This is a genomic window from Parapedobacter indicus, assembly GCF_900113765.1.
Lineage (GTDB): Bacteria > Bacteroidota > Bacteroidia > Sphingobacteriales > Sphingobacteriaceae > Parapedobacter > Parapedobacter indicus.
Genome location: NZ_FOQO01000014.1, coordinates 1 through 115106 on the forward strand (window position 1 = coordinate 1; position 115106 = coordinate 115106).

121 protein-coding genes, 1 pseudogene and 1 riboswitch are annotated in these 115106 nt (G+C 47.4%); of the genes and pseudogenes, 65 read left to right on the plus strand and 57 right to left on the minus strand.

Annotated features, from left to right (window positions below):
* Nucleotides 1–93: 93 nt before the first annotated feature.
* Nucleotides 94–1083 (minus strand): SDR family NAD(P)-dependent oxidoreductase, encoded by a 990-nt coding sequence (locus BMZ56_RS22730; RefSeq protein ID WP_090631418.1) that lies wholly within the window; start codon nt 1081–1083, stop codon nt 94–96.
* 323 nt (nt 1084–1406) lie between these two features.
* Here BMZ56_RS22730 and BMZ56_RS22735 point away from each other — a divergent pair, with 323 nt between their 5' ends.
* The 4 genes from BMZ56_RS22735 to BMZ56_RS22750 all read left to right on the plus strand — a co-directional run bounded on the left by BMZ56_RS22735 (nt 1407) and on the right by BMZ56_RS22750 (nt 6969).
* The gene (locus tag BMZ56_RS22735; protein ID WP_090631420.1) at nt 1407–1955 is read left to right on the plus strand and encodes an RNA polymerase sigma-70 factor; all 549 of its coding nucleotides are present in this window, start codon (nt 1407–1409) and stop codon (nt 1953–1955) included.
* Nucleotides 1956–2024: 69 nt separating this feature from the next.
* Nucleotides 2025–2981 carry a FecR family protein gene (locus BMZ56_RS22740; protein ID WP_090631422.1) on the plus strand — a complete coding sequence of 319 codons (957 nt, stop codon included), beginning with the start codon at nt 2025–2027 and terminating at the stop codon, nt 2979–2981.
* A 131-nt stretch (nt 2982–3112) separates the two neighbouring features.
* Nucleotides 3113–5722: a TonB-dependent receptor gene (locus tag BMZ56_RS22745; RefSeq protein ID WP_177195276.1), complete on the plus strand. Its 2610-nt coding sequence runs from the start codon at nt 3113–3115 to the stop codon at nt 5720–5722.
* 23 nt (nt 5723–5745) lie between these two features.
* Complete coding sequence (locus BMZ56_RS22750) at nt 5746–6969, plus strand: PepSY-associated TM helix domain-containing protein (protein ID WP_177195277.1); 1224 nt, start codon at nt 5746–5748, stop codon at nt 6967–6969.
* A gap of 66 nt (nt 6970–7035) precedes the next feature.
* On the opposite strand, the gene BMZ56_RS22755 is transcribed toward BMZ56_RS22750, so the two are convergent.
* Nucleotides 7036–7704 (minus strand): hypothetical protein, encoded by a 669-nt coding sequence (locus BMZ56_RS22755; protein WP_090631428.1) that lies wholly within the window; start codon nt 7702–7704, stop codon nt 7036–7038.
* Between the two features lie 189 nt (nt 7705–7893).
* Here BMZ56_RS22755 and BMZ56_RS22760 point away from each other — a divergent pair, with 189 nt between their 5' ends.
* Complete coding sequence (locus BMZ56_RS22760) at nt 7894–8598, plus strand: alpha/beta fold hydrolase (protein ID WP_218146648.1); 705 nt, start codon at nt 7894–7896, stop codon at nt 8596–8598.
* Nucleotides 8599–8750: 152 nt separating this feature from the next.
* Here the strand turns inward: BMZ56_RS22760 and BMZ56_RS22765 are convergent, their stop codons facing one another.
* The 4 genes from BMZ56_RS22765 to BMZ56_RS22780 form a co-directional block, all read right to left on the minus strand.
* Nucleotides 8751–8999, minus strand: coding sequence for a hypothetical protein (locus BMZ56_RS22765; protein ID WP_090631429.1), 249 nt, complete (start codon nt 8997–8999; stop codon nt 8751–8753).
* 5 nt (nt 9000–9004) lie between these two features.
* Complete coding sequence (locus BMZ56_RS22770) at nt 9005–9184, minus strand: DUF2188 domain-containing protein (RefSeq protein ID WP_090631430.1); 180 nt, start codon at nt 9182–9184, stop codon at nt 9005–9007.
* 5 nt (nt 9185–9189) lie between these two features.
* The gene (locus tag BMZ56_RS22775) at nt 9190–9375 is read right to left on the minus strand and encodes a DUF3606 domain-containing protein (RefSeq protein WP_090631432.1); all 186 of its coding nucleotides are present in this window, start codon (nt 9373–9375) and stop codon (nt 9190–9192) included.
* 178 nt (nt 9376–9553) lie between these two features.
* Nucleotides 9554–10450, minus strand: coding sequence for a PIG-L deacetylase family protein (locus tag BMZ56_RS22780; protein ID WP_090631434.1), 897 nt, complete (start codon nt 10448–10450; stop codon nt 9554–9556).
* A 366-nt stretch (nt 10451–10816) separates the two neighbouring features.
* Here BMZ56_RS22780 and BMZ56_RS22785 point away from each other — a divergent pair, with 366 nt between their 5' ends.
* From BMZ56_RS22785 to BMZ56_RS22835, 11 genes are all read left to right on the plus strand, one after another.
* On the plus strand, nt 10817–13423 hold the full coding sequence (locus BMZ56_RS22785) for a hypothetical protein (protein ID WP_090631437.1): 2607 nt from the start codon (nt 10817–10819) through the stop codon (nt 13421–13423).
* 76 nt (nt 13424–13499) lie between these two features.
* Complete coding sequence (locus BMZ56_RS22790) at nt 13500–14072, plus strand: RNA polymerase sigma factor (protein WP_090631440.1); 573 nt, start codon at nt 13500–13502, stop codon at nt 14070–14072.
* Complete coding sequence (locus BMZ56_RS22795) at nt 14072–14821, plus strand: tol-pal system YbgF family protein (protein ID WP_090631444.1); 750 nt, start codon at nt 14072–14074, stop codon at nt 14819–14821. The genes BMZ56_RS22790 and BMZ56_RS22795 overlap by 1 nt, the downstream gene beginning before the upstream one ends.
* Nucleotides 14818–18099 (plus strand): CHAT domain-containing protein, encoded by a 3282-nt coding sequence (locus tag BMZ56_RS22800; RefSeq protein ID WP_090631447.1) that lies wholly within the window; start codon nt 14818–14820, stop codon nt 18097–18099. The genes BMZ56_RS22795 and BMZ56_RS22800 overlap by 4 nt, the downstream gene beginning before the upstream one ends.
* A 272-nt stretch (nt 18100–18371) precedes the next feature.
* Nucleotides 18372–18884: an RNA polymerase sigma factor gene (locus BMZ56_RS22805; RefSeq protein WP_090631450.1), complete on the plus strand. Its 513-nt coding sequence runs from the start codon at nt 18372–18374 to the stop codon at nt 18882–18884.
* 123 nt (nt 18885–19007) lie between these two features.
* Nucleotides 19008–19418, plus strand: a complete 411-nt coding sequence (locus BMZ56_RS22810) for a response regulator (RefSeq protein WP_090631454.1) — start codon at nt 19008–19010, stop codon at nt 19416–19418.
* A 19-nt stretch (nt 19419–19437) separates the two neighbouring features.
* On the plus strand, nt 19438–20316 hold the full coding sequence (locus tag BMZ56_RS22815; RefSeq protein ID WP_090631458.1) for an STAS domain-containing protein: 879 nt from the start codon (nt 19438–19440) through the stop codon (nt 20314–20316).
* A gap of 7 nt (nt 20317–20323) precedes the next feature.
* Nucleotides 20324–20731: an STAS domain-containing protein gene (locus BMZ56_RS22820; RefSeq protein WP_090631460.1), complete on the plus strand. Its 408-nt coding sequence runs from the start codon at nt 20324–20326 to the stop codon at nt 20729–20731.
* The gene (locus BMZ56_RS22825) at nt 20700–21125 is read left to right on the plus strand and encodes an anti-sigma regulatory factor (RefSeq protein ID WP_245893365.1); all 426 of its coding nucleotides are present in this window, start codon (nt 20700–20702) and stop codon (nt 21123–21125) included. Before BMZ56_RS22820 ends, BMZ56_RS22825 begins: the two co-directional genes overlap by 32 nt.
* A complete protein-coding gene (locus BMZ56_RS22830; protein ID WP_090631461.1) occupies nt 21118–22134 on the plus strand; it encodes a SpoIIE family protein phosphatase in 1017 nt (338 codons plus the stop codon). Before BMZ56_RS22825 ends, BMZ56_RS22830 begins: the two co-directional genes overlap by 8 nt.
* Nucleotides 22131–23324 carry a sensor histidine kinase gene (locus tag BMZ56_RS22835; RefSeq protein ID WP_090631463.1) on the plus strand — a complete coding sequence of 398 codons (1194 nt, stop codon included), beginning with the start codon at nt 22131–22133 and terminating at the stop codon, nt 23322–23324. The genes BMZ56_RS22830 and BMZ56_RS22835 overlap by 4 nt, the downstream gene beginning before the upstream one ends.
* Before the next feature lie 22 nt (nt 23325–23346).
* Here BMZ56_RS22835 and BMZ56_RS22840 read toward each other — a convergent pair whose 3' ends face one another.
* Nucleotides 23347–23823 (minus strand): DUF4142 domain-containing protein, encoded by a 477-nt coding sequence (locus BMZ56_RS22840; RefSeq protein ID WP_177195278.1) that lies wholly within the window; start codon nt 23821–23823, stop codon nt 23347–23349.
* Between the two features lie 266 nt (nt 23824–24089).
* On the opposite strand from BMZ56_RS22840, the gene BMZ56_RS22845 reads away from it, so the two are divergent.
* Nucleotides 24090–25190 carry an AI-2E family transporter gene (locus tag BMZ56_RS22845; RefSeq protein ID WP_245893368.1) on the plus strand — a complete coding sequence of 367 codons (1101 nt, stop codon included), beginning with the start codon at nt 24090–24092 and terminating at the stop codon, nt 25188–25190.
* Here the strand turns inward: BMZ56_RS22845 and BMZ56_RS22850 are convergent, their stop codons facing one another.
* The 9 genes and pseudogenes from BMZ56_RS22850 to BMZ56_RS22885 form a co-directional block, all read right to left on the minus strand.
* The gene (locus BMZ56_RS22850; RefSeq protein WP_090631471.1) at nt 25191–26210 is read right to left on the minus strand and encodes a DNA topoisomerase IB; all 1020 of its coding nucleotides are present in this window, start codon (nt 26208–26210) and stop codon (nt 25191–25193) included.
* Between the two features lie 31 nt (nt 26211–26241).
* Nucleotides 26242–26442, minus strand: coding sequence for a hypothetical protein (locus BMZ56_RS22855; RefSeq protein WP_090631473.1), 201 nt, complete (start codon nt 26440–26442; stop codon nt 26242–26244).
* A 38-nt stretch (nt 26443–26480) separates the two neighbouring features.
* The gene (locus BMZ56_RS22860; RefSeq protein ID WP_090631476.1) at nt 26481–26855 is read right to left on the minus strand and encodes a response regulator; all 375 of its coding nucleotides are present in this window, start codon (nt 26853–26855) and stop codon (nt 26481–26483) included.
* A 163-nt stretch (nt 26856–27018) separates the two neighbouring features.
* Nucleotides 27019–27288, minus strand: coding sequence for a hypothetical protein (locus tag BMZ56_RS22865; RefSeq protein ID WP_090631478.1), 270 nt, complete (start codon nt 27286–27288; stop codon nt 27019–27021).
* A 151-nt stretch (nt 27289–27439) separates the two neighbouring features.
* Nucleotides 27440–28327, minus strand: coding sequence for a Gfo/Idh/MocA family protein (locus tag BMZ56_RS22870; RefSeq protein WP_256213862.1), 888 nt, complete (start codon nt 28325–28327; stop codon nt 27440–27442).
* Nucleotides 28313–28528, minus strand: a pseudogene (locus tag BMZ56_RS26025) (Gfo/Idh/MocA family protein); the annotation flags it as partial. The gene BMZ56_RS22870 and the pseudogene BMZ56_RS26025, both read right to left, overlap by 15 nt.
* A gap of 143 nt (nt 28529–28671) precedes the next feature.
* Nucleotides 28672–28869, minus strand: coding sequence for a hypothetical protein (locus tag BMZ56_RS22875; protein ID WP_090631481.1), 198 nt, complete (start codon nt 28867–28869; stop codon nt 28672–28674).
* Complete coding sequence (locus tag BMZ56_RS22880; protein ID WP_090631484.1) at nt 28866–31742, minus strand: PVC-type heme-binding CxxCH protein; 2877 nt, start codon at nt 31740–31742, stop codon at nt 28866–28868. Before BMZ56_RS22880 ends, BMZ56_RS22875 begins: the two co-directional genes overlap by 4 nt.
* 44 nt (nt 31743–31786) lie before the next feature.
* Nucleotides 31787–32665, minus strand: a complete 879-nt coding sequence (locus BMZ56_RS22885; protein ID WP_090631485.1) for a sugar phosphate isomerase/epimerase family protein — start codon at nt 32663–32665, stop codon at nt 31787–31789.
* Between the two features lie 235 nt (nt 32666–32900).
* On the opposite strand from BMZ56_RS22885, the gene BMZ56_RS22890 reads away from it, so the two are divergent.
* The gene (locus BMZ56_RS22890) at nt 32901–33791 is read left to right on the plus strand and encodes an AraC family transcriptional regulator (RefSeq protein ID WP_177195279.1); all 891 of its coding nucleotides are present in this window, start codon (nt 32901–32903) and stop codon (nt 33789–33791) included.
* On the opposite strand, the gene BMZ56_RS22895 is transcribed toward BMZ56_RS22890, so the two are convergent.
* From BMZ56_RS22895 to BMZ56_RS22920, 6 genes are read right to left on the minus strand one after another with little or no spacing between them, the layout of a single operon-like run.
* Nucleotides 33788–34432: a 3-keto-disaccharide hydrolase gene (locus BMZ56_RS22895; RefSeq protein ID WP_143073003.1), complete on the minus strand. Its 645-nt coding sequence runs from the start codon at nt 34430–34432 to the stop codon at nt 33788–33790. The two genes, BMZ56_RS22890 and BMZ56_RS22895, sit on opposite strands and share 4 nt — an antisense overlap.
* A gap of 20 nt (nt 34433–34452) precedes the next feature.
* Nucleotides 34453–35412: a phosphotriesterase family protein gene (locus BMZ56_RS22900; RefSeq protein ID WP_090631493.1), complete on the minus strand. Its 960-nt coding sequence runs from the start codon at nt 35410–35412 to the stop codon at nt 34453–34455.
* Between the two features lie 10 nt (nt 35413–35422).
* The gene (locus tag BMZ56_RS22905; protein WP_090631496.1) at nt 35423–36796 is read right to left on the minus strand and encodes an FAD-dependent oxidoreductase; all 1374 of its coding nucleotides are present in this window, start codon (nt 36794–36796) and stop codon (nt 35423–35425) included.
* Between the two features lie 3 nt (nt 36797–36799).
* The gene (locus BMZ56_RS22910; protein WP_090631499.1) at nt 36800–37606 is read right to left on the minus strand and encodes a sugar isomerase domain-containing protein; all 807 of its coding nucleotides are present in this window, start codon (nt 37604–37606) and stop codon (nt 36800–36802) included.
* A 26-nt stretch (nt 37607–37632) separates the two neighbouring features.
* Nucleotides 37633–38574 (minus strand): ROK family protein, encoded by a 942-nt coding sequence (locus BMZ56_RS22915; RefSeq protein WP_090631501.1) that lies wholly within the window; start codon nt 38572–38574, stop codon nt 37633–37635.
* Between the two features lie 10 nt (nt 38575–38584).
* Nucleotides 38585–39409 (minus strand): SDR family NAD(P)-dependent oxidoreductase, encoded by an 825-nt coding sequence (locus BMZ56_RS22920; protein ID WP_090631503.1) that lies wholly within the window; start codon nt 39407–39409, stop codon nt 38585–38587.
* A gap of 230 nt (nt 39410–39639) precedes the next feature.
* On the opposite strand from BMZ56_RS22920, the gene BMZ56_RS22925 reads away from it, so the two are divergent.
* The 11 genes from BMZ56_RS22925 to BMZ56_RS22970 all read left to right on the plus strand — a co-directional run bounded on the left by BMZ56_RS22925 (nt 39640) and on the right by BMZ56_RS22970 (nt 48667).
* Complete coding sequence (locus BMZ56_RS22925; protein ID WP_245893370.1) at nt 39640–40554, plus strand: SDR family oxidoreductase; 915 nt, start codon at nt 39640–39642, stop codon at nt 40552–40554.
* A 27-nt stretch (nt 40555–40581) separates the two neighbouring features.
* Complete coding sequence (locus BMZ56_RS25500; protein WP_143073004.1) at nt 40582–40776, plus strand: hypothetical protein; 195 nt, start codon at nt 40582–40584, stop codon at nt 40774–40776.
* 292 nt (nt 40777–41068) lie between these two features.
* On the plus strand, nt 41069–42412 hold the full coding sequence (gene purB / locus BMZ56_RS22930; RefSeq protein ID WP_090631506.1) for an adenylosuccinate lyase: 1344 nt from the start codon (nt 41069–41071) through the stop codon (nt 42410–42412).
* Nucleotides 42413–42476: 64 nt separating this feature from the next.
* Complete coding sequence (locus BMZ56_RS22935) at nt 42477–43031, plus strand: NifU family protein (RefSeq protein ID WP_090631509.1); 555 nt, start codon at nt 42477–42479, stop codon at nt 43029–43031.
* 3 nt (nt 43032–43034) lie between these two features.
* Nucleotides 43035–43712 carry an arylesterase gene (locus BMZ56_RS22940; protein WP_090631511.1) on the plus strand — a complete coding sequence of 226 codons (678 nt, stop codon included), beginning with the start codon at nt 43035–43037 and terminating at the stop codon, nt 43710–43712.
* Nucleotides 43713–43769: 57 nt separating this feature from the next.
* The gene (locus BMZ56_RS22945; RefSeq protein ID WP_090631514.1) at nt 43770–44615 is read left to right on the plus strand and encodes a transketolase; all 846 of its coding nucleotides are present in this window, start codon (nt 43770–43772) and stop codon (nt 44613–44615) included.
* Nucleotides 44616–44720: 105 nt separating this feature from the next.
* Nucleotides 44721–45674 carry a transketolase family protein gene (locus BMZ56_RS22950; protein WP_090631517.1) on the plus strand — a complete coding sequence of 318 codons (954 nt, stop codon included), beginning with the start codon at nt 44721–44723 and terminating at the stop codon, nt 45672–45674.
* Between the two features lie 30 nt (nt 45675–45704).
* Nucleotides 45705–46250, plus strand: coding sequence for an RNA polymerase sigma factor (locus tag BMZ56_RS22955; RefSeq protein ID WP_090631520.1), 546 nt, complete (start codon nt 45705–45707; stop codon nt 46248–46250).
* 33 nt (nt 46251–46283) lie between these two features.
* Nucleotides 46284–46988, plus strand: a complete 705-nt coding sequence (locus tag BMZ56_RS22960) for a hypothetical protein (protein ID WP_090631523.1) — start codon at nt 46284–46286, stop codon at nt 46986–46988.
* A gap of 2 nt (nt 46989–46990) precedes the next feature.
* On the plus strand, nt 46991–47467 hold the full coding sequence (locus BMZ56_RS22965; protein WP_090631526.1) for a hypothetical protein: 477 nt from the start codon (nt 46991–46993) through the stop codon (nt 47465–47467).
* Between the two features lie 12 nt (nt 47468–47479).
* The gene (locus BMZ56_RS22970) at nt 47480–48667 is read left to right on the plus strand and encodes an aspartate aminotransferase family protein (protein ID WP_090631796.1); all 1188 of its coding nucleotides are present in this window, start codon (nt 47480–47482) and stop codon (nt 48665–48667) included.
* 3 nt (nt 48668–48670) lie between these two features.
* Here the strand turns inward: BMZ56_RS22970 and BMZ56_RS22975 are convergent, their stop codons facing one another.
* Entirely contained in the window at nt 48671–49858 is a 1188-nt protein-coding gene (locus BMZ56_RS22975) for a class I SAM-dependent rRNA methyltransferase (RefSeq protein ID WP_090631529.1), read from the minus strand.
* Between the two features lie 270 nt (nt 49859–50128).
* Here BMZ56_RS22975 and BMZ56_RS22980 point away from each other — a divergent pair, with 270 nt between their 5' ends.
* Genes BMZ56_RS22980 through BMZ56_RS22990 form a run of 3 tightly spaced genes read left to right on the plus strand, consistent with a single transcriptional unit; the run spans nt 50129 to nt 52374 of the window.
* Nucleotides 50129–50665, plus strand: coding sequence for an RNA polymerase sigma factor (locus BMZ56_RS22980; protein WP_090631531.1), 537 nt, complete (start codon nt 50129–50131; stop codon nt 50663–50665).
* 19 nt (nt 50666–50684) lie between these two features.
* Nucleotides 50685–51239, plus strand: coding sequence for a hypothetical protein (locus BMZ56_RS22985; protein ID WP_090631534.1), 555 nt, complete (start codon nt 50685–50687; stop codon nt 51237–51239).
* Nucleotides 51226–52374, plus strand: coding sequence for a DUF4097 family beta strand repeat-containing protein (locus BMZ56_RS22990; protein ID WP_090631537.1), 1149 nt, complete (start codon nt 51226–51228; stop codon nt 52372–52374). Before BMZ56_RS22985 ends, BMZ56_RS22990 begins: the two co-directional genes overlap by 14 nt.
* A gap of 17 nt (nt 52375–52391) precedes the next feature.
* On the opposite strand, the gene BMZ56_RS22995 is transcribed toward BMZ56_RS22990, so the two are convergent.
* Nucleotides 52392–53360: a DUF8457 domain-containing protein gene (locus BMZ56_RS22995; protein WP_143073005.1), complete on the minus strand. Its 969-nt coding sequence runs from the start codon at nt 53358–53360 to the stop codon at nt 52392–52394.
* Between the two features lie 140 nt (nt 53361–53500).
* On the opposite strand from BMZ56_RS22995, the gene BMZ56_RS23000 reads away from it, so the two are divergent.
* Entirely contained in the window at nt 53501–54085 is a 585-nt protein-coding gene (locus tag BMZ56_RS23000; RefSeq protein ID WP_090631541.1) for a thymidine kinase, read from the plus strand.
* 175 nt (nt 54086–54260) lie between these two features.
* On the opposite strand, the gene BMZ56_RS23005 is transcribed toward BMZ56_RS23000, so the two are convergent.
* The 7 genes from BMZ56_RS23005 to BMZ56_RS23035 form a co-directional block, all read right to left on the minus strand.
* On the minus strand, nt 54261–54776 hold the full coding sequence (locus BMZ56_RS23005) for a glutathione peroxidase (RefSeq protein WP_090631544.1): 516 nt from the start codon (nt 54774–54776) through the stop codon (nt 54261–54263).
* A gap of 33 nt (nt 54777–54809) precedes the next feature.
* Nucleotides 54810–55676: an N-acetylglucosamine kinase gene (locus tag BMZ56_RS23010; RefSeq protein WP_090631548.1), complete on the minus strand. Its 867-nt coding sequence runs from the start codon at nt 55674–55676 to the stop codon at nt 54810–54812.
* 71 nt (nt 55677–55747) lie between these two features.
* The gene (locus BMZ56_RS23015; RefSeq protein WP_090631550.1) at nt 55748–57046 is read right to left on the minus strand and encodes a TolC family protein; all 1299 of its coding nucleotides are present in this window, start codon (nt 57044–57046) and stop codon (nt 55748–55750) included.
* A gap of 2 nt (nt 57047–57048) precedes the next feature.
* Nucleotides 57049–60159: an efflux RND transporter permease subunit gene (locus BMZ56_RS23020; RefSeq protein ID WP_090631553.1), complete on the minus strand. Its 3111-nt coding sequence runs from the start codon at nt 60157–60159 to the stop codon at nt 57049–57051.
* 11 nt (nt 60160–60170) lie between these two features.
* Nucleotides 60171–61235: an efflux RND transporter periplasmic adaptor subunit gene (locus BMZ56_RS23025; protein ID WP_090631556.1), complete on the minus strand. Its 1065-nt coding sequence runs from the start codon at nt 61233–61235 to the stop codon at nt 60171–60173.
* A 134-nt stretch (nt 61236–61369) separates the two neighbouring features.
* Nucleotides 61370–62689: a gluconate:H+ symporter gene (locus tag BMZ56_RS23030; RefSeq protein ID WP_305728241.1), complete on the minus strand. Its 1320-nt coding sequence runs from the start codon at nt 62687–62689 to the stop codon at nt 61370–61372.
* Nucleotides 62690–62712: 23 nt separating this feature from the next.
* On the minus strand, nt 62713–64200 hold the full coding sequence (locus BMZ56_RS23035; RefSeq protein WP_090631558.1) for a gluconokinase: 1488 nt from the start codon (nt 64198–64200) through the stop codon (nt 62713–62715).
* Nucleotides 64201–64313: 113 nt separating this feature from the next.
* Here BMZ56_RS23035 and BMZ56_RS23040 point away from each other — a divergent pair, with 113 nt between their 5' ends.
* On the plus strand, nt 64314–64847 hold the full coding sequence (locus BMZ56_RS23040) for a hypothetical protein (RefSeq protein WP_090631561.1): 534 nt from the start codon (nt 64314–64316) through the stop codon (nt 64845–64847).
* Here the strand turns inward: BMZ56_RS23040 and tamL are convergent.
* Nucleotides 64844–67192: a translocation and assembly module lipoprotein TamL gene (tamL, locus tag BMZ56_RS23045; RefSeq protein WP_090631563.1), complete on the minus strand. Its 2349-nt coding sequence runs from the start codon at nt 67190–67192 to the stop codon at nt 64844–64846. The two genes, BMZ56_RS23040 and tamL, sit on opposite strands and share 4 nt — an antisense overlap.
* A 5-nt stretch (nt 67193–67197) precedes the next feature.
* On the opposite strand from tamL, the gene BMZ56_RS23050 reads away from it, so the two are divergent.
* The 9 genes from BMZ56_RS23050 (at nt 67198) to BMZ56_RS23090 (ending at nt 73322) form a co-directional block, all read left to right on the plus strand.
* Complete coding sequence (locus BMZ56_RS23050; RefSeq protein ID WP_090631566.1) at nt 67198–67944, plus strand: TrmH family RNA methyltransferase; 747 nt, start codon at nt 67198–67200, stop codon at nt 67942–67944.
* Between the two features lie 92 nt (nt 67945–68036).
* Nucleotides 68037–68417, plus strand: coding sequence for a bactofilin family protein (locus BMZ56_RS23055; protein WP_090631569.1), 381 nt, complete (start codon nt 68037–68039; stop codon nt 68415–68417).
* Between the two features lie 46 nt (nt 68418–68463).
* Nucleotides 68464–69498: a ParM/StbA family protein gene (locus BMZ56_RS23060; RefSeq protein WP_090631572.1), complete on the plus strand. Its 1035-nt coding sequence runs from the start codon at nt 68464–68466 to the stop codon at nt 69496–69498.
* Nucleotides 69473–70003, plus strand: coding sequence for a bactofilin family protein (locus BMZ56_RS23065; RefSeq protein WP_090631574.1), 531 nt, complete (start codon nt 69473–69475; stop codon nt 70001–70003). Before BMZ56_RS23060 ends, BMZ56_RS23065 begins: the two co-directional genes overlap by 26 nt.
* Before the next feature lie 25 nt (nt 70004–70028).
* The gene (locus BMZ56_RS23070; protein WP_090631577.1) at nt 70029–70817 is read left to right on the plus strand and encodes an SDR family NAD(P)-dependent oxidoreductase; all 789 of its coding nucleotides are present in this window, start codon (nt 70029–70031) and stop codon (nt 70815–70817) included.
* Nucleotides 70814–71788, plus strand: a complete 975-nt coding sequence (locus BMZ56_RS23075; protein ID WP_090631578.1) for an NAD-dependent epimerase/dehydratase family protein — start codon at nt 70814–70816, stop codon at nt 71786–71788. The genes BMZ56_RS23070 and BMZ56_RS23075 overlap by 4 nt, the downstream gene beginning before the upstream one ends.
* Before the next feature lie 36 nt (nt 71789–71824).
* Entirely contained in the window at nt 71825–72367 is a 543-nt protein-coding gene (locus BMZ56_RS23080; protein WP_218146650.1) for a hypothetical protein, read from the plus strand.
* An 87-nt stretch (nt 72368–72454) separates the two neighbouring features.
* Nucleotides 72455–72979 carry a 2-amino-4-hydroxy-6-hydroxymethyldihydropteridine diphosphokinase gene (folK, locus tag BMZ56_RS23085; protein ID WP_090631804.1) on the plus strand — a complete coding sequence of 175 codons (525 nt, stop codon included), beginning with the start codon at nt 72455–72457 and terminating at the stop codon, nt 72977–72979.
* The gene (locus BMZ56_RS23090) at nt 72960–73322 is read left to right on the plus strand and encodes an Hpt domain-containing protein (RefSeq protein WP_090631581.1); all 363 of its coding nucleotides are present in this window, start codon (nt 72960–72962) and stop codon (nt 73320–73322) included. The genes folK and BMZ56_RS23090 overlap by 20 nt, the downstream gene beginning before the upstream one ends.
* A 4-nt stretch (nt 73323–73326) precedes the next feature.
* Here BMZ56_RS23090 and purS read toward each other — a convergent pair whose 3' ends face one another.
* From purS to rho, 3 genes are read right to left on the minus strand one after another with little or no spacing between them, the layout of a single operon-like run.
* On the minus strand, nt 73327–73581 hold the full coding sequence (gene purS / locus BMZ56_RS23095) for a phosphoribosylformylglycinamidine synthase subunit PurS (protein WP_090631584.1): 255 nt from the start codon (nt 73579–73581) through the stop codon (nt 73327–73329).
* Nucleotides 73582–73609: 28 nt separating this feature from the next.
* The gene (gene pssA, locus BMZ56_RS23100) at nt 73610–74287 is read right to left on the minus strand and encodes a CDP-diacylglycerol--serine O-phosphatidyltransferase (RefSeq protein WP_090631806.1); all 678 of its coding nucleotides are present in this window, start codon (nt 74285–74287) and stop codon (nt 73610–73612) included.
* Nucleotides 74288–74330: 43 nt separating this feature from the next.
* Nucleotides 74331–75839: a transcription termination factor Rho gene (gene rho / locus BMZ56_RS23105; RefSeq protein WP_090631586.1), complete on the minus strand. Its 1509-nt coding sequence runs from the start codon at nt 75837–75839 to the stop codon at nt 74331–74333.
* A gap of 558 nt (nt 75840–76397) precedes the next feature.
* Between rho and BMZ56_RS23110 the strand changes: the two genes are divergently transcribed.
* Nucleotides 76398–77258, plus strand: a complete 861-nt coding sequence (locus BMZ56_RS23110; RefSeq protein WP_090631590.1) for an N-acetylglucosamine kinase — start codon at nt 76398–76400, stop codon at nt 77256–77258.
* A 32-nt stretch (nt 77259–77290) separates the two neighbouring features.
* Here BMZ56_RS23110 and BMZ56_RS23115 read toward each other — a convergent pair whose 3' ends face one another.
* The 3 genes from BMZ56_RS23115 to BMZ56_RS23125 all read right to left on the minus strand — a co-directional run bounded on the left by BMZ56_RS23115 (nt 77291) and on the right by BMZ56_RS23125 (nt 79353).
* Nucleotides 77291–77974: a metal-dependent hydrolase gene (locus BMZ56_RS23115; protein ID WP_090631592.1), complete on the minus strand. Its 684-nt coding sequence runs from the start codon at nt 77972–77974 to the stop codon at nt 77291–77293.
* A 24-nt stretch (nt 77975–77998) separates the two neighbouring features.
* Nucleotides 77999–78304: a YbaB/EbfC family nucleoid-associated protein gene (locus BMZ56_RS23120; RefSeq protein ID WP_090631595.1), complete on the minus strand. Its 306-nt coding sequence runs from the start codon at nt 78302–78304 to the stop codon at nt 77999–78001.
* Between the two features lie 107 nt (nt 78305–78411).
* Nucleotides 78412–79353 carry a hypothetical protein gene (locus BMZ56_RS23125; protein ID WP_090631597.1) on the minus strand — a complete coding sequence of 314 codons (942 nt, stop codon included), beginning with the start codon at nt 79351–79353 and terminating at the stop codon, nt 78412–78414.
* A gap of 160 nt (nt 79354–79513) precedes the next feature.
* Between BMZ56_RS23125 and BMZ56_RS23130 the strand changes: the two genes are divergently transcribed.
* The gene (locus BMZ56_RS23130; RefSeq protein WP_090631809.1) at nt 79514–79894 is read left to right on the plus strand and encodes a DoxX family membrane protein; all 381 of its coding nucleotides are present in this window, start codon (nt 79514–79516) and stop codon (nt 79892–79894) included.
* A gap of 24 nt (nt 79895–79918) precedes the next feature.
* On the opposite strand, the gene BMZ56_RS23135 is transcribed toward BMZ56_RS23130, so the two are convergent.
* From BMZ56_RS23135 to BMZ56_RS23150, 4 genes are all read right to left on the minus strand, one after another.
* Nucleotides 79919–81229 (minus strand): voltage-gated chloride channel family protein, encoded by a 1311-nt coding sequence (locus tag BMZ56_RS23135; protein ID WP_177195281.1) that lies wholly within the window; start codon nt 81227–81229, stop codon nt 79919–79921.
* A gap of 31 nt (nt 81230–81260) precedes the next feature.
* Nucleotides 81261–81331: riboswitch (Fluoride riboswitch) on the minus strand.
* 38 nt (nt 81332–81369) lie between these two features.
* Complete coding sequence (gene glk / locus BMZ56_RS23140; protein WP_090631600.1) at nt 81370–82404, minus strand: glucokinase; 1035 nt, start codon at nt 82402–82404, stop codon at nt 81370–81372.
* Nucleotides 82405–82459: 55 nt separating this feature from the next.
* A complete protein-coding gene (gene dinB / locus BMZ56_RS23145) occupies nt 82460–83620 on the minus strand; it encodes a DNA polymerase IV (protein WP_090631602.1) in 1161 nt (386 codons plus the stop codon).
* A gap of 103 nt (nt 83621–83723) precedes the next feature.
* Complete coding sequence (locus tag BMZ56_RS23150) at nt 83724–84776, minus strand: flavin monoamine oxidase family protein (RefSeq protein ID WP_090631605.1); 1053 nt, start codon at nt 84774–84776, stop codon at nt 83724–83726.
* Nucleotides 84777–85054: 278 nt separating this feature from the next.
* Between BMZ56_RS23150 and BMZ56_RS23155 the strand changes: the two genes are divergently transcribed.
* The 7 genes from BMZ56_RS23155 (at nt 85055) to BMZ56_RS23185 (ending at nt 93295) form a co-directional block, all read left to right on the plus strand.
* Nucleotides 85055–85459, plus strand: a complete 405-nt coding sequence (locus tag BMZ56_RS23155) for a hypothetical protein (RefSeq protein ID WP_090631607.1) — start codon at nt 85055–85057, stop codon at nt 85457–85459.
* Nucleotides 85460–85592: 133 nt separating this feature from the next.
* A complete protein-coding gene (locus tag BMZ56_RS23160; RefSeq protein ID WP_090631610.1) occupies nt 85593–86981 on the plus strand; it encodes a TolC family protein in 1389 nt (462 codons plus the stop codon).
* A gap of 9 nt (nt 86982–86990) precedes the next feature.
* Nucleotides 86991–90164 carry an efflux RND transporter permease subunit gene (locus tag BMZ56_RS23165; protein WP_090631613.1) on the plus strand — a complete coding sequence of 1058 codons (3174 nt, stop codon included), beginning with the start codon at nt 86991–86993 and terminating at the stop codon, nt 90162–90164.
* Between the two features lie 32 nt (nt 90165–90196).
* Entirely contained in the window at nt 90197–91279 is a 1083-nt protein-coding gene (locus BMZ56_RS23170) for an efflux RND transporter periplasmic adaptor subunit (protein WP_245893372.1), read from the plus strand.
* 108 nt (nt 91280–91387) lie between these two features.
* Nucleotides 91388–91714 carry a hypothetical protein gene (locus BMZ56_RS23175; protein WP_090631618.1) on the plus strand — a complete coding sequence of 109 codons (327 nt, stop codon included), beginning with the start codon at nt 91388–91390 and terminating at the stop codon, nt 91712–91714.
* On the plus strand, nt 91711–92226 hold the full coding sequence (locus BMZ56_RS23180; protein WP_090631621.1) for a DUF2231 domain-containing protein: 516 nt from the start codon (nt 91711–91713) through the stop codon (nt 92224–92226). Before BMZ56_RS23175 ends, BMZ56_RS23180 begins: the two co-directional genes overlap by 4 nt.
* A 121-nt stretch (nt 92227–92347) precedes the next feature.
* Nucleotides 92348–93295 (plus strand): SPFH domain-containing protein, encoded by a 948-nt coding sequence (locus BMZ56_RS23185; protein WP_090631815.1) that lies wholly within the window; start codon nt 92348–92350, stop codon nt 93293–93295.
* A gap of 21 nt (nt 93296–93316) precedes the next feature.
* Here the strand turns inward: BMZ56_RS23185 and BMZ56_RS23190 are convergent, their stop codons facing one another.
* The 3 genes from BMZ56_RS23190 to BMZ56_RS23200 form a co-directional block, all read right to left on the minus strand.
* Nucleotides 93317–93847, minus strand: a complete 531-nt coding sequence (locus BMZ56_RS23190; protein ID WP_090631624.1) for a GNAT family N-acetyltransferase — start codon at nt 93845–93847, stop codon at nt 93317–93319.
* Between the two features lie 38 nt (nt 93848–93885).
* Entirely contained in the window at nt 93886–94953 is a 1068-nt protein-coding gene (locus BMZ56_RS23195) for a fatty acid desaturase family protein (RefSeq protein ID WP_090631626.1), read from the minus strand.
* Between the two features lie 137 nt (nt 94954–95090).
* On the minus strand, nt 95091–95282 hold the full coding sequence (locus tag BMZ56_RS23200; protein ID WP_090631628.1) for a cold-shock protein: 192 nt from the start codon (nt 95280–95282) through the stop codon (nt 95091–95093).
* A 126-nt stretch (nt 95283–95408) separates the two neighbouring features.
* Here BMZ56_RS23200 and BMZ56_RS23205 point away from each other — a divergent pair, with 126 nt between their 5' ends.
* The gene (locus BMZ56_RS23205; protein ID WP_090631630.1) at nt 95409–95732 is read left to right on the plus strand and encodes a hypothetical protein; all 324 of its coding nucleotides are present in this window, start codon (nt 95409–95411) and stop codon (nt 95730–95732) included.
* Here BMZ56_RS23205 and BMZ56_RS23210 read toward each other — a convergent pair.
* Genes BMZ56_RS23210 through BMZ56_RS23220 form a run of 3 tightly spaced genes read right to left on the minus strand, consistent with a single transcriptional unit; the run spans nt 95727 to nt 98333 of the window.
* Nucleotides 95727–96371: an HAD family hydrolase gene (locus tag BMZ56_RS23210; RefSeq protein WP_090631818.1), complete on the minus strand. Its 645-nt coding sequence runs from the start codon at nt 96369–96371 to the stop codon at nt 95727–95729. The genes BMZ56_RS23205 and BMZ56_RS23210 overlap by 6 nt on opposite strands.
* A gap of 11 nt (nt 96372–96382) precedes the next feature.
* A complete protein-coding gene (locus BMZ56_RS23215) occupies nt 96383–97132 on the minus strand; it encodes a DeoR/GlpR family DNA-binding transcription regulator (RefSeq protein ID WP_090631633.1) in 750 nt (249 codons plus the stop codon).
* 10 nt (nt 97133–97142) lie between these two features.
* Nucleotides 97143–98333 carry an MFS transporter gene (locus tag BMZ56_RS23220; protein ID WP_090631635.1) on the minus strand — a complete coding sequence of 397 codons (1191 nt, stop codon included), beginning with the start codon at nt 98331–98333 and terminating at the stop codon, nt 97143–97145.
* 66 nt (nt 98334–98399) lie between these two features.
* On the opposite strand from BMZ56_RS23220, the gene BMZ56_RS23225 reads away from it, so the two are divergent.
* The 6 genes from BMZ56_RS23225 (at nt 98400) to BMZ56_RS23250 (ending at nt 102553) form a co-directional block, all read left to right on the plus strand.
* Nucleotides 98400–99023, plus strand: coding sequence for an HAD family hydrolase (locus tag BMZ56_RS23225; RefSeq protein ID WP_090631638.1), 624 nt, complete (start codon nt 98400–98402; stop codon nt 99021–99023).
* A 62-nt stretch (nt 99024–99085) separates the two neighbouring features.
* Complete coding sequence (locus BMZ56_RS23230) at nt 99086–99934, plus strand: methylated-DNA--[protein]-cysteine S-methyltransferase (RefSeq protein ID WP_090631641.1); 849 nt, start codon at nt 99086–99088, stop codon at nt 99932–99934.
* A gap of 11 nt (nt 99935–99945) precedes the next feature.
* The gene (locus BMZ56_RS23235) at nt 99946–100656 is read left to right on the plus strand and encodes a 2OG-Fe(II) oxygenase (protein ID WP_090631820.1); all 711 of its coding nucleotides are present in this window, start codon (nt 99946–99948) and stop codon (nt 100654–100656) included.
* A 10-nt stretch (nt 100657–100666) separates the two neighbouring features.
* Entirely contained in the window at nt 100667–100912 is a 246-nt protein-coding gene (locus BMZ56_RS23240) for an Ada metal-binding domain-containing protein (RefSeq protein ID WP_090631643.1), read from the plus strand.
* Nucleotides 100899–101510, plus strand: coding sequence for an alpha-ketoglutarate-dependent dioxygenase AlkB family protein (locus BMZ56_RS23245; RefSeq protein ID WP_090631646.1), 612 nt, complete (start codon nt 100899–100901; stop codon nt 101508–101510). The genes BMZ56_RS23240 and BMZ56_RS23245 overlap by 14 nt, the downstream gene beginning before the upstream one ends.
* Nucleotides 101511–101587: 77 nt before the next feature.
* A complete protein-coding gene (locus BMZ56_RS23250) occupies nt 101588–102553 on the plus strand; it encodes a hypothetical protein (protein WP_090631648.1) in 966 nt (321 codons plus the stop codon).
* 73 nt (nt 102554–102626) lie between these two features.
* Here the strand turns inward: BMZ56_RS23250 and BMZ56_RS23255 are convergent, their stop codons facing one another.
* From BMZ56_RS23255 to BMZ56_RS23270, 4 genes are all read right to left on the minus strand, one after another.
* On the minus strand, nt 102627–103316 hold the full coding sequence (locus tag BMZ56_RS23255; RefSeq protein ID WP_090631651.1) for a DUF1295 domain-containing protein: 690 nt from the start codon (nt 103314–103316) through the stop codon (nt 102627–102629).
* A gap of 17 nt (nt 103317–103333) precedes the next feature.
* Nucleotides 103334–103663 carry a helix-turn-helix domain-containing protein gene (locus BMZ56_RS23260; protein WP_245893374.1) on the minus strand — a complete coding sequence of 110 codons (330 nt, stop codon included), beginning with the start codon at nt 103661–103663 and terminating at the stop codon, nt 103334–103336.
* A gap of 207 nt (nt 103664–103870) precedes the next feature.
* A complete protein-coding gene (locus BMZ56_RS23265; RefSeq protein ID WP_090631654.1) occupies nt 103871–104596 on the minus strand; it encodes a DUF4397 domain-containing protein in 726 nt (241 codons plus the stop codon).
* A 16-nt stretch (nt 104597–104612) separates the two neighbouring features.
* Nucleotides 104613–105332, minus strand: a complete 720-nt coding sequence (locus BMZ56_RS23270) for a DUF4397 domain-containing protein (RefSeq protein WP_090631656.1) — start codon at nt 105330–105332, stop codon at nt 104613–104615.
* A gap of 195 nt (nt 105333–105527) precedes the next feature.
* Between BMZ56_RS23270 and BMZ56_RS23275 the strand changes: the two genes are divergently transcribed.
* The 6 genes from BMZ56_RS23275 (at nt 105528) to BMZ56_RS25725 (ending at nt 110108) form a co-directional block, all read left to right on the plus strand.
* Nucleotides 105528–106835, plus strand: coding sequence for a spondin domain-containing protein (locus BMZ56_RS23275; RefSeq protein WP_090631823.1), 1308 nt, complete (start codon nt 105528–105530; stop codon nt 106833–106835).
* A gap of 11 nt (nt 106836–106846) precedes the next feature.
* Entirely contained in the window at nt 106847–107461 is a 615-nt protein-coding gene (locus BMZ56_RS23280; RefSeq protein WP_090631659.1) for a peroxiredoxin-like family protein, read from the plus strand.
* 78 nt (nt 107462–107539) lie between these two features.
* Entirely contained in the window at nt 107540–108391 is an 852-nt protein-coding gene (locus BMZ56_RS23285) for a helix-turn-helix domain-containing protein (RefSeq protein WP_090631662.1), read from the plus strand.
* Nucleotides 108392–108543: 152 nt separating this feature from the next.
* Entirely contained in the window at nt 108544–108876 is a 333-nt protein-coding gene (locus BMZ56_RS23290) for an ArsR/SmtB family transcription factor (protein ID WP_143073006.1), read from the plus strand.
* Nucleotides 108877–108895: 19 nt separating this feature from the next.
* Complete coding sequence (locus BMZ56_RS26030; RefSeq protein WP_090631666.1) at nt 108896–109810, plus strand: SRPBCC domain-containing protein; 915 nt, start codon at nt 108896–108898, stop codon at nt 109808–109810.
* Between the two features lie 130 nt (nt 109811–109940).
* Nucleotides 109941–110108, plus strand: coding sequence for a FeoB-associated Cys-rich membrane protein (locus tag BMZ56_RS25725; RefSeq protein WP_177195282.1), 168 nt, complete (start codon nt 109941–109943; stop codon nt 110106–110108).
* 3 nt (nt 110109–110111) lie between these two features.
* Here BMZ56_RS25725 and BMZ56_RS23300 read toward each other — a convergent pair whose 3' ends face one another.
* From BMZ56_RS23300 to BMZ56_RS23320, 5 genes are all read right to left on the minus strand, one after another.
* Nucleotides 110112–112487: an ABC transporter permease gene (locus tag BMZ56_RS23300; RefSeq protein WP_218146651.1), complete on the minus strand. Its 2376-nt coding sequence runs from the start codon at nt 112485–112487 to the stop codon at nt 110112–110114.
* Between the two features lie 262 nt (nt 112488–112749).
* Entirely contained in the window at nt 112750–112959 is a 210-nt protein-coding gene (locus BMZ56_RS23305; RefSeq protein WP_245893376.1) for a DUF1456 family protein, read from the minus strand.
* A gap of 204 nt (nt 112960–113163) precedes the next feature.
* Nucleotides 113164–114144 (minus strand): alpha/beta hydrolase, encoded by a 981-nt coding sequence (locus tag BMZ56_RS23310; protein ID WP_090631673.1) that lies wholly within the window; start codon nt 114142–114144, stop codon nt 113164–113166.
* A 110-nt stretch (nt 114145–114254) separates the two neighbouring features.
* Nucleotides 114255–114476 carry a helix-turn-helix domain-containing protein gene (locus BMZ56_RS23315; RefSeq protein ID WP_090631676.1) on the minus strand — a complete coding sequence of 74 codons (222 nt, stop codon included), beginning with the start codon at nt 114474–114476 and terminating at the stop codon, nt 114255–114257.
* A gap of 3 nt (nt 114477–114479) precedes the next feature.
* Nucleotides 114480–114959, minus strand: a complete 480-nt coding sequence (locus tag BMZ56_RS23320; RefSeq protein WP_090631678.1) for a DUF2975 domain-containing protein — start codon at nt 114957–114959, stop codon at nt 114480–114482.
* Between the last annotated feature and the right edge of the window lie 147 nt (nt 114960–115106).

Sequence of the window (115106 nt, forward strand, 5' to 3'; positions counted from 1 at the left end):
AACTTTTCTAATATACTGAATTTCAGTATAGTGCACAACTTATTTGTTAATTTAACTGCCATAAACTATAACTTCCTCAAACCGCACAACGGGTTAAGTATTGAATTTTACACCAGTCATTTCTTCACTTAGTACCCATAAGCGTTTAGCTTTGTCCTTATCAACGGAATATGGTTTTACCCCGTGTGATATATCATCCAAAGCCAAATCAGCAACATCGCAATCCTCACAATAAACACCGCCAAGATCATTAAGCAATGGACTTGTGGCACACCAAATCGTTGTTGCAGCCCCCTGCTGAATGTTTTTTAGTGACGAAGCTACTTCAGGAAACATATCGCCTTCGTTATCAAGAAAACCCATGCTTTGAAATAATTCCTTCGTTGCATCTCTTCCTAATTCGGTACCACCAATGGCGCCGGGATGAAGCGAAAAGCTACGTACACGTTCACCTTTGCCGCGTTCATCCAACTCCATCGCAAACAAATTGGTGGCAGTTTTAGATTGCCCGTAAGCTTGTAACGTTTCATATTTACGGTACAGAAAATTGGGATCTTCAAAATCAAACGGTGCGAAGTGATGTCCTTGAGATGAAACATTAATTACTCTGGCCCCATCAGCATGTTTCAAGGCAGACCAAAGTTTTGCTGTCAACTGAAAATGTGCCAGATAATTGGTCGCCAATTGCGATTCGACACCTCTGCTGTCTTTCCGCAAAGGCACCCACATAATACCGGCATTGTTGATCAGAATATGCAACGGTCGACCTGAGGCAATGAAGGTTTTAGCGAATGTATCAATGGAGGCTGGATCCATTAAGTCCATTGGTTCAATTTCTACATTGCTAATGTCTTTCAAATTTCGCCTGGCTTTTTCGATATCACGGGCAGGAACGATTATTGTAGCTCCCGCGCCTGCTAAAGTTTTGGTAGTTTCCAGCCCGATGCCTGTATTGCCTCCTGTAACAATGACGATTTTTCCGGTAAGATCAATATGCTTGATCACTTCGTTACTTGTCGATTTTGCGTTGAAGCCAGAACCTATTGGTTGCTGCAGCGCTCCCTGATAATTGTTTTGTGTCATCTTTTAATTTTAAATTGTTATTGATGATACAAAAGTAAAGCAAGATATAGCGGAGTAGGTTTGCTCAAAAGGCCGATTTAACTTTGTTCAAAAGTCCAGTTAAATAGCCGTGCGAACAGTGTTTTCTATCTCCTTGAATTGCGTATACTGTTCAGCATCCATTATTGCATTGATCTATCCCTCATCCAGCGCTGACTTCAATTGCTTGATTTTGGCTGCAGGCAATTTCTTGATTGTGCTAACAATTGCTCAAACGGCCTACAATTTATTTATACTGAATCCAAATAATAGCTATATTTGCCACACTTCAACGAACGGCAAACATGGCGATTAGTAAATTGGTATTCCAAGACCGTAAAAACAGCAATTGGCTGGACGAACGCCGTTTCAACGACATTTTTGAGCAATATTGGAAAAAACTATTCGGCTTCTGCCGTCGCCACATTCGGGATCCTGAAACGTCCAAGGAGATTGTCCAACAGCTATTCCTTTCGCTTTGGGAACGTCGGGCGGTGCTGGATATAAACGTCAATATCGGCCACTACCTATTCAGTGCCGCCCGTCTCAAGATCGCCGAGCACTACCGGCGGCAGGCAACCCGATCTGCCTATCACGGGTGTGCTGCTGACTTTTGCGATTTCACGACCGTTACCGAAGATACTGTACATTACCAAGATTTGGATTGTTACGTGAAAGGCCTTTTGGAACGCCTCCCCTGCCGCTGTCGCCAAGTCTATACGCTTAGCCGCAACAGTGGGCTCACCATTCCAGAAATAGCCCAACAGCTGGAGATATCGCCCAAAACCGCCGAAGCCCATCTCACCAAAGCGCTGAAGTTCCTCCGCGCCGCACTTCTCACCGGAGATCGATAATTTTTTTACGACCACTAAGGGTATTTGGCGTTTGCCGCAACTCTTTACTTAAACACAAAGGTAGCCTTAATGGATATAGATCCCGAACTGGTACGCAGGTACTGGGAAAATACGTGCTCACCACAGGAACGGAAACAGGTGGAACAATGGCTTTCGGCAGGCGAGCCTGACGAAGTGTATCCGATTGGCGATGACATGGATGAGACGCAGCTTCGCCAGACATTATGGCCTCAGGCGATACCTCAAGGTCAGCCGTCTAAGCGTAGTGATCGTCGGCGGCGGCTCAACCTGCTCGGTTATGCGGCGGCCGCACTTGTGTTGTGTACCTCATGCTGGGCAATCTGGTTTAGCGGCATCCTTCAGCCAGACCAGCGGGAAATAAGCCCTTCAAGCTATCAATCGGTTACGGCACATCCCGGCAAGAAATTGCAGATTACCTTATCAGACGGCACGGTGGTCCACCTGAATTCGGGTAGTACACTACGCTACCCTTTAGGTTTCGGCCAGCGTCGTCGACATGTGCTCCTCGAGGGTGAGGCATATTTTGAGGTTGCCAAGGAATCACGGCGGACGTTTGTTGCCGAGACACCGCATATCAAAGCCTATGTACTCGGCACCTCCTTCAACGTGAGCGACTATCCGGATGCACCCGCCTGTGGGCTGGTGCTTGAATCGGGTAAGGTGGCCGTAGTGGGCGGTGGCCATGCCGATACCTTGGTACTGCATCCCAATGACCGTGTCGAATTCAGCGCAGGCCAGGTTTCCATGGCTCAGGTCGATGCAGCCGATTATATCGGTTGGCACCACAATATCCTCCGCTTGCCTGACATCACACTCCGCCAAGCGATTCCGCTGATTGAACGGTGGTACGGCGTGAAAATCACTGTCTCGCCAGCATCGTTGGCCGATCTCCGTATCAAGGCAAGTTTTGAAAATGCGACGCTTCAGAAATTCGCAGCCGACCTCAGTTATCTCATGAACTTCCATTACCGCATCGCAAACGATGCATTACACTTATACCGTTAATCTATGTATCTACTTTATCCAACGTAACTCATCCGACCCAAAAAAAACCCGGTGCCTCGTCGCCAAACTTAGTCACCGGGTGCTTTGCAATTGACAACATGCGTAAAATCAAATTACAAGTTACCAAAAATATGAAATCTTTACTAGCTATCGTCCTTTTCCTGTTATCCACTCTATCGTTAACGTTCGGCCAAACCGACATCCTCCAACAACGTGTCTCGCTGCAGTTGGGTCCAACCACCGTAGCACAGGCACTCGCAGCCATTGAACGCGAAACCGGGTATGAATTATTGTATAGCGCCAATCAGCTGGATACCCAACGCCAAATCAACGTATCCTTTTCAAACATGCCGCTTAAGCAGGCGCTGGAGCAACTGCTGGGTGATGCCGTAAACAGCATCCGCGTGGAAGGCAAACGCATTCACTTCCAGCCTTCACAGGGCAAAGGTTCGGTACGGGGCACGGTGCTGACCAGTGATGGCCAGCCTGCCGGCTACGTTACGGTAAACATCCGCGGGCAGGGATCTACCCAGACCGATGAGCTCGGCCGATTCACGCTGGACCGCATCGAATCCGGTTTGCATACCCTGGAGGTAAGTTATGTAGGCCTGTTGCCCAAGCGTGTCTCGGTGAGCGTCGCTGCCGGTTCCAGTGCCGAAGTACAGGTGCAGCTTACTGAAAATGCACAATCGTTGGCTGAGGTCGTCGTTACCGGCCAACGGCGTAAAACAGCATCCATCACCAAATCGGATGTCGCCCTGCTGGATATTCCCCTGTCCATCCAGGTGGTAGACAAAACCCTCCTGGAGCAGCAGCTGATTTTTGACGTACGCGACGCGATCAAGAACGTGAGCGGAATCACCAATGTAGGCACCTATGCAGGGGGGTATGCCGATTACAACGGACGCGGATTTGCGATGAACGGGAGCAGCAATTTCAGGCGCAATGGCTTATACATGAACAATCTGAGCCACCTGTATAATGACAATATCGAACGCATCGAGGTGATGAAGGGGCCGGCATCGGTGATGTATGGCGATATCGCGCCCGGCGCGGTCATGAACTTCGTCACGAAAAAGCCACTGGATTATGCCTACCGCCAATTTGAGATGAAAGTGGGCCAATACGGGCTCTTCAGACCCAGCTTTGACCTCTCGGGTCCGCTGGACGATGAGCACAAGTTGCTTTACCGCATCAATGCCAGTTATGAGCGTTCGGGTAGTTTCATCGACCACGTCAATAACCAATCGCTGTTATTCACGCCCAGCGTCACCTGGAAAATCACGCCCCGGCTGTCTTGGAATGTGGAGGCACTGTTCAAAAACGACGAGCGCACGCACAATCCCGGCGTCGTGTCGCCAGACGGCACCACAGCTACACTAGACCAACTTCCGTTGAGCCGTTACCTAGGAGAGCCCAACAACCAGTTCCGTTATCGGGAAACCAGCGTTTATTCCTACATCGATTTCGAACTGAATGCGAATTGGAAAATTCGGAACAGCACACATTACTACAACCTGCAGGACCGTGTGGAAGGCACCTACTTTCCGTTAACGGTTCCGGATGCTTCGGGCAACATTGTCCGTAGCACCTGGATGACCAACTTCTTCCCGTCGGGTTGGGGCAACAACCTCGACCTGATGGGCGAGGTTAAAACCGGCCCGATAAAACACGCGCTGTCAGTAGGCGTAGACTACCTGCGCAATGAGAACGGATACAATTCGGTGATGAGTCAAGAGATGGAGCCGATCAACATCTTTACGCCTGAATACGGGCTTACCGAGGTAATACGGAGCAATTCGTACCCCGGTCAGGAAGGTCCGCGACAGTTCTTTTCGCGTACGGGCGTTTACCTGCAAGACCAGCTCTCGGCGCTTGATAACCGCGTGCATCTGTTTGCAGGCCTCCGGTACAACTTTACCTCGCGTGGTACGGAGTATGCCGAAACAAGTCCGGCCCCTCCTGCTTACAAACAAGACGACAAAAACCTGCTGAGCCCGCGTGTCGGATTGGTGGTCAAGCCCAAAGAATGGCTGTCGGTATACGGCTCGTATTCGCAGTCGTATGAACAGAATGGGCAAGACATGCTCACGGGGCAGCTCATCGACCAAACCGATGCCGATCAACTTGAGGTTGGTGTAAAAACCAGCCTCTTCCGCGATCGGCTGGGTATTGGTTTCGCTGCCTTCCAGATCAACAAGGAAAATGTATTCGGCTACGTGTATGGGCTGGCCGAAGAACCTACGTTCCCGCACCTGTGGTACGACCCCGATACGAAAATCGCTTCGTATACCGGTGCGCACCACCGTAGCCGTGGACTGGAACTGGATGTGAACGGAATTGTCGCCCCCGGCCTGAATGTGAACCTGGCCGCCTCGATTATCGATGCGCGAGTGGTACAGGATCCTGCCTTCGAAAGTGGCAATCAGCTTTCGGGCAATGCCCGCAACACGTTAAACATCTGGGCCAACTACCAGATTCAACGCGGCACACTGCAAGGGCTGTCTGTGGGCTATGGATTCTTTTACAAAGACAAATTTTATGGCAATACCAACAATGCCCCCGGCCAACTGATTGGATCGTTCTGGACCATGGACGCTTCGGTGGGTTACCGCTTCCGGCATTTCTTTGTTCGGGGCAATTTCACCAACTTCACCAACCAAGTGGGCTACCTCGGTACCGGTCGATACACCCCGCAATGGGTTAGGCGGGCGATCCTCAGTTTTGGCACACAGTTTTAACGGAATTAGCGCATACACGCATCGTGACTCGTAGGCAATTACTCAACGGAATCAAATGGATACACCGCTGGACCGGGTTGGTTACCGGCATAATTGTCAGCATCGTGTGCTTCACCGGCAGCCTATGGGTCTTTCGCCAGGAATGCCAGCCGCTGCTGGAGCCCTATCAGCGCATCACTCCGGAGGCGGGGAGTTACCTGCCTCCGGAATTGCTGCGCGAGCGTGCACTGGCCGAAATGACCACCCACGAACCGGACGACACCAGCTTTACGTTGCAGAGCCTTACTTACCGCCGTCGCTTCGAAACCGCCGTTGCGGTGTTTCATCGCGAACAGACCGATGCCATTCGTACCCTGCACTTCAACCCATACACAGGAAAATTGGCCCGGTATATCGAAGGTCACGGTCTTAACTCCGAAGTCTTTATGGTTATCATCCGTGGCCATCGCTGGCTTTGGTTGCCACCGGCCATCGGCAGCCCCATCGTCGGTGGGGCTACATTGGTGTTCATTCTCATCTGCATCACGGGACTTATTTGGTGGTACCCTAAGAAGTGGAATCGCCGCACCGCAAAAAAGAGTTTCACCGTAGCCTGGCGCTCGGGCTTCAAGCGGCTCAACCTCGATCTCCACAATGTCTTCGGTTTTTACGCCGCCGTGCTACTTATTATCCTCGCCATTACGGGTGTGGTATATAGCTTTCAATGGTTTCGGCAAGGGTACTACGGATTGCTTTCGGGCGGCAAGCAGTTTGCGTATCCAACTGCCCAGGGCACCCCTACCCCGATCGATGGAACGAACAGTCACGACGCAGCAAATCGGATTTACCACAATATCCTCGCACATTACGACAGCCGGGTCGATCGCGTCATGCTTCTTTACCCGCAAAAGGATGCCGATTGGTTCCGCGTATCGATTAACCTCAACGAGCAGAAATGGCATACTTCGCGTTTGCTTTATTTCGATCCAGTTACCGCTAACGAGGTTTCCGGTGCATGGGAGCCGCCAGCCCGCGTCCGTACCGTAGGCGAACAGCTTTTCGAGAAGAACCTAGACATCCATGTAGGCTCCATTGGCGGCCTTCCCACCAAGATTTTGGCTAGTCTGGTATCGCTGGTGGGCGCTTCGCTACCCATTACCGGCTTTATCATTTGGTACAACCGCAAGTATGGCAAAAAGAAAAGGAAATGCCGTGGCACGTCAAAACGCCTTGGGCAGCCACGCCGCCGTATGCTACATGGAAGTTGATGCTCATAGGCTAAACGCATACGAATCTATCTCTTTGTGATTAAGGCCACAAAACTAAACTACGGTCTACTCCTCATTTCGGGTGCGGTCGGTCAATATCATCAACTGGAAATCGCCACTGATTACCTTGTCTGCATCGGATATGCGGTCGCGGTTGGCATCGGCTAGGGCCGACAGCTGCGTGTAGCTGCCCGCTATCCGGTAATAGGCGTATCGATTGTCCGATTTCACGTAAGTAACGGACTTGAGGGAGGCATAGCTTTTTTCGTTCAGCTCGGGAATAGGCATCCATTGATTGGTGTTACCTTTAGACTCGGGTACGACCAACATGAAGGAAATGGCTTCCTGCATGGCTTCGCTGGCTCCGCAAGCGTCGAAGCGAAGTGGGAATCGCCGATCGGTAACGAGTTTGCCAAATACCGCACTATCCACTGGATACGAAATCTGGAAACTCATCCTAGTGGACGCGGAGGTCGCCGTGACATAGTAGACCGAATTGGCTTGACTACTGCAGCTGTTGGGCAGAAAACTCAAATGGCTGCAGTCTATCTTTTCGCTCCAACCGGGCGTTTTAAAACTGATGAACAGCTCCTTATTGACGCCAGACGGATCGCCGTCGGAACCATCGTCCGGGCCATTGGCTTTCTTTTCGCAGCCGTATAGGAAAAGGCTGGCAATGACGAGCATCACCTTTGCAACACTGATAACTGGTGTAATCCGGTCGTTTACTTTCATCGGGTAGGTATTATATGAAACATTGAAGCAAATTTACCTGTATGTTACAGGCGAAAAAATACCCAGTAGCGAGTAATTTGGGCAGGCGCTCAAAGTCAGTCGGAGCTATCCGTGGAAAAGGCGCCGAAATGCCTATTCCTTCCGCTATTCTCCCGATCATAGAGAGAAAGCCTCCATGACAAACACGTCATGCAAAAAGTATCCACCCGACCAAGTGACTTAACCGCACTACTCGATTATTTTGGATATAAAGATGCTACTTTTGTTGGTCACGATTGGGGTGCAAATGTCGTTTGGAGTCTGGCACTTTTGCATCCTGAACGGGTAAATAAAGTAATAAACTTGGCTTTGCCTTATCAAGAACGTGGAGAAAAGCCCTGGATTGAGTTTATGGAAGCAATATTTGGAGGAGACTCCTATTTTGTTCACTTCAATCGACAACCAGGTGTAGCAGATGCTATAATGGATGAAAACGCATCCCAATTCCTGCGTAACATATTCCGCAAAAACGTACCTCTCACACCACCAGAACCCGGAATGCTAATGATAAATCTTGCAAGAGCAGAAAAACCACTTGGGGAACCCTTGATGGAAGACCACGAACTGTCGGTATTTGTTTCAGCCTTCGAATCATCAGGGTTTACAGGAAGTATAAATTGGTACAGAAACCTTGATAGAAACTGGCACCTAATGGCGGATGTAACCCCAATCATTCATCAGCCGACTCTTATGATATATGGTGAACGGGACACGATTCCAAAGTCTGAAAACCTAAAAAATATTGTTCCTAATTTGGACATTGTTAGTCTGGATTGCGGTCATTGGATTCAACAAGAAAAGCCAGAGGAAACAAACCAAGCAATTTTAAAATGGTTAGAAAACCAAAATGCTTAATAAGGACAGAATATCGCCATGCCACTAAAAAAAACCCGTTACCTTTTGTGAAGTAACGGATCGCCCCAATGGGGTTAGGGGCTATCAACCTAAACCTATACTATAAACGAGCAAACAGCATGTTTATTTTGCTTACGCAAAAAATAAATACTTCAAAGCGCGACCTTATAGCGCTTCAGACCTTCGGCGGCACATGGCTGCAGCAATTCGTCTTCGATGATCAGCAGTTCAAAATCTTCATGTTTCTTAACGAGATCACCGGTTATAAACTCATCCACATCCCACTTCTGAGGCGTGAGCGTGCATGTTCCGTCACCCCCAGCGCATTGCTCGGATACAAGGACCGTATAGCCCTCGGCCTGTAACCATTGGAGCAAGGAAACGGTAAGTTGCTGTTCCATAATCGCTATTTTTTGTTTTCCTGGTCTTGAAAAAATTCGCGTGCCCGCTTCAGGCCGGTCGCGATCGCCACGCCTTCTTCCGCACCTTCCTTAAGCAGTGCATTAGCGATTTCCACGGCCTTTTCCCTCAGTTTAACAGGTTGGTTTTTGTATGACGGCGGATAATCGCCATGATACCAAGGCATAACAATCAATTTTTATTGCTAGAAAGATACGCCTCCACTTTTGCGCGGTCGTTGCCAACCGCCTGGATGGCCTGCCTTACTTTCTCGGCGCTCACACCAAGCTTTCCTGATAGAAAGTCTATTTCGTAATCCTGATTGCCGGCTACCCGTTCACGATCACGCCCGCCTACTTTGCTTTTATCGTCTGCCATAATTGTTTTTCCTTTTCTAACAGCAAAGCGCCGGAATTGTTGACATTAGTATTGAAAATTACGAAATGGACATAGGGATTCAAATTTTTAAGTTTGACGTCACGAGAAAAGAACTATTTTTAAAAATGAAACTGATTTAAGCTTTTTTCCGTTGGCAGACAAGGTTCGCTAACGACCCTTAAAAATCCGCCTCGTTGTGGCAAAGCATCGGAAAAAGCTGATGGATAGCCGCATCCGTAACCTTCCTTCCGTACTCGCAGATCTCGAACGATTCCACGCGTTTGACCTCCTGGAGATTCTTCTCAGGACACCAGCGATGCAATTGCGTGGCCAACTCGTCGCTTAGTTGTACCTGTGGTAAGCGCCATGCCCGTAGCCACGCTTTCCGTTGAACGGTATCTATGGGGGCAGCATCCATCCTGTTAATCCACGGCAACCATTCATAGAACTGCGATTCGTGCGCATCCAATAGCCGTAACATATCTTCCAAAGCTGCCGAGACATCTATCACGATGTCGGGACGGAACGGTGTCGGCTGCTGAAAGGTATCACTGAAATACAGAAAGAGCGGATTGGCTTTCAGTGCAGGAACTCCGCTGACGATACGGGGCACCGTGACCAAAAAAGCAGCATCTTGTACCAAAACACCCGTATACCGATGATCGGGATGGTAAGTGTTTGGCCGATGCGATATCACAATGTCAGCGTCCCATTCCCGGATGAGCCGGATCACTTCATGGCGATTCTCCAGAGTGGGCAGCAGCTCTCCATCGGGGATATTTAATACTTCATAAGATATCCCGATCCGCCGAGCCGCTTCCATGCTCTCTTCAAACCTGCGCTTAGCCAAAGAATCCGATGCTAACTGATGGTGTCCTTTGTCGCCGTTAGTCATTGATACAAATTTGACGCGGTGGCCCTGTCTTGCATACAAGATCGCTAAGCCACCCGCCCCTACTTCGCAGTCGTCGGGATGTGCACCGATCATCATCACATTGAGGGTATCGCCATGTGCAAACAATACACAGCAATTGAGCCCGAAATAGCTGAAAAATAACATCATAATATGCTTCATATACCTGCTATCTAATTCATTTTGTATGGATATACAAACTTAATAAATTGATTTAGGATTACATGGCGATTCTGGCATGTCGCTGAACTCAAGATAGCTCACTATCCGCCTCGCCACCATACCGCCAAATGAAACCTAATGCTGAACGGTTCTACGCCGTCTGCCTTCTTCGAGGATCACATTGGCGATTTCAACCGCTCTCTCCCGCAGTTCAACCGGCTGTCACGGTCAGACGAGTGAAATTTTTTAACCCTTCTGATGACCTTTTCGCATTTCCAACGATATAAGAGAAAATAGGCCACAGTCTATCGGAAGGATATGGTATGATCGACACGGAGCTAAAACAGAATCTAATCGTATAAACTAATGAAAAAATGGATGAAAATAGGCATGCCTACTCAGATCGGACTAGCCTTACTAATCGTAACAGCACTGGGCTGTAAGAAGGACCCAGCGCTTAGGCAGAATGATGAAGAACCTGCTTACCACGCCGGCGATTATACAACGGTCAATATGCGAATCGTCGCACCCGATGGTTCAAACCTCGATCTGACAAAGGCGAAGGTTTATTCCTCGAATATTCCGCTGGAAGTCGGCGCAGACGGATCGGCAGAAGTGGTCAGTCTGCCAGGGTATCATACCGCTGCCTTTGTATTTGACCGACAAGATAATTTGGTGCTGGCCGGATTTGTGACAGACACCGCATCTGTCTTATCAGCAGCCACTACGGCGGAGGTACTGATGTATTATGGCTTAGGCATCCCCTTTTTACCCGAAGAGGTCGCAGACCTTTATATCAATGGGGCGGACAAGCTACCGTTTATGGCCGATTTTAAGAAAGCCATAGCAGAACTGTATAAAAAAGACAACCAATTGCTGAATACGGGCAGTTTCGCGGAGGTCTTGGCACGAACCGTTTCGGATTTTCAGGCAACTGCCGAGGCGCAATCGGCACGCACGGGAAATGCAGGTAAGAAAGACCGGATTGCAGCGACGCAACGGGTGGCAGACCTGTTTATTGATGGGGACATCAAGAGCGGTTTGCAGGTTGCCCAAAGCGGACTGGGAAGTTTTACCATCACCAACACATATCGCCGCCGCGCGCATGCATTTATTTATAAGACCGATTACAAAGATTTGGCAGGCCAGTCGGTAAACATACTTCAGTCAATTGGCGGAGATGTAAAAGCGACAAAAGATATCGCCATCGGATCCACTGCGGGAATCACCGGATTTTTGAGTGTCATACTGGCTTATATTGCAGACAAGGATTCGGAATTCGCAGCGACAACCACCGAGGCGGCTGAGCTGCCTTTGTTGGAAAGCGAATCTGAAGCGACTTACCGCGTTAAAGTCATCGGACCTGGCAGTGAATCGCCAGGCGCCAAGACACAGGATGAAATCTCGGCGGGTGTGAGGCTGCAACTCGAAACCATGGCATTTGATTTTGTGATACCCCTGATTTCGGATATCATTGGTCTCAAGGATTTTGTCAAGAAGAAAGACTTATTTGCCGAAGACGACGGAGGAAATATCTGGGAAGAAGTCCTGAATAAAACGGCGACGTTTATTGGTATGGTTCCAGCAGCAAAAGCGGAGATGGATAAGGGTAGGTATGACCTGGCAACAAAGGAGCTATTTTGGGCACTCGGCAACAAGATTGCTGAAGACCAGGCGAATGATATGATGCAAGCCATTACAAAAACCTTGATGGATCGCGTTAAAAACGCCGCTATCCCTGGAGCGGATAAACTCGACGACGTATTGATGAACAGTCAATTGACACGGAAAATAAAGATTATGCAGGCATTGGATTTTATCATGAAGGCGGTGGATTATGGCCGGCTGATCCACGATATCAGCACTTCCAAATCCGTTGAAAACTGGGAGGTTATCGCATTGCCCGTTGAAGTAAACCTGGAGCCCGGAAGCTCGGTGATTAGCGTATTGGAACAAATAAAACTGACCGCTAACCTGAAAACGACCGTAGCAGACGCTGAAGTGGTGGCTTACGAATGGAAAACAACCGGGAAATACGGATACCTCTGGGATGATCGCGGACACAAGGGAAATGAATTTACAAGCTCGATAAAGGATGTGTATTATTTGTCTGACGCGATGGCGAGTGACCTCAGCGCCGGCGACAACTGGGAGTACATTTACGTAAAAGCCTACTTGGGTGATAAGCTGATTGGGACGGATTCGGCACGGATCAACGTGAAGCAAAGCCTCTATGAGATGAAACCGGATAACGTAACATTGACGGGAAGGAAGCGTGGTTCAAACAACAACGTGAACCAGAATGAAGTAAGGCTACACCTCGAGGCCATTGACCCCAACAGCTCCGCCGCCATCGCACCGAATAGCGAAAGGGAATACAAAGTGGTCTGGACGACCGCCGGGGAACACGGCGGGCTCTATGGTCGGGAAAATACGACACCAGCCACGACTTTAACAACCTACGACGAGAACTCGATATGGTATGAGTGTACAGACGATCAAACGCTCAGCGCAACCGAAAATATCACTGCGCAGATCTATTCGCGGGCAAAAAACACCGATGAGGAATTTATGTTGTTCAATGTAGCAACAGGAATGGTATACATAGACAACGATCCGAAGAAAATCATACTCCACATGCCGGTAACGTGTCAACACGGGGATACGACTTACAATGAAGGCAAATCAATGACCTGTATGATCACCAGCTTCGTATCGTTCGAAGGAGAGGAAGACGCCAGTTCGTACAGTGTGCGGTTCTACGATGTGAGATGGCCTAATACGTACTTTTGGTACGCTGGCTCCCGGCAGCCTTCGCAGGTGAGCGGTTATGTTTTCAAACCCGCTGCAGGTTCTTTTGCTGTCGCTTATGGTTCCTCATGGGCGGTCGGCGCGCCAAGTCAGATTACGGAGCATTTCAGTTGCGGTTCCGGTTCGGGGGGGATGGCGCAAATAACGATTACGTTAAAATAGTAGACACTTATTTTTGCACAGGACCGCGAGTTTATGAGATAATACGTTAAATTAGCCGGATACTTTTGAGTATAATATGGATCAACTCGAAGCCCGGCAATTTCCAGCGCAAGTGTTTGCTCGTAAGCTGAAATCAGACGACGATAATTTATTAGCGATGTTGTACACGGATAATTATGCGCACCTGGAACGTTATGTATTGAAAAACGGCGGGACAGGAGACGAGGCGAAGGACGTCTATCAGGAAGCGTTTATCGCGGTTTGGCGCAATATCCAATTGGATCGATTTTCGCCTGCCACCGAGGCCGAGTTTGGCGCATACCTGATCCGCGTGGCAAAAAATAAGTGGATCGACGAACTGCGAAGGAATAAAAACATACGTATGGTATCGGTTGATGAAAAACATGAAGCTGATATTGTTGCTCAAAACGATGGAAACGAAACCGACACCTACATTGACGCTGTGAAAAAACAATATCGGCATCTGGGCGCGCGTTGCCGTGAGTTGCTGGGAAGGTTTTACTTTCACAAGCAAAGTTTGCGGGAGATTGCGGAGGCGTTTGATTGGACGGAACCGAGCGCGAAGAACAACAAGTACCGTTGTCTGAAGCAATTGCGCGAACTGGTGCTCGGGAAAGGAATGAAATAATGGAAAAGTTACCTCCATATGACCTGCCGGGAAATGAACTCGCTTACATCAGCGATTACTTAAACGGTGCATTGGACGCGAGTGCGCAACGGGCATTTGAGGAACGCCTGCACAGAGACCCTTTGTTTAAGCAAAAAGTAGACGAGGTACGTTGGCTGCTGGTTGGCGTACGGGAGGCCAATCTTGCCGAACAGTTGGATTCCTTTCATGCTGTATTGCCGGGCAACAAGGAGGAAGTCACCCATACGAAAGCTTTTAGGCGACAAATGACATGGCTGGCGGCCGCTATACTGGTATTTGGGATCGTCGGCGCCTGGCTATTTTGGTCGAGGCAAACACCGGAGCAACGGCTATTCAGCCAGTACTATCGGGCAGATCCGGGATTACCGACGCTGATGGGGCCATCAGACGATTATGCGTTTGAAGAGGCCATGGTTGACTACAAAACTGGAAACTTCCGGAAAGCGATAGATAAATGGCGCCCACTGTTAGCAGACGGACGGGAAAACGATACGTTGAATTATTTTATCGGCGTCGCTTATCTGGCGGCCAATGAGCCGGACTCCGCCACAATGTTTCTCGATCATGTCGTTGGCATATCGGCGTCGGCATTCCGTTCGGATGCTCACTGGTATAAGGCATTAGCCTTGCTAAAGCAGGGCCAGAGCGAGGCTGCATTAAAGGCATTGAGGCATACGGAACACCCCGCAAAAGACGCGCTGCTGCATGCCATAAAAATACTTCCATGAGACGTCGGGTATGTGTATCGCTTGGGCTTGTCATCGCACTCCTGACAATGGGGATAGCACAGGAGGCACAGGAAAAAACAACGATACAAAAACTCTTGGATGCCAATAAGATTGCCCGGGCGGACCAGTTGATCAAACAAAAAATAGCTTTTTTTACCCAACGACAGCAGACCGATTCTTTGGCAGCTTACGTTGGCTTGGTTAGCGATATTGCTGAGAAAAAGGGCGGTACGGCATTTGCAAAACAGCAGACGGAGCAACTGGTCCAGAAAATCGAGTCAATCGGGGCGTCGCCGGCCGTATTACGCGAGGCGTTTGCCAACCTGGGGGAATTCTACGGCGCAACCGGCGACAACAAGCGCGCCTACGAGGCGCATTTACGTTCGCTTTCTTTTGCTCAGCAGTCGGAAGATAAGTCCGCAGAACGGATGGCGCTTATCCAGCATAACCTTGGAGAGTATGCCCGACGCATGGCGAATCCGGACCGCGCGCGCGAACATTTCCTCACGGCAACTTCCTTGATATTGCAACAACCTCATGCCAATCAAAAGCAACTTTACCAGACGTTTATGTCGCTCGGCATATTGTCATGGTACGCCTCTAAACTGGACAGTGCCGAGTATTTTTTCAACAAATCCATCGAGGCGGTGCAGCGAATCGATGACTCACCGGTAACTAAATATTTCCGGCAGGCGCTCCTCTTGAATAATTTAGCAGGGGTTTACGGTCTTCAGGGCCGGACCGCCGAAGCAATCCGCTCCATGGAAAGCTGCATCGCATTACTGCGGGAATTTTTGTCGGTTCCGGATGATGCAGACAAGAAGAGGCAAGCGCTGACACTCCAGTTTGAGGCGATTGACAACCTTGGAGGCGCATACAAGGAACTCGGAAATTACGCCAAGGCTGAGCAACTTTTAAGCTATTCGTTTGAACAGAAAAAACAATGGCTTCAGGCAGATGACCCAGCGATTTTTATTTCGCATATTCTGCTGGGACAACTGTATTACGCAACATCGGATTACAAAAAGGCGATTGAATACCTTACCGAAGGTAGGCAGGGAATTGCCGAAACTGATGCAGATTATCTTTTTTGGGATGCAGATGCATGTTATACCCTGGCCATGATCCAAGAGAAACAGCAAGCGAACGGATTGGCGGAGACCTACTACCGGAAAGCGGATAGCTTATATGCACTGGCTTTCGGCGATACATACGACAATATTTACCTGGAATTTTTACGCAAGTATGCGTCTTTCCAGGCAAAGGTCGGTCAGTGCGAAACCGCAACGACTCTCGCTGTTAAGACACAGCGGTATGTAAACAACGCAGGCAACGAGCGATCGCTACTCTCATTTTATCAACTTCAGCATCTCGGTGAGCTGGCATTTGAATGCGGGGATTTTCAACGGGCGCATGATTATGCACACCAGGCATTAACTGAAATCAACAGATTTGTCCGACAAAGTACCACCTTGGAAGACTCCATCAAAACAGAAGGTGAAAAGGTATACCCCATACTGACCCGTGCAAGGGCGTCTTATGAACTTTCGCCGACTAAGCACGCGGAAGAGCTGCAATCGCTGCTTTGTGAGTTGAGCGACGCAACCGAAATCATTGAACGTAAAAAGCGGTTATTGACCGACCAGAAAGATATTGTTGCGCTTATTGCCAGCTATCAGGCGGTAACCGACTTCATCAAGCAGCTTCATTTTGAAATATACCTAAAAACGAACGACAGCACCCATCTCAATAAAGGGCTGAATGTCCATGAGGAGGGAATCTATTCGCGTTTGCGATCGCGCATGGATTACCAGCGTGCCATGCGATTTACCAACGTTCCCGATTCCGTGGTAGACCAAGAGAATCGGCTTAAGGAGAACATCCGGGCAAGCCTTCAGCAAAATCTTAGCAACGAGGGGGCGGTTCGCTCTTATAGGCATACCGTTGATAGTTGGCACGCATTTTTGAAAAAACTACAGCGGCAATACCCCGCATATTACCGGATGCGCTACGCGGATGAACGCATTGCCTTGCGTAGAATCGGCGAATCGGTGCCGGCAGGTGTGACCGTTATCCGGTACCTTTCGTCTGGCGAAAAGCTCTTTGCCTTCGTTGCTTCTGCTACGCAATGGGCCCTCGTACCACTTTCCAGCGATGGCTTGTCGGGATACGTGCAGACGCTACGCGATTTCGGGCAAAAGGATCAGCGGATGCTAAAAGCAGCCCATCAGCTGTATAAGGTGCTGTGGCAACCTTTGGAATCATCGATTACCGGTAGTCGGGTAATCGTAATCCCCGATGGGCTATTGCATCATGTCAGTTTCGACATGCTGGTACCTAAGCCAATTGGCAGTTTAAGAGAGTTGAAGAACACGTGCCTGTTGAACAAGTATGCCATATCTTATCACTACAGTTTATTGGCATTGGAAAACGAAGCATCCTCTTCTGGGGCTATGAAAGCCAATTTTGTGGCATTTGCCCCAATCTTTTCCGATCGCAGTAAATCAACTTATTTAGCGCATGCGCAAAAGGACTCGTTACACATGGACCGCACATATGCCAAACTGCTACCCTTGCCCTTTACTGCCAAATTGGTGCAAAAAATGCAGCGGGAATTTGGCGGCAACTTATTTATGGAAAACGAATCCACTGCCCAGGCGTTTCGTTTGAATGCAGCATACCATCGCATTATCCACATTGGCACGCATGCGGAAGCCAACAACGATTACCCCGAATATTCGCGCTTGATTTTCATGAACGACGGAACGGAAGGAGCTGAAAATTCACTTTACTTATACGATATCTACAACTGTGACCTTACTGCTAATATCGCGGTATTGGCCGCCTGTGAGACTGGTAAATCCGGCCACCTCGACGGTGAAGGTATGATATCGTTGGCTCATGCTTTTCGTTATGCAGGCAGCGAAAGTATTCTAGCCGGCCTTTGGAAGATCGACGAGCAATCAAGTACAATGATCATCCGATCATTTTACGAGAACTTGCGTGCGGGGGTACCCAAAGACGTAGCGCTTCAACGTGCAAAATTAGCGTATCTTAGTGATGCGGGAGGCCGCCTGTTTTCCCCCCGGTATTGGGCCGGACTCGCTATTCTAGGGAATGTTGATCCGGTGGTGTTCAAGCCATCGACACCTATTTGGCACTTAGTTGCGGGTGTATTCGGTATAGCATTATTCTTGGCTGGCGCTATCGTGCACAGGAAGGCAAAGCGTAATGCTTTTTCTTCGACAAGATTCAACCGGAAAAGTGATCTCAGTTAGACGGAAACCAAGCACATCCAGAAAAGCGACCGCACTTACTCTCGTTTGGCCAGTAATTCGTAAAAGGAATAAGCCGTTTACGCTTCGACGAAATCGTCGGCGGCCGCATTACAAGGCTGGCGATTTTCCATTCTTATATTTCCATATGTACTTTTTTAAAATATTTAAAACAATTTCAACCCTGTTTTGTCAACTCCAAGCCAGGTCTCCTGAACAGTGCAGCGCGAAATCTAGCGACGAAACTTTATTGCAGTAACCACATTGTCTAGCTTATGAACAAAATAGAATTCAGTAACAAGGTCGTACAAGAAATAGCTTCTCTCAACAGTTATGCGTTCCATTTTACCCGAGACAACGAAAACGCCGATGACCTGGTTCAAGACACCATGCTTAAGGCTTTTTCTTATTATAACAAATTCCGGGAAGGAACCAATTTGCAAGCTTGGCTTTATACCATATTGAAGAATACGTTCATCAATTACTATCGTAAGCAGGTCAAGACAAATGCCATAATGATCAAGACCGATACGATTTCCTCATCCGATTTATATAAGAGTTCTTTCCGAAACAGCGCTGAAGGAAAGTTCATAATGAAAGACATCGAATGTGCATTATCCAAACTTTCTGCTGAATATTACGAACCTTTTACCATGTATTTCGAAGGTTACAAATATCATGAAATTGCAGACCAGTTCCAGATTCCGATCGGTACGGTAAAAACCCGCATCCATGTTGCGAGGCAGCAGCTCAAGAAAAAGCTTAAAATATATGCCAAGAGCAAATGAAACAGCGAAGCGCCCACCGATAAGTTTGAGCAAGTCTCGGACTCTTTAGAAAATGTAAATGAAAAATAGTTATCTGAATAATTGCGTTATATTTGTTTTCGCTTTTCTTTAGGGACTTTTTGCATGAAAAAACAAATTTTGTACGTCGAGGATGACGGAGATATGTTGGAAGTGGTAGCCGAATTTATGCAGTTTGAAGATTATCATGTAATCACTGACGGCGGCAAATCCATTGACAAAAAAATAAAGCAACATGCGTTTGGACTGATTTTGTTGGATGAAAATTTAAATTGGGGATGGGGCAGCGATCTTTGCCGTGTACTGAAATCCGACGAAAAAACCGCAAACATTCCCGTGGTGCTCATCTCCGCTATCCGGAACATCGATGAAATCGCCGAGCAATGTGGCGCAGACGCGTATATTCGCAAGCCATTCGATATTTATGACGTGATTGACGTCGTCAATGAGCACTATCTGGATCCGCCAACCATTACCCAAGCTGGTCAACCGGCATCCGGCACAACAATCGACTGATTACTTTTTATCGAATTATATGGCTATTCAGATTACCAAAATCTTTAAGAAAAAAAAAGCGTCTATCCTGGAACGTTGGATGCAAAACCAATTGGCCCATGTCGGTTTGCGTGAAGATTTAATCAGCAATGACGACCTTCGTGCAGATTCGTCTGAACTCATCGTTACACTACTGGACACTCTGAATGAGAAAAACCTCGACGATCCGGACTCGAGCGACTTCGATCCGGTCGTTGAACTTCTCAACAGCCTCTCTTTATCGCGGGCCCGGCAAGGTTTCAGCCCTCGTGAAACCGGATTGTTTATCATCGGCTTGAAAGAAGTGCTCATCGGCGTGCTTCAGGAAGAAATAATTGATCACAAAGAATTAGCTGATCTAAGTTTAAAAGTCCACCGGCTTTTGGACAATTTCTCCATAAGCACCTTCGAGGCTTATATCAAGGGACGTGAGGAAGTGATCTTAAGACAGACGGATGAAATTGCAGAAATATCTACTCCGGTGATACGCGTTTGGGATGGCATATTGGCGCTTCCTATTATCGGTACGCTCGATAGCGCTCGGACACAGGTCATCATGGAGACCTTGCTTACCGAAATTGTTGAATCGGGCAGTAGTATAGCCATTCTAGATATATCTGGAGTACCCACCGTTGATTCGTTGGTTGCACAGCATCTGCTGAAAACCGTCAGCGCCACCCGACTGATGGGTGCTGAATGTATTATCAGCGGCATACGGCCCGAGATTGCCCAAACCATCGTACATCTGGGCATCGACCTCGCTACGATCATTACCAAATCTACGTTGGCAAGCGCCTTGCAACACGCTTTCAAGTCGCTTCGTCTTGAAGTGCGCCAGCAGCGTATCGATAGTGTTTTATCGCGCGTTAAACCTCAGTAGCATTGGTATGGACAAGATTCCTATTTTGAGAATGGGTCGGTTTCTACTCGTTACCATTCAGGTGGATTTATACGACAAACTAGCACTAGACTTGGAAGCCGACTTGATAAAAATGGTGGGAAAGACCAATGCACGCGGTATTTTGATTGATATTTCGGCTGTAAATATTGTCGATTCGTTTATGGGCCGTATTATCAGCAATATCGGGGCCATGGCGAAACTGGTTGATGCAGAGACCGTCGTGGTAGGTATGCAACCTGCTGTAGCCATTACCTTGGTGGAACTGGGGCTACCGTTAAGAGGTGTGTATACGGCATTGAATGTCGAAAAAGGGATGGATCTTCTGAAATCCAAGGTTCTAAGGGAAGAAGAAACAGATCCCGATGATGATTACGCCGGTGATTCTTCTGTCTAAGGACAACATGACCGTCTTGCGCGAGCAGGATGTGGTCCCCTTCCGTAACCGCGTGAAGGAGTATGCGATCAAAATCAGGATGGGTTTGGTTAATCAGACCAAACTGATTACGGCTGCAAGCGAGTTGGCTCGTAATATGCTTAAATATGCCAATGGGGGTATCGTGTCTATTGAAACCATTGCACGCGGCAGAGAGTCGGGAATACGGCTTACCTTTAAAGACGAAGGACCTGGCATTGCAGACGTCAATCTTGCCTTAAAAGACGGCTTTTCCACCGGTAAAAGTTTAGGGCTAGGATTGCCAGGGGCACGGCGTTTGGCTAGCGAATTTGAAATCAACAGCGAAATCGGCAAAGGCACTAAGGTGATGATCATTAAGTGGGCAAATGGTTGATGCTACGCATAAAAGTTTCGACGCTTCCGATCGAAGCCGTCATGCGCTGATCAAAAAAGAAGTGCAGCGGCTCGCTGTTGCATGTCAATTTGCCGATAAGCGGATAGCAGAAATTGATATCGTAGTTGCTGAAATTACCTCCAATTTTAACAAGCACGCCAAAGGCGGAGAGCTATTGATTGGTTGCTTCAAGGAAGATGGCTTGGTCTATATAGAGTTAATCGGAATCGACCAAGGTCCTGGAATGAACGATGTCCACCGGATGATGGCCGATGGCTTTTCCACAAAAAACACCTTGGGACACGGCCTGGGTAGTATCAAGAGACTGGCCGACGAGTTTGACGTTTTTTCAATGAAAGACTGGGGGACTGTCCTATTGGCGCGCTTTTTCCGCATTTATAAGCCGTTGGAAAAACGAAAAAGACGCATTCATGTTAGACCACTTATCGTGGCCAAACCCATGGAGATACGAAGCGGAGATGGTTATTATGTAGACCATTCCGACCGCTATACCAAAATCATGCTTGCCGACGGGCTGGGACATGGCGTCGAAGCGAATATTGCTATCAACCAGGCCGTCAGCGCTTTTAAGCAATGTCCGTATCAATCGCCCGTTGAAGTTATCCGTTTTATCCACCCACGGGTTCGGAAAACCCGTGGACTTGTGGCAACAGTGGTGGTAATAGATCACGATTTGAAACAGTTACGGATTGCCGGCGTTGGCAATATCTCGGCAAAACTTTTTGGAATCAGCTATTCCAAAAAGCCCCTTCCCTACAACGGTATTATCGGCCACAATATCCCTAACACCATGCACGACCAAGTGTTGGATTTACAGGTCTATCAGCAACTCATCCTTTGTTCAGACGGAATCCGTTCACGTTGGGACACCAGTCGAATGGCCACACTGACGCGTCACGACCTGAGCATCCAGGTGGCGGCAGTATATAAAGAATTCGCTCGACGCACTGATGACATGTCCGTGCTGATCGCAAAATTTACCGCATGATTGAACTTGCCACCATTACCCTTGAAAATGAGATGGATTTAATCTTGGCGTACAAGCGTTCCATTCGTACGGCTGAATTGCTGGGCCTTACCAAATCCACGCAGACTGTCTTCGCTACTGCGGTTTCTGAAGTGTGCCGGGAAGTCAATGACAAGGCCTTTGAAGGTATTGTACATTTAGGAACGATGGCAACGGGCAGTCGTTATTTTATCAGCGCACGGATAACAGGACGGGTAGACGAATTGTTTCCGAGCAATGCTATCGGTATTGAATATGCGCGAAAGCTGGTGCCCGTCTTGGAGTTTCTGCCCGACGGCGAGCGCCTTCAGATTGTCTTGAAATTAAGTATCCCCTATTCCGCACGGGTAACATCGACGAAAATTGCAGCGGTGCGTAGACAACTGAAAGATGAAGGCCCGATCAGTGCCTATGAAGAAATTAAAATCAGAAATGCGGCGTTATCTCTCCAAAAAGAGCAACAAGAATTGGCCCTACGGAGTGCGACCTATTTAAACCAGCAAAAAAACGAATTCCTTTCCGTTGCCAGCCATGAACTCAATACACCACTGACTGTATTGCGATCCTATGCGCAGATCGCCTTGCGGGAAAGCAAGGACGGCCCGCTCACAAAATACCTATCTAAAATTGAACTCCAGTCTATTAAATTAGGTGCGCTGATCAGTCAGCTATTGGACATCTCAAAGATTGAAAACGGTAAAATGACCTACGAGAAAGAGGTAACAGCAGCTTCGTCGTTCCTTGCCGGCTGCATAGAGGGAGGGCACCTGCTTTTTCCTACGCACGACTTAGTCGTGGACATCGACTGTAACTGTTATATATTGATTGATCCGATCCGTATCGAACAGGTGATTAATAATTTACTTTCAAATGCTGTAAAATATTCCGAGCCGGGACCCGTTCGCATAACTACACAGGTGGATGGACGTTTTCTGACCATTTCAGTCGCTGATGCAGGTATCGGAATGTCCGAGGATACACAAGCGCAGGTTTTCGATAAATTTTTCCGCAGTACGCACACGGCTAATACGCATCGTGGACTGGGTATCGGACTGTATATCACTTCACAGATTGTAAACGATCATGGCGGATCCATACAGATTAAAAGCGCCTTGGGCCAGGGCACAACCATGTCGGTTGTATTGCCGATAGTAGAAGCACCCGTCGAATGATCTCCATAAAGCCGGGGCTTTGCTATTGAAGTGAATATGCAGCCAACAGAGGTTGATAAACAGTACCGTATTTCATTACCGACAATTTCTTCTCCACCCATAGCCGCAACTCCTCGTCTTCCGCACCATTAAGGCCAGACGCCTGTTCGAGCAGGGCGATAGTGGCCTCGTACCACAGTATCATTTGCTTGGCAAATTCCCGATCAAACATTTCCCGGTTTAACGTTGTGAGTTCATCAAGTATACGCTGTTCGTTATCTTGCAAGTCATCTGGTATGCGCCAACCCTTCAAGGTGGCAAGTGCTGCCAATTCGGTGCACACGGCACCGTGGTCTGATGCCATCTGAATACCGCATTCCACAACACTTTTGTTTATTCCCTGTGAATAGGCCACTCCGCCCGCTTCAATCTCAAACCGATTACTACTCATCAATAACACCACAAATTCTTGGTCCTGCATCCCCTGTTGTGACCTACCTACGTCTTCGAGGCTCACCATTATTAAGCTACATGGCACCACGAGGCAAAGTAAAGTTGCTGTTCTAACCATTATGTGAATTTTTTTACATGGACTGTATCTGCTATCATGACAAACCTAACGCCCAGTTGTTTGAAAGCTCGTAAATAAGTCGGATTTTTCGGATAAAACGGTTACATACCTGACATTTACTAAACAAATAACGGAAGCAGTTGTTACCTCAATCAAGTAGATCTGACAGCGGATTGCCAAAATAAATGACAACTCACCGATAAAATCAGTAATCATTGACACCACAAGCTACTACCAAACGAGCGGCCTATTTCGTGGCCACCATCTTATTATTTATAGCAGGTATTTACGTTGCCGCCCCCTTTCTCATCCCCATCGTTCTCGCCGCCTTGCTCGCCATGTTACTCACCGGTACCGCCGAGTGGTTGGAAAAACGGGGTATCAATAAGGGGCTGGCCTCGTTCATTCCCGTTTTGGCGCTTGTGGGCATGGTGACATTGCTTTTCTTTATCCTTTCTTGGCAAGTAAGTCGATTGGCGGACGATTTCGAGGAAATGAAAAAGGGATTTATCGATAACGTTCGCGCCATCCGGGAATGGGTAAGTGACACATTGGACATTGGCATCGCGGAGCAGGAAAAAATGTTAAACGAGCAAAAAAATGGCACCACCGGCCAAGCAGACAACCTACTTCTCAGCTTTATCAATACACTCACAAACGTGGTTGTCAATACGGTGTTGATTGTCGTCTATACCTTCCTCCTCCTTTTTTACCGATCCCATTTGAAAAAGTTTGCGCTGCGTATTGTCCCCGCAGGAAAAAAGCAGAACGTCGATCGGATTATCCGTAAATCCGTAGGCGTATCCGGCCGTTACCTAACCGGCCTTTTTAGTATGATTGTTATGCTGTGGGTCATGTACAGCATCGGCTTCGGAATTGTAGGCCTGAAGGGCGCCATATTTTTTGCGATACTTTGTGGGGTGCTTGAAATTGTGCCCTTCTTTGGAAACTTCGTTGGCAACTTGATTGCTGTTTTCGCGGTGTTGGCCCAAGGTGGAGATGGATCTATGGTGCTTGGCATACTCGCCGTATACCTCATCGTTCAATTTTTACAGACATACATATTGGAACCGCTGGTGGTCGGTGAACAAGTAAATATCAATCCATTATTTACGATTATGGGATTAGCTGCGGGCGAATTGCTTTGGGGTATTGCGGGAATGGCATTGGCTATACCGGTCATTGGCATCATCAAGACCATTTGTGACAACGTACCGGAACTCGAGGCTTATGGTATGCTAATCGGCCCAGCGAATGTACGGAAGAACCGGGCTTCACTGCTGCATTTCCTGAAACGTAAAAATGAGCGAAAGTAGTTACCGAACCTCCTCGATACTACATGCCAAGAAGGCCAACAGTTGCCGTTCTGTTTCTTTTTTGGTAAGCGGACGTTTACTTCTTTTTCCGTTACGCAAATAGGGTTGCAAAGAACCATCTTTATAGGCTGTGATTATACTATCGGGAACATAGTAATGTTTGCAAACAGCCCGTGTATTGCCCAATCGATGGGATACCACGTCCAACACGGATACGATCGTGGTTTCACGTTCCTTTTCACTTTCACAACTAGCCTGTCGGCCAAATAGGCTGAATGCCCAAAATCCCGCATACCACGTACGGTAGTCTTTTGAGGAAAACTTGAGATCCGTATGCTGTTGAATATAGGCATTAATATCTGCCGCCCGCAGCCTGCACGATCTGTTCCCCTCCATACAGTATTGAAATAAGTAGGGGCCCGTCAGTCGATTTAATTCCAGTAAATGAGCGACTAATTTCACATTGCGGACCGAAATTTCCTGCTGCACCCCTTTTTTTCCACGAAACCGGAATACAGCGTCGCTTTCTGAGATATGCACATGACTTTTTTTTAAGGTGGTCAATCCGCGGCTACCATACTTGCGAAGGTATTGTTCGTTGCCGATGCGGATCAACGTTTCTTCTGTGACTTTTAGGGCGATGGCAATTGCTTTTTCTTTGGTAAGCTCTTCCACTCGCAAGTCCTTGGCGATTTGTCGCCTGATATCCGGTAGCGCATTGCCGAAGGCTACCATCCGCTTTAGCTTCTTCCGTTGCCTCTCCTTAGTCCATTCGGGATGATAAAGATATTGCTTTCTTCCTTCTTCATCTACACCTGTGGCCTGAAGATGCCCGCGCTTGCTTGGACTGATCCATACCTGTTTCCAAGCGGGCGGGATTACCAACGCCCGGAAGCGCGTCAATTTTTTATCGTCTGTTATCCGCCTTCCGTCACTGTCTGTATAATAAAATCCCCTTCCACGTCTCACACGCCGATAGCCAGGTGCCAGATCGGGCAAATATCGAAGTTTTGCGACCATCTTTTACGCCACGAGCTGCAACAATGAATTACTATACATTTTGGCGTTCGCCATCATTCAGCTGATTCTGTATCCGACTGAAAAACAGAGCCATCTTCAGATTTTCAAACATTCGGATACTCAATGCGTCATTCATAGATTCATCAAGCACAGTGTGCTCTTTTTCATCATAGGATTTTTGATACAGCCCCTGTACGGGCATAGAGACAGGTTTCAATTTCATCCTTTTCATATGGCTACTTTTTTCGTTAATGGTCTAAAAGTGATCCTTCATACGGAAAGATCATCTTTCGGGTAGTAAATATTCACTGCGTCGATCACATCGTAAATTTCAAACGGTTTACGGATATAAGCGTTTGCTCCGCAATGCTGTGCAATGTCATCAATTTCTCGAACAGCAGAAATCATGATAATGGGTATATCGGCAGTCCTTTCATCCGATCTTAGTTCCTTGCAGAGATTGCTGCCCCAACACCAGCTTAAGCCCTCATCCATAAGTATCAAACCGATATCGTTTTCTTTTAAAAGTTTATGCATGGCTTTTCCGCTGTCTGTGATTACCTCATACTCTTCATATTGCATGATTTCGGATACGATGTCGGCCATATCCGGATCATCTTCAATGTATAAAATTTTCTTTTTCATTAAGTATCTACAAACACTTGGTTAATACAGCTCATCCATTCGTGCTTTATTGTAACGGTACAATATGAATAGAACAACTGGTAAAATATAAACGATTATCGACTGAAATAAGCTTAGTCAAATTTAAAAGGAATACAAATGATTTTTATCAATGTTTGATTTTTTATTTTTTTGTTTGGCTATCGGTGCGCTTCAGGGTTGTATCTTTCTGTAACCTGTTACCTCCTCCAGGTTTTGAATCCCCCCGTTGATTGCCCGTTCCTTCCGGCACGGTATTGAGTTGTTCATCTTGGGGGTCGACACCTGCTTCATAATTCTTCTGCTTTTTTTTATCTTTTAGATCATGGCGTGCGTGAATCAACCCATCGCCTTTTTTATCGCGAAGACGGTTGCTATTGGCAGAAACTTGTGCACTTTCTTTTTTTATTGCCATCGTTGTACCTCGATTGAATGTACCCTATATAGAATATACCTTTATGTATAGTACAATCACGACAACTAAAAGTTTCATAAAACATGTTCATAAAACATAAAAAAACCCGGCCGTAGCCAGGTGATCTAAAGGTAAATGTGATTTCCGCAAATCACGTATCTCCGGTCGGCTTTTCTTGTTCAACAATATCGCCGGTTAACTTATTTTTCAAGATTACCTTCATCGTTCCATAATGTGTCCGTTCTTCTTTGATTAGGTAATACTGTTCATCGTAATCTCTGAAAAGATCATCCTTTTCAACGGAAGTTTTTCCCCGCCACACTTCCAGCATTACCGGCTCCCATTTTTTTGTCTGCGCCGATAGATAGGCGGCATCCATTATGGCATTTACGATATAGCCATCATAGAAAGTTTCCTCGGGTACGGTATCCTGATCCATCGAATCGAGCATGTCGGTAAACATGTGGCGATAGCCCAGCTCATGTACCTCATCACCTACGGGGAACAACCACCCGTTGTTGCTTTCGGCCTTCTCGGCCACATACGTATTGCCTTTACCTGAGCTGTACATTTCGAAACCCGTCCGAAGGAAATTATTAACCCACACGGTTCCCTCTGATCCCATCACCTCATCCCTCAGATCCAGTCCTCCCCGGAATGTCCAGCTTACCTCAAACTGGCTGATGGCTCCATTTTCGTAACGCACCAATCCGATGGCGTTATCTTCCGCGTCAATGGGTTTCACCTGCGTGTCTGCCCAGCACATCACTTCAAGTGGACGAATATCCTTGCCAATGTAACCGCGGCCGATTTCAATGCAATGGCACGCCAGGTCAATGATGGCCCCGCCTCCTGCCATTTCCTTGTCCCAAAACCAGTCGCTATGGGGCCCGGGATGTGCCTCACGCGATCGCGTCCACAAAATCTTTCCCAAGGCGCCTCTTCTTGCATCGGCTATCGCTTTCTGCGTTTTGGGAGTATAGAACAGATCCTCCAAATACCCGTGAAAAATACCGGCCTTTTCAACCGCGCGCAGCATTCGCAGTGCTTCGGCGGCGTTTCTGCCAAGGGGTTTGGTACAGAGAACAGCCTTCTTTGCGCGCACACATGCCTCTACGGCAGCTTCGTGCAAATGGTTGGGCAATGCTATGATCACCGCGTCCGCTTCCGGGTCGTTGACCACCTCTTCGAGAGATGAGCTATAGCGGGGAACCTCGTAATCCGCCGCCAATTTTTCGGCGCTTTCCCCCCTCCGTGCTTATACCGTACAGATTCGGTCCCTGCTTCGTAGAGACTGGATGGAATCCGCATAAAATCGGCCAATGAAGCCCGCTCCTAATAAAGCCAGTTGTGCCATAGTTTTCCTTTTTCTGATTATGTTTTCTATAAGATATCCTCAAAATCTCTTTCCAGTGAACTTGTGGCGGGAATTTCCCTGATCCAAATATTGCGGAAACTCACCTTGCTGCCATGCTCCTGTAACTCGATAGCTGCTTTGCTATGTGGTTCATAATGAGGAATGCCAATATACTGGATTGTTCCCTGAATTTCAAATGATTTAAAATCAGCATGTAATATCATAGTGTTAGCTCTTTATCGCTTAATGACAGGTACGCACTGACATCTGCCGCGTCCTGCGCTGTTATTGGTATGTAACGGGGAGGAGGCATAATACTCGTATTCAGATGCCGTTTTCCGGCCACCGCCGATGCATCGATGACATATTGTTTGCCATAGGTATCCATAACCGTTACCACCGGCCCGTCTGATAGCAGTAATCCGTAAAGTGCCGCGCCATTTTTCAGCAAAACCAAGTACGGCTCCGAACCGAACGCTACTGCGGCCGCGGGGTGGATAATTCCGTCCAATATCGTCTTCCTGTCGAACCGTGTGTGGATGTTGGTCAAATCAGGCCCGATTTCCTGACCCACCGTGCCAATTTTGTGACAAACGATGCAATTGGCTATGAATAACGTCTTTCCCTTATCGGGATCCGGCGACAGTTCCGCCACTTGATCGATGGAAAACAACGTGGTGTCGTCGGCATCAAAATAATGAGCGGTCAAGGCGTTGAAATTGCGGTCATTGTCGGCCAGCATCTGATCCGCTAACTCCGCCTTTAACGAATCCGGCAATAACCCCGCGGCGGCAAGGTCTATCAAATAAAGTTTACCCGTCTTACTTCCCGCCAGCTGTCGAGCTGCTTTCTTTTTATCCTCCGGTCCTGCGTCGTCTTTTTTAAATTGCTGATAATATGCAAGCGCTTCAGGCTGCGCTTCCAATAGCTTGTCGGTGGGCGAGTGCCAATCTTCGAGGTATGATTTCCAGTCGTTGGTTTTTCGGAACTGCAACCACCATTGTGCCGAACCTGCAACATCCTGATTGGTTGATGCGAGCAATTCGCGCATGGATGCGGCCGCCTCTCTGGTGGGGATAAAGCCAAGGGCCACGATCGCCTTTTTCCGGTCGTCTATAGCAAGCTTTTCGTTTAATGCCCGTTGTTCCAATGCAGATACCGCGTTGTCAGGATGCAGCTCCCACACAATGGCCGCGAGTGCTATCGACCAGTTTTCCGGTTCGGGATTGCCATCACGGCTCATTAATGCCGAGTAGGCCTCTCGCTCTTTGCCTTCCAGGGCAATGCCCAACGCATTTAGGTAGGCGCGGTCTTCCCCGTCGAAGCCGTCGATCAGCTTCATGATCACGGGACCGCTCTGTTCAAAGGGTACATCCCGAAGCGCCAGGGCTACCTCTCTCCTTACGGCGGGAGAAGGATCGTTTGCCAACTGATCCGCATACGTAAGCAGGTGCGCGTGGTCTGCTTGTTTCAGCGCCCGCAACGCGGTTAACCGGATCTGTGGGTCTTCATCTTCCAGTATTTCAACGGCTTTGCGAATGCCTTCCTGGCCCAGCTGAACCAACAGCCAAACGGTTCGTGCACGGTGATAGGGATTATCCGATTCCAGCAACTTCGTCAACGCAGGCAAGATTTGTGGCCCCTGTGCTTTTAGTCGCTCGAACCCTTGATTCCGCACGTTGATTGCCGGATTCAGGAAAGCCTCGATCTGACCCGAAGTCTCACTCAGATCAATTGTCGGTGTGACCAGCTTTTTACGCTTAGGTGCTATCCGGTAAATGCGCCCAAATCCGATGGAATCCATCATTTGGTGTCCGCCTACAATCGGGTCATACCAATCCGCCACGTAGATGGCCCCGTCCGTTCCGATGGCAACATCGCTTGGCCGAAACCACTTTTTCGTATTTTCATCGACGTCGTTCCATCGGTAACGTTCGTTGTCAATACCCGTAGAAGAAATGAAAGGGCTACCTGCTGAGAGGTCATACCCTGCACCCTCCGGTTTAAAAGGATATCCAAAAATTGCATTTCTTCCCGCGTCGGCACTGAGCAGCATACCGCGATAAGCTTTACCAAGTGCGTCACTTTCATTGACAACGATGCCCGTGGGTGCACCAGGGCCATAAATTTTTCCCACCGGCATGACTCCGGGGTCTTCCTGATGCCAGTGAGCGGTCTGTATGGTCTGGCCCGGTCTTCTTTCTGCTCGCCACGTGCGTATTCCTGTCCGACTGAAAAACCCCGCATTGCTCCCTTCCATGATCCAGCTGGTCCGGCAGGCATCCACTTCATCGTCGTTGTCGCTTTGCCACATGTTGCCGTATGAGTCTACCGCCACTTCATACGAATTACGGAAATTATGGCCCAGTACTTCCATCCCTGTACCGTCGGGATTGATCCGGAAGACCAGTCCTCCCGTCCATATTTTGCCGTCATCACTCTGCTGGGCCGGCATGTTTTCTTTGTTGTAGGGCGTACCGCCTGTATACACACTTCCGGCGCGAAGCGTCCATCCACTTTTATCCGTAACCACATGGGGGCCCGCATTACCCACAATAAAGTACCATTTTCCATCGGGGCCAGCCACGCCGGTATGCAAGCCGTGGTCGTGATCCAATCCGCCGAATCCGGTAAGGAACACTTCTTTATTATCCGGCTTGTCGTCGCCGTCATCATCCGTATACACAATCACGGAAGGTGAACAGGACACGATCACTTTGTTTCCTATAACCGATATACCTAGCGGGGATACAATATCCTTGTCCTGAATGAATACCTTCGAGCTGTCGGCTATGCCGTCTCCGTCTGTATCTTCCAGGATAAGTACGCGGTCACCGGCAGGATGGGAAAGATGTTTGGTGGAATCGTTATTAAAATTGCGGTAATTTACCGCTTCAGTTACCCATATCCTGCCCCGGATATCTACATCCATGTTCGTTGGATTATAAAACATCGGGGACTCGGCCCATACTGTCGCTTTGAGATCGTCTGCAACGAACAAGTTAGGTTCGGTCTGCGGCTCATTTCCGGATCGGCAAGCAGCCAAGATCCAGATTAACGAAATTCCCAGAAGGCTTACATAAATTCTATTTAGCATCGTTGAACTGTTTGTCTTGATATGATATTAAATTTGATGTTACATTAACTGAATACGGACCGGATGTATCGCGTATTCGCCAAATAGGCTTCCTTTACATCCATTCCGGCGGGTACTCCGCCTTCCAGAATCACCCATCCTTCATAACCTATTTCGTCTAGCGTATCGTATACTTTCTGGAAATCAATTTTTCCCTGCCCAAGTAAGGCGCCATTTTCCTTTGCATGAACTTCACAGATATACTTGCTGCCCAGCTGCTTCATTTCGCGGTAAATATCGTATCCCATTTCCGTGGCGTTTGCCACATCGTAATATACGCGCACATGCGTTGAGCCTATCTTATCGATGATAGCCAGCAGTTCATCAGCACTTAGCCACGATTCGATACCGAGTATGACATCGGCTTGCTCAGCGATTGGCGCGACTTTTTTTAGCCGTCTGATTACTTCCGCGATGCCCGCCTCATCTCCTTTGATATCACCCTTACTGAAAAAAGCGAGCAACACAACCCGGCATTCCATTGCTTTTGCGACATGGATACTATCACGCACCCATTCCTCGGTTTCCGGTTCGGACTTATAAGGAACGTTGTTTAACTCACCGATGGCCAGACTGGATATTTCGACGCCGTTGGCAGCAACGGCCTTCAGGTACGTTTGCTGCACATCCTTACGGCGCAGGTGCATCCCGTTTTGGACGGTTCCTAAACTCACCTGTACGCCATCCAGCCCCAGCGTGTTAGCCAATGCGAGTGCATCGACGTCGCTTTGCTTGCCGATCGACCAGTCGCATGCGCCGATACGGTACCTGCGTTTATTTCGGGCCGCAGCTGTGAGCCACGGAATATTCACCGCAGCGAGGCCCGCAAGTGCGGCCAACCCTTTCAGTAAGGTCCTTCTAGTATAGACATTGATGTTATTCATTCTCTTTCACATAACATGGCTTCCGACGGGCCGTCTTATTCAATTGGTTTATTGCAGATCAAATATAGGCAGGCCCTAAATTCCGTTTTGATACTTTTTGATCGGTTCATGCAAATATTTTGTCTTAAATCAATAATTATCGGTAAATGTGGTATTTTAGTAGTTGAAAAGGGCTTTAGCTACCGTGTGGGGCAACCCGGTAGCACCGGTTATGAAACTGAATACCAATTGTGATATGAAACCGAGGCAAGAAAAATTAATTTTGGACCCTAAGTATTCGTTTGTGCTGCAAAAGGATGTCTATCCGTATTATCCGACTCCCTGGCATTGTCATCCCGAATATGAACTGGTGCTTGTGGTAAAAAGTACGGGCAAACGGACGGTGGGAAATCATGAAGAGCCTTTTTTTGACGGGGATTTAGTACTGTTGGGCCCTAACCTGCCTCATTGCTACCAAAACGATCCTGCATATTATGAAAACAATCCCTCACTTACGGCTGAAGCCATCGTCATTCATTTCAACGAAGATTTCCTGGGAAAGGAGTTCTTCAACATTCCGGAGATGTCGCCGGTCCGGAAACTTTTCCATCGGTCGCAATGCGGTTTGAAAATCCTTGGGGAAACGCGGCAACGGGTGGCGGATATGATGCACGAAATGCTCAATTTAAACGGATACAAACGGATATTGCATCTGTTGGGCATCCTTGAGCTATTGGCCCTGAGTGAGGAAGCCGATGTGTTGGCAAGTCCGGGCTATGTACAGCAGCATGCCGTGGCCGACAACGACCGGATGACCAAAGTCCACGATTATATTATGGCAAACTTTCGCCGGAATATTGGACTCACGGATGTAGCTAAGATCGCAAACATGTCTGTCCCAACGTTTTGCCGCTTCTTCAAATCCTGCACGCAGAAAGCGTTTTCCAGCTTTCTCAATGAAATCCGGATTGGCTACGCCTGCAAATTGCTGGTAGAAGAGAATTACAACATCTCGCAGATTTGCTATGAGAGCGGGTTTAACAACATGTCCAACTTCAACCGGCAATTTAAACGGATAACGGATAAGTCCCCACTGCAATACAAGCAGGATACGCTTTCCGATGTCGCTTACCTTACCAGTGCTTAAAGGTTTAAGTCATCGGGGCTTTCCATGATCAGAATGTCCTTGAATTGGACATCCATATCCATGTTTCCATGCAGCTGCAGCCCAATCAAGCCGCTCGTTCTTCCCGGGTCATCGTGAAGCTCGGCCGTTTGATAGCCATTGAGGAAAACCGCCAGGTCGCGTCCCTTACAAACGATCACCATTTCATTCCATTCATTGGGTTTATACCACTTTTTGACATCCTCGGGCGTAGGCTGCACCACCCAGTTCCGTCCTCCGGTTTCGTATAACCCACCTGCATCTTTCTCCGGATCTATTTCTGCCTGAAGTCCATACACATGAACCGGATCGTCAACCTCTTCAACCCGGAAATACACACCGCTGTTGCCTTCAATGGCCCTGTAAACTACTCTTAACTTAAAATCGTCGTATACCCCGTCATGCAGCAAAATCCCATGAAGGGGTTCATCGGCGGAACTTTTACCGACAATGTATCCATCCACTACCTGCCAGGTTCCTCCGGGGGAAGCGTGCCAGCCGTCCAGATTTTGATGGTTGAAAAGCGGTTGCCAATTCGTAGCCGTACGGTCTCCTTGCGGGCCGCAGGAATACAAAGCCAAGAGAAAGATACTACCGGAAACGAAAATAGACAGTTTGTTCATGGTGTTTTTATTAAGTCCATTCAATGATTTGAGAATGTATAAAGTGCTGCAGGATTCCGGATAAATATCCGTTCATAATACCCGCTTAATCCCATTGATTCTAAATCCCGCTTAAACGTAGTTAACAAAAAATCAAGCCCGGGCGCTCCGCCATAGGATTTCCAGTAGCTGTGCTTGGCGGCGTCCATTCCCATGGTAATCTGGTCAGGGAAATCCTCAAGTAATGCTTCCAGCAGCCGGTAGGTCCAATTGGTTTCTTCTTTCCACCGGAAAGCACTGTCATATTCCACACGAACCCCGGTTTCGAGAAGTGCTTTATGGTAGCCAACATCTGGATAACGGTCTACATGGGAAATCACCACATGCCTTAAATCGGTGCCCAGTTTTTCAAACAGCTTTACCTGATCCATCGCATGTTTGCCTGCATTCGTGTGCGTCAGGATGGGCACACCGGTCTCCCGATGTGTATTGACCACGGCGTGGAATATCTTTTCCTGGTGCGCCGTGATGTTTTCATCTCCCGTAGCCAGCTTCACCATCCCCGCTTTATGGAGGGTGCGGTCCACATAGGGACCGTTGTAATCGTGCGCATCGATGCCCAACGTCACATCTTCCATAAAAAGCTGTGTAAGTTGATTTTCGGTATACGTATACCGCCAGTGATTGGGCGGGTAATACATTTCCAAATGGATACCGGTAGCAGCAATGATGTGTACGCCCGTATTGCGGGATACGGTTGCCATCTTGTGGATGTTCCTGCCGCAATTGGCAGGCATGGTATCTACCATCGTCCGGCCCCCGGCCGCATAAAAAGCTGACAACTCCTCGGAGATCCGTTCGGTATCGTTGAGTAGAAATAGGGGATTCTGTAACGTGGGAAAACTTTCCTCGATCACGATATGCTCATGGGAATACGTAAGTCCCATGTCTTGAGGAGCGATATCTCCCAGTACCGTCCGGACAAAAGTTTGTGCTTCCATCTGTCTATCGTTATTTGTTGTTTGCCCAACCGTTCCGGCTGGTATCCGCGATCCGTTTGGGCAGTTCAAGGATCGCCCCTAGTTCGGTCAGCCGGTCATGCAGCGCCGTTATATCCATTTCATTGGCAGCGATATCTCGCTCGAGGGTAATTGCCGCCGCCAACCCTGCCGCTTGTCCCATCGACATGGTCTGTGCCATAGACCGACAGGAAGCATGCGCATCGTGTGTAGCCGAAAAACACCGTCCTACCACCCAAGCCTGTTCACTTCCCTGCGGCACGATCGTACCGTAGGGCACACCGTACACACCGTCGTTCGGAATGTACTGCCAATACGTTTCATCTTCTCCCTGATCGCCTTTTCGGTGGTCTTCAATGGGAGCACCACACAGAAAAACACGGTCATCCGGAATAGCTCCAGCCATACAATCCGCTTTGGTGAGGCGGGCCTCTCCATACACCCGTCGCGTTTCGCGAACACCGATCTGATGGGATAAACCGATAATCTGAGCGGCTCCATACCCCGGAATTTCATTCCTGAAAAAATTTTCGTAAACAAATGCCTGCTCCCTCCCGGTTATTTCCGCACGTGTCAATTCCGCGGCATCCAATGCATGCAAATCGGATACTTTTACCGCAACGGTCGACACACATCCCTGCTGGCACATTTCGTGTACCGATCCTTCCTTTCGTGGTAATGCGTATTTACCCGATTCATAGGCCGCTTTCATCCGTTCATTCAACAGTTGCTTGCCGCCTTCTTTCTTAAACGTATCCAAATCGACATTGCTCATACGGAAGGTGGTCGTCATGCTCTGCGCGGGCTCGTTCTCACCGGCTATTTCATATCCGAAATCCGCGAGGTGGCAGAAATCGGCATCGCCGGATGCATCGATTACCCGTTTTGCCGCGACCTTACTGAAACCGCCTTTGTTCCAGAGGATACAGAGGTAGCGCTCGGCACCTTCCTTGACCACATCAACCAGTGTGGTATGCAACAGCAGGTGGATACCCGCCGCTAAAATTTTTTTATCCCATACATATTTGAGCCGTTCCGGATTGTAATTAACTCCGGTTCCGGCACCATAGGTATTGGGTCGCAGAAATATATCGCCTGTTAAAGACAATTCATCCACGATCGTGTCCGGCAATCCCGATACTACTTTTTTGGGCTCGTCTCCAGGTGTAAAGAAACCATAAAACGTGTCCAGCATCTGTGTGGATGTACCGCCGGCAAATCCATATCGCTCTACGAGCATCACCTTGTGCTTTCCCGAATGTCTTGCTGCTAGGGCCGCCAAGCATCCTGCCGAGCCTGCACCGACAACCAAAATATCGGTATGGGCGAGCAAGGGGACCTGTTGATGATTGATCAGGGTTGTCATAAGCTAACGATCAGACCATTCGTTATTCCCAGGTTCGCCTACCGATTGGTACAGGCGTGCCAACCGGTGTGCATGCTCATCGTAGGCTTTTTCGAAGAGCTCCGCCGAACGCTCGGCACCAACCGTGCTGGCTCCGCTTAAAACCGTCGGCGGATGACCGGCTTCGGTAAGTAAGCGCGCTACTTCGGCTTTAATCGCATTGATCACAATGGCTCCCCCAACCGTGGAACCCGGGGAAACCGGTGTCTCTAAATTCGGGATTTTCACCATCGCGTCGCCCATCGGTGCTCCGGAATCCAGAATCAAATCTGCAAAATCTGTGAGCTTTTTGCCATCCGATCGTTTACTTGTACTTTGCTCGGCATGCTTCTTGGTCACCAACGCCACAACCCGTATTCCTTGCTCCTTAAAACATTCCGCCATTTCAATCGGCACCACATTGCCGCCGCTGGAGGAAATAATCAAAGCTGTATCCTGCGTACGGAGGTCGAAATTGCGGAGTATCCGGGTGGCTAACCCTGACACATTTTCCAAAAACATAGCTTGCCGCTGGCCGTTAGCGCCCACCACCAGATTGTGGAACGTTAGTGAAAGCTCCACTATGGGATTAAATCCGGGAAAAGAGCCGTACCGGGGCCACATTTCTTCGGCCATGATACGGCTGTGGCCCGAACCGAATACATGCACCATACGCTCGGCCAGGATGGTTTGTGTAAACCACTCGGCGGCCTGACGGATTTCCTTCTTTTGATCTTCAACGGCCGTTACAATTTCGCGGCATTTTTCAATATAGTCCTGTATAACATCCATACCCTTGTATCATACAACGTTCAAAATTAAAACTGCAGTGTGGAATCTCCTTCTTTATACTCGCAGATTCCCGCTTTAGAAAGCGCAAATCCAGCGGCACCCACGGCACCCGCCATATCTGAATAAAACGCTTGCAAAATGGGTGTCTTCCTACCCGAATTTTTCCATTCATACACGTCTATAAAGTCTGCCAGTGGCTTGTATAGGGCGTCGCCCGTATGGGTAATACCACCTCCCAGTATAAACAAATCCGGCGAAAGCAGATTGTTTAACGAGCACAAACCTAACGCCAATTTGCGGACGGCATTCAGCCACACATAGGCAGCAAAATGATCGCCCTTTCGGTAGGCGTCAACCAGCTCGTTGGTGGAAGCAAATCGTCCAAAAGATCTTTTGAGCACGGTAGCATTTCCGATCGCATCCTCCAGGGTTCCGGGCATACCTGTGATGCCCGCGTCTTCCCGGTCAACATCCAGCGTCATGTGTCCCAAATGGCCGGCCATTTGGCCATTGCCCTGATACAACTTTCCCTCTATCAGGATTCCCCCTCCCACACCGGTTCCCAGCGTCAGCATAACCACATTTTTCAGTCCCTTTCCTACGCCAAACCTTGTCTCGGCAATCAGTGCGGCATGCGCATCGTTTAACACCCAAACTGACTGCTCTTTTAAATAATCGGCCCATATAAAATGCTCCAATCCATCCAGCCTTTCCGGCATGAGCCGGATTGCCGAATTGGCACTGTTGGGCAAACCCGGTGCTGCAATGCCGATTGTCGCTACCTTATTTCTCTTTTTCAACTCGGCCACCATTTGGTGAATGGTCTTTTTCCACCGTTGGTCACCTGGCTTTTCTTTTCCGGGATGTTCCGTCGTCTGCGTTACCTGGTGGATAATCTTTCCGGACGTATCTACCAAAACCCCCTTTATATTGGTCCCCCCTAAATCAATACCTATTGCTGTAGTCATCCTTTATCAGTTAATAATCGGTTGATTGTAGCTGGCCATCGCTCAGTGCCCACCCACCATCAACCGACAGCACCTGTCCGGTTGTGAACCGGGAGAAATCAGACATAAAGTAACACGCTGCCCCGTCGAGATCGGTGGGGTAGGCAATTCGCCCACCGTCTAGGGGTTGTTTGGTTTGGATAAAGTGCATAATCTCCGCATCCCCGGCGGCACGTTGCGCCATCGGCGTTTCCACCAGGCCCGGAGCAATCACGTTGATCCGGATGTCGTGGGCACTATAGTAGGCCGCAGCAGATCGTGAAAACCCAATGATTGCAGCTTTAGCCGCCGCATAAGCATGGGTAGCAAAATAACGGGATGCGGGGGAGTAGGCCAGCACGGATCCCATATTTAAAATACTGCCTCCTCTTTTTGCGTGTAAAAAGGCTTTGACGGCGGCTTGGTTAGACAGCATTACCGAGGTCAGGTTCAAATTCAGTGTATGCTGCCATCCCTCCAGCGTGATTTCATGCAATGGACCATCTCCCGCTTTCCGGCCACTGCCACCTGCCACGTGATAGAGCCCGTCAAAGCCCCCCCAATTCCGGATACACAGATCGATCGCTTCGGCAGCCGTATCAGCCAGGGTAGCGTCTCCGGTGAGAACAACTCCCGAATCCGCCAGTTCGTCTGCGGCGCGCTGGTTATTGACAGCATTCCTCCCTACACAAATTACCTTCGCTCCTTGGCGGATAAATGCCTTTGCGGCGGAAAAGCCAATGCCGGTCGTGCCACCGATGATGACGATCTTCTTATGTGCGAGCGGAGATTGATTACTTTCTAAATTTTCCAGCATAACAACGAATTGGTAATACTACGAATTGGTAATACTATGATTTACGCTGCAAAAATACAAGGAGGCTGCCGTCTATTTCGATACTTTCTGATCGGTTTTTGCACATATTTTAACGAAAAGCTAGTAGTTAACTTGCATGCGGCAGCAAGATTAAACAAGAAACAAAATTGAAACCATCCATGGGCTCGATTGTTAGCTGAGAATGAAATTACAAAATAAAGAAACCCGTTATGACAAATAAAGAAATGGACAAAAACGGTCAGCAATCCATTGAGGATCCAACGGCCAAGTATCCCAAACCACCTTTTCCTCGGAAGCCACAAGAGGTTCCCGGAACTGAAGGAGCGATGGATCCAAAAGCCGACCATGGTGAACAATCGTACGTCGGCAAAAACAGGTTAGAAGGCAAGATAGCGATCATAACAGGCGGCGACTCCGGCATTGGTAAGGCAGTGGCAATTGCCTTTGCCCGGGAAGGAGCCGATATTTTGATCAGTTACCTAGATGATACGGAAGATCGGGATGCAGAAGATACGCTGAAATATGTTGAGGAAGCTGGCAGAAAAGCTGTACTGGTAAAGGGAGATATTAGTTCGGAAAAACACTGCCAGAAGATCGTCGAAACAGCCGTAAAAGAGTTTGGCAAAATCGATATTCTGATAAACAACGCTGCGTATCAAATGTCGCGTGAATCCTTGCAGGATATCCCGGCATGGGAATGGGAAAAGACATTTGCCGTTAATATACACAGCATGTTTTACCTTTGTAAAGCTGCCGAACCTCACATGCCTTCCGGCTCGAGCATCATCAACACTACTTCAGTAAATGCTTACGAACCTAACCCAACCCTGTTGCCTTATGCCGCAACCAAGGCGGCTATCCAGAATTTCACAGCAAACCTTAATCAGATTTTACTGGAACAAGGCAAAGGCATCCGCGTGAACGCCGTGGCACCGGGTCCGATCTGGACCCCACTGATTCCTTCAACTATACCTGATCACGAGCACTTTGGCGAAAACACACCGTTTGAACGACCGGGACAACCCGTGGAAGTAGCTCCGGCATATGTCTTCCTAGCTTCGGATGAAGCCAACTATATTTCGGGTGCCACGCTTCCGGTTACGGGCGGACGCCTCACCATTTAATATCATTATTCACATAAAAGCAATTGTATGAAAACGCTCAGATTAGTATTAGCCTGCGGATTATTAATTGGGATGGCTTCTTGTGGAAACCCTGGCCAGAACCGCGATTCCGATGGTGCCGACTCCGTGTTCTCCGACTCGGTTGCCCATGATACTGCAACATGGGGTGGTGATACGACCCCTACGACCACCGACTCACTGGGCAGCCCCTCACTTCCCTGACGATCTGGACTCCAGCTGCCCCAAGTCGATGACGTCCCCACAGTGTACCGCGAACAAACTGCGCTTACTTCGCCGCATCCGCACGGTATATGCACGTGATCCGTACCCCTTATGTACCTTTATAGGGATACGTAACTAGCGGATGGGATGAGGATATGCTCTTGTATACCGACCTTATCGCGGGGATGACGGGCAGCGTACGGGATACTTATAATGCGGTTGCCTTGACTTCGTATTCAGTATTTCGCATTTCGTCATCGAAATAGCTACCTTTGCGGAAAACGAATTTAGTATGACATTATCACCGCTCTTAGCTGTCTCCCCGGTAGATGGTCGCTACCATCAGGCGACGCACGAGTTAGCAGAATTTTTTTCAGAATATGCATTGATCAAATATCGTGTATTTGTCGAGGTCGAATATTTTATTAGCCTTTGCCATTCAAGCATTCAGCAGTTAGCCCATTTTGATGGCAGCCTTAACAAAAAGTTGCGAGCCATTTATCAACAGTTTTCGCTGGAAGATGCCCACTGGATCAAAGAAAAGGAAAAGGAAACCAATCACGACGTAAAGGCAGTAGAATACTTCCTTAAAGATAAATTCGAAGCCCTCGGTCTGACAGATTCCCTGGAATTTATTCATTTCGGGCTTACCTCGCAGGACATCAACAATACTGCCATACCGTATTCCTGGAAGGAAGCTACCACCCAGATATATATTCCGCAGTTGGAAAGCCTGATTTCCACCTTGGATCAATTGGCCCTCGAATGGGCCGAAATTCCGATGCTGGCGCGTACTCACGGGCAACCGGCGTCTCCCACCCGGCTGGGGAAAGAAATCCGGGTGTTTGTCGAGCGGTTGAACCATCAACTGCTGTCGTTTAAATCCATCCCCCACGCTGCAAAATTCGGCGGGGCTACCGGCAATTTCAATGCGCACAAAATAGCTTATCCGGATCAGGATTGGGTTGCCTTCGGCAATGCATTTGTAAACGAAACCCTTGGTTTGCACCGCTCACAGACGACCACACAAATTGAACATTACGATTATTTCGCGGCACAATGTGATGCGCTAAAGCGGATTAACAACATTTTGATCGATCTATGCAGGGATATCTGGACCTATATATCGATGGATTATTTCAAGCAGAAAATCACCAGGGGACAGATCGGTTCCTCCGCCATGCCACACAAAGTCAATCCCATCGATTTCGAAAATGCAGAAGGCAATTTGGGTATTGCCAATGCCCTGTATGAGCATTTGGCAGCAAAACTGCCGGTATCGCGTTTACAACGTGATCTGACGGATTCCACGGTATTGCGTAATATCGGCGTGCCCATGGCCCACACGCTAATCGCCATCAAATCTACGCTGCGGGGCTTAAAAAAATTGATCCTCAATGAGGCTGCGTTGAAAGCCGACCTGGAACAGAATTGGGCAGTGGTAGCGGAAGCCATTCAAACCATCCTTCGGCGGGAGGGATACCCCAAACCCTATGAAGCACTCAAAGAGCTAACGCGAACGAATGAGGCGATTACCGAAGCCACAATTGGAGCGTTTATCGAAACCCTGAATGTAAACGATGGAATCAAAGCAGAACTAAAAGCGATAACCCCCTGGAACTATACGGGTGTCTAACCTTTGACGATACGTTGACCCGAATGTTCCAGGAATATTGATATCTTTGTAAAAAAGACAGAAAATGGCTACGATTAACGTTTATACCGAATATACGCCAAATCCGGCAACCATGAAGTTTTTGGTCAACAAGTTATTGATCAACGGGAGTTTGGATTACCCCGATCGGGAAAAGGCGCAGGATTCTCCGTTTGCGCGGGAGCTCTTCAAATTCAACTTCGTTAATGGCGTATTTTTCGCCAGTAACTTTGTGACAATCACCAAAACAGACGATGCCGAATGGGAAGACATCGAAGGCATCCTGAAAGACTTTGTGAAGGGCGCCGTTGAATCCGAACTCAAAGTGCAGGAAATAGCTAGAGACGAGGACGTAAACTTCGAGGGTACAGAAACCGAAATCAAAATACAGCAGATTTTACACGATTATGTCCGTCCGGCGGTAGAACAGGATGGCGGCGCCATTCATTACAAATCATTTGAAGAAGGCACCGTCGTGGTTGAATTGCGTGGTTCTTGCAGCGGATGCCCCTCTTCCACCATCACACTTAAAGCGGGTATCGAAGGACTATTAAAGCGGATGGTACCGGAGGTACAGGAAGTTGTGGCAGAAGCAATGTAACTTATGTTGATCCGGTTATTTGCTGTTTTCGGGTTTTTCATTGCGGTAGCTTGCAATAATTCTTCTCGTACTGATGGGAACCGCCAATCGACCAAAGCGCAGCCGGATACAGCAGCTGTTCCATCGATAACCAAAAACATCTTATTTTTTGGCAATAGCCTAACCGCAGGGATGGGACTGGAAAGCCAGACACTAGCATTTCCAGGGATTATTCAGCATTGGATAGATTCATTAGATCTTCCCTATCGGGTAATAAACGCCGGCCTAAGCGGCGAAACCTCTGCAGCCGGCAACGAACGTATCGACTGGCTACTGAACGAAAAGATTGACATTTTTGTACTGGAATTAGGTGCCAATGATGGCTTGCGCGGAATACCAACCGAAGAAACTCAAAAGAATTTGCAGGGCATAATTGACAAAGTTACCACCAAGTACCCCGATTGCAAATTGGTATTAACAGGTATGATGATACCACCCAGTATGGGTGGGGACTACGGCAAAGCTTTCTCTGCTATTTTCCCCGCTTTAGCGCAAAAAAATAACATGGTCTATGTTCCGTTTCTGCTCGAAGGGGTAGCCGGTGAATCCGCATTAAACCAGCAGGACGGAATCCACCCAACTGCTGAAGGCCACAAAATCTTAGCTGAAAATGTTTGGCAGGAGTTAAAACCCCTGCTGTAGCACAGAGAAGTTGCCGTAAAATCTTAACTTTGCGCCAAATCGAATAACACCATTATAATGAACGAAGACATCACGAAATTAGAACAAATCGCATCGCAGGTCAGGCGAGACATCGTACGGATGGTCCATGCCTGCCAATCGGGGCATCCCGGTGGATCATTGGGCTGTACTGAATTTTTCGTCGCCCTGTATTTCAGCGCCATGGAGCGAAAAGAAAAGTTTGATATAGACGGCATAGGGGAAGACATCTTCTTTCTATCTAATGGACATATTTCGCCGGTATTCTACAGTACACTCGCCCGTGCCGGCTACTTCAACGTGAGCGAGTTGGCTACCTTCCGGCAAATCAATTCGCGTCTGCAAGGACACCCAACTACGCACGAAGGTTTACCTGGTATACGCGTGGCTTCTGGTTCCTTGGGTCAGGGACTCTCTGTAGCCATCGGCGCGGCGCGTGCAAAAAAACTCAATAACGACAACCATTTGGTGTATGCGTTGATGGGCGACGGTGAGCAACAGGAGGGACAAATCTGGGAAGCAGCTATGTACGCTCCATTTAATAAAATTGACAACCTCATTGCAACCATCGACTACAACGGACAACAAATCGATGGCGCCACTGAGCAGGTGTTGTCCTTGGGCAATCTCCGCGCAAAATGGGAAGCATTCGGTTGGGATGTTCTCGAAATGAATGGCAATGTGATGAGTGAAGTACTGGCAGGATTGGCGGAAGCCAAATCACGGACAGGAAAAGGTAAGCCCGTATTGATCCTGATGAAAACGGAAATGGGAAATGGGGTGGATTTTATGATGGGATCACACAAATGGCACGGTGTAGCCCCCAATGATGAACAGCTTGCTGCTGCCCTCGCTCAATTGGAAGAAACACTAGGAGATTATTGATTTTTGGTCAGCGATCGGAAATCAGCTATCAGAATCAGCTATTGGGAGTCAGCCGATTGCTGATAACAGACAGCTGACAGCCGATAACAGACAAATCTAAAAAAAATGAAAAAATACACGTATACAGATAAAAAAGATACCCGCTCTGGTTTTGGAGCCGGTTTATTGGAAGTGGGCCGAAAAAACGAAAATGTTGTGGCACTCTGCGCCGACCTAGTTGGTTCCCTCAAAATGAATGATTTCATCAAAGAATTTCCCGAACGCTTTTTTCAGATAGGCATCGCAGAAGCCAATATGATGGGCATTGCGGCTGGACTGACCATTGGAGGGAAAATTCCCTATACCGGTACGTTTGCCAATTTCTCTACGGGCCGTGTATATGATCAAATACGCCAATCCATCGCTTACTCCGACAAAAACGTAAAGATTTGCGCTTCGCACGCGGGCCTTACGCTGGGAGAAGACGGTGCAACGCACCAAATCCTGGAAGACATCGGACTGATGAAGATGTTGCCCGGCATGACGGTCATCAACCCGTGTGATTACAATCAAACAAAAGCAGCCACCATCGCCATTGCAGATCACCACGGTCCCGTGTACTTGCGCTTCGGCCGTCCGGTAGTTCCTATTTTTACCGATCCCGACCAAAAATTCGAAATCGGCAAGGCATGGATGGTAAACGAAGGTGCGGATGTAAGCATATTTGCTACGGGCCATTTGGTATGGGAAGCAATTCAAGCAGGAGAACAATTGGCAGAAATGGGAATCGATGCCGAAATCATCAACATTCATACCATTAAACCCCTTGATGAAGAAGCTATTTTAAAATCAGTAGCCAAAACAGGCTGTGTGGTTACAGCCGAGGAGCACAACCGGCTGGGTGGGCTTGGCGATAGCGTTGCTCAGGTATTAGCGAAAAATAATCCGACACCTCAGGAGTATGTAGCCGTAGACGATAGCTTTGGCGAAAGCGGCACACCTGCACAGCTGATGGAAAAATATGGCTTGAATGCGGCCAATATCATTGCAGCTGTTCAACGGGTAATCAAACGGAAATAAAAAAACCCAACGGGAGAAGCGCTATACAGGATGGAAGATGCCCAGATATTGGACAAATTTGCAGATAAGCGCACACGTGACGAGGCGTTTGCACTATTGCTAAAGAAATATCAGCAAAAAATCTATTGGCATGTGCGGCGCTTGGTCATTGACCACGATGATGCAGATGATCTGGTACAGGACATTTTTGTTAAAGTTTGGAAAAACCTGGAAAACTTCCGGGAAGATGCTCAACTGTATACGTGGCTTTATCGGATCGCAACCAATGAATGTATTACATTCCTGAATAAGAAAAAGCAACGGCAGAACGTATCGTTAGACGATGAAAACTCAGCCTATTTGGCCGACTCATTGACCGATACCAGTTATTTTAACGGCACACAAGCCCAGCTGAAATTGCAACAAGCACTACTTACGCTGCCCGAAAAACAGCGCATGGTGTTTAATATGAAATACTTCGATGATTTGAAATACGAAGAAATATCAGACATTGTAGGTACCAGTGTAGGTGCACTGAAAGCATCCTATCACTTAGCCGTAAAGAAAATAGCGCAATTTTTTGAAGCAAACGATTAAACCTTCACGTAACAAAAACATCTAAGGAGTACCATGGAGGAAAAACACACATATCGTCCCGCAGACACTCCGGACAAATTCCTGCCCGAAGTTTTACGTGTGAATCCGTATTCCGTCCCCGACGGCTATTTTGTGGACCTTCAGACATACACGCTGCAACGATGCAAGTTGACCGAAATAACGCAGGATACATGGACTGTACCCACAGGGTATTTCGATCAATTGGGCGATCGTATTTTTGCGAAAATTGAAGAACAACAGCTGAAAGAAACGATTAAAGGGGCAGGTTTCTCTACCCCCGATGGTTATTTTGATCAATTGGCAGAGCAGCTATTGTTCCAGCAGAAACTGAGTGAACATGCTGCCGAATCGGGTTTTACTGTTCCAGCATCCTATTTCGAATCCCTGCAAAATAACATTGCTCGCCGAACCCACCAAAGAAAAGACACGCCCATCCGAAAAATTAGTCGACTGAGGTGGATGGCGTATGCCGCCGCCTGTATTGCGCTGGCTGTGGGTATCCCCGGTATTGTTAAATTGGCTATTGAAAACCAGTCTGCAACTGCCAGCCATCTGGCATCGGTATCCGATCAGGAGATATTCAATTATTTGGAGCTTTACGGTACAGACGATGATGTAATGTACATTTCGGAGCAGCTCAATGACTTCGATGAGCGTGTTATTGGTGAGGGGATAAGTGAGGAGGATATTGAGGCATACCTTAATCATACGCTGTAGAAATGACCGCAATAAAACAACTGAGCTTTACCGCCGTGACGCTGCTATTTTCCATTGTTGCCGTAGCACAGGAAAGCAGGGCACAGCGTTTTGAGCGGATCGAAGCAGAGAAAATTGCTTTTATCACGAAGGAGCTCAACCTCACTCCCTCGGAGGCCCAGAAATTTTTCCCCGTATATAATCAGTATTTCAGGGAAATATCGACACTTAAGCGTGAAAGGCGTAGTAACCATAACCAGTCGAAATCCGCTCCAAATCTTCAAAGTCAGAAATTGCCAGGTACTAGTTTCAATCCCACCGGTCGGGATGTGCTTGCTTTTGATGCCAAGGAGTTAGAAGTGAAGAAAATCTACCGCAAACGCTTTTCAGAATTAATCGGCCCGGCCCGGGCATCGCGATTTTTTGAAGTAGAAGTGGAATTCCGTAATTACCTTCTTCGGGAATTGCAACATCGACGTCGCGATCGGGGCGATGAATAATTTGTCATGGCTATACTCAGTAATAGGCAGCTCTTCTTATTAAATACCGCTCAAACTTCTTATTCGCCTCGACTGATCGAAATCGAGCGAGCTGAAGGAGTATATTTATATGGGCCCAACGGCGAAAAATATATTGACCTAGTGTCTGGTTTTGCGGTGAGCAACATTGGCCACCGCCACCCTAAGGTGTTGGAGGCGTTATCCGAACAACTTGCCAAATACCTGCATGTGACCGTTTACGGTGAATTTGTACAGGCTCCACAGGTGCAATTTGCGTCAAAACTTCTCTCGCTACTTCCAGACCATCTCGATATCGTTTACTTCACCAACTCAGGCACCGAAGCTACCGAGGGTGCCATGAAAATCGCGAAGAAATATACGGGACGACGAGAGATTATTGCCGCGGAAAAAGCCTATCACGGAAGCACTCAAGGAGCATTAAGCCTAATGGGCAATCCGGAGTATCACCGGGCGTACGCTCCGCTCCTACCAGGAATCAGATTCATTCGATACAACACCGCCGAAGACATCAACCAAATTACCTCTACTACTGCGGCTGTCATCCTTGAAGCGGTGCAGGGTGAGGCTGGCATCCGCGTACCCGACAGTGCCTACATGCAGGCCATTCGCAAGCGTTGTGACGAGACGGGTGCGCTATTGATTTTTGACGAAATTCAGACTGGTTTCGGCCGCACCGGCGAACTTTTCGCCTTTACGCATTATGGCATTGTACCCGATATCCTATTGCTGGCCAAAGGCATGGGCGGCGGGATGCCCATTGGCGCCTTTGTTGCCAACAAGGCGGTAATGGATGTCATCAAGGACAACCCCATGCTGGGACATATCACAACGTTTGGGGGGCACCCGGTAAGCTGTGCAGCAGCGTTGGCATCGCTCAATGTAATCGTGGATAACCGGTTGACGGAGGATGTGCAACGAAAAGCCAACTTATTCCGGCAGCACCTGCAACACCCCCGAATCCGTGAAATCCGAGGTATCGGATTAATGCTTTGCCTGCAACTGGATAGCTTTATCCAAGTGGAAAAGGTTAGTAAATACTGTGCGGAACATGGTGTAATTGTCGATTGGTTTCTTCACTGCGATACCGCACTGCGCATTGCTCCCCCCTTAACCATCGACGATAACGAAATAGAAATAGCCTGTAAGGTAATACTCGATGGTATTACTTTCGCTGGTTAGTCCTCACACCACACGGCATAGCAGCCCCTTCAAATACTCTCCTTCCGGAAACGAAGCGCGTACAGGATGGTCTTCTGGTTGCGTAAACTGGCGAACAAATTGAATTTCCTTGCCAGCATCCAATGCAGCCCACGCCAATACTTGCTTAAACGTACCCACATCCATTGCGGCCGAACAGGAGAATGTAGCCAGCAAACCGCCTCGTTCCAATAAAAGCAACCCTCTCCGGTTCAAATCTTTATACGCACGTGCTGCTTTTTCGAGACCGGATCGAGAAGGTGCATATTTCGGCGGATCCAATACAATCATATCAAACCGCTGGCCGCTATCCGAAAATACACGGAGTTGTTTGTTGACATCCGCCTGTACGGCCACATGTTTGCTTTCATCAAAGCCGTTGAGGGTTACGTTCCGCTTCAATGTCTCCATCGCCAACGCTGAACTGTCAACACTCACAACCGACGCAGCGCCGTTAGCAAAAGCATTCAATGAAAAGCCACCTGAATAGCAAAAACAATCTAGTACCCGTTTACCTGCGGCATATCGCGCCGTAAATAAACGGTTATCTCGTTGATCGCAATAAAAACCAGATTTCTGCCCTGCCGCAATATTTACCTCGTAACGAATACCATTTTCCCTGATTTCCAGCCACTCGGGGGGAGTATCCCCGCAAAGCACTCCATTTGCCGCCGGCAATCCTTCGTGCATGCGAGCGTTGGCGTCACTGCGTTCGTAAATGCCTAGTGGACGCAACAATCGGTTTAATTCGTCCGTTATCACATGCTTGACCTTCTCGGCTCCTGCAGCATGGATCTGAACCGAAAGAAAATCTGCATATTTATCAACGATCAGTCCCGGGAGAAAATCTGCCTCAGCAAATATAAGGCGTACGGTATTCGTATCCGAAGATCGTAGCAGCGGCTGCCGGGTTTCCACGGCCCGCTGGATCCGTACGCGCCACCACTCTTCATCGGGGCGCCGATCACTGTCCCATTCGATCAGCCGGACGGCTACCCGTGACTGGCCATTATACAAACCGTAAGCCACAAATCCGTCCAAATGATCAACTACCTGTACTACTTCTCCGTTTTGGGGTCCCTCTCCGTCATCCACTACCGCACCGGAAAATATCCAGGGATGCCGCTGATGGGCTGCTTTAGCTTTGCCCTTTTTTAATTTAATTGTATGCATCTGCCGCAAACTTAGATAACTTGCCATTTATTAGCAAGTTATCGATCTCTCATCTGCCATAAAAAAACATCTACATAGATGAAACTTAGATAATTTGCCATTTATTAGCAAGTGATCGACCCGTCAGAAAAATACACTTTTGAATTTAGTTACTATTTTTTCAGGTATCATGCAACATGCCCCTAATCAGCCGCGTCTATTAGACAAGGAGATTGAGATCGACGGGTGGCGAGCGTAAATGTAATTTTGAACGTTAGACGAAGTACATAATTGGACACCTCATTCAATGACAAGCATTATGAATTGGTAATCGCCTGTAAACAAGGTGATCGACAGTCCCAATTCCGGCTATACAACCTATATGCAAAGGCGATGTACAATACCGCGTTGCGCATAGTACAGGATGAGGCGGAAGCCGCTGATGTATTACAGGAAGCGTTTGTGGATGCATTCACCCGGCTGGACAGCTTCCGTCAGGAAAGCACATTTGGGTTGTGGATGAAACAGATTGTTGTCAACAAGTCGATATCGGCACTACGAAAACGAAAATTAGCATTCCAACCCCTTGAAGATGGGGAACAACTGATCGACGAGACGGAGGAAGAGGATAGCCTAGAATGGCAAATCGAAGCCATCAAAGCTGCAATCAATCAATTGCCCGACGGCTATCGCCTGGTGCTTACCTTATACCTGCTCGAAGGATATGACCATGAGGAAATAGCACACATCCTCCGCATCAGTGAAGCAACGTCACGAAGTCAATTTCTTAGGGGAAAACGTAAATTGTTAGCTAATTTGAAAAACTGAACAAAATATAGAAGGAGCGATGAAAAGGGACTTGAAAAAATTTGTGACAGAAAACAGGACTGCATTTGATCACGTCCATCCACCGAAGGATCTTTGGCAACGGATTGCCAAGGAACTGGAAGAACGGGAAAAACCGATGGGTCAAGTCGCCGTCCGAAAAATGCTGATCCGGGTGCTCAAAGTCGCCGCGGTTACCTTTCTGATTGGAACAGCGGGCATCATGGTGTATTTCTATGGAAAGAAAAATGCATACGATGATTATCGTCGGATAAATCCGGATTTAGCGGCAGAGCAGCAGACGTATAGTCAACTGGTGACACAAAAAAAGGATTCGGTCGCCGTCATTGCGACGAACAACCCCATTCTGTATGGGGAGTTCTCAAAGACACTCGACCAAATGGAAGCCAACTATGAAATGCTTAAACAGGAATTTGCGAACAGCCCTAATAAGGAACTGACCTTGGAGGCGATGATCCGCAATCTACAGACGCAGATGGAAGTGCTTAGTCAACAGATGGAAATTTTGAATTATATTAACAAGAGTGAAAAACAGACCAAAAATGAACAGATTTAATACACCAACGATATGGATAGCTTTTCTTTGCATATGCACGCTGAACGTTGTTGCTCAGTCATCGGCACAAAAAGAAACCAAAGCTGCCTGGAACGACGCGCTGAGTGATATCAGGCAAATCGCTTCCCAACTTCCGGAAGACGTGAGCCAGTCAATAGCTTCCATTGATTTCAAACCGCTTCAACAGGAAGCGGCTCAAATAATAGCACAGGCTCCTTCACTGGACCCTTCCTCATTTTCCTTCCAAAAGGAAAAAGTCATTGAAAAGAACTATCCGGTCAACGGCAAACATAAACTTTCAATCGACAATCGCTACGGAAAGATAGCTGTACATAACTGGAATCGAAATGAAGTAAAAGTAACCGTCACGATACGTACCGCAGAAAATTCGGAAAGACGGGCTCAGGATGCCTTGGACCGGGTACGGGTCGACGAATCTACCTCGGGAAACACGATCTCGTTGAAGACAGACATCGGCTCTTCAGATTCCAACTGGTGGTCGTCGTTAACCAACGGATCCAATGATCGGGGACTTCGCATTGACTATGAAGTATACATGCCCAAGCGGAATGACCTGACCGTGGCCAATCAATACGGGCCGATTGAATTAGATGATCGTGATGGAAAAGTTACATTATCTGTAAGCTATGGCAGTCTACGGGCCGGTCGGCTGAATGCTACCGATAATTCGCTCTCTGTTGCCTATTCAAAGGCGGATATTGATTATTTACAAGAAGGTGATGTTTCCGTTCGGTATGGTGGATTCACGTTATCTGAAAGCGAACGGTTAACACTCTCAATCAGCTATAGCGGCGGGGACATAGGTCGGGTTAATCAGGAGGCAGACATTGCTATACGATACGGTTCACCTTTCAAAATGGGACTTGGCCCCGACATAAAAAAGGTAAATGTAGCCGCTTCCTATGCGAAAGTCAGCATCGAACCGTCAGCAGATGCAGCCTTTAATTTCAATGTGGCAATTAGTTACGGTGGATTTGACTACGACCATCGCCTAATTAGCCTTAGTACTAAATCTGAAAACCCAACTTCAAAAAGCTATACAGGGTATTGGAACAAATCCGTCAACAACTCCGTGAACATCAGCTCTCGTTACGGTGCAGTCAGTCTAAAATAGGTTAAGAAAGCAAAAGATTACCCAAATCTCTTTCGTAATACAGCATAAAGTTTATCCACTGCAACGGGTTTGTCCGCCCAGTTATTCTTCTTCGCGTAATTTGTTTGCAGGAACGTATCGGCAGATGTAAAATCGTCGTAACGATTGAGCAGTTCAATGGCTTCACTGTAGGCAAGGCTATAGCCATTGAATAAATCCTTGATAAACAACAACTTATCGTTAAGGCTGATAGCCGATTTGATATCTGTAACTCGTTCAGTGTCTCCGCGTTGTGCTGATAATAACGAATGAACGCCTGTTGCCTCTCCCTTCCGTTGTGCGGAAATACGTTCATTTAAAGACAGTGGTCTGGTTGGTCGGTCGGGTTCCCGCTCCACTTGCACTTCTTTATTTGCAATCGTTACCTCATTGACCACTTCCGTGACTTCTGTTTCCTTCGTATCACCGTTATCTTCCTTGCTTTCCGCATTCTCACGTGACGCCTCGTTTATTGACTCCTCTTCCTCTTTTTCTTCTTCACCATTAGTGCTACCCACGGATGGCGTTTCACCGGAAGGCTCCTCTTCTTCATAGCGCTCTTCGGCATCGTCGTCAATCGACGAAACAGGACTTTCCTCTACTTCCTTTGCTTCGGCATCTGTTTCGCCCCAAACGCTCTCCTCTGTCTCTATTTCTTCGGTTGCAGCGGCCGTTGCCTCCTCGGAAGCACTCACCTCGGCTATTTGGCCGGCATGCATTGCGTTTTCCTGCGCGGCATCTATGGCGGGTGTAAAGATTGCCTCACCTGATTCCGGCAGCGTGGAACCATCGCTCTTCAACAGTTTGTTATAGATGGTCACGTGTGCAGCGAAATAACTCACCGTAGCTTCAAAAAGATCCCCTTTTAAATCGTCTGCTACAGGATTATCCGCCAATTGGCCAAATTGATCGTTAATATCCGCTAGTAGTGTTGTGATTTTCTCTAAAATTTGCTGTTTTGTCGCCATATCCATTGAAAGGTTTTCTATTTAATACCTACAGCAATCCATTGCCCGGTAAAAAAGAATTAGCCAAAATTAACATTAAATTCTGATATTAGCAGCCCTCGAAGGCATTTATATTCACGTAAAAAAAAGAGAAACGCCCTATGTTATTTTCAGAAGATCGGCTAGTGCGTAAGGACGCCTCATATGGCAGCATCGAGGTCATCTGTGGTTCCATGTTTTCGGGTAAAACCGAAGAACTGATCCGGAGAATGCGCCGGGCACAATTGGCCAAACTCGGTATAGAGATCTTCAAACCGGCCCTCGACACGCGATATCAACAGGAAGCGATCATCTCTCATGACAGCAATCGTATTCCCTCAACATCCGTAGAAAGTTCCTCTGCCATCCTGCTATTGAGTAGTGGAACCAAAGTGGTCGGTATTGACGAAGCTCAGTTTTTTGACGAAGAATTACCTGATGTTTGTAATCAATTGGCCAACACCGGAATCCGCGTGATTGTAGCAGGGTTAGATATGGATTTCAAAGGACGCCCATTCGGACCCGTACCTGCACTGATGGCGATCGCGGAGCACGTCACGAAAGTACATGCCGTTTGTGTGCGTTGCGGAGCGCCCGCCAACTATTCGTATCGTATCGTCGAAGAAGAAAAACGGCTACTGCTTGGGCAAAAGGAGAGCTATGAACCCCGATGCCGCGCATGCTTCTATCAAGGGAAGAAAATTTAATTCAGAATTTAAAAATTTTTAATCAAACAATTTGATAAATTACAAACTATTGGCGACAATTATTCGTTATAGATATTAAACGGTCAAGAAGATTGGCCCGCAACAAAGATACTTTTTCATAATTAGGTTTATAATTGGTTAGTTTGAAAGCCTCCTGTCCATTAGGGGGCTTTTTTTATAGCTCGCTAATCAATTCCCTACTCATCGGCTCTACTTTACTCCGGAACCGGTGGATCAAATTACCCTGCTCATCGATCAGGAATTTCTCAAAATTCCAATTGATGTCGCCGGTAAAATCCGGATTTGAGGCGGTGGTAAGGTATTTAAATAACGGCGAAATGTCATCACCCGTCACACTGCTTTTTTCGGCCAATAAAAAAGTGACGCCGTAATTCTTTTCACAAAATCCCTGGATTTCCTCGTTGCTGCCGGGCTCCTGGCCACCGAAGTTGTTGGCTGGAAAACCAATGACCACGACCTTATCCGCATATTTTTCTGCCAACTCCTGCAAGCCGGCATATTGCTTGGTATATCCGCATTTGGATGCGGTATTGACAATCAATAGCTTTTTACCTTTAAATTGCGATAAATCCACTTTTTTCCCGTCAATGGACGTAATACTGAATTGATATACGTTTTCTGCCGGAGCTACCATCAACATAGTTGCCCATATTAAAAAAATTGATTTCATTTTTTTGCTTTTTTAGTTTGCCACATTTACTAACTACAGCTGTATTTCATAATTTTTTTCCCGTTGGATGATATAATGGAATAATTCTTCAATGGGACGCCTCAATACTTTTCCTATTTTCACCCCTTGTTGTTCGCACACCTCCCGTAGCTGTTCTATGAAGTAAAAAGCCACCGACCCCACAAAATGACATACGTAATCCCGATAATCAGGAAATAGCTTAATATTGGTATGCATAAACTCCTTAAATCCGGCTTTGATCAGCTCATCCACATAAGGGTGATCCATATGATCACTTAAGAATACGGTAAAAGACGCTAAATATGCATTCGGAAAAGCACGCTGATAGACATTTTTGATAACTATTTCTTTATTGATACGGTACTTCGCACGGAATGCCGCCATGAGATCAGCGGGCATTGTATCGTATAGAAATTTCGTTACCAATTGCTTTCCGAACCAAACACCGGAACCTTCGTCGCCCAACACATAACCAATCCCCTGCCGGGTAGGAAGCACCTCTTCACCGTCAAAGAAACTGACGTCTGATCCTGTACCTAACGTGGCAATATATCCTTTCCGGCTGCCACACGTTGCGTAAGCAGCTCCTACCAAATCGGTCTCCACAGAAATAAATGCATGTGTAAATAGCTGTGACAACGCATTTGAAACCATCTCCCGCCTGTCGGGGCTTGTACACCCCGAACCAAAAAAATAGACTTCAGTAACACGGTCTGCGTATGGTGTGATTTCCTCTGCATTTTGAATGACCTTAGCAATCTCTTTTTCATTTACGAAAAAAGGATTTAGCCCTTTAGTTGTAAATGCCAGCCGCTCACCATCCGGCAACGCCAGCATCCAGTCTGATTGGGAAGATCCACTATCTGCTACCAATATCATAAAATATAGCGTTTATGCGTTAGCTCCTTTGGGATATCAAACTTAAATAAAATTTAACAGAAAAACCAACTTCACTGCATCTTCAAGGTTCCGGCAATTTGATTTAAGGTGATCTCGGCCAACTTTGCTTGGTATTGTGCAGTACTAAACCGGGCACTGGCGTCTACAAAATTACGCTGTGCCTCACGGAATTCCAACGGGGCGATGCTTCCGAGCTTGAATTTTTCTAGAGTAATATCCATATTCTGCCGGGCGATATTTTTGTTCCGCTCTTCCAGCCGTACCAATTCGAGATTCATCAGGTATGTTTCGTAAGCCGCAAGCAACTGCGCCTCGATATTCTGCTTGATCTGGTCGACGGCTATCTCCGCGGCTTCCATCTCAAATTCGGCATTCCGTTCATTTCGCCGTTGCTGAAAACCGTTGAATATATTCATAGAAGCCGAAACACCGTAGCTGAACCCATTGCTTTTTGATTGCGTAGAAAACCCCAGTTGGGTACGGGACTGGGATCGGGTATAGGCCGACGAGAAGCCGACGACAGGATAACGTCCTCCTTTCACACGCTTCAACTCCAATTGAGCGATCCGATGATTAACGATCGCAGATTGCAACATTGGGTTCAGTTCCTTTGCTTGCTGATTCAATGCTTCATAGTGAAGATCATTGCCAATGATGATGGTATCGGCAACACTGAATACCGTGTTTACATCGCGAGCAAGCAGTTCATTGAGTTGTATTTGTGTACTTCTATACTGATCGCGCTGGCGCAGAAGATTGGTAGTATCTGTATTGAGATCCACACTCGCCGCCAGAACTTCCAGTTTGGAGGCTCTACCGATCTGATACCTGTTTTCAGCGGTTTGATACCGAAAGGCCGATAAATCCAGTGCAGTCTGCGTGGCATTTATCAGTTGCTGCTGCTGTACCAGATCAAAATAACTACTCACGACATTATAGACGGTGGCCAGTATAGCGGCTTTCAGATTCGCTTCGCCCAATGCTTTTAATTCTTTGAGCTGCTCATAACGGGCAAACATCTGCAAACCGTCAAAGATGGTCCAATCCAAACTCGCGCCATACGCCGATGAACGGGTTCTATTTCCGCGTACCGCCCGGGTTTCTCCGCTTAACAAGGTTTGCGTGGTGTTTTGAATACCCGCTGCTGACGATACATCCGCACTCACTGACGGCAACATGCCTGCATTTCCTATGTTCACGTTATTTTCAGCAATGGCCACATCTTTTGATACCAAACGAATATCAAAATTATTTGCTAACGCGATAGTGACTGCCTCTTCCAGGGTAAGTTCTTGTGCTATTCCCAAAAATGGGAACAGGTAACATGCAATAAAAATAAGTCTCTTCATAATTAATGGGCACCTGCCATCACTTCTTCCTCTATGCGTTTGGCTTCTTCCAATTCAGGATTTGCCTTGTATTCTCTGGACCACATGGCGTAAACTGCCGGGATGATATACAACGTTAGAACCAGCGAAAATAAAGTCCCACCAACAATTACCACTCCCATTCCTACACGGCTTGTAGCTGCGGCGCCCAATGCCATGGCAATAGGAAGCGCACCCAACGAAATTGCCAGACTGGTCATTAATATGGGTCTTAGTCTTGCTTCTGCTGCCTCAATGATTGCCTCCCGTATCGGTTTGCCGCGTTCTTTCAATTGATTAGCAAATTCAACAATCAGAATGCCATTTTTGGTGACAAGTCCGATGAGCATTACTGTTCCAATCTGACTGAAAATATTCCATGATTCTCCAGTGATCCACAGAGACAGCATGGCGCCGGCCACCGCCATAGGAACCGTCAGGATAATGATAAATGGATCGAGAAAGCTTTCAAATTGAGCAGCGAGGATCAAATACACTAGCAACAACGCTAGACCAAACGCAAACAGTGTATTAGAGCTACTCTCCTTGAAATCCCGGGATTCACCACCTAAATCAACGGAAAAGCTGTCGTCAAGCACTTTTTCTGCGATCCGATCCATTGCATTGATTCCATCTTCGATGGTTTCTCCTTTTGCCAACGAGGCCGAAACAGTAGCAGACATAAAACGGTTGTTATGATACAACTGCGGAGGGCTGCTCTTTTCAACAATACTAACTACATTATCCAATTGAATTAGATCTCCCGACGAACTACGAACGAATATAGTTGCTAAATCCAGCGGCGAACTACGGTCCAGATCGGAGAATTGCCCAATGACTTCATACTGCTTTCCATTCATCAAGAAATATGCAAAGCGTTGTCCGCTTAGTGAAAGCTGCAGGGTTTGCGCCACATCAAGCACAGATACACCCAGGCTCTGCGCCTTATCACGGTCAATGCTGACATTCAGTTCCGGGCGGTTGAATTTAAGGTCTACGTCCACATTGACAAATGTCGGATCGGCGGTTGCCAAGTTCATAAACTCTGGTATCTTCTCCTGTAATTTTTCAAAATTAGGCGCCTGAATGATGTATTGGATGGGCATACCTCCGCGGCGGCCAACCGAAATCGTAGGCTGCTGCGAGATGAATGTCCGTGCCTCGGTAAACTCACGCGTCTGCCGGGTTAATGCTTCGGCAATTTCTTCCTGAGATCGTTCGCGATCCTCAGGCGGAACAAGACCGATACGCATCATTCCTGTGTTGGGCGATCCCGTTCCTGAAAAACCCGGTGAGGTGTTCACCATATTCACCGACTTTTCCGGCACCGAGTCGTTCACCAATTGAATTAATCTCAACATGAACCGATCCATGTATTCAAACGTACTGCCTTCCGGCCCTGTCACGCTTGCCCGAAGCAGGCTACGGTCTTCGTAGGGCGCGGTCTCCTTCCGCAGGTGTACCCAAAACCACCCGATTAAGCCGAAACAAATGATCAATATTGGGAAGCTCACCCATTTTGCCTTCATAAAACGCTTCAACGAGTTCGCATACCCGGTGGTCATTTTGACGAAATATGGTTCTGTTACGTTGTAAAACCATGAGTGCTTGGCTCCCCCGCTCCGCATCAGATACGCATTGAGCATTGGTGTGAGTGTCAACGAAACAAAAGCAGATATTAAAACCGCTGCAGCAATGACCACACCGAATTCCCGGAATAGTCGTCCAACGAATCCTTCCATAAACATCACAGGCAGGAACACTGCCGCCAGGGTAACCGAAATGGAAATCACCGCAAAGAAAATCTCGTTGGCACCCTTGATTGCTGCCAAGATGGGCGACATCCCCTCTTCCACTTTCTTGTATATATTTTCGGTCACCACAATGCCGTCGTCAACGACTAAGCCGGTTGCCAGTACAACAGCCAGCAATGTCAGTACGTTGACCGAGAATCCAAGCAAATACATAACAAAAAATGTAGCAATCAAGGATACGGGGATATCGATCAGTGGGCGGAAAGCAATGCCCCAATCGCGGAAAAAGATAAATATAATTAGAATTACCAAGATCAGCGCGATAACAATCGTTTCGCCTACCTCCAATACCGAACGTTTTATGAATAACGTATTATCCATTGCAACTTCCATCTTGATATCACCCGGCACTTCGTTTTTCAACTGTTCAAACCGATCATAGAACGCATTGGCAATGTCGATGTAATTGGTACCGGGTTGCGGTACAATGGCCAACGCAGCCATCACTGCGCCCGATTCCCGGAATTCACTTTCCAGGTTTTCTGGGCCAAGCACGGCGCTACCGATGTCGCCGAATCGAATAATCCGGTCGCCTTCCGCACGAACAATCAGGTCATTAAATTCTTCCTCAGTAGTCAAATTACCGATGGTTTTGATGGTCAGTTCCGTATTTTCTCCAACGATTTTTCCGGAGGGCAATTCGACGTTTTGGCGATTCAACGCATCGCGGACATCGAGTGGTGTAAGGCCATACGCCGAAAGACGCATAGGGTCAATCCAAAGCCGCATCGCATACCGCTTTTCTCCCCAAATCTGCACAGAACTTACGCCCGGTAGTGTCTGCAACCGTTGAGCGATGACATTGTCGGCAATTTCGCCCAACTCAAGCGGCGAACGGGTCTCACTTTGGGCAGTCATCACAATGATTGGTTCAGAATCCGCATCGGCTTTGGATACGACCGGCGGCGCATCGATATCCTGCGGCAAACTGCGCATTGCTTGCGATACTTTATCGCGGACGTCGTTAGCCGCTTCCTCCAGATCTTTACTCAATAGAAACTCAATATTGATGCGGCTAGACCCCTGGCTACTCGATGAGGATATGTTACGGATTCCGTCAATTTGATTGATGGAGCGTTCCAGTGGTTCTGTAATCTGGGATTCGATAATGTCGGGATTTGCCCCCGCATAACTTGTCCGTACCGACACAATCGGCGGGTCAATGGATGGAAATTCACGCACGCCAAGAAACGTATATCCAATGACCCCAAATAAAATGAGCGTAAGATTCATCACGATCGTGAGAACCGGCCTTTTGATACTAGTGGTGGAAATGCTCATGGCCTGTGATTTTATTCGTTTTCAACAACCTGTGCGCGAACGGGAAGATCATCTTTCAGAGACATAATACCCGAGATCAATACGGTGTCGCCAATGTCCACGCCGCCCGTAATCAATACATCCGTACGAGTCCGGTTCTCTGTCTCTACGGCCGTTGCTTTGGCTTTCCCGTCTTTAAGCAAATACACCTGCTTCCCATTTTGCACGGGAATCACGGCCTCCGTGGGCACTAATACCGCATCCAGCACATGATCCAACGGAAGTTCAATGCGGGCAAAAGAACCCGGAAAAAGCTGTTCACCTGGGTTTTCAGCCACTGCCCGGATGCGGATGGTACGCGTCGTGGCATCTACCCCCGGTTCAATGGCATAAATATCTGCATGATACCGGGTGTTCGTGCCGCTTACCCCAAAATAGATACCCTGCCCCACGCGGATCTGACTACTATATTTCTCAGGTACTGAAAAAAGGATTTTAACCGGATTGATACTCAATAGATTGGCTACGACTGTAGTTGGCGTGAGGTATTCCCCTTGCGAAATCGAGCGAAGCCCTATTCGGCCACTGAAAGGAGCACGAACTGTCGTTTTGGCGATCTGCGCCTGGATGAGTACGGTCTGCGCTTTAGCCGTTTCATAATCGGCGTGTGCAACGTCGTACTCCTGTTGGCTAATCGCCTCCTTTTCCAGCAGCAGACGAGCCCGGTTTTCATTATCCTCAGCTAATTTCTCCGCACTTTGTGCCTGGATAAGCTGCGCCTGCAATTCCGAATCATCTATCCGCAAAAGCACCTGCCCTTTTTGTACCGTACCTCCCTCCTGGAATGAAAGGTCACGTACAATACCCGATACCTCGCAGCGTATCTGCACTTGTTCATTGGGTTCTATTGAACCCGACAACGTGATAATGTTGGAAAATTCACGGGGCTTTACGACGACTGCGTTTACTTCCATTGGACCTCCTCCATTGGTTTGAGTAGGCGGTGCGATTTTTGCCTTGTCACTTCGTGTTAGGCGATAACTTACAAAGGCCACAGCAACGATCGCTATCGCAATATATAGGTATTTCTTCTTCATTTTAGTATCTGAAACAAGGCTCGGGTATTGCCCTCTCCTCACAAAGCATAAAATTACGCCTTTTGGATGCCAAAACTACAGGAAACCGTAAGTATTTTATTGCTGTATCACATTTTTTACCGAATGAGTATGGGTTAAACGTAATTATTCAACACCAAAACTCCAATAAGGCCAACAATGGAAACAATCGTTTCCATAAGCGACCACGATAAAATCGTATCGCGGATACTCAGACCGAAATACTCTTTGAACATCCAAAAGCCGGTGTCGTTGACATGGGAAAACATCAGCGAGCCTGCCCCTGTGGCCAACACCATTAATTCCGGACTCGTATGAGTTACTTCGATCAATGGCAAGACAATGCCCGCCGCCATAAGCCCCGCAACCGTCGCTGAACCAAGCGCCACACGAATAACCGCCGCAATTGCCCATACCAAGATCAAGGGAGAGAGCGACAATCCGCTGGCCCAAGCCGCAATATGATCGCCTACCCCACTGTCTACTAACACCTCCTTAAAGGCCCCGGCAGCGCCGATAATAAATAAGATGATGGCGATGCTGCGTACCGATTCTTCCAAACTGTCCATGACCTCTTTCATCGATTTCCCCCGTGAAATGCCCATGGTGAAAACCGCCACAAAAACAGAGATCAGCAACGCAATATTTGGATTCCCTACAAAGGTAGCGGCGGCCAAAACAGGTGAATCTGCGGGCAGCACAAAAGACAACGATGAGGCAAGCGCAATAAGCAGTACAGGAAGCAGGCCCGTAAGCAAACTGGTCCAAAATCCGGGGATATTTTCCTCCGCGGGCAACTCAACATGTGTAAATTGAACAGGTGGATTGGGTCGGATGCCCTTCAAAGTTCTGGAAAAAACTACACCGCCCAATAGGATTGCTGGGATTGCTACCGCCACGCCGTAGATGAGGGTTAGCCCCATATCAGCATTATACAGTGTACCGATGGCAGTCGGCCCAGGATGCGGCGGTAAATAGCCATGTGTTACCGAGAGGGAAGCAAGCATCGGCAATCCTACGAAAATAAGTGGCAGGCGCGTCTGTGCCGCAATTGCAAAAACAAAAGGTACAAGAATGACGAAGCCGACATTGTAAAACATCGGAATACCCACTGCAAATCCAATCAGTACAACCGCCCATTGTACGTTTTTTGTGCCAAATACGCGAATCAGGCTTGTGGATATCCGCTGTACCCCTCCTCCATCTGCAATCATTTTACCGAGCATCACTCCAAAACCTAAGATCATAGTTAGCGAGCCTAACGTATTTCCGATTCCCTTCTCTATGGAGGTAACCACATCCAACACAGGCATACCCAGTGCAATGCCTACCGCCAACGAAGTAATGAGTAATGAGAAAAAAGCACTGAGTTTGAAAACAATCACCAGCAACAAAAGCAACAAGATGCCGCCTACAACGACAATAATAGGTATCATATCAAAATTGGTTAGCTATGTAATTAAAATTCGTCTTTTACCTTGTCATACAGCCGCTCAAACCGGCTAAAATTTTCCATATATAAGCGATGAATTCCTGCATCGGGTGTATAAATAGTTTTTACCGATCCATCTTCAAATCCGCCAAAGCCATTCAATATACCCAGCGCTTTTACTACCGTCATATAAGCACCTGTGGCAGCGCCTTCCACATGATCATGCACAATCACCTGCTTATTAAATACATCGGCCAAGAGCTGCACCCAGAGCGGTGCCCGGGCGAAGCCTCCGCTAGCATGGATTACCTGAATCGGCCCGGCAATCTCGCCCAGCACTTTTCCCACACTGTACAGACCATAGATTACCCCCTCAAACACCGCTCGTGTAAAATGCGCTCTACTGTGATGCATTTGCACACCGAAAAACAGTCCTTTCGCATCTGCATTCCAATGCGGCGCACGTTCACCGGCAAGATATGGCAAAAAGATCAGTCCTTCCGCGCCCGCTGGCACCGAAGTCGCTTCTTCGGCAAGCGTCGCATAGGAATCTACATTTGACGCATCTGGCATCCCGAAATTATCCTTATACCATTGAAGTACAACCCCGCCGCTGTTGACAGCTCCGCCCAGCACAAACGTATTCCGGGTAAGCACATAGCTGAATGTGCGGGCTTTTTCGTCTGTTACGGGAACGTTGGAAGTTATCCGAACAGCCCCGCTGGTGCCAATGGTAACCGCAGCATCACCGGGTGAGATCGCGTAGGACCCCAAGTTGGCCATACACCCATCACTGCCGCCGATCACAAACGGTGTATCGACTGGAATACCCATCTCATGGGCCGTTTGCTCGTCCATGCCCGAGATCACGTAGGTTATCGGTACGGGCTCGGCAAGTTGTTCCGGAGAGATTCCTATCAGATTCAACGCCGGGCGATACCACGTAAATGTATGAATATCAAACAAACCTGTAGCGGAAGCGATCGATTCATCGATCACGTATCGACCGAAAAGCTTAAAAAAAACATACTCTTTGATCGAGATAAACTTATAGACAGTGTTGAATACTTCCGGAAGATGCTCGCGCATCCAACCCAGTTTACATAAAGGAGACATGGGGTGTATCGGAGTACCGGTTTTCGAGTATATATCGAAGCCTATCGAACTCGCCTTCAATTTACTGGCAAAAGGTTCGCTCCGCGTGTCGGCCCAAATGATACAGTCGGTCATCGGCTGATGTTCCTTGTCTATCGCGATCAACCCATGCATGGCACTGCTGAATCCGACTCCCAACAACTTGGCCTGGCTAAACCGGTTTCGGACTGACTGCACGGTGGTCGAAATCGCTTCAATAACCGCAGAAAACAACACTGCTGGCGACTGCTCGAAGTATCCCGGTTGTGGATTCAGTATCGGATAACCAACGTGTTGTCCAGCGATCACCTCTCCTTCAACGCGAAATGCGACTGCCTTTGTGCCAGAGGTACCAATATCTACTCCTAGTATATAATTCATGAGCACTACTATTCAGCTATAATCGGAAATCTATGTTGTCTGCACAAATATATAAAAATGCCCAACTCTAGCGTTTTTTACTTAACATTGCACGTCCATCATCAACGAAGTGTATGCGGATATTTCTTTACCTATTAGCCTCAATACTGTTTCCTGTTTTGTGTAACGCGCAGGAACTTCGCAGCATCAATCATTTTATCGTTAAAGAAAACCTAATCAAAAATGGTAAATTAGCGATCATCGCTACGGATGCAAACGAAAATCCACTTGATTCCATTTCGGGAACCTATCAGTTCGTCATCAACGGGTTCGAGCAAGCGTTGAAATTCAATGAAGGTGTGGCGATCACCCCGCATGCCATTGAGACCTCTGCGTTCGTATTCATCAAGCACCGCAACCAGCAGGGGTCACATGGAAGGCTCTATTATGTGTTGAAAAACGACGGTGGTCTTAACCCGATTGCCATTAATTGGTACTACCTCGTCCTCATTCCAGCAGTTATTCTGCTGGTTGCGTACCTATTTAAGCGGTTGATGATTCTGGCAGTGATCATTTTAGTGGGCCTCTTTATTTTCAACTATAGCAAAGGCTTGAATCTGGAAAATCTGTTTGAAACCCTGGTACATGGAATCAAAGGATGGTATTAAAACGGCATGCCGATACCAAAGTTATACTGAATGAAATTGTAGCGATCGGGGGCATTGGTAAGCCGGTATTGTTCTTTAAACTCCCTACTATTGAAAAGCTCCGAAATTACCCACTGCTTTGTACCCTCAAACTGTGGGTCGCGGACTTTCATGCCAGCATCTAACCTAACTACGAAATAATCGAGGTCAAAGCGGAGGCCTGCTCCGGCTCCCAGGGCAATCTGCCCCAGAAATTTATCAAACCTGAATTCGCCACCGGGGTTCAATTCATTTTCCCGAATCCGCCAGATGTTACCAAAGTCGGCAAACGTTGCGGCCTTTAATTTTGCACCGAAGATATCGTTCACCAATTTAAAACGATATTCTACGTTTCCCTCCAACTTAATTTCGCCCAGTTGATCTAAGTTACGGAGATTAAGACGCAGACCAGGATCCAATACTTCCCGATTGTAGTTACCCGGTCCGAGGGTGCGTGCCTGCCACGCCCTCATCCCGTTCATCCCCCCGCCGAAAAAGCTTTTTTCAAAAATCAGCAAACTGGAATTATTACCATATGGTAGCGCCACCCCGGGATTGAGCCTTACGACCAATTGGCGGTCGCCTCCGAGGTATCGATAGTACCGCAAATCTACTTCGGCTTTTGCATATTGAAGGTACGGTACACCCAATACCTCCTTTTCTCCATCCTCGTTGCGTTTGAAATTGACTGCCTGACTTGCCAGTCCCAACACATTACCACTGAGATCTAACGCGCCGCGGAAATACAGGAAATCTTCCAGCCACGAAAGTTTAGCGGCATTGATGGTATAGGTGTACTGAGAACCCAGTCCAAAATACGCACGGTTGTTACTTCGCACATAGAGCAAGAAGCCATTCTTGATCAGGTTTTCCGCAAATTCACTGTTCAGTTGCCCGTACCGGTATTCCAACACCAACGGAGTAAGTGTATGTTGTCTATAACGGCTGCTGTACCAGTTATAAGACAATGTACCGCTAAAATAGCGATTGGAGTAGGTTTGGAACTGGTCGAACGCTTGGATATTGACTGAAAAAATCGTTCGAGGTAATCCGTTTGTTCCGACGGGAGGAACATCAAACGGAGTAATCAATCGGGGAACGGTAATGTTAACCCCAGCCTGAAAATCGTTATTGAACACGCGATCAAACAGATTTCCAGACAAGCGCGAATCAAACAAGACACCATAGCGCAATTTCACTTCCAATTGTTCCAGTCCACCGAACAGATTTCGGTGAGTGAAGGTGTTTCCGATGTTGAAGCCGCTCATTCCGGCATTAAACGTATATTCTCCTTCTGTCTGATTGCCCATATATGCCCTTGGCACCAGCTCATAATGGACATTGAGTCGATTCGTATCCGGTTTATCGTAGGTAATTTTCACACTACGAAACCCATTTAATTCATAGAGCCTATCGTAGGTGAGGTCCTCCATATCCACATTATACCGGTCACCTTGCCGATGAAAAAGGTAACGGTCAATGGGTGCCGACCGAAAGCGCCCCGTATGGTCTTCAAAATAGAGATCGCCGGCCAACCTAGCTAATTCCGGACGATCCAGATTCAGTTCCGGCCGGTCATGACGGATGGTCACGAAGCTGCTATCTATCACATATTGAGTATGGGCAGCCCGGCCCTCCGGATTATCCACAATCAGCTTCAGGTCGGCTTGGTTATTCTGAAGTGCGGTGTCTACATCTACCCGCATATACTGTCGTAAATAATCGAAATAACCTGCCTGACGCATCAAGTGGTAGATTTGCTCACGCTCCACAACCAGCGAATCTTCGTCGTAACGCACTCCCGACTTAATCCGGCTAAAACCCAACCTCGCTTCTTCATACACCTGGGCCAATCCGGGATCCGCAATATCCACGGCTACATTGCGTAGTGTAAATGGCTCTCCCGGCACGGCACGGAAAAAAACGTGGGCTCGCTTTCCTTTGGTAACAATATCGTTGCTCACCGACGCGTTGAAATATCCTTTGGATCTTAAGTACCGATTGATTTGTTGTGTGGAGAAATCGACCAATGCACTGTCTAAAATATGCGGTGGTTCGCCTACATTACGGATATCTTCTTTTCGATATCCACCCTTTTTCGCATTTGCGAGGTTGTAGATAAATAAGTTAATACGAGAATTGGGACGGATATCTACCGGTATATAAGCGTGTGCCTGCTCTTCCAGCGAGGGATCAATTCCGGTGATTTCGGTTTTGGTAACCAACGCCTGTCCGTCGTCCAACAACCGGGTCGAACGGCACGATACGGATAATATCAGCAAAAGCGCTATACTTGCATATGCAAAAAAGCAATTCTGTTTAACCATTGACAATGCTATCAAAACCGCAAATCCGTACCATCACCTCGCTTCAACATAAAAAATTCCGAAGAGAACATGGGTTGTTTGTCGTAGAGGGCATGAAGTCCGTCATGGAGTTTGTCCATTCCGACTATCACGTAAAACATATTTTTTACACCTCCCAAGCGGCTACAAAGTTGATTAAAATCCCGCAAAATATAAAATCGGAAGAAGTTAGCGAAGATGACCTCAAACGCATCAGTACGCTGAAGACACCTCAGGGGGTTTTGGCTCTGGTGCACCTCCCAACACACCCGACACTAACCGACGAGATGCTACGCGGTACCTTCCATCTGATACTCGACGATATACAGGACCCAGGCAACCTCGGTACCATCATCCGCACGGCGGATTGGTTTGGCTTCCATCGCATCATTTGTTCTGCGGGTTCCGTAGACGCTTATAACCCCAAAGTTGTTCAAGCCAGCATGGGTTCGTTGGCCCGAATGCAGGTATATTATACAGACGTTACCGCACTGACACGTAAGGCGCCGGTTCCTGTCTTTGGAGCCATGCTCAACGGTACCCCGATTTATGAAACCGACTTCGGTCACGAAGGCCTAATTGTTCTTGGCAATGAAGGAAACGGTATCAGTGCATCGGTTTTATCTCATATTCAACAGGCCGTCACCATCCCCCGCATTGGCAACGCCGAATCACTCAATGTCGCAATCTCCGCAGCGCTCTTTTGCACGGAAATAGCACGAGGAAAAAAATAAACTCCCCTATTCAAAAACCACCCTTTTGGGTGGGTATAATTTGGGGCTAAACGGCTTATTTTGTAAAAAATTCGATTTGCAGCCGTAAAACCATGAATCTGAAACCAAAAATCGATAGGCAAAAATCCTGCAAGCTACCCTCAACCCCTACCCTCATTAGCGGTGATTGTACCATAACCGGGAAGATTAAAAGCGCACACGCCATCCGCATCGAAGGCACCCTTTTGGGTGATATCGAAGAAGCAGGAAACGTAATTATCAGCCAATCAGGCTTGATTAATGGCGATATCGAAGCAAAATCCCTTATCGTTTTCGGTCACGTTCATGGAAACATAACCGCCCTTGATTCTATCGAAATCAAAAATTCTGCAACCGTAATCGGACGACTCAATGCGACGAAGCTGTCGGTAGAACGCGGCGCTGTATACGACGGAAATATTGCAATCGGTCAGGTTTCCATCGGTTCAGTGTAATTAACCGCTACAAATCACAAACTAAAGCAAGTTAAACTCAATTTTTATGTACTCAATTCAGTCCTTTTCCAGTTTAGTCGAAAACAACAACACCGTATTAAGCAATACTTCAAAAGACCTGCTGCATGGTCTCAAAATCTTTCATGACGACAAATGGCATATTTGTGGCGACTTGGCGTTAAATGAAGGACTTTCTCCACATAAAATCATCAACTCATCACCAGACGATACCGACTATCAACTTTTGGGAAAATCAGCGCTGCTCTTGGTTCAGGATGAAGTCGAACAGCCCATTACGGTAACCACCGGCTTTCCCTATTCAACATACCACATCTACAAAGAAAAGGCAATATCCTTTCTTCAACAGTCGCATATACTGGAATTTGATGCATCTACCTATAACGGCGGTGGCAGAAAAAAAACCGTATTAGAAGTGCAAAACGTGGAAGTAATCCCCGAAATCGTGGGTTGTACAATTGCAATTAGAAAGGGCGAAAAACAAGCAAAAGGCAGTTTCTTTGTATTAAGTTGCGGGTTCGGCACATTCGAATCAATACTAAGCACAGACTCAGGAATTATCGAACAAACCATGGTCAGTACACATGGTATTCGTTATGCAGTTAACATGCTTATCAATGAATTGAAAAGCAAATATTACCTGGAATTCAGGAACGCACACCTATTTGACGATGCCTTTCAACGCGGCTATGTGTACCTTAACCGGCAGAATATCGACCTGCGTGAAATACGCAAAAATGCGCTGCAAACCTACTATAACGAGGTAATTTCTCCAAATCTTAGAAATGTCATTACCGACACCAATCTAATGAAAACCAACCGGATTTACCTTTGCGGCGGTGCCATGTATTACCAGGATTTAGTAGACTGCTTTAAAAATGAATTTGCTAACATCGCCCAAATCGAGGTACTGGATAATCCTGAAACGCTGGCAAGCAAAGGATATGCACTCAATTCGCTTCGTATCACACACGGCAAAAGAAAATCGGCCGTTGGAATAGATATCGGAAATGCCTCTACGATTGTGACAAAATTTAATGACGAAGAAACAGAAACGTTTTAGATTGATCGATTTTTTTTTAGGTAAATCCGTAAAAAAAAACGCATCAGCAAACCAACGGGTACAAGACGAAATGGCTAACGCTGTAACACGCGACAATGTGGATTCGCTGAATTCAATGATTCTTTCCGGCAACAGGCAAGGTAATTTTTATGCGCACGATATGATTACCGTGACCGCCGATAGTCATATTTCTGGAACAATCGTTACAACGAATGGGATCATGAAAGGAAAGATTACCGGCAATATCACGTGTGCAGGTGAACTTTTAATCGAACCAACAGCAATCATTGAGGGTAACATCACGGCAAAAATAATTGACATCCGGCCGGGGTCCGTCATTCACGGGACGTTCACGCATTTTTCCGCTATCGACACCATGCATGGGCAGTCCCATCGGGCGCCATTTCCATTACCGGAAGTTTCCCGGCAGGTACACGGCGAGGCAACAAGGAGGAAACGATCCCAACCAGTTCCTGTTGATGAGCAGCCAACCGGTTGGTGGTAAGGAATTTTGTCGTATTTTTACGACGATGGAAAAATCATATGCATTAATTACCGGAGCAAGCCAAGGTTTAGGAAAGGCTTTTGTTTTAGAGCTGGCAAAACGGAATATCAACACCATTTTGGTCAGCCTGCCTGGCGAAGGTTTGGAGTATATTGCGTCGCAAGTGGAGGCTCAGGGTCTGGAGGCTCATTGCTATGAAACCGACCTTACCCTAAAAGAAAACATCGTTGCGCTGGCCAATTGGGTTAACGAACGCTTTCCACTCAGCATCCTGATCAATAACGCGGGATGTGGCGGCACTCAAAGTTTCAGCAATGTCAGTGTAGATTACCTGGATCGCATCATCCAGCTCAACGTAAAAGCCACCTCTCTTCTTACCCATCAGTTGCTACCCAACTTGGTGAGGCAAAAATCTGCCTATGTACTTAATGTGGGAAGCGTGGCCGCCTATAGCCCCATTGGATATAAAACCGTCTATCCGGCATCTAAAGCATTTGTTCACAGCTTCACACGGGGGCTTTATCAAGAATTTGCGGATAGCAATGTGTTTTTCAGTGTGGTTAATCCCGGACCGATGATGACCAATCCAGACTCCTCTTCCCGCCTTCAGCAACAGGGGCGTTTTGCGACTATGGGGCTTCTTTCGCCCGAGCAGGTAGCAGCGATCTCCATTCGGCAATTGTTCAGGCGGGATACACTGATTATGCTCAATTGGGTAAACCGGCTCACCTGGATGGTCATGAAATTTTTACCGATCTACATCCGGTTACCGTTGCTCACCCATGCTATCAAAAAGGAAATTAATCGCGCATGAATGTACTGGTTACTGGGGCAAATGGATTGCTGGCTACCAATACCATTATCGCTCTTCTCTCCCGGGGGTATCGCGTAACAGGCCTTATCCGTGACGTAAACAAATTTCTGCTACCTCCTCAATCGAATCTCAAGTTGGTAGTGGGCGACATCACCCATGCCGAGTCGCTGGAAAAAGCTGCAGCAGGTTGCGACTGTATCATCCATTGTGCGGCAACTACCGAACAAAGCTTACTGCGCTATGAGACTTATTATCGCATCAATGTCATCGGAACCGAACATGTCATCCAGGCGGCATTAAAAAATGCCATCAAAAAGATAGTCTATATCGGCACGGCCAATACGTTTGGTTACGGCTCCTTACAGCGCCCCGGAAATGAGACCCATCCACCCAAAGCGCCCTTCAGCCACGCTTGGTATGCTAAGAGTAAATTGGAGGGTCAACAAAAAATTCTAGCTGCAGCGCGTCAGCTCTCGGTCACCGTGGTTAGCCCTACATTTATGATTGGTCCGTATGACGGCAAACCCAGTTCAGGCGCAATTATCCGGATGGGGTATGGCAAGAAGTTGGTTTTCCATCCGCCAGGTGGAAAAAATTTTGTAAACGTTGAAGATGCTGCTGTTGGTGTGGTAGACGCGCTGGAAAAAGGAAAAGATGGCGAGGCGTATCTTTTAGCGGGTGAAAATCTTACCTACCGGCAATTTTTTAGAAAAGTGAACGATCAAACGGGGCAACGCCCGATACTTATCCAACTACCTCGTTTTGCCTTATTGGCTGCAGGTCATTTGGGCAACTTATTGCGTTCCCTGGGTATCAAAACCCCCCTCTCATCCACCAATATGGAAATTCTTTGTGTCCGGAACTATTATTCGAACCAAAAGGCTCAGAAAGAGCTGGGAACGGTTTTCCACCCGATCGAAAACGGCATCGGTAAAGCCATTCATTGGTTTAAGGCGCAGCGAATGCTATAAATATTCGTTTGGTATAACCTTTGCAAGGCTAAGGTTATGAAACGATTTTATACAACGGCAGCTCTATTCCTTGTCATAACCTTTGGAATGACGATTGGAGGCGCTTATGCCCAATCCCGCGCTACAGAAATCAACCGGAAGAATTCATGGATTAAAATCGGACTGAATACAGGATTACCTATTGCCCAGCTCGCAGATCGGTCCAATTTTACGCTGGGTGCAGAAGTAAAAGGCCAATTGATGTCAACTCCCAATTGGGGACTGGGATTGGCCTCCGGATACACGCATTACTTTCCCAAAGACGGGCATGAAAATTTCGGATCTGTTCCTGCTGCGGTATTTGCCCGGTATTATCCCGCAAGACAGGGCTTTTTCATAGGAGTCGATCTCGGATACAGCTTTCAAACGGGCAGCCAGTTCAATGGAAACGGTGGAATGTATGCGAGACCACAACTAGGTTACCACAACCGGCTTTGGAATCTATTTGGGTTTTACAACGGTATATTTCGTAAAGGGGTAAATGGCGGACATATTCAATACGTAGGCATCGGTACAACTTTTAATATTCTTTTTGATTAGTAATTCATCCGTCGCCAAATTACCGACAAATGTGAATCTTTTCATTATTTTTGTCCGACAAATACCTAATGACAGCGATCCATGCAGATGTCGGCATTAGACACAACGGACACATATCTCCTATTAGGCACCAATTTAGGCGACCGAATGGTGCTGTTAAAGCAAGCACTTACGGAAATTAATGCGAAGATCGGTACGCTCGGTTGTATCTCTTCCATTTACGAAACCGCTGCTTGGGGAAATAAAAATCAACCCAATTACCTCAATCAGGTGGTACAGGTAGCCACTACGTTGTCTCCTGTTCAACTTCTGGAGCAAACGCAGGCAATTGAAAAAAAAATGGGGCGTGAACGCCACGGCAAGTGGGAAGCCCGGTTAATCGACATCGACATTCTTTTCTATGGGGAATGTGTCGTTGATAGGCCAGATTTACAGGTACCCCATCCTCATCTGGCCGAACGCAAATTTACGCTCGTTCCCTTGCAGGAAATAGCTCCGCTTCTTGTCCATCCTTTGTTACGGAAAAACATTACTGAATTATTAAATCAAACGACAGACCAATTACCGGTAAAGCACTATAACACAAAAACCTATGAGCAACATAAACTTTGAATTTGCCAATATGGCGTATCTTGAGGACTTATCAGGAGGCAACACGCAACTGATCAAAGAGATTCTGCAATTATTTATCAAACAAACACCTCCCGACATGGAGCTTCTTGCGTCCCATATCCATCAGGAAGACTGGGAAAAAGTCTATAAACAAGCCCACCATATTAAACCTACGCTGGCGTACGTGGGAGCAAACGGAATGCGTGCCGAGTTACAAGAAATCGAGAGTCTCGCCAAAAACAGACAAGACCTCAACCAGATTACGGCTAAGTTTGATGCACTTGCACCCAAACTCGAAATTCTCTATGGGGAATTGAACGTCTACCTCCAAACGATCGATTGAAGCACTACACGAGTGCCTTTATTTCGATGTCATAGCTTTCCATAATTAGGTTGGCCAGCAATTTTTTGCACGCTTCTTCTACTTTCTGGCGAGCAACCGTTTCATCCGGAGCCTCCACTTCCAACGTAATGTGCTTGCCTATACGGACATTGCTGATTTCTGTGAGTCCCAGGTTTTTCATGCTCCCTGTTACTGCTTTTCCCTGAGGATCCAGGATTTCTTTTAAGGGCATTACATTGATTTCTGCCAAAAAATTCATATGCTTTACTTAGTTTTTTAAACGCGCTTTACGCCGTTCGCCTAAAATGGATAAATGAAAACAAAAAATACAGTACCAGCACACCCGGAACCGCTGCAAATTTAAGCAAACCAACCCACACTGCGCTTAAAATTATAAAAATGAATTTCCACTTATTTTTCTGCCACGACCCCGATTCCAGTTTCAATGAAAATAATCGGATATTGCTTATCAACAAGGCGCTCGTCAGCGCAATATTACCTAACAAAAAGGCAGGATGGAGAACGAGGCTACCATAGGTTTCCGCGATGAAAAGTAACGAAACCACATAAAATGCATTCATTGGCGTATTAAGCCCGATGAAGTCGGTAGTTTGGCGATCATCAATATTGAATTGAGCCAAGCGGATTGCAGAAAATACAGTCACCACAAACCCGAGATAAGGTATGTATACACTTTCCGGAAATGCGACACCTAATAGCGTATACCATATGGCTCCCGGCACGAGTCCGAAGCTAACCACGTCTGCCAATGAGTCCAGTTCTTTCCCGATCGGGGATTTGACATGCAACGCCCGAGCAACCAATCCATCCAAAAAATCAAAAAGACCAGATGCAACAACACAATATGCAGCTAATTTAGGCTGGGAGGCCAATGCAAGAGTCACTCCAATACAACCACTTAGCAGGTTCAGGCAGGTGATAAAATTGGGTAGGTGCCTTCTCATAGCGATGGGGGTATGCCTTTGATCGGATACCCCCACATTAAGATTAACCGTTCATACTAATAAGAAACTCCTCATTGGATTTCGTTCCACGCATCTGTGCCAATAAGAATTCCATCGCTTCGGTCGAATTCATATCCGCTAGATGATTACGCAGTACCCAGATCCGTTGAAGCGTCTCGCGGTCGTTAAGCAAATCATCTCTCCGTGTACTCGAAGCGATGAGGTCGATCGCCGGAAATATCCGTTTGTTGGAAAGTTTGCGATCCAATTGCAATTCCATGTTACCCGTGCCTTTAAATTCTTCGAAAATCACTTCGTCCATCTTAGAGCCTGTATCAATCAAAGCCGTCGCCAGGATGGTCAGCGAACCGCCATGCTCGATATTACGCGCCGCTCCGAAGAAACGTTTTGGCTTATGCAAGGCATTGGCATCCACCCCACCGGAGAGAATCTTTCCGGATGCCGGTGCCACGGTGTTGTACGCACGGGCCAAACGGGTGATGGAATCCAAGAGGATAACCACGTCATGCCCGCATTCAACCATACGCTTCGCCTTTTCCAATACGATGTTAGCGATTTTAACATGCCGCTCCGCAGGCTCATCAAATGTGGAAGATACCACTTCCGCACGCACACTCCGAGCCATATCGGTCACCTCTTCCGGACGTTCGTCTATTAGCAAAATAATCAAATATACTTCAGGATGATTCTTTGCAATTGCGTTGGCCACATCCTTCAGCAACATGGTCTTACCGGTTTTGGGTTGGGCGACAATCAATCCCCGCTGTCCTTTACCAATTGGCGTAAACAGATCCATGATACGTGTGGAGTAATTGCCAGTACCGGTAAACAGCTTCAACCGTTCGGTTGGAAACAGCGGCGTAAGAAAATCAAACGGCACACGGTCCCGTACATCTGCAGGATTCTGTCCATTGATGGCTTCAACTCGCACCAATGGGAAATATTTTTCTCCTTCTTTGGGAGGGCGGATGCTTCCACGTACCGTATCCCCGGTTTTAAGTCCGAAAAGTTTAATCTGTGACTGAGATACATAAATATCGTCAGGCGAGGTAAGGTAATTATAGTCGGACGAACGGAGAAAACCATAGCCATCCGGCATAATTTCCAATACACCTTCGTTAACAATAACATTATCAAAATCAAGATTAGTTGTAGGCCCTTCGATCTTACTTCCATTCGAAGCGGGTTTGGGGGTTACCTGAGCCGGTTCAGTGCGAGATTCCGCAGACGCCGTTGTGGTTTCCCTGTTTTCGCCCGCATAATCTTCTTTTGTGCTTCTTACACTGATCGGTTCGGCTGTTTTTACCGTACGTGTGCGTTTTCTTGGCTTATCATCAGCAACGTCGGCCTCTTCACCAGCCACAGCTACTTCTTCCTCTTTGGCAGCATTTCTGGCTTCTTCTTCGCCTGTCTCAACAATCTTGCTGACCAACTCTTGTTTCCGCAGTTTCTCTGCATCCGGGATGCCGATTAACCTCGCTATCTCGCGCAACTCGGACACGAGCTTCGCATTCAATTCATTAATATTCATCAACTATAAATATAAATATATATAAGGATTTGCTTTTATACACAGAAATTTATCCACCGTGTCCCGCCGCACATTTTTAAATAACAGTGTTTCAGCATTTGGTCTTCAGAAATCAAAGAGTTTCGATGAAGTGTTAGGATAAATTTTGAGAATACTGCGCAAAGTAAAGGATTACATTTTGAATTTCAAAAAAATATTAAAAAAATCCAAACTCACCCACAAAAGCCAACCTGTTATTTCCCTTTTTACAGTGTATCGGGCAGTGAATCAATCAACCTCAGACCACTGTATATCAACAATATTAAATGATTTAACTATTTATAAAAACACAAAAAAGCTAAAAAGTTTGAATTATTGATACAAAAAGCGGTATGTTAGGCCATAAATTTAGGCGACTATCTGGGTAAATAAAATGGACAGCGGGTCATTTTTTTAAATAAGCTGACAGATAATGTTATTTTTTTTCCGGGAAAACTGTATTTTCGGCGCGTATTTATTCAACGCATATTATTCAAACAGTTATCATTTAACTAAAATACCAAAACTAACACCCAACAAATGATTATTATTGCAGACGGAGGATCGACCAAAACCAATTGGTGCTTGCTGGACGACGCTGGAAAAAAAGTGTATTTCAATACGGAAGGTTACAATCCTTATTTTGTGAACAGCGATTACATTGTCAATTCGCTCAAAAAGGGCCTTCCTAAAGACCTCCCGTATGACCGGGTCGCTGAAGTAAACTATTACGGTGCGGGGGTACATAACGAAGAGAAAGCAGCCATTGTTGTCGAAGCCCTCAAACAAGTCTTCGTAAACTCCCACGTATTTGTGGGGCACGACTTGCTTGCCGCTGCAAGGGCATTACTCGGAGATCAAGCGGGGTTCGCCGCGATCTTGGGTACAGGAACCAATACCTGCATTTATGATGGTAAAGATATTATACATAACATCGATTCTGCTGCCTATATTTTAGGAGATGAAGGCAGTGGTTGCTATATTGGGAAAAAACTGTTGACGGATTATATCCGCGGTTATATGCCTGAAGATGTACGGGCGGTCTTTTGGGAAACTTATAAGTTGACCCCGGATGACGTGATGGATGCTGTTTACACCAAACCGTTAGCCAATCGTTTTTGTGCAAGTTTCAGCAAATTTGTCTATGATGTGATGGTCAACATCAACTATTCCCGCGGATTGGTACAGACCTCTTTTGATGATTTCTTCCGCAATTTGGTTTCACGGTATCCGGATTACCAACGCTATACGTTCAATTGCATCGGCTCGGTTGGCTACAATTTCAGAAATGTGCTGGAAGAAACGGCTGTCCAATATGGCATGAAAGTCGGTCGGATTCTCCGGTCGCCCATTGATGATCTCGTGCAATATCACATTAACAACAAGTCGGTTACGCAATAGCAGCCGAAGCACATAGTCGCAGACGTTGGCCGTTACAAGGTCAATTCTCCCCCGATTTCGAGCAAATGAAGATCAAGTCCGGCGTCTGCGAATTTCTTTTTAGCAACATTTTTATCAATCGTGATGGGCGGGAACGTATCATAATGAATCCCCACCACATGTTTACAATTGATAAATTGACACGCAGTAATCGCATCCTCCACATCCATCGTAAAATGCCCGCCAATGGGAAGAAACGCCCAGTCGAGGCCCAGGTGTTCCAATAATTTCATTTCTAGGGTCAGTGCCGTATCTCCCGCGAAATAAATGGTTTTATTGCCACTTTTCAATACGTATCCCGCGGGTACACCCGCGTACTGTCCATCTGGAGCAGCGTTGGTATGCAGGGCATACACCATTTTGATGGTTCCGAAATTTGTCTGCACTGTGCCACCAAAGTTAAACGGAATAATGGCGGATTCGGGGATATCCTGCCGGTTGACCCACATGGCGGTTTCCACAATGGCCATTACTTTCGCTTGGCTGTTTTTCTGAATTGCCGCCATATCTGCCACATGGTCCTCATGCGCATGGCTCAGTACAATGTAATCTGGCTTTAGACTGCCTATATCAATGTGGGAAGCCTCGGGATTTGGACTGATAAAGGGGTCGAACAAAACTGTCGCGCCCTCCAGCTCAAGCCATACACTCGAATGCCCATAGTAAATTGCTTTCATTTTTTAATAGTAATTTGCAAGTAATCATTGGCCAAACAAGCCACCTAGACCGCCCAACATATCCTTCGCTGCGCCCTGCATTTCCGTCTGACTGACCTGATCTGCCTGCTTCAACGCATTATTCACAGCTACGGTAAGGAGTTCTTCCAGTTCTTCCTTATCCGCATTGGATAGGAATACCGGATCAATGCTTATTTCAGTCACTTCTTTATTAGCCGTAGCCGTCACTTTGATGAGTCCCCCTTCCGCTTCACCGGTTACCGTGATATGATCCAGCCTTTTCTTGATCTCTTCAGCCTTTTGACGGGCTTCAAACAATTTGTCAAACATTTCTCCCAATTATTTTCTTGACCTCTAAAGTAAAAATATGAACCGAAAACCGGATCATTTGTTTTAATTTTTAACGGTTGCTCTATCGCCCCACACGTCATACCGACTTACGTTTGTCCCGCTTTGCCTTTCACACGTAAATAAACGACACTGTTATGGGGAAGTCCCAATGTCATAGCCGGCTTGATCTCCAACAGGTTTTGAAGGTAAACACTTATAATACCCGATAACACCCTTCTCCGTGATTCTTCAAATTCGGGCATGACGAAAAATTTACCCAGCCGCAATTTCCCGTCGGGGCCCACCAATGCCGAAAAGGTGTAATAGAAATCTTTATAGGCCTTATCGATGACAATGTCATATTCGGGATACAGGTATGCATAGGCCGACGATTGACCGATCAACTCGAGGCTGTCGTGTTGCCTTCGCTTAATTTCCAGAATAGGACTGTTGCTGACGAGTTTAGGATAATTCTTGGAAGAAAACGAGCTATCCACGTTAGTCAGATTGCGGTTCGCCCGCGCCACCATTTCCTGTACAAACAAGGTATCCCGCTTACGCGGTTTCCTAAGTTCCGATAGCGGGGTATCCAATTGCTTCAGATAATCCTTCGAATAGAACCGCATATATACATTCGAACGGATTTTATTCACTTTCAATCCATCCAGACTCAGTCGCTGGAGCATTATGCTGTCTGGATGCAGGTCAATCACTTTCCAGCTTTCCCTTGCAAAGTGGAAAAAAGAGTCATGATCATGGGTGATTTGAAAATTAAACGACGAATCGCTGCCCGGCACGTATATCTGCACCGCATCTTCACGAGTAAATTTTACATGCCATTCCGCTTCCTGTACAAAACCGATCGAATCATAGGCCAAGCCATTATCAAACGCCCGCCTTGCCTCGTAAAAATCGATGCCGACAATGGGGGCAAAAGACGGACGCCTGGGATCAGCTTCCTTTTCATCGGTGCCCGAGCAACCGATGATGTATCCACAGAAAGCAACAAAAAGTGCCTGACAGCATGCTGCTAGTAAACGATTTCGCATGGGCTGCTAACCTAATACAATTGCGTGTAATATGCAATAAATTTTACTGTTACATTACGACTGTCATAAATCCCCCCTACGATTGTCACGTTTCCCGTATGCAATTTTCATCAGATCACCCTATATTCGTATGGTAATTCAAATCCTATCAGTAATCGTTATGAAAAGCAAAATTCTAACCGTCCTATCCGCAATCTTCGGCTTACTATTGATCAACAGCGGTTTAAACAAATATTTCCAGTACATACCCGTACCGGAAGGATTGCCCGAAGAAGTTGTTAAAGACAACGCCGCCCTAATGGAAATCCAATGGCTTATACCGCTCGTTGGCCTCGCTGAAATCATTGGGGGGCTGCTGCTTATTTTTCCCAAAACGCGGGCTTTGGGGGCGCTTATCGTCTTTCCGGTGATGGTAGGCGTGCTGCTCACCCATATCTTCGTCGCACCAGCAGGATTACCCATCGCGCTAGCGCTCTGGGCGATCCTACTATGGATTCTCTTTGAGAACCGGCGAAAATATACTCCCCTGATTGGCAATTAGCATCGGAATACGAGACTGCCGCAGCTACAGTTCACTCAATCGTTTGCCGATGTAATTGGTGAACCTACTGTGTTTGGGTTCACCAACCATTTGCTTCACGTAAATACTGTGATGCCCGGACAACAGATAGGACACAATGCAAGCAATCGCCACATAGATACCACATTCGGCACCAAATAACTCTATGCCCATCAGCATGCAGGCAAGCGGTGTATTGGTAGCCCCGGCGAACACGGCAACGAATCCCATACCCGCCAATAGCCCCATTGGCAGGGGAATGAACAGTGCCAGGGCATTGCCCAGGGCTGCACCGATAAAAAACAGGGGGGTTACTTCGCCGCCTTTGAAACCTGCCGCCAATGTAACGATGGTAAAGGCCATCTTCCATGCAAAGTCATATGCAGGCAATTGCTGGTCGAACGATGCGACGATGGTAGGAATGCCTAAGCCGATGTATTTCGTGGTACCAACTGCCAACACCGCGAGCGCGACGATCGCTCCCCCGACAAACGAACGCAACGGTAGGAATGGGATCCGTTTTTTGAATACGCTCCCCACCGCACGCATGGCCTTGCTGAACAGCGCTGCGCACAACCCAAAGGCAATGCCTGCGGCGACGGCGTAAACGACATACTGAAAGGCCACATCGGGGACACTTTCAATGTGGTAATGGGTATGCGGCGCTTTCCACATCCTTGCCACTGAATCGGCAAGAATGGCCGATGCAAAAGCGGGGAAAATGGCATCGTATTTTATACGGCCGATCAAAAAGACCTCCAGTCCGAAGACCGCTCCTGCCAACGGCGTACCGAATACAGACCCAAAGCCTGAGGCTACGGCTGCAATGATCAGTATTTTCCGTTCATTGGGTACCAGTCGGAAAGGCTTGCTGAATTGGTCGGCGATCGCTCCGGCCATTTGTAGGGCCGTCCCCTCCCTTCCGGCCGATCCGCCGAACAGATGCGTCGCAATGGTACCGATATACACCAATGGTGCCATTTTGAAAGGGATGGTCCTTCCCGGCCTGTGAATGGTATCGATGAGCAGGTTATTTCCCGCCTCCACATCGCTACCCCAATACTGGTAGAGCAATCCGATGGCCATTCCAGAAACCGGCAGAAGTGCGAGTATCCATCCGTTGTTTTCCCGAAGGGAGGTTGCCCATTCAAGTGAAAAGAGAAAACCCGCCGATACAGTGCCCACACATAAGCCCAAAACGGAACTGATGACCAGCCATTTGCCGACATACGGAATCGCAGGATATTTCCTAAAAAAAAGTTGGATACGGATGTTGATGTGATGAGTGAACGATGCCTTCCGATTTCTTGTTTGCATACCAATCCTGATTAAACGTCTTTGTTTATCCACTTAACCAGGCGTCATCAGCATCCCTCAGGGAGCGGTTGGGTAAGGAAGAACACCATTTCCTTTTGTCGACGCAAACTTACATAACTTTACTTGTATATGCAACATCATCACCGTCCGTAGGCACCGAAGTAAGCGGCTCCGATCAATGCAGCCTTGCTGTTCAGGACCACCTTGATGGGCACCTCCTCCAACAGTTCCTTCATGTGTGAATTTTGGATAAACTGCTGCCGGAATAGCTCTTTGCGCAGCAACGGATAAATCCGGGGCGGTATGCCACCCCCTAATAGGAGTCCGCCGACCGCCTTGTGTTTAAGCACTAAACTTGTCGCCTCGCGTGCCATGAAGCTTACAAATAAATCCATGGCTTTGGCACAGGTGGCGTCCAATTCACGCATGGCAGCATGGCTGACCACAGCAGCGGAATCGTTGCTGTTCTTGAAATTTTCAGTCAGCCAGGCGGGCTCTTTATGACCTTTTACATCGCGCAGGAAACGGTAAATACGATAAATCCCTGGGCCTGATACCACGTGCTCCCAGCTTACGATATCGCTCTCTTCGTTCAGGTATGCCTGCAGTTCGAGATCAAGCGCTGTCCGCGGAGCAAAATCACTGTGCCCCCCTTCGGTAGCAAATGGCCGGTAAGCCTCGCCGTCCCAAAACAGCCCCGCCTCCCCCAAACCGGTACCCGGAGCGAGAATGACCATGTTACCCTGAATAGGCTCACCGTCGTCAAACACCGGGGCGATATCTTCCGGGGCCAAACCGATCAGCCCATAAGCCGTAGCTTCCAGGTCATTAATCAGCACCGTGCGACCGATACCCAATTCGCGCTCCAATCGGCTACCATCGAGTTCCCACGACAAATTGGTCAGCTTCACCTGGTTATCCAAAACAGGCCCTGCTACACCAATGGAAAGGATGTGTGGGACGTCTGGTTTATCCGCAAGGAAGTTTGTCACAACCTCTTCAAATGTGGCATGAGCCTTGGAGGAAACGGTGGCTTCCTGCAAAAGTGCGAGCGTACCGTTCCGTAGTTCAAACCACCCTAAACTGGTCTTGGTACCACCGATGTCGGCCGCCAAGATCGCCTTTCCCTGAAGGTCACGCTTCCCTTTTTGAGGTAAATACAACGAATAGGACATAGTGTCGTTTTTATTGGGGCAAGATACGGAAAAATGTGATCGATATCTATCCATTTTAACGTTTAACCACCTCATCTGGCATGCAAATGCCTTTCCGGAGGTACTGCATCCCGAACCGCGCGCGGATGTGATCCATCGCTTGCATCAAATTTAATTCTTCGAGCGTATCATTAAATAGGTCGACCTGATAAGCTCCCTGTATGAGGTTGGAAAACTTCACACCAACGAGCCGGATGAGTACTCGCTCACGGTGGAGTTTTTTGAACAGCTCCATTACTTTTTCAGTGAGTGTCCGGTCGGAATTTGTATACGGAATGTTCAGCTGTCGCGTGTGTGTATCAAAATTAAAGTATCGAATTTTCAGCGTAACACATCCCGTCAGCTTTTTATCTTTCCGTAAGTCAAAGGTCAAGGTATCGACAATACTCACCAAGACACGTCGAAGCATACCCATGTCGACGGTGTCCTCTCGAAAGGTAATTTCCTTGCTCATCGATTTCTGTTTATGGAAAGGTACCACCGGCCTGTCGTCTAGCCCATTTGCTTTGCGCCAGATAGCGAGCCCATTTTCGCCCAGTAGCCGTTGCATTGTCCCGGCTTCCATCTCCTGTACAGCACCGATGTGGTAGATACCCAGATTGCGCAGCAGTGTATGGCATTTTTTGCCAACCATCGGGATTTTCCGGATAGGTAACGGGGCCAGAAACTGCTTCTCTGCGCCCCCTTTGACCAACCGTTCCCCGCAGGGCTTGGCCTCGCCCGTAGCGATCTTGCTAACGGTCTTATTCGCCGACAGACCAAATGATATGGGTAACCCCGTCTCGCTAATAATGCGTTGCCGAAGCTCCTGCACCCACTTCCAGCAGCCGAAGAACCGGTCCATGCCCGTGATATCCAGGTAATGCTCATCAATGGACGCTTTTTCAACGACGGGCGTACATGCTTCGATGATTTCGGTAACCTTACGGGAATAGGTACTGTATAAATCGTGATTGCCCCGCACGATGATCGCTTCGGGGCACAGCCTGATTGCTCGCTTCATGGGCATGGCACTGTGCACACCGAACCGCCTAGCTTCATAGCTGCATGACGCCACCACTCCCCTACCGCTGCTGCCACCGATCAATACCGGTTTACCGCTCAGGCTGCTGTTCCGCAGTCTTTCCACCGATACGAAAAACGTATCCAGGTCACAATGTACAATATGCCGCTCCATAAAGCTAATTATTTTAGTAATCGCAATATTCGCAATTACTTTTTTAATTAGCAAAACTATTATCACTCCCCGCTAACCCAGGGGGGTTGATCACCTTATTTCTTTAGAGCTTTTCGGCAACGGTCCGGGCTACTATAACCGCCCCTTCCATGTATCCAGAGCATTCATTGGCAGTTTCTGTTGCGGCAAAGAATAATTTTTCACCCATATAACATTGCTGCAATAACGGGTGTCCGTTGTATTGGTGTGGACGTTGGATCACCTGATTCCCATCGCCTATAAATTCGTCTATCCAAACCTTGTCAAAATAAGCCATAGGTTCCGTTGCCGGTTCTCCCAGTAAATCCGCCAGTTGGCGCAATACAAGTTCCCGGCGGACTGTTTGCGGATAGGTTGCAGCGCCACCATTGAGGAAACCGGTAAAACCAAATTTATTTTCCTCAAAGTTGGTGTGGTCGTACATCTCCGTGATGATTCCGGCATGGCTATACAGCATTCCCGAATACCCCTCATCTCTCCAAAAAGCACGATCGTATTCCAATGTAAACTTTACGGCGCCAGCCATCCAAGTTTGAACATCCGGCAGCACACCTTGCAATGCATCGGGCAGCTTCGGTGCAAAACCGATCTGGGTCGCTATCAACCGGGGTGGAATACAAACGATCACTTTATCAGCATGCCATACCTTACCACCGGATGTTTCCAACACAACTTGAACTTCGGTTTCTCTGATTTCTGTAACCTTTGCGTTTAATTGGACGCTTCCATCCGGTAATTTTGCAGCCAATGCATCGATCAACCGTTGCGTCCCACCGGCCAGTCTATAGGAAGGTGTTTCCGCCTCGGGCACAAAAAATTTCTGTGCAGGTTCGAATGACTTGGTTTGAAACAGCGATATACCTTTTGAAAACTGAGGGTATTTTATTAATCCCAGCTCGTCAATCAATGCCAGCAGATTGGGGTGCAGCTCCGAGAACCAGGTTGCACCTAATTCCAACGGTGTTTCCATGACACCCTTAATGGTTTGTATCCGTCCGCCAAGTCTTGACGAACCTTCTAAGACAGTGGCATGGATATTCCGCTGGGCTAACAGGTAAGCCAGGGTAAGGCCACTCAGCCCACCCCCCACGATAATAATTCTCCTCGTTGATTCCATGAATTTCGAATCCTGATTTTTGAAAGCACAAAATTCTCATCTTATGCTGGCTTTTCAAAATTTGAGTAATTTTATGGTACTTTTATGTAAATGCGCATACGGAGATGTAAGCCTTTAATAACGTAACTGTTTTTTGCGAAGAAAACACTATAGCTACTTTTAATCACCAATTCATACCGTTAACATCGGGAAAACCGGTAAGGTTGAATATGTAAAAATAATAGGACTAATCGGTAATTTTTTGTACTCTTGAAAGAATAAGGGTAAATTCGCGGCGAATGGACAGGACTACACCCTATCTTGTAAAAAATTACCAGCGATACATCGCCGCACTGGCTGTATTTGTTTTGGTGCTCCTTACATCCTGTCCGGTCAAAAATAGCCTCAAAAGCTTGGCGGGTATCCCTGTTAACACAGAACAGGGTTCGGCAAAAAAGAACGGTCCGTTGCTTGGAAACAGCCTGGAAATATGCATCCAAAGTGACATCACAGACGCCAAGATATCCCCGACTACTTCGTCCAGCACAAACGATCTGTTGCCAGCCGTTCTCTTACTAACCGTACTTTCTTTTCTATCTCGCGGTTATATCTCAGATGAGGAGCCATCAAAAGTTGAACACCACACACAAAGGATCTCTCCTACGCTGCCGATATTTCTCCGGCATCGGCAACTCATCATTTAATACCTTTTTACGTATTCCTCCTTCCCCTATTGTGACCAAAAGGCATCGATAGGCAGGATCTCTTTGGTTTCGTATTTCATTCAGCACACGATTGGGCAGCACTTTCAATGACCTGCCAAAAACTTTAAAGTATATGATCAAACAGATTAGGATCACCACAATCCTGTGGCTTGCCCTTGCGGCAACATTTCCTTCTTTTGCGCAGCAGCAACAGACGCATACCCTTGGCAGTTTATGGCCCCTGGTAAAAGCGAATTACCCCGGTATCAGCGCCAGGACGGCAGCCATAGATGCTGCGCAACTTAACGAGCAGGCCGTAAAAAGCAATATGCTTCCCCAAGTGAGCGCGCAGGTCCAGCATACCTATGGCACCTACAAAGGAAATGCAGGTGCGTTTTTTCCCCAGCCGGGATTTTTCAATGTCAGTGGTGCCACTAATCCTTCGGCAAGAAGTATCGCCACGGCAGCCAACAGTTTCGGCTCGGCTATGGTGGAATGGGAGTTGTTTTCATTCGGGAAACTCCGCAAAGAAAGCCAGGCCGCGGGTGCCTTGCTTCGCAAAACAGTAAGCGAAAAGGAAGCCTACCTGCTACACCTGAAAAAAACATTAGCAGAACGGTATATTACTCTGCTGTATAACGACGCTAAGCTGAACTGGACGGCGAAAAATGCAGCACGTCTCGACAGCATTCGCAACCTCACAGCTGGTCTTTCCGCAGCCGGCTTAAGACCTGCGGCAGACAGCCTGCTTGCCTCGTCGTCCTATGTGCAGGCCATGGGCGAACGCGATAAATGGGACGGCCTTAAAAACGCCTCGGTCATCCACCTAGTGGAATTATATGGCACCGATCTCATCGATTATACGGCATCTGCCAGGCGTTTCAGCAATCCAGTCGCCAGCCAAGTAAATGGGGAAAGTGTCCTGACTCCCTCCCATCCTCTGCTGGATGCGCTGGATAGGCAATCCGGATATCACCAGCTTTCTGGTGAAGCACAAAAGCGGTCTGCATTGCCCTCCCTGCGTTTATTAGGGGGCTATGCCTACCGCGGTACGGGAATCGGTCCGGAGGGAATGGTTTCGGGGGCTTGGAAGGACGGTTTCAGCAACTCTACCAGCAACGTGCTTGCCGGTATCGGGATCGTTTGGAACATCACCGATCTGCACACCAGTCGATTAACAGGAGAAAAGCTCTTTAAAGAAGCAGAACGTACCAAGCTACTGCATGCACAATACAAGCAGGCTATGCAGGCAGACCTTTCTGCGTCGCAGGCAAAAATCGTCCAACAGTACGAACAGCTTCAAAAGACGAGACTTGCCGTAAGGCAATCGCAGGATGCCTACAATATGTACGTGGCAAGGTATAAAAGCGGTCTTATTGCGCTCACTGAACTGTTACAGATCCGCACGTTGTTGGAACAGGCGGAAAATGCGCACATCGGCGCTTCACGTGACTATTGGATGTTGCTTGCTTACAAGGCAGAGCTGACTGCCGACTTCGATTTTTTATTTAACAATCTTTAATTACTGCGCATGAACCTGATCAGATTTGCGTTAAGGAAGCCGATTACCGTGATGGTAGCCGTACTGGCGATCGCTTTCTTTTCCTACAACACGATAAAAAAAATAAACGTAGATATTTTCCCCGAGGTGGAATTACCGGCGATGTATATCGCTATGCCTTACGGGGGGCTTTCGCCTGCCTATATGGATGGTTTTATGGCCAATGAGTTCCAAAAAGTACTGTTATTTGTCAGCGGGGTAAAAAACATCGACTTCAAAAGTGTGCAGGGTCTCACGCTCATGAAACTCACCTTTTATCCCGGAACCGATATGGCGCAGGCTGCAGGCGAGGTGTCCACGTCGGTTTCCAGAGCAATGGGTTTCCTGCCGGCAGGTGCCGTTCCCCCGATGGTTGTCCGGTTCGACGGCAGTTCCCTTCCCGTCGGACAACTTGTATTTGAGAGCGACCAACGTTCGGTCAACGAACTGCAAACACTCGCCATCACCCGGGTCAGACCCCTATTTGTGGAGATACCGGGCATCACCGCTCCCGCACCGTTCGGGGGCAATATCCGTTCAATTGTAATCAATATCGACCCTGAAGCCATGCAGGCAAACGGGTTAACCCCCGAAGAAATTACGATGGCCATTACCAAAAACAGCCTTCCTTCTCCCGCCGGGAACATCCGTATCGGCGATGAAAACCTGATGGCTCCTATTAATTCCATTGCAAAGAATCCCGAAGCCTTCCTAAATACGCCGGTAAAAACGAGCGACAACCGTACCGTCTACATCAGGGATGTAGCCCGCGTGGAAGATGGAGCCGACCAAACCGTAGGCTATGCATTGGTCAACGGCAAACGGTCGGTCTACCTACCCATCATCAAAAAGGCTGATGCATCTACCCTGGATGCGGTGCAGCACCTGAAAGCTTCCATCCCGATGCTGAAAAGCCAGCTACCCGACGACGTGGACGTCCGCTATGAGTTCGACCAATCCACCTATATTGAGCGGTCGCTATCCAACCTCATCCACGAAGGTATACTGGGAGCTGTCTTTACGGGGTTGATGATCTGGCTGTTTCTGGGCGATACCCGTGGCGCCCTCATCGTCGTACTCACCATCCCGATTGCCATTCTCTCGGCAGTTACGGTGCTACACCTTTTCGGGCAGACCATCAACATCATGACGCTGAGCGGCCTCGCCCTATCCATCGGTATTCTGGTCGACGAAGCAACGGTAACCATCGAGAACATCCACCAGCACATGGAAATGGGTAAAAGCAAACAGCGGGCAATCCTGGATGCGTTGCTAGAAATCTCCATTCCCAAGCTGCTGATTTTGCTTTGTATCCTTGCCGTGCTCACGCCAGCCTTTATCATGACAGGCATTCCGAAAGATATGTTCATGCCTTTGTCCCTGGCGGTTGCTTTTGCCATGATTGCCTCCTTTTTGGCATCCCAGACGTTTGTGCCGATACTGGCCAACTGGATGATGAAAAGCAAGCACAGCAAGGCAGCCAACACATCCAGAAACCGTGCATTCTTTGAAAAGTTCAGGGTAAACTATTCCTACCGGATGCGCAAATGGTCAACCCAGTCTCTTCCGCTTTTCGTCGTGTACCTACTTGTGGCCGGAGGCATTGCCACCCTGCTGTTAACAGCCGTCGGGACGGATGTGATGCCTGTTTCCAATAGTGGCGACTTTCAGCTACGCATACAGGCGCCTCAGGGAAGCAGGCTCGAAAAAACGGAGCAAATCGTCCGGAATATCACAGACGATATCGTGACACTGGTTCCCGAAGCGGGCATAAACATCACGTCGGCATTTGTAGGCATGCATCCCGCAGGCTCTCCCATCAATCCTATTTTCCTTTTCAGCAGCGCGTCACATGAAGCTGTTTTGCAGGTATCCGTCAATCAGGAGGTGTACGACGGCTCAATGGAGGACTTGAAAGAGCATGTCAGGAAAAGCATTGCCGAAAAACATCCGGAAATTCGGTTTAATTTCGAGCCGATGGAGCTTACCGAAAAAATTATGGGGCAGGGCGCCATGACACCGATTGAAGTAAAAGTAGGAGCAAATCAGGTAAAAGCTGCATTTGCCCACGCATCAAAAATTGAGGCCAATCTCAAAGAAATACCTTATTTACGGGATGTCCGTATCGCCGAAGCCATTGCCTATCCCACGTTGGAAATCGACGTAGACCGTGATCTTGCCGGACAATTCGGGCTGACCATACAGGATGTTACACGGAGCCTGGTCACCGCTACATCCTCTACACGTTTTACCGATAAAAACCTATGGATCGACCCGAAGTCGGGATTGGTTTTCCAAACCCAGGTGCAGATACCCGAGCGAGTGATGTCGTCGGAAGCGAAATTGCGATCCATTCCACTGAAAAAAGGAAGTTCTCGTCCCGTGTTGGAAGACGTGGCAACCATCCGCCGGGTTACCAGTCCGGCACAGGTAAACCGCAAGGGCCCCAACCGGTATGTGACCGTTGTAGCCAACCTCTATGGGACGGATTTGGGAACGGCATCCCAGGCCGTCAAACAAGCCATCAGGGACGCCGGGGAACCGCCCCGTGGAACCACCGTGTGGATGGAGGGCACCTTGCAGCTTTTGGATGATACGTTAGACAGCTTATTGGCAGGTCTCGGTGTCGCCATCGTCGTTATCTTCCTCATGCTGTCAGCCTATTACCAGTCGTTTAGGGTACCTCTTGTTATCCTTTCGGTATTGCCCGCAGTTATTGCCGGGAGCTTGATTGTTCTTTTCCTCACGGGCAGTACGCTCAATCTCCAATCGTATATGGGCATCATCATGTCATTGGGGGTGTCGGTATCCAATGCCGTATTACTGATTAACCAAGCGGAACATTATCGCCGACAATTGGCATTGAAGCCCGCCAATGCAGCCAGGTTAGCCGCTTCATCCCGATTGCGACCGGTATTGATGACTGCAGCAGCGATGTTTGCTGGTATGTTGCCGATGGCCATGGGCCTGGGGGACGGGGCTGAACAGGTTGCGCCATTGGGTAGGGCGGTTATCGGTGGGTTGATTGCTTCTACAGTTACCATTCTGTTATTGGTTCCGCATTTCTTTTCTTCCCTGATGCCGAGAACAACCGCTGTCGGTCCGTCATTAGACCCAGACGATCCAGCGAGCAGGTACTTCCCAACACGACAAACAATACAATAACAATTTAAAATCACAATACCATGTATAAAAGTATGTTAAGCATAAAAAATTCAGCAGGATTGCTAGTTATCGCAGCCACCGCAGCATGGGGTTTCAATGCCTGTTCCCCGGGTGGAAAGAAAAAGGAGCCAGAAACGGAGTTGAAGCCCGTTACCTATGCTACCGCCTCTGTACAGCTCCTCCAACCTGAATATGAACTATCGGTTCCGGCGGAATTGAAGCCATATGAACAAGTAGCTGTGCATGCAAAGGTTACGGGGTTTGTAAAGCAGTTGTATGTAGACCGTGGCGATCACGTTCGCAATGGACAGCTGTTGGCGCTATTGGAAGCACCGGAAATGGAACAGCAATACCTTTCGGATAAATCCACCGAACAAAAGGTATATAACGACTACCGCTATGCGAAGCAGGCGTATGAGCGGCTCATGGAAGCGTCGGTTACTAACGGAGCAGTCGCTGCGATAGAATTAGACCGGGCCAAAAGCGCGATGGAGAGCACAAGATCCGCCTATGAAGCCTCCCGGGCCGGCACGGCACACGCCTCCCAGCTACGGGAATACCTTCGCATCCGGGCGCCTTTTGACGGTGTGATCACCGAACGCACCGTTTCAAACGGCGCATTAGCCGGCACAGGATCCAGCAAACCCCTATTCAGGATGGCACAGGGCAATACCCTGCGTCTAACCGTGGCCTTGCCCGAAAAACACGCAGCGTCGGTAAAGCCCGGTATGCAAGCTACGTTCACCGTCAGCTCGCAGCCGGGAAAAACATTCGACGCCGTACTTTCCCGCACCTCGGGGTTACTCGACCAGCAGGACCGTTCCCTTACGCTGGAGTTTGACGTACCCAATCCATTGGGCGAATTACAGGGCGGTGACTATGCACAGGTTAACCTAAAACTACAACGCAAAAGCCCCTCCCATTGGGTTCCCGGCAAAAGCATCCTGAACACACAATCCGGAACCTATGTCATGACGTTGAACGATCAGGAAATCAGGCGAATTCCTGTAAAAGAAGGTATACGTTTGGACACATTGACGGAGGTGTTCGGCAACCTTTCGCCCGAGGATCACATCCTTTTAAAACCATCGGAAGAAATCAAAGCAAGCAGGTGAATGACATCGAAGGGAACAAAAAACTTCACCAAACAATCGCGACAGGGCGCTGTTATACAAACATAACTCGTTAGCAATTAATTTTTTAATCATTAAATACATATAAAAATGAAAAAGTTGATTAGGATTCTATCCGTCGCTATATGCGGATTACTGGTTTTCCAATCGTGCGGTGAAGCAAACAAAAAAACCGATATTGTAGATTCCGGCACTTACCAAGGTGTAGCCGAGGAAGTAGATTCCGGCGAACAGGAAATTTATGTCCGGACAACCGACGGCAAATTGCTCGAACTTTATTTCACCGGTCGGACGGCACTGACCAGGGCCGACGGAACCCCCGCGGAATTCAGCGAATTGACGGAAGGCGGAAACGTGGAAGTACAGGTCGAGAAAACAGGTAATAAGCTGGAACCGATCGCGGTTAAAATTCTGTGATCACGGTGATCGTGGTACAGCAATCCACCTTCATGTGGCGTAAAGAACTCTGGCATCCGATGGTGGTCCACGTTCCGATCGCTACATTATGCTTAGCCACACTAGTGGGGGTACTATTACTTTTCAACCCTAACGAAAAGAACGGGTCGTTTCTGACCCGTTCTTTTACTTGGCTACTGGGCATCGGTGGCACCACTGCGTGGTTGGCAATTTATACCGGTTTGTGGTCTTATAATACGGAGGTACGCCGCATTTGTGACCCTACTGTGCTGAAATCTCACTTGTGGTGGGGGTATTGCACCACTATCTTATACACGGCAGGTTTTCTGCTTTTTTTCATGCGCCGGCGCATCGTGCCCCTTAAACGCCTACTTATATACTGCGCCGTTATTCTTACGCTGGCCGGTGCCGCTTCGTTAGGATATACCGGCCACCTTGGGGCATCTCTCGTTTACCAACAGGGCGCGGGTGTGCGGCAACCCGCTGCCGACTGTGGGGAATTGCAACGCTAAACCCGCCTATTTGTAACCCATCAATATTCTCCCCGTTTAATATTAAGCAATTGCCAACCCTATTTCAACATCGTTTTTGTTGGATGGTATCTGTTTTTTTGTTATTTTGCGGAAAAAGGCCATGGATATATTAGAACTGTTAAGCACCTTCTCGGTGATTTTTTATGTCATCATCGGACTATTTATTCTTAGCTTTATTGGCTTATTTTTCACGGTAAAACAACAAACCGCCGTGATTGTGGAGCGATTTGGGAAATTCCAGGGGATAAGAACGCCTGGGCTCCAGGTCAAAATTCCGATTGTTGACAGGATCGCTGCTAAGCTTTCGCTAAAAATCCAGCAACTGGATGTAGTCGTGGAAACGAAAACGCGGGATGATGTATTTGTCAAACTGAAAATTTCGGTACAGTATGTCGTCATCCAAGAAAAAGTATACGACGCATTTTATAAACTGGACAATCCCTATTCGCAAATTACCTCGTACGTATTCGATGTCGTGCGGGCGGAAGTCCCAAAATTGAAACTCGATGATGTTTTCGAAAAAAAGGATGATATTGCGATTGCAGTAAGGGGAGAATTACAGGAAGCGATGAATGGCTATGGATACGACATCGTGAAGACGTTGGTAACCGACATCGACCCCGATGAACAGGTAAAACAAGCCATGAACCGGATTAATGCTGCAGAGCGGGCAAAAGTAGCTGCGCAGTACGAAGGCGACGCCCAACGGATTCTCATTGTCGAGAAAGCAAAGGCCGAAGCGGAAAGCAAACGCTTACAGGGCCAAGGGATTGCGCATCAACGGCGGGAAATCGCTCAGGGTTTGGAAGAATCGGTAAATGTCTTAAACAAAGTAGGCATCAATTCACAGGAGGCCTCTGCACTGATTGTAGTCACCCAACATTACGATACTTTACAGGCCATGGGTACATTGGGTAAATCAAATCTGATCCTTATGCCCAATTCACCACATGCTGCCGGAGAGATGTTAAATAACATGGTTGCCTCGTTTGTAGCGGCAAACCGTATCGGTAGTGAGATGGAACAGAAGAACACTTCGGAGGGATAACAATCGCCCCAATTCATCCATTCATACACCCCCAAATTCTTCCGGATAGCGCACTATCCCTGAAATGCCCACCAAACTATCTTCGGCCAATTCCATGGCCATGAAGACATTTTCGGGCACATCAAAAGGGGCTAGTATGCCCCATTTCCTTGCTGGATAAAATCCGAAGCGTGGATAGTAATGTTCGTGCCCCAAAACGATAACGGATGTATATCCCAATTTGGTGGCAACATCAAGTCCGTGCCTGATCAATCTACTCCCTACACCTTGGTTTTGAAAGGCAGGTACTACGCTCACGGGCGCCAATGCCAAAGTTATGTGCTCGTTTTGGCCATCGTCTATGATCTTGATCTTAGTAAACAAAATATGGCCAACGATGTCCGACCCGATGGTGGCAACCAACGAAAGATCAGGTATAAATACCTGCTCATTACTTCTTAACCGGTCGATCAAATCCGCTTCCTCGTCCTGATTAAAAGCCAAGCGGGTAACATTCCATACAGCTCTTTGGTCCTCAACTTGTTCCCTTCTGACGATTAACCCGTTATGCATCTCGATTTTTTCGTTACGATGTTGAAAACAGCCGCGTTTCAGCCCCTACCCAGTCGATAAATGTGACGCAGGTGAGAGGCGAATGCATGCCCCATCGTGCGATGTTCCAGGTAAGTCACGCCAAACTCTTTGCAGGTAGCCTTAACCAACTTGTTGATGGCCGGATAATGCACGTGGCTGATGCGTGGAAACAGGTGGTGCTCCACCTGAAAATTGAGGCCGCCGAGTAGCCAAGATACCGTGCGGCTGCCCGTAGCAAAATTGGCCGTGGTGCTGAGCTGGTGTACCATCCACTCCTGTTCGATTTTGCCGCTCTCCCCATCTGCAACCGGAAATTGAGTAGCTTCTACCACGTGCGCCAATTGGAAAACCACTGCCAGGCAAAAGCCGCAGGAAACACCGACGATCAGCCAACCGATCAGCGCCGGGAGCCAGCCAACCGCCACAATGGGAATAACGAAGTATACCGCAGCGTAACCTACCTTGGTACCCCAGAAAATCAGATGTTCGCGCAGCGGCATAGATTTCCGTTCGGCTTGCCGACCCATTTTGCCGGAAAAATATTTCTCGAAGTCCTGAAACAGCACCCAGGCAATGTAGGAGATACCGTATAACACGAACCAATAGGCAAATTGGAACCGGTGGAACCACTGACGTGGTTGGTCGGCGTGCATACGCATGAACTTAACGTCAATGTCATGATCGAGACCGTCCACATTCGTATACGTATGGTGACTGATGTTGTGCTTCTGCTTCCAGAAATAGATGGTGCCACCGAGCATGTTCAACGTATACGCCGAAATGTTATTGATCCATGCCTTTTTGGAAAAACTTTGGTGCCCCCCTTCGTGCATGATATTAAAGCCGATGGCCGCAAATGCGACCCCAAGTACGGCACATAACAGACAGGAAAGCCATATCGGTATGGAAAGGGAAAGTAACGCAATATACAGACCGACAGCGGTGCATACCAATATGACGCTTTTGATATAAAGCTTCCGATTGCCCGTGTTTGAGAGCTTCCGAGTTTTGAAATAATCGTTCACCCGCGTACGCAATGTGCTGGCAAAGGGTTTGTTAATGCTGTTGAAACTGGTCTTAGACATGTAATGTGTATAAAAATAAAGTTTCCGAATATACGGAATCGGAAACCAGCAACTGGATGGTGATCGCGCTTTTTTAAAAAAAAACCACCCGGAGATTATTGCCCGGATGGTTTCTGTACAATATCTGAAAAATGGATCTAAATCAATTTCACATTTACTGCATTAAGGCCTTTTTGGCCTTGTGCGACTTCAAATGAAACCTCATCGTTCTCACGCACACGGTCTTTCAACCCCGAGGAATGAACAAATACGTCACGTCCACCGTCGTTAGGGGTGATGAAACCGAAACCTTTGGTCTCATTGAAAAATTTTACTACGCCTTCTTGCATGGCATTTTGGATAAAAAATAAATAAAATAATAAATTGCCCGTAAAGATATAAATAAATTATTGAAAATCAACAATCAAACATTGCTTGAATAAAATTGTTCTTACGAAGGAATTTTATCGGAATACATGAGAAAGAATAATTTTGAAGACGGAGTAATCGGCCCCTTGCAGGTACCTGCCAAACACGACCCGAAGGCTTCCCTGCAAGAGCGGGCAGTATTTGCATTGGCAGATCTCGGTAAGGGTACCGCAAAACAGGTGACGGCAAAACTCGCCGCATTGGGCGATGGCGATGCGGACGAGACACGGGTAAAGAAAATACTCGAAGCCCTTTTCAACAAGGGCCTCGTGAATGGCTCGGATAACGATGGCAACCGCACATACAACCTGGCAAAGGAAACTCGACCACATCGCGGGCGTGTTGATACCGATCCGCCAATGCCGTCATAGTTTTAATAAATCAGGCAATTCACGCATGTGCCCGAACGTCGTCGCTCCGCGTGCTGCAAGCTCATGCCTGTCCTGTTCGTTCGCGATAGCAAATACCTTAAAACCACCTTTCACGGCAGCCTCCACCCCAGCGATGCTGTCTTCTACCACGGCTGTTGTATGCGGATGGAATCCCATGAAATCTGCAGCATGCAAAAAGATGCCCGGATCCGGTTTCCAACTATTGATTTCGTAAGAACTGAAAATATGGTGCTCCGGAAAATAGCCAAGCAGACCGGTAAGCTTCAGATTGAGTGCTATCTTTTCCTTGGGACCGCTGGATGCCACACAATAAGGCACCTTCAGTCGATCCAGCAACTCATGAATGCCCGGCACGGCTTCAATGCCCTGCCGGAAACGATCATAAGCCCGCACCCGGAAATCCTGTTCGAAGTTCTCCGGAAAAGGCCGCCCAGCACTTGTCTGCAAGGCCGCTATCGTTTCCAGTATCTGTCGCCCGCTGAATGCTTTCACCGCCTCATCCAACTCCATGTTGACTCCGAACTCCAAAGTCATTTCCAGCAACACCGAAATCATCGCCCGCTCGGTATCCACCAAGACTCCATCGCAATCAAAAATAATGCTCGTTATCTTATCCATAGTCAATACATTCATACCAATTGTATTTCCATATTCCGGAAACTATCCAGGTCTTCCTGGTCGCTTGGCATATCGGTGATCAGTACGGCTAGGTCATCCAATGCACAGACCCTGAATGCTTCCGACCGTCGAAACCGCTCGTGGTTGGCCAATGCTACCGTCTTCCTTGCCGCCCGCAACATCGCCCGTTTTACCTCCGCATCTCCCTGCACCGCCGCAGACAACCCAAGCCGCCGGTCGATGGCACATGTCCCCATCAAATAAACATCAGCAATGTACCGTGCCACCTCGTTGCAGGCAACAGCCCCGATTGTGGCGGCTAGGTCCGCATCGTATGTGCCGCCCAATACAATCAGCTTGCTATGCCGATACCGTTCGATTATCGGAACCAGCGCTAAGTTGTTGGTGATAACCTGCAAGCGGATATCGGAAGGAAAGCAAGCCGCGATGGCACAGTTGGTCGTCCCCCCATCCATAAAGACCGTTTGACCATTTTTAATAAACTGCTGCGCCTTCAATGCGATGATGTCTTTTTCCTTTTGAAGGTGTACACTGCGATCCTGGAAAGTCAGGGGGTTCCGCGCACGGAGCACAGCACCGCCGCGCACCTTTGACAGCAGGCCATTGTTATGCAGGATATCAATGTCCCTTCTCACCGTATCGCCCGACACATTCAATGCAGCCGACAACGTGTCATAGGTCAGCATCTTCTCTTGCGTAAGCTGCTTCAATATAAACTCAAAACGTTCTTCCCTGAGCATAGCTTTCTCGTTAGACAGTACTTCCCTTTTTTACTCCAAACGCCACCGCTACCAATACCAGCAGCAACGCCGAAAATCCGAGCGCGATGGGTAGCGAAAAAGAGTACGCAATGAAACCCAATAAAGCCGGGCCCGCCAATTGTCCGGCATACCCGATGGTTGTGATGGCAGGTATACTGATCGGAGGCGGGATGCCTGGCAGTCTGCCTGCTTCACTGAAAAATACAGGTACAATATTGGCTGCACCAACCCCCAACAGCACGAATCCGAAAAGGGAACCGGGCACCCAAGGGCTTACGATAGCCAAGCATAGCCCCGCAGCGGCGAGCAGGCCACCGTATACCACTACTTTTTTGCCACTCAGACGGGCGACGATGCCATCACCCAGCAGGCGCATTGCGGCCATAGCTACGGAAAAGGCCGCGTAGCCCACTCCCGAAAATTCAGGAGCAACGCCCTTTATGTCACGCAGGAATATGGCGCTCCAATCGAGCATTGCACCCTCCGATAAGAAAACGGCAAAGCACATCGCCCCCAAAAATAGCACACTTCCATGCAGCCAAGGGAAACGCATGCTGCCTCCAGATTTATCTTCCGTTGCCGAAAACCGGGCCGCAGCTTCCTTTTCGGTTTCCGCGGGAAATAAGTAGGTATACTGGACCGTGGCAATCGTAACCAGCAAGGTAGCTATACCGACCGCGGCATATACGGGGTGCAGTCCCAGCGTGATCAGAAAGCCCAGCCCCAGAGAACCGAACAACCCGCCGACACTGAACAATCCGTGCAACGATGACATGATCGGTCTGCCGTAAAGATTTTGTACCTGTACCCCATGAGCATTCATGGCAACATCCATGGTACCGATGCCCGCACCGAACAGAAATAAGGTTATCGCCATTGCCGCAACAGAAGGTAGGATAAGCAGCAGCGGCAGCGTAAGCGCAACGACCCAAACACTCACAGCAATAACCATACGGCTGCCGAAGCGGTTCACCATCATACCCGATAGCGGCATCATAAGTAGTGCCCCGCCGCCCAGCAATAGCAGCAGCAGACCCAAACTCGCGTCGTTAAGTCCAAGGCGATCTTTCGCATAGGGAACCATCGGAGCCCAACTGGCCATACCTACCCCACAAACCAGAAAAATAAACTGCGTAGCCCTACGGGTCTTCTGCAAATCCACTGAAATCGGGTTTCTCATCAGCACCTTCTATTTTTGCGATATTTTGCAAATTTGCATACATTTGCAATACTAAGCAACTTTTACATGGAAAATATCAACACGGTTGTTTTTGATTTCGGCGGCGTTTTGATCGATTGGAGCCCGAAGTACGTCTATCAACATCTATTTGAAGACGAAGCCGAAATGGAATGGTTTCTTTCTCACATTTGCACAAATGACTGGAACCTCGAACAGGACAGAGGAAGATCATTTGCCGAAGGGATCGCTGTTTTAAGCCAATCCTTTCCTGAGCATGCGAGCAACATCGAAGTTTTCCATTCGCGCTGGGAACAAATGATGAAAGGCGAAATTTCGGGAACCGTAGCGATTTTAAAGCAATTAAGAAAGAAGTATAACCTATATGGCTTAACCAATTGGTCTGCCGAAACGTTTCCGATTGCCCTCGAGAAGTTTGATTTTCTGCAACTGTTTGATGGCATTGTTGTTTCCGGTACGGAGAAAATGATAAAACCCGACAAAGAATTTTTCCAATTGCTACTGGATCGGTATACACTTAATGCTGAAAACTGCGTTTTTATAGATGATAACAAAACGAACATCGATTCTGCCGCTGAACTCGGATTTCATGTTATCCACTTCAAAAATCCCGATCAGTTGGCATCAGAACTTAATGCGATGGGAGTATTGACAGGAAATAATAAAACATAGCATATTCCGGATTTTATGACAATGAATCGTTTTGGAAATTTGCAGTATCAAAATTCATTGTTATGGAAACACAGGCCAGTATCAACTATAATCGAATTGCGGAAGCGATCGATTACATCAAGGAGAACTTCAAATCGCAACCCAACCTCGATGACGTTGCAGAAAAAATTCATTTAAGTCCGGCGCATTTTCAGCGGCTATTTACCGAATGGGCGGGGACCAGTCCGAAGCGCTTTTTGCAATACATTAGTGTAGAACACGCGAAGCGGATTTTGAAGGAGGAACAGGCCACGTTGTTTGACACCGCCTACGAAACCGGACTTTCCAGCACAAGCCGCTTGCACGATTTGTTCGTCAATATCGAAGGTATGACTCCTGCGGAGTACAAAAACGGCGGAAAAAATCTACTGATTCATTATAGTTTTGCCGAAAGCCCCTTTGGTCCGCTAATCGTAGCTTCCACCTCCAAGGGTGTCTGCTATATGGCATTTGAAGAAAATGAGGCAACCGCGTTGAACGATCTTGCTACCCAATTTCCCAACGCTACTTTTCAACGAAAATTAGATTTATTGCAACAAAACGCGCTGTTCATTTTTCAAAACGATTGGCGTAAACTCCACGAAGTAAAGTTGCATTTAAAAGGAACGGACTTTCAACTAAAAGTGTGGGAAAGTCTATTAAAAATTCCAATGGGCAGTTTGTCAACGTACGGTAGCATCGCTGAGCAAATTGGCAACCCGCGTGCTTCCCGTGCCGTCGGAACAGCTATTGGCAGCAACCCGGTTGCCTTTCTTATCCCTTGCCATCGAGTGATCCAATCATCGGGAACTTTTGGAGGATATCTATGGGGAACAACCCGAAAGACCGCAATAATTGGTTGGGAAAGGTCAAAAATCCATTCGGAAATTTAAAAACCATCGCCATGCACATCATCGAAAAAATAGGAAATGCAGATTGGCAAAACATTACGGAACAGATGCACCAACACGGATACGCCATCGTTCCCCGTCTCTTGACAGACGAACAATGCGAAACTTTGAAAACTCGATACGATCAATCGGATTTATATCGAAAGACGGTTGTCATGGCTCGGCATCGGTTTGGCTTGGGTGAATATAAATATTTCGATTACCCTTTACCCGACCTGATCCAGACCATCCGGACACATATTTATCCGCGTCTTGCTCCTATTGCGAATACATGGTTTAAGGCATTGAATTTGGGCATCGAGTTTCCGCTAAGCCATGCTGCACTGTTAGAAAACTGCCGCAAAAAGGATCAGCAAAAGGCAACGGCATTGATTTTGAAGTACGGCAAAGGGGGGTTCAATGCCCTACATCAGGACTTGTACGGTGATGTATATTTCCCCATCCAAACGGTATTCATGCTTGATGAAGTTGATACAGATTTTACCGGCGGAGAATTTGTGCTGACACAGCAAATCCCAAGAGCACAAACCAAGGCAATCGTATTAAAACCTAAAAAAGGGGATATGCTGATTTTTACGACAAATTTTAAACCGGAGAAGGGAACGAAAGGATATTACCGGGTGAACATGAAACACGGTGTAAGTGAAATAAAAGAAGGCGAACGCCATACACTGGGAATAATCTTTCACGATGCATTAAATTAACCGTAGCGAAATGGTCGCACATGCTGAATTATCGGACATCGCATTAAGACATAAAATCAGAAACAAAGAAATCCGTTTTGGTGGAAATAAAACACTCAAAATTTATGGTTTGTTAGGCTGCACATCAGGCAAACGGATGAAGAGAGAAAACAGAGTTTTCTTCGCTTCAGAACAAGAAGCATGGCAAAACAACTTTCGCCCTTGTTACCGCTGTTTGAAAGAACGCTATAGAAAATGGAAAAATGGACTTGTTTAATCAATCGATCGATAAACACAAAAATTGGCTTCCTTATCAGGGGACGGTAAATTACTACGGCAAGTTACTCGTTGAGCAGCAAGCAAATTTTTATTTAAACCGCTTGTTAGAGACCATCGAATGGCGTAACGATGAAGCCGTTATCTTCGGAAAGAAAATTATCACCAAACGAAAAGTGGCTTGGTATGGAGAAAGAGCGTATGCGTACACCTATTCCAACACCACCAAATACGCGCTACCCTGGACCGAAGAACTCTTGGCCTTAAAAAGCCTGATCGAAAAAGAAACCGGTGCTACCTTCAACTCTTGTCTACTCAATCTCTATCACAACGGAGACGAAGGGATGGCCTGGCATAGCGACGGTGAAGCCGATTTGAAAAAAGAGGGAGTTATCGGGTCTTTAAGTTTTGGAGCGGAGCGAAAATTTGCGTTCAAACATAAACAAACCGGTGAAAAAGTGGCACTTAAATTGGAACATGGGAGCCTTTTAGTCATGAAAGATACCACACAGACCTTCTGGCTACACAGACTTCCTCCCAGTAAAAAGATCGTGAAGCCGAGAGTTAACCTGACATTCAGAACCATTGAAGAAAAATAAACGAAATTCACCCACGAAAAAATCTTTATTATTTGTCCGCATAGTTCGGCATCTTCACTTGTTTAATTTTCACAACGATGCGCATTATCACTGTTTTTCCCTGGTTGCTATCGATCGGCATAGTATCGTTGGCGGCGGGATGTGCCACAATCAAAGACGTCAATATACGTCAGCAGATCATGGGCAGTAACTGCAACCAGCAAAATGTATATAATTATACCGACGAAGATCTACCGCAGCCACTCCACATGCTTGCGATCGAAAAGTATCTAAGCACCCAACTAAGTTATGGAAACTTGAATATGGCTAATGCCATCGGTATATTACCAGATTTAACCCGCTACATCGACCTAAAAAGAGACTTGGATACTGCGGATCTCGCGAAACGGCTTACCATTCTGGAGTTAAAACAACGCATCGATCATAAAATCAACATGGCCTCGCTGGAAGTTTCAGCGGTTGCCTCGGAAATGGATTGCGAGGAGGAACGTACCAGCCAGGTTGCCAATTACCTGAAAGGAAGTGAAAATGAGACCGAATCAAAACTTACTATCGCAGCCATCGTTGTTGGTGCCACGGGTGCCATAACTACCGGTGGGGTCATTGAAAATGAAGCGGCCAGTAATACGGTGGGGATTGCTACGGGCATCACGGAGGCATCACTGGGTCTGCTGATGCTCTTTAACAATCGAAAAATTGACTTCTACCACCAAAGAAATGCCTTACGGGAAGTTTGGCAAGGCAACCCGGTATCATCGAATTTTCCGCCGTTTGTCTGGTATTACCTCAACTATACCGATCCGGACAAAGGCATCTCATCCGTGCGACGAGAAATCATCGATAAATGGAAAAATTTTGGCCAGATATCCGAAAGAGAAGACGAAGAAGGGCATGTCCTTACGCCGATCTATTTCGGCGATGGAGGCAAGTACACCACGGAAGAGCTGGTGAACCGTGCCGATATGTACGATCAACTTGAATCACACATTACGTTGATGAAACAAGGTCTGAAGGCACTGTCCTTAGCACTGGAACGTCTGTAACCTCGTCTCCGTCGCCGATTCTTACTACATTGGCGCGTTGCGACAACCTGTTAATTAAGAAAAAGATCCTCTCTTAATAGATAAACGGTACTAACATTTTGGTTCGGCTCGCATAGCTGTCATAATCCGTTCCGTATTTGCGTTTAAGATAGCTATCAAGTTTTGGCGCATTGTAAAAAGCGAAAAAACAGAAAAGAAATGCAGGGATAATGGCCGCATACCAATTCCTGGTTACAACCGCATAAGCAATTACCCACAATATATCGCCGAAATAGTTAATGTGTCTGGCGTATCTAAAAAAGCCTCCCGTATAGATTTTACCTTGGTTTTCGGGGTTCCTTTTCCATTTATCCCGCAAAATCTCTCCCCCACTATTTAATACGGAACCTACAATAAAAAGGGCAATTGCGAGGAAATCGACTATATCTAAGGGCTTAGCCGTCGGAAGAACAAAGAGTGAAAATCCAATATAATACAAGGCAAAAGCAAACGGAACACTGATACTTTCCTCCCAGGGAATTTTTCTTTTTAACAACACAACCATCATGTAGCCCAGCCTGGCAAACGTAACGACGTTGAAAATAAAAATCAGTATTCTCCTGTCTAGCTGGTCCGCCGCATTATCCATAGCAAATTTACTTTCAACCCAGGTTCCTCCATTTTGAAAGAGTATCCAAAATGACAACCAAAGCAGCAAGATTTCTAGCAGGTGGATAATTATTTTTTGCGGCAAGCTTTTGCTGTGCTGTCCATAAAGTTCCATGTAAATTTCGTTATAATTTAATCCAGTATAGCTTCCTTGTTGTATCGATTCCGGTATTCCAACGGCGACATACCCGTAATTTTCCGGAACACCTCACGGAATGCCTTTACATCCGAGTACCCCACCTCATACATCACCTCATTGACGGTTTTACGGGTAGTTTCAAAGGCTTTCTTCGCCGATTCAATTTTGACACGTTGCAGGTATTCAAGCGGCGTATTGCCCGTAGCTTTCACAAACCGTCTGTCAAAATTTCGTCGCCCGACGGCAAATCGCTTCGAAAGATCCTCCACCGATATCTTCTCACAGAAATGATCTTCCAGATATTGCTGCGCATTTTTTACCATCTCGTCGCTGTGCGATTTTGGCCGGTAAAAATGGCAAAAGTAGATTGTGTTTGTCGGTCCAGCTCGATCTGAAAGATCTTTGAACGATAAATTGCGGTTTCCCGGTCGTAGTATTTTGTAACCGTGGAGTGGGTTCCGCTTATGGTTCCTGTCCAACTGCAAAAAGCAAGGCTGAAAAGAGTGACATAAAGCAAACAGCAATGCGCGCTAATTAATCCCCCGATGACGCACGATGCCGATGTAATACGGAGCCGACTCTCCGCCATCGCCCGCGAGAAATAGGGTCAGGTAGTCGCCGGGATCCAACGCAACACCGGTACGCCGGGCCAATTGTTCACCATCTTCGTCCTGAATGGTCAGCACATGCGTTCCCGTATGGGCAGTCGGGATAAATTCCTCGGCATGTTTACCGGTCTCCGGTGTTTCCTTGGTCCGGTTACGGAAGGCCTCAATCGGCTCGGCTTCCGCGATGTGCAGCGTTACGCGCTGGGACGTTTCAGCCAGGTTAAAAAAGCGTACGCCGGCAATGGCCGCCGGATCTTCCGTACCCTCAGGCACATGATCTTCGGTCACGAAATGTAGCGGAGCAGTTTCCGTACCAAAAAGGAATGAGGTATAATACCTGTTTTCTTCCAGCGTAAACGTAGTATCTACCAACTGGGCCAGTTCATTGGATGAAATAATTTCCAGCTTGCAATCCACACAGCTGGGCACCGCATAAAAATCAATACCTCGATATTGCAGACCTTGGTTCAATGGTTGAAACCCGCGCCCCATGTCTAATCGATGTTGCACTGCTCGTGCTTCTAGGAACGAGTTAACCACCGCGAATCCCGACCGTACTTCCGGTTCAGGCTCCTCGTCTTTTATGCAACCAGCCAACAAAACAGCCCCTAAAAACAAGGCTGAGAACGCTTTTCTATTTCTTTTCATACTAGGTTGTAGTTACTTAATTAACCCATTGCGGCACTACCCCGACGTAAAAGGTATTTGGGTCCCGTTCGTCGCCGGTGAGGAAAATACTGATATAGCTACCCGCAGACAAATCAACCCTACTCTCCCGTGTAGCCACTGTTTCACCATCTTCATCCACGACACTCACGATATACGTACCGGTAGCCACGGGTATAAAGTCTTCCCCGGCTTTGCCTGTTTGGGGTGTTTCAAGGGGCCGGTTGCGGAAAGCCGCCACGGGTTCCATTTCGCCGATGTGCAGGGTTACGCGGCGGTCGGTATTTGCCAGGTTATAGAACCTCACTGCGGCAATAGCCGCCGGATCATCCACATCCTCGGGAATCCGATCTTCGGTGATGAAGTGACGCGGGTCGTCATGTGTACCGTATACAATGGATGAATAATATACGCTATCCTGCACCGTAAACGTAGTGTCCACCAGTCTATTATCTTCATACGTCGAATAGATTTCCAGTCGGCGATTCTCCCCGGGAAAAATGTAAATAGGCCATTGACTAAAGGTCCGGTAACCAAGCGGATTCAAACCTTCTATCGTATTGCGGCCTACGTAGTAAAACGCTGCATCGGCTTCGATAAACGTATTGATAAACGTCGTACCACCGACCCGCTCAGGCTCCGGATCATTTCCCCGTAAACAACTGCCAAGCAGCACAACGCTGGCTACAAAGGCAACGATTAAACTCAACTTTTTCATATCCTGTTAACGTGTAGAGCCGGGTAAATGCTACAACCATTTTATAGTCGATTTGTTTTCAATAATTACAGAATTCTTTCATTTATAAAAGGTTGCCATAGCATCGGGAAATATCGTCAATCAATCGGGAAATGCAGGTACTCGGCCAAACGGACCGTCATACTACCTTTGCTTCAACGATTAATTGAAATGATTATGAAGAAGCATACAAAACTTGTATGGTTGTCGTTGGCCGTTATGCCGCTTTGGTTTTCGGCTTGTAAAGACGATGAGAAAATGATGGATCCCACTACGAGCGAGATGACCCTCACGGTAGAAAACGTCTTGGATTCAAAACCGCTCGTTCAATCGGGGGCATTCAAAAACGAGGGTGCTACTCCGGTAGTGATGCCTGGTGAGACCATCTCCTTCCAATTCTATGCAGCCAAAGGGCAAGCCGTTACGTTTGCTACGATGTATGGCTTGTCCAATGACCTGTTCTTTGCTCCGGAGAATCCAGGGATCATGTTATATGATGAAGAAGGTATGCCCATCGAGGGTGATGTTTCCGAACACATTAAGCTTTGGGATAATGGTACCCGGATCAACGAGGCGCCCGGTCCAGATCTTGTGCATCCGGGCATGGCTGAATCCGAACCCAAAGGCGTGATGGAGGTAAACGGCATGGACGCGCAGGGTAACAGTTATGCCGCCGCGTCTTCGCTGATGCAGGTTTCATTAACCTACGATGGAAACTCCAGGTTCACCCTGACCATCAAAAACACATCGGGCAACACCCCAAACGAAACACCATTCAGTCCGGGCGTTTGGGCTGTCTCTTATATCGCCGGTGGCAACCTATTGAATCCGGCCCCCATTTACGAAAGGGGTAAACCATCCGAACATGGGTTGACCGATCTGGCAGAAATGGGCGATAACAGTGAACTGGGTGATTACCTCGCCGACCGGACCGGCATTTTCACGCCACTGTCGCCAATTCTGGTCGTGATATACAACGGCATTGAAAATCCGATCTACAAAACCGGCGAAAAGGATCGTGGCGAGGGCCTGAAAGAACTGGCCCAGATGGGCGATGCCAGCAAGCTTGCCGCCTATCTCGAAACCATCGATGGCGTGAAGGAGGTATATGTGCTGGCTGCGGAAAACACCACGGTGCTCCTGCCGAAAATCGGCGACCAGCCAGGCAGTACGGTATCGCAGCTATTGAAAGTAGCTAAAGGCGACCGGTTGGCCATTGCCACCATGTATGGATTGTCCAACGACTGGTTTTTTGCCTCCAAAACTAGTGGTGTGGATGCCACCCAAAAGGGTGATCTATCGGCTTCTATCGGGCTATTTGACAATGGAACAGCGGTCGACCAATTTCCCGGTGCCGGGGTAACCCAGGCGAACCTTGAAGGAACTCCCTTGGAGGAAAGCAAAACAATTGAAGCGGTTCCTAACCCCAATGCGTTCACAATGTTGCCCGGTATTTCGGAAATTATTAACGTCACCCTGCACTGAAATCAAATACGATGAATTATAAATGCATATTGCTGGGATTGTTTTTGCTGCCCGTCTTCGGACGGGCGCAAAACCATTCCGTGCCGGAAAAACCAGAAGACATCAGTCCGCTGCTTATCGGTGAAAGCATACCGATGATCAGCCTAAAAGATGCCATGGGGCACCCTTTTTCACTTACCGATCAAGCTGCGGATACCCCTACCATCCTCGTATTTTACAGAGGGGGATGGTGCCCGTTCTGTACAAAACAACTTGCCGGTCTTCAGGAAATATTACCCGACTTGAAAGCAATGGGCTACCAATTATGGGCCGTAAGTACAGACGCGCCCGAAGGGCTTACGGCATCCGCGGCTAAACAGAACCTGGATTACTTGCTGCTTTCTGACGCCGATTTAACCGCAGCAAAACTCTTTGGGATTGCATTCAAAGCCCCAGTGAATTACCGCGACTTGCTACCTAAAACAAGCGGTGGGATGAATAAAGAATTGCTATTGCCCGTTCCTTCGGTCTTCATCATTGACAAAAGAGGAGTGATACGTTTTGAATACATCAATCCAGATTTTAAGCAACGGTTGGATTCCGGTTTGCTGATGGCTGTTGCCCGGCAGCTTCAAACCGAGTTGTAGCATTTTGATTCCGGAGGCGTATCGCTATCTTTGAAATGCGAAAATTGCTTTGAGACATATACATGCGATGAACGGCTTATGGTTAGAGAATTTATTGAAAAGGCTACGCTGGGGCGGTTTGTTATGCATAAAGGCGATAGCCATTTTATTGGCGGTGGTATGCATAACCCGGAAGCAGAGCCTATCAATACCTTTGTGTACAATAAAGGAGGCGATCAACAGGTAACCATTGACGAAATAACCTATACCATGCCTCCGGCAAGTATCCTTCCACTGGTATCCAACCAACATTTTACGTTTGAACGACCCGAAGCATTGGTCGCCTGGCAATTCAACCGGGCATTTTATTGCATTGTAGACCACGATGCTGAAGTAGGATGCGTAGGCTTCCTGTTCTATGGCATTCAACACCCGATGTTTATCGGCCTTACCCCCGACGACGTGTCCGATATGAACGATCTGGAAAAGGTAATTTCGGACGAATTGACCGTACACGACAATTTCCAGGGAGAAATGCTCCGCACGTTATTAAAGCGGGTGATCATTAAGATCACCCGTAAGGCCAAAAAGCAGTGTGAAAGCTACCAACTGTTTCCTGACGAGAAGATGGATCTTGTACGTCAGTTTGCCTTACTTGTCGAAACCAATTTCAGGCAAGCGCATGAAGTACGGTTCTATGCCAGCGCGCTGAACAAATCCCCTAAAACGTTAAGTAACGTATTTGCCTTACTAAAACAACCGAATCCGTCAGAGATTATACGCAACCGTATCATGGTGGAGGCTAAACGCTATCTCCATTATTCCAATAAATCGGCAAAAGAAATCGCCTATGAACTGGGCTTTGAAAGCCCTTCGCATTTCAACCGCTTCTTCAAACAGCACACCGGCCAGCCTCCGATCATGTTTAAAGACGCTGTTAATCAACCGTAGGTTGCTTTACCAATTCTCCAAAAACCCATCCAATTCTGCCTCTTTGCTCTTCTTCAATAAAACGCTTGAAATGCAGGAAATCTTTTTCCCGATAAAAAAATTTGCGCAAGTAAATACTTGCATTTATATTTGCAAGCAAATACTTGCGAATCATGGAAGCCCGGAGAGATGTTTTTCAAGCCATAGCAGACCCCACACGGAGGGCGATTATCGGTATGATTGCCAAACAGCCAACAAATGTCAATACCATCGCCGATCGATTCGACGTTAGTCGTCAAGCGATTTCGTTACATTTAAAGATTCTTGCCGAATGCGGTTTGTTGTCGATGAAGCAACAGGGGCGTGAACGCATCTGCGAGGCCAGGCTGGAAAAACTCCACGAAGTGAACGAGTGGGTGACCCAATATAAGCAATTCTGGACACAGAAACTGGATGCGCTGGAAAATTACCTGAACAATCTGGACAACGACGACGTTACTATATGACACCATAAATGTAGAAATCATGAACACTTCATTAGGACAAGTAAAGGAAAATGACGACGCTAACGTCGTCGTTGAACGGGTACTCAACCACCCGGTTGAAAAGGTTTGGAAAGCCATCACCAACAAAACCCAACTGAAGCAGTGGTATTTTGACTTGGACGATTTCAAACCTGAGGTCGGTTTCCGGTTTTCCTTTCCCGGCCAGGGACACAAGGGTGCGCAGTACACGCATCTATGCACGATCACCGAGGTGGTTCCCTTACAGAAATTGCAGTACAGCTGGCAATACGAGGGTCATCCCGGATATTCCGTGGTGACCTTCGAGCTGACCGAAATCGGAAATAAAACCAAGCTGAAACTCACCCATCAGGGGCTGGAGACCTTCCCGCAGGATAATGCCGATTTTGCATGGAAGAGCTTCCGCGGAGGCTGGAATGAAATCATCGGAAAGATGCTGCCTGATTTTCTGGCGGAAACGGCCAAATTGCCGACCGTGGAATGCCAGATGATGATCAGGAAACCCGTGGCAACAGTTTTCCAAGCCTTCATAGATCCCGCCATCACCACCAAATTCTGGTTTACCAAATCAAGTGGAAAACTGGAGGTAGGAAAGCCCGTCACCTGGGAGTGGGAAATGTACCAGGTTTCCAGCGAGGTGCAGGTAAAAGAAATCGTACCCAATCAAAAAATATCCATCGAATGGGACAATACGCCTGTGACAACAGTTGACTTTGAGTTCAAGGCACTAACCGATGACACCACCTACGTGGTGATCAAAAATTATGGTTTCAACCAAACCGGTGATGACCTGATCCAAGCAATCAAGGACAACACCGGCGGATTCACGACCGTATTGGATGGACTGAAAGCTTGGCTGGAATTCGGCATCGAACTTAACTTGGTGCGCGATAAATTTCCCAACGCTCACGCATAAGTACAAACGTATCTTCCCGGGGATTTATCCCGGGTCCATCAGGGCAATAGGGATCAAAACTTAATCAAATGATAATATTGGATATTTCGATGATATCCGTAACTTTAAAAAGCCCTAACAAAAGGAGGCAATGGATATGAACTATCTGTGGATCGTGTTGGCTGTCGTGGCTGCGATCATCTTAATCGGATGGTTGATCAGGCGTAACATACGGGATCGAAAGAAATTCGAGCGTGACTTCCTGCAATCAGACATCCAGTCGGAAAAACATAAAGATCAGGAAAACGACGGCGTTTAAGTCCTATTCCGTTCTCAAACTCTTTACCGGGTTTGCGATGGCTGCTTTGATGGTCTGGAAACTTATCGTTGCCAGCGCAATCAGTAAGGCAACCAGCCCTCCGGCAACAAATAACCACCCACTGACGTGGATGCGGTAGGCATAATCTTGTAACCATTGATGCATGTAATACCACGCAATCGGTGTGGCAATCACAAAGGCAATTGCAATGAGTATGATAAATTCTTTCGAAAACAAATAGACGATATTGCCTGCCGTAGCGCCAAGTACTTTACGAATACCCACTTCCTTTATTTTCTGCACGGCCATGAATGAGGCTAACCCGTACAATCCCAGACAGCTAAGGAATATCGAAATGCCTGCAAAAATTTTATACAACTGCGCCAACTGATTTTCCTGCTTATAAAAAGCGGCAATTTTTTCATCCAGGAACCTGTATTCATAAACAAAATTGGGAAACGTTCCCTCCCATATCTCTTTTACCGATCGCAGCGTAGACGCTAGGTTTGCCGTTGTCAGTTTGATTCCCGCCTGGTTATACATCGTAACGTTGGTGGTAATAAGCAACGGTGCAAGCTCATGTCGAAAGGATCTGTCCTTAAAATCTTTGAGCACGCCAACCACCTTACATTTTATCCGATCGTCCCACATGCTTATTTCCTTGTTCAATATATCTTCCGGGTTTTTAAGTCCTAAACTTTTCACGAGCGATTCGTTCACCAAAAATTCCCTCGTCATATTGGACGGTTGCAAATTTCTTCCGGCTATCAGTTGCAATTGATAAGCCGGCAGGTATTCGTTGTCGGCAAATTTGGTAATCGCTTTAAAATCGGTTTCTTTTATTGCTCGGTTAAACCTGAATGTGCTCCACATATCGCCACCATCTTCAGCCGGCGTATTGGAACTGAAGCTTACAGCCTGCACACCGTTTACCGACAACAACTGTTCCTTTAAATAATCCAACCGGCTCAGGCGAAGGCTGTCTGTACGAAACGGGACATTGATAATGGCCTCTTTATCGAAGCCTAATGGCTGACTCATAAAGTAATCCATTTGCTTTACAATGATGAGCGTTCCGATGATAAGCACCTGTGCAATGATAAATTGAAACACCACCAGTCCTCTTCTTAATGAAATTCCCTTTGCGGCGCTTACATTGAGTTTACTCTTTAACGCGTTTATTGGATTGAAACGCGATAAAACGATAGAAGGATAAAAACCGGCGAGGACGGTCACAACAAGGGTTACCGTCAAAAGGAATAAACCAATGGCGGGATTGTTCAGTATGTTGAATGAAAGCGAAATTTCCAACAATTGATTGACAGAACGCAAGGCAAACAGGGTCATTATTGCTGCGAGTATCACGCTGCTTGCAACGATCAAAAATGTTTCCATTACGAATTGGATCTGCAATTGAAATTTGTTGCTTCCCAACACTTTCCGTACGCCAATCTCCTTTGCACGATTAACGGCTTGTGCAGTGGAAAGGTTAATAAAGTTTACACACGCAATTAACAGGATGAATGCGGCAATCAGCCACAGTACGTTGAGCCGATCCTGACTGATTGTTTTGTTGCTGTAATTGCCAGCCTGTGTGTCATAATGTACCGCACTTAGGGGCTGTATAAGATGACTATCGTTCTTGTCGGGAGATTTCACCTGTTCTGCGTACGCGTTTAATTGTTGATTAAACTTATCAACCGAGCTATTCGGCGGAAGTAAAACATAACAGCCAAAACCGGATGTTGTTCCCTCCCAATCGGTTGATGTTGCCATCAAACTTCCGGTAAATCCGGTTCCGTATCCAACCACAAGTTTTAACTGAAAGTCCGTATTGGGGGGTACGGTTGCCAGCACGCCCGAAACTTTCAATGTTTCAGTACCATGTTCAAAAATGTAGCCACCCGCTTCCAGCCTAATGGTTTTGCCCATCGCTGTTTTCCAGTCGCCGAAATACTTTTCAGCAATCTCTTTGGTAACCAATACATTGTTCGGATCTTTTAAGGATTCATACGAACCTGCAAGCAACGGAAAATCAAATAGGCTAAAAAATGAAGGCTCCGTAAAAAATACGCCATGATCTTCTTTAAATGTCCTTGTCGTTGTTCCGTTATCGTCCGTGATGAGCAATTGGTCATTGTGGCTGGCAAAGATCGGAGCCACCTGTTCCAATTGCGGAAAGGCTGTCTTCAAACCTGCAGGAATCGGAAAAGGAACATCTTTCCCATAGGAAACAGTTGCTGTTTCTTCCTGATGATGTTCAGTCAGTACCCGGTAGATGCGATCTTTCTTTACGTGAAAATTATCAAAGCTGGTTTGAAATTGTATGATGATGAAAATCGTCATGCAAACGGCAATACCAACTGCTAAACCCGCCATGTTTATAACGGTATAATTCCTGTTACGCATCAAACTTCTAAGTGCGGTTTTGAAATAGTTTTTAAACATAGCGATGTGTATGAGCTTTCAACGGTACAATTGAAATGCCACCACGATATTCAACTGATTATAAATTGGTTATCAATACACAAAGTAATTGAAGTGCCCGATTTTGATACAGTAGTGTTCGCTTTCGTACATGCGTTCTAAGTTTGGATCGTAGTGGGCACGCCCGCTTCATCACAAACCTTTGGTAAAAAAATCAACGGCGCGGTCTAGGGCCTCGTTTATAAATAATCAATCCGTTTAGAAAATTACGGAGTAGCTGGTCGCCGCAAGGCTTGAAATTGGGATGATCCTCTTTGCGGAATATAGCACCCAATTCGGTTTTCGTCACCCTAAAATCCACTAGGGCCAACACTTCAATGATGTCATCGTCGGTGAATTTTAAAGCCACCCGGAGCTTTTTCATAATATCATTGTTGCTCATGGTAAAAATGCGGTTACCTGGATACCTCTATTTTGATTTTCTTCCCTTTAATCTTTTCGTTTCCGACCTGTTTGATTACGGGTGCTTGCTTTAACATCTAAGTGGATGGATTTGGCATCAAATATAGTGAAAACCCTTCATTCGATGAGCGCGATAAAAGGGACGTACGAGAAATAGAAGAATCGCTTACGGAAATAATGCTTTTCGCAATGCCAAAGCACTTTGTTCGATTGCAAGTTTCACCGCTTCGATATCGTTCAGCGGATTCAACAAGCCATAGTCGTGGATAAAGCCGTTGTACGTTTGAATAGTTGTCGGCACGCCTGCCTCATCCAATTTGCGGGCATACGCCAATCCCTCGTCGAAAAGGATATCGTTTTCGGCCAGCTGCACTAAAGCCGGCGGCAGTCCCTTCATTTTTTCCAACGATGCCTGCAACGGCGAAGCATAGTATTCTTTTCTCTTTTCGGTATCCGGCAAATAATGATTCCACATCCACTTCATCATATTGGCCGTTAAAAACCGTCCATCGGCATATTTCTGCCAGGATTCACGGGTGAAATCAGCGTCGGTAACCGGCCATAACAGCAATTGGAACTTTATATCCGGACCGCCTTTGTCTTTCGCCATCAAGCACGTTACAGCAGTCATATTCCCGCCTACACTATTGCCCGCAATGGCTAAGTTAGAACCATCAACCCCTATTTCCGCACCATTTTCAGCCACCCATTTTGTAGCTGCATAAATTTCATTGACGGCAACCGGATAACGCGCTTCAGGCGATGGTGTATAATCTACAAAAACCGCCGCCGCTCCACTGTTTACAACCAAATCTCTCACCAATCTTTTATGGGTCGGGTAATCTCCCAAAACCCAACCACCGCCGTGAATGAACATAAAAACAGGCAGCTGCCCGTCTTTTACACGTTCAGGTTTTACGATGTGAATGTTTACTGTAAGGTCACCTTGCGTGATTTCTCTTTCTGTTTCGGTAACGCCCGAAGTATCCACATCCACTGATTTCTGGGCATCCACAAGAACCTGCCTTGCTTCTTCAGGAGCCATCTCCTCCATCGGCTTTCCACCGCTGTGGTTGAGCCCGTTCAGAAATTCTCTTATCGCTACCAGAACTTGTGGGTCCTTCTCGCCCGGAGTTGATTGTGCCATAATTAAAATTTTCAATGATTAATCGATTTTTCCGCCATTTGTACGTTCCTCTCCTAACAACAGATGCGGAAGGCGTTTGTTCGATGAGCCAGCAAATATAGGCACGACCGTTAAGCATCACTTATTTCGTCATCTACGTATTCCAAAATATCACCGGGTTGGCAGTCTAACGCTTTACAAATTGCCGCTAAGGTGCTAAAACGGATTGCTTTCGCCTTTCCTGTCTTTAAAATAGAAAGGTTGGATAATGTCAAATCAACTTTTTCTGAAAGTTCATTCAGGGAAATTTTCCGCTTGGCCATCATCACGTCTAAGTTTACTATAATCGGCATCGCTTAAATTGTTAGGTCATTTTCAGATTTCATATCTACGGCATTTTGCAATAGCTTCTCAAATACTGCTGCTGCAGTTGCCACTACGACCGACACAAACGTAGTCACGATACACATGGCAAGAAAACCCGCAGGGTCGTCTTCTTTACTATGGAACACCTTTATGTAAAGCCCTGCCATCACAATGGCAATACTTAGTACGACTGCGCAATATTTTATACGCTTTAAAGCCTTTACAGCGTCCGGGGAAAACACCTTATTCTGTCCGATGTAGCCAAGCAATCTGAACGTCTGGTAGAGGGCAACAAAAAAAGCGATCGATGCTGCGTATCCATACAAGATGAACGGGTCCATGTAAATGCTAACCAAGTCTAAGTTCACGGCCCTTCCCTCCGTTTGGGGAAACCAGATCAAAATGGCAAGTGCCACCGCGCCGATCAGCACGATGACTGCCTGGAGAAATACAATTGAAACACTTTTCATAATTTTATAAAATCAATTATCCCCACAAAAATAATAAATAATTATTGATAAACAATAAATTTTTATTGTTTTAAACCGCATAAACTTATGAACGGCATCGTGCGCTGGATTGCCTAGCCAGCTAGCCATCGCCAACATGATCGGCTA

Bases quoted from the DNA above. Each gene is read 5' to 3' on its own strand.
- BMZ56_RS22730 (WP_090631418.1), bottom strand. From the start codon at position 1,083: ATGACACAAAACAATTATCAGGGAGCGCTGCAGCAACCAATAGGTTCT.
- BMZ56_RS22735 (WP_090631420.1), top strand. From the start codon at position 1,407: ATGGCGATTAGTAAATTGGTATTCCAAGACCGTAAAAACAGCAATTGG.
- BMZ56_RS22740 (WP_090631422.1), top strand. From the start codon at position 2,025: ATGGATATAGATCCCGAACTGGTACGCAGGTACTGGGAAAATACGTGC.
- BMZ56_RS22745 (WP_177195276.1), top strand. From the start codon at position 3,113: ATGAAATCTTTACTAGCTATCGTCCTTTTCCTGTTATCCACTCTATCG.
- BMZ56_RS22755 (WP_090631428.1), bottom strand. From the start codon at position 7,704: ATGAAAGTAAACGACCGGATTACACCAGTTATCAGTGTTGCAAAGGTG.
- BMZ56_RS22760 (WP_218146648.1), top strand. From the start codon at position 7,894: ATGCAAAAAGTATCCACCCGACCAAGTGACTTAACCGCACTACTCGAT.
- BMZ56_RS22765 (WP_090631429.1), bottom strand. From the start codon at position 8,999: ATGGAACAGCAACTTACCGTTTCCTTGCTCCAATGGTTACAGGCCGAG.
- BMZ56_RS22770 (WP_090631430.1), bottom strand. From the start codon at position 9,184: ATGCCTTGGTATCATGGCGATTATCCGCCGTCATACAAAAACCAACCT.
- BMZ56_RS22775 (WP_090631432.1), bottom strand. From the start codon at position 9,375: ATGGCAGACGATAAAAGCAAAGTAGGCGGGCGTGATCGTGAACGGGTA.
- BMZ56_RS22780 (WP_090631434.1), bottom strand. From the start codon at position 10,450: ATGAAGCATATTATGATGTTATTTTTCAGCTATTTCGGGCTCAATTGC.
- BMZ56_RS22785 (WP_090631437.1), top strand. From the start codon at position 10,817: ATGAAAAAATGGATGAAAATAGGCATGCCTACTCAGATCGGACTAGCC.
- BMZ56_RS22790 (WP_090631440.1), top strand. From the start codon at position 13,500: ATGGATCAACTCGAAGCCCGGCAATTTCCAGCGCAAGTGTTTGCTCGT.
- BMZ56_RS22795 (WP_090631444.1), top strand. From the start codon at position 14,072: ATGGAAAAGTTACCTCCATATGACCTGCCGGGAAATGAACTCGCTTAC.
- BMZ56_RS22800 (WP_090631447.1), top strand. From the start codon at position 14,818: ATGAGACGTCGGGTATGTGTATCGCTTGGGCTTGTCATCGCACTCCTG.
- BMZ56_RS22805 (WP_090631450.1), top strand. From the start codon at position 18,372: ATGAACAAAATAGAATTCAGTAACAAGGTCGTACAAGAAATAGCTTCT.
- BMZ56_RS22810 (WP_090631454.1), top strand. From the start codon at position 19,008: ATGAAAAAACAAATTTTGTACGTCGAGGATGACGGAGATATGTTGGAA.
- BMZ56_RS22815 (WP_090631458.1), top strand. From the start codon at position 19,438: ATGGCTATTCAGATTACCAAAATCTTTAAGAAAAAAAAAGCGTCTATC.
- BMZ56_RS22820 (WP_090631460.1), top strand. From the start codon at position 20,324: ATGGACAAGATTCCTATTTTGAGAATGGGTCGGTTTCTACTCGTTACC.
- BMZ56_RS22825 (WP_245893365.1), top strand. From the start codon at position 20,700: ATGATGATTACGCCGGTGATTCTTCTGTCTAAGGACAACATGACCGTC.
- BMZ56_RS22830 (WP_090631461.1), top strand. From the start codon at position 21,118: ATGGTTGATGCTACGCATAAAAGTTTCGACGCTTCCGATCGAAGCCGT.
- BMZ56_RS22835 (WP_090631463.1), top strand. From the start codon at position 22,131: ATGATTGAACTTGCCACCATTACCCTTGAAAATGAGATGGATTTAATC.
- BMZ56_RS22840 (WP_177195278.1), bottom strand. From the start codon at position 23,823: ATGGTGAGCCTCGAAGACGTAGGTAGGTCACAACAGGGGATGCAGGAC.
- BMZ56_RS22850 (WP_090631471.1), bottom strand. From the start codon at position 26,210: ATGGTCGCAAAACTTCGATATTTGCCCGATCTGGCACCTGGCTATCGG.
- BMZ56_RS22855 (WP_090631473.1), bottom strand. From the start codon at position 26,442: ATGAAAAGGATGAAATTGAAACCTGTCTCTATGCCCGTACAGGGGCTG.
- BMZ56_RS22860 (WP_090631476.1), bottom strand. From the start codon at position 26,855: ATGAAAAAGAAAATTTTATACATTGAAGATGATCCGGATATGGCCGAC.
- BMZ56_RS22865 (WP_090631478.1), bottom strand. From the start codon at position 27,288: ATGGCAATAAAAAAAGAAAGTGCACAAGTTTCTGCCAATAGCAACCGT.
- BMZ56_RS22870 (WP_256213862.1), bottom strand. From the start codon at position 28,327: ATGCTGCGCGCGGTTGAAAAGGCCGGTATTTTTCACGGGTATTTGGAG.
- BMZ56_RS22875 (WP_090631481.1), bottom strand. From the start codon at position 28,869: ATGATATTACATGCTGATTTTAAATCATTTGAAATTCAGGGAACAATC.
- BMZ56_RS22880 (WP_090631484.1), bottom strand. From the start codon at position 31,742: ATGCTAAATAGAATTTATGTAAGCCTTCTGGGAATTTCGTTAATCTGG.
- BMZ56_RS22885 (WP_090631485.1), bottom strand. From the start codon at position 32,665: ATGAATAACATCAATGTCTATACTAGAAGGACCTTACTGAAAGGGTTG.
- BMZ56_RS22890 (WP_177195279.1), top strand. From the start codon at position 32,901: ATGAAACCGAGGCAAGAAAAATTAATTTTGGACCCTAAGTATTCGTTT.
- BMZ56_RS22895 (WP_143073003.1), bottom strand. From the start codon at position 34,432: ATGAACAAACTGTCTATTTTCGTTTCCGGTAGTATCTTTCTCTTGGCT.
- BMZ56_RS22900 (WP_090631493.1), bottom strand. From the start codon at position 35,412: ATGGAAGCACAAACTTTTGTCCGGACGGTACTGGGAGATATCGCTCCT.
- BMZ56_RS22905 (WP_090631496.1), bottom strand. From the start codon at position 36,796: ATGACAACCCTGATCAATCATCAACAGGTCCCCTTGCTCGCCCATACC.
- BMZ56_RS22910 (WP_090631499.1), bottom strand. From the start codon at position 37,606: ATGGATGTTATACAGGACTATATTGAAAAATGCCGCGAAATTGTAACG.
- BMZ56_RS22915 (WP_090631501.1), bottom strand. From the start codon at position 38,574: ATGACTACAGCAATAGGTATTGATTTAGGGGGGACCAATATAAAGGGG.
- BMZ56_RS22920 (WP_090631503.1), bottom strand. From the start codon at position 39,409: ATGCTGGAAAATTTAGAAAGTAATCAATCTCCGCTCGCACATAAGAAG.
- BMZ56_RS22925 (WP_245893370.1), top strand. From the start codon at position 39,640: ATGACAAATAAAGAAATGGACAAAAACGGTCAGCAATCCATTGAGGAT.
- BMZ56_RS25500 (WP_143073004.1), top strand. From the start codon at position 40,582: ATGAAAACGCTCAGATTAGTATTAGCCTGCGGATTATTAATTGGGATG.
- purB (WP_090631506.1), top strand. From the start codon at position 41,069: ATGACATTATCACCGCTCTTAGCTGTCTCCCCGGTAGATGGTCGCTAC.
- BMZ56_RS22935 (WP_090631509.1), top strand. From the start codon at position 42,477: ATGGCTACGATTAACGTTTATACCGAATATACGCCAAATCCGGCAACC.
- BMZ56_RS22940 (WP_090631511.1), top strand. From the start codon at position 43,035: ATGTTGATCCGGTTATTTGCTGTTTTCGGGTTTTTCATTGCGGTAGCT.
- BMZ56_RS22945 (WP_090631514.1), top strand. From the start codon at position 43,770: ATGAACGAAGACATCACGAAATTAGAACAAATCGCATCGCAGGTCAGG.
- BMZ56_RS22950 (WP_090631517.1), top strand. From the start codon at position 44,721: ATGAAAAAATACACGTATACAGATAAAAAAGATACCCGCTCTGGTTTT.
- BMZ56_RS22955 (WP_090631520.1), top strand. From the start codon at position 45,705: ATGGAAGATGCCCAGATATTGGACAAATTTGCAGATAAGCGCACACGT.
- BMZ56_RS22960 (WP_090631523.1), top strand. From the start codon at position 46,284: ATGGAGGAAAAACACACATATCGTCCCGCAGACACTCCGGACAAATTC.
- BMZ56_RS22965 (WP_090631526.1), top strand. From the start codon at position 46,991: ATGACCGCAATAAAACAACTGAGCTTTACCGCCGTGACGCTGCTATTT.
- BMZ56_RS22975 (WP_090631529.1), bottom strand. From the start codon at position 49,858: ATGCATACAATTAAATTAAAAAAGGGCAAAGCTAAAGCAGCCCATCAG.
- BMZ56_RS22985 (WP_090631534.1), top strand. From the start codon at position 50,685: ATGAAAAGGGACTTGAAAAAATTTGTGACAGAAAACAGGACTGCATTT.
- BMZ56_RS22990 (WP_090631537.1), top strand. From the start codon at position 51,226: ATGAACAGATTTAATACACCAACGATATGGATAGCTTTTCTTTGCATA.
- BMZ56_RS22995 (WP_143073005.1), bottom strand. From the start codon at position 53,360: ATGGCGACAAAACAGCAAATTTTAGAGAAAATCACAACACTACTAGCG.
- BMZ56_RS23000 (WP_090631541.1), top strand. From the start codon at position 53,501: ATGTTATTTTCAGAAGATCGGCTAGTGCGTAAGGACGCCTCATATGGC.
- BMZ56_RS23005 (WP_090631544.1), bottom strand. From the start codon at position 54,776: ATGAAATCAATTTTTTTAATATGGGCAACTATGTTGATGGTAGCTCCG.
- BMZ56_RS23010 (WP_090631548.1), bottom strand. From the start codon at position 55,676: ATGATATTGGTAGCAGATAGTGGATCTTCCCAATCAGACTGGATGCTG.
- BMZ56_RS23015 (WP_090631550.1), bottom strand. From the start codon at position 57,046: ATGAAGAGACTTATTTTTATTGCATGTTACCTGTTCCCATTTTTGGGA.
- BMZ56_RS23020 (WP_090631553.1), bottom strand. From the start codon at position 60,159: ATGAGCATTTCCACCACTAGTATCAAAAGGCCGGTTCTCACGATCGTG.
- BMZ56_RS23025 (WP_090631556.1), bottom strand. From the start codon at position 61,235: ATGAAGAAGAAATACCTATATATTGCGATAGCGATCGTTGCTGTGGCC.
- BMZ56_RS23030 (WP_305728241.1), bottom strand. From the start codon at position 62,689: ATGATACCTATTATTGTCGTTGTAGGCGGCATCTTGTTGCTTTTGTTG.
- BMZ56_RS23035 (WP_090631558.1), bottom strand. From the start codon at position 64,200: ATGAATTATATACTAGGAGTAGATATTGGTACCTCTGGCACAAAGGCA.
- BMZ56_RS23040 (WP_090631561.1), top strand. From the start codon at position 64,314: ATGCGGATATTTCTTTACCTATTAGCCTCAATACTGTTTCCTGTTTTG.
- tamL (WP_090631563.1), bottom strand. From the start codon at position 67,192: ATGGTTAAACAGAATTGCTTTTTTGCATATGCAAGTATAGCGCTTTTG.
- BMZ56_RS23050 (WP_090631566.1), top strand. From the start codon at position 67,198: ATGCTATCAAAACCGCAAATCCGTACCATCACCTCGCTTCAACATAAA.
- BMZ56_RS23055 (WP_090631569.1), top strand. From the start codon at position 68,037: ATGAATCTGAAACCAAAAATCGATAGGCAAAAATCCTGCAAGCTACCC.
- BMZ56_RS23060 (WP_090631572.1), top strand. From the start codon at position 68,464: ATGTACTCAATTCAGTCCTTTTCCAGTTTAGTCGAAAACAACAACACC.
- BMZ56_RS23065 (WP_090631574.1), top strand. From the start codon at position 69,473: ATGACGAAGAAACAGAAACGTTTTAGATTGATCGATTTTTTTTTAGGT.
- BMZ56_RS23070 (WP_090631577.1), top strand. From the start codon at position 70,029: ATGGAAAAATCATATGCATTAATTACCGGAGCAAGCCAAGGTTTAGGA.
- BMZ56_RS23075 (WP_090631578.1), top strand. From the start codon at position 70,814: ATGAATGTACTGGTTACTGGGGCAAATGGATTGCTGGCTACCAATACC.
- BMZ56_RS23080 (WP_218146650.1), top strand. From the start codon at position 71,825: ATGAAACGATTTTATACAACGGCAGCTCTATTCCTTGTCATAACCTTT.
- folK (WP_090631804.1), top strand. From the start codon at position 72,455: ATGTCGGCATTAGACACAACGGACACATATCTCCTATTAGGCACCAAT.
- BMZ56_RS23090 (WP_090631581.1), top strand. From the start codon at position 72,960: ATGAGCAACATAAACTTTGAATTTGCCAATATGGCGTATCTTGAGGAC.
- purS (WP_090631584.1), bottom strand. From the start codon at position 73,581: ATGAATTTTTTGGCAGAAATCAATGTAATGCCCTTAAAAGAAATCCTG.
- pssA (WP_090631806.1), bottom strand. From the start codon at position 74,287: ATGAGAAGGCACCTACCCAATTTTATCACCTGCCTGAACCTGCTAAGT.
- rho (WP_090631586.1), bottom strand. From the start codon at position 75,839: ATGAATATTAATGAATTGAATGCGAAGCTCGTGTCCGAGTTGCGCGAG.
- BMZ56_RS23110 (WP_090631590.1), top strand. From the start codon at position 76,398: ATGATTATTATTGCAGACGGAGGATCGACCAAAACCAATTGGTGCTTG.
- BMZ56_RS23115 (WP_090631592.1), bottom strand. From the start codon at position 77,974: ATGAAAGCAATTTACTATGGGCATTCGAGTGTATGGCTTGAGCTGGAG.
- BMZ56_RS23120 (WP_090631595.1), bottom strand. From the start codon at position 78,304: ATGTTTGACAAATTGTTTGAAGCCCGTCAAAAGGCTGAAGAGATCAAG.
- BMZ56_RS23125 (WP_090631597.1), bottom strand. From the start codon at position 79,353: ATGCGAAATCGTTTACTAGCAGCATGCTGTCAGGCACTTTTTGTTGCT.
- BMZ56_RS23130 (WP_090631809.1), top strand. From the start codon at position 79,514: ATGAAAAGCAAAATTCTAACCGTCCTATCCGCAATCTTCGGCTTACTA.
- BMZ56_RS23135 (WP_177195281.1), bottom strand. From the start codon at position 81,229: ATGCAAACAAGAAATCGGAAGGCATCGTTCACTCATCACATCAACATC.
- glk (WP_090631600.1), bottom strand. From the start codon at position 82,404: ATGTCCTATTCGTTGTATTTACCTCAAAAAGGGAAGCGTGACCTTCAG.
- dinB (WP_090631602.1), bottom strand. From the start codon at position 83,620: ATGGAGCGGCATATTGTACATTGTGACCTGGATACGTTTTTCGTATCG.
- BMZ56_RS23150 (WP_090631605.1), bottom strand. From the start codon at position 84,776: ATGGAATCAACGAGGAGAATTATTATCGTGGGGGGTGGGCTGAGTGGC.
- BMZ56_RS23155 (WP_090631607.1), top strand. From the start codon at position 85,055: ATGGACAGGACTACACCCTATCTTGTAAAAAATTACCAGCGATACATC.
- BMZ56_RS23160 (WP_090631610.1), top strand. From the start codon at position 85,593: ATGATCAAACAGATTAGGATCACCACAATCCTGTGGCTTGCCCTTGCG.
- BMZ56_RS23165 (WP_090631613.1), top strand. From the start codon at position 86,991: ATGAACCTGATCAGATTTGCGTTAAGGAAGCCGATTACCGTGATGGTA.
- BMZ56_RS23170 (WP_245893372.1), top strand. From the start codon at position 90,197: ATGTTAAGCATAAAAAATTCAGCAGGATTGCTAGTTATCGCAGCCACC.
- BMZ56_RS23175 (WP_090631618.1), top strand. From the start codon at position 91,388: ATGAAAAAGTTGATTAGGATTCTATCCGTCGCTATATGCGGATTACTG.
- BMZ56_RS23185 (WP_090631815.1), top strand. From the start codon at position 92,348: ATGGATATATTAGAACTGTTAAGCACCTTCTCGGTGATTTTTTATGTC.
- BMZ56_RS23190 (WP_090631624.1), bottom strand. From the start codon at position 93,847: ATGCATAACGGGTTAATCGTCAGAAGGGAACAAGTTGAGGACCAAAGA.
- BMZ56_RS23195 (WP_090631626.1), bottom strand. From the start codon at position 94,953: ATGTCTAAGACCAGTTTCAACAGCATTAACAAACCCTTTGCCAGCACA.
- BMZ56_RS23200 (WP_090631628.1), bottom strand. From the start codon at position 95,282: ATGCAAGAAGGCGTAGTAAAATTTTTCAATGAGACCAAAGGTTTCGGT.
- BMZ56_RS23205 (WP_090631630.1), top strand. From the start codon at position 95,409: ATGAGAAAGAATAATTTTGAAGACGGAGTAATCGGCCCCTTGCAGGTA.
- BMZ56_RS23210 (WP_090631818.1), bottom strand. From the start codon at position 96,371: ATGGATAAGATAACGAGCATTATTTTTGATTGCGATGGAGTCTTGGTG.
- BMZ56_RS23215 (WP_090631633.1), bottom strand. From the start codon at position 97,132: ATGCTCAGGGAAGAACGTTTTGAGTTTATATTGAAGCAGCTTACGCAA.
- BMZ56_RS23220 (WP_090631635.1), bottom strand. From the start codon at position 98,333: ATGAGAAACCCGATTTCAGTGGATTTGCAGAAGACCCGTAGGGCTACG.
- BMZ56_RS23225 (WP_090631638.1), top strand. From the start codon at position 98,400: ATGGAAAATATCAACACGGTTGTTTTTGATTTCGGCGGCGTTTTGATC.
- BMZ56_RS23230 (WP_090631641.1), top strand. From the start codon at position 99,086: ATGGAAACACAGGCCAGTATCAACTATAATCGAATTGCGGAAGCGATC.
- BMZ56_RS23235 (WP_090631820.1), top strand. From the start codon at position 99,946: ATGCACATCATCGAAAAAATAGGAAATGCAGATTGGCAAAACATTACG.
- BMZ56_RS23240 (WP_090631643.1), top strand. From the start codon at position 100,667: ATGGTCGCACATGCTGAATTATCGGACATCGCATTAAGACATAAAATC.
- BMZ56_RS23245 (WP_090631646.1), top strand. From the start codon at position 100,899: ATGGACTTGTTTAATCAATCGATCGATAAACACAAAAATTGGCTTCCT.
- BMZ56_RS23250 (WP_090631648.1), top strand. From the start codon at position 101,588: ATGCGCATTATCACTGTTTTTCCCTGGTTGCTATCGATCGGCATAGTA.
- BMZ56_RS23255 (WP_090631651.1), bottom strand. From the start codon at position 103,316: ATGGAACTTTATGGACAGCACAGCAAAAGCTTGCCGCAAAAAATAATT.
- BMZ56_RS23260 (WP_245893374.1), bottom strand. From the start codon at position 103,663: ATGGTAAAAAATGCGCAGCAATATCTGGAAGATCATTTCTGTGAGAAG.
- BMZ56_RS23265 (WP_090631654.1), bottom strand. From the start codon at position 104,596: ATGAAAAGAAATAGAAAAGCGTTCTCAGCCTTGTTTTTAGGGGCTGTT.
- BMZ56_RS23270 (WP_090631656.1), bottom strand. From the start codon at position 105,332: ATGAAAAAGTTGAGTTTAATCGTTGCCTTTGTAGCCAGCGTTGTGCTG.
- BMZ56_RS23275 (WP_090631823.1), top strand. From the start codon at position 105,528: ATGAAGAAGCATACAAAACTTGTATGGTTGTCGTTGGCCGTTATGCCG.
- BMZ56_RS23280 (WP_090631659.1), top strand. From the start codon at position 106,847: ATGAATTATAAATGCATATTGCTGGGATTGTTTTTGCTGCCCGTCTTC.
- BMZ56_RS23285 (WP_090631662.1), top strand. From the start codon at position 107,540: ATGGTTAGAGAATTTATTGAAAAGGCTACGCTGGGGCGGTTTGTTATG.
- BMZ56_RS23290 (WP_143073006.1), top strand. From the start codon at position 108,544: ATGGAAGCCCGGAGAGATGTTTTTCAAGCCATAGCAGACCCCACACGG.
- BMZ56_RS26030 (WP_090631666.1), top strand. From the start codon at position 108,896: ATGAACACTTCATTAGGACAAGTAAAGGAAAATGACGACGCTAACGTC.
- BMZ56_RS25725 (WP_177195282.1), top strand. From the start codon at position 109,941: ATGGATATGAACTATCTGTGGATCGTGTTGGCTGTCGTGGCTGCGATC.
- BMZ56_RS23300 (WP_218146651.1), bottom strand. From the start codon at position 112,487: ATGGCGGGTTTAGCAGTTGGTATTGCCGTTTGCATGACGATTTTCATC.
- BMZ56_RS23305 (WP_245893376.1), bottom strand. From the start codon at position 112,959: ATGAAAAAGCTCCGGGTGGCTTTAAAATTCACCGACGATGACATCATT.
- BMZ56_RS23310 (WP_090631673.1), bottom strand. From the start codon at position 114,144: ATGGCACAATCAACTCCGGGCGAGAAGGACCCACAAGTTCTGGTAGCG.
- BMZ56_RS23315 (WP_090631676.1), bottom strand. From the start codon at position 114,476: ATGCCGATTATAGTAAACTTAGACGTGATGATGGCCAAGCGGAAAATT.
- BMZ56_RS23320 (WP_090631678.1), bottom strand. From the start codon at position 114,959: ATGAAAAGTGTTTCAATTGTATTTCTCCAGGCAGTCATCGTGCTGATC.